General features: G+C 67.7%; 87 protein-coding genes, 2 tRNA genes and 2 pseudogenes. 31 read left to right on the top strand and 60 right to left on the bottom strand.

Annotation, left to right across the window (positions count from 1 at the left end; translation table 11 throughout):
* Positions 1-84: 84 nt before the first annotated feature.
* Positions 85-921: a helix-turn-helix domain-containing protein gene (locus NLI01S_RS00425; protein WP_067597277.1), complete on the bottom strand. Its 837-nt coding sequence runs from the start codon at positions 919-921 to the stop codon at positions 85-87.
* A gap of 262 nt (positions 922-1,183) precedes the next feature.
* Positions 1,184-1,681 (bottom strand): ATP-binding protein, encoded by a 498-nt coding sequence (locus NLI01S_RS00420; protein WP_067597275.1) that lies wholly within the window; start codon positions 1,679-1,681, stop codon positions 1,184-1,186.
* Positions 1,682-1,999: 318 nt separating this feature from the next.
* On the opposite strand from NLI01S_RS00420, the gene fabG reads away from it, so the two are divergent.
* Positions 2,000-2,758: a 3-oxoacyl-ACP reductase FabG gene (gene fabG, locus NLI01S_RS00415; protein ID WP_067597272.1), complete on the top strand. Its 759-nt coding sequence runs from the start codon at positions 2,000-2,002 to the stop codon at positions 2,756-2,758.
* A 64-nt stretch (positions 2,759-2,822) separates the two neighbouring features.
* On the opposite strand, the gene NLI01S_RS00410 is transcribed toward fabG, so the two are convergent.
* Positions 2,823-3,281, bottom strand: a complete 459-nt coding sequence (locus NLI01S_RS00410) for a nuclear transport factor 2 family protein (protein WP_067597269.1) — start codon at positions 3,279-3,281, stop codon at positions 2,823-2,825.
* A 94-nt stretch (positions 3,282-3,375) separates the two neighbouring features.
* On the opposite strand from NLI01S_RS00410, the gene NLI01S_RS00405 reads away from it, so the two are divergent.
* Positions 3,376-3,975 carry a TetR/AcrR family transcriptional regulator gene (locus NLI01S_RS00405; protein WP_067597258.1) on the top strand — a complete coding sequence of 200 codons (600 nt, stop codon included), beginning with the start codon at positions 3,376-3,378 and terminating at the stop codon, positions 3,973-3,975.
* A gap of 53 nt (positions 3,976-4,028) precedes the next feature.
* Here NLI01S_RS00405 and NLI01S_RS00400 read toward each other — a convergent pair whose 3' ends face one another.
* The 10 genes from NLI01S_RS00400 to NLI01S_RS00355 form a co-directional block, all read right to left on the bottom strand.
* A complete protein-coding gene (locus NLI01S_RS00400; protein WP_067597257.1) occupies positions 4,029-5,015 on the bottom strand; it encodes a serine hydrolase in 987 nt (328 codons plus the stop codon).
* 128 nt (positions 5,016-5,143) lie between these two features.
* Positions 5,144-5,770: an energy-coupling factor transporter transmembrane component T family protein gene (locus NLI01S_RS00395; protein ID WP_067597256.1), complete on the bottom strand. Its 627-nt coding sequence runs from the start codon at positions 5,768-5,770 to the stop codon at positions 5,144-5,146.
* On the bottom strand, positions 5,767-6,468 hold the full coding sequence (locus tag NLI01S_RS00390; protein WP_067597247.1) for an energy-coupling factor ABC transporter ATP-binding protein: 702 nt from the start codon (positions 6,466-6,468) through the stop codon (positions 5,767-5,769). Before NLI01S_RS00390 ends, NLI01S_RS00395 begins: the two co-directional genes overlap by 4 nt.
* Positions 6,468-7,100 (bottom strand): biotin transporter BioY, encoded by a 633-nt coding sequence (locus NLI01S_RS00385; protein WP_067597244.1) that lies wholly within the window; start codon positions 7,098-7,100, stop codon positions 6,468-6,470. The genes NLI01S_RS00390 and NLI01S_RS00385 overlap by 1 nt, the downstream gene beginning before the upstream one ends.
* A gap of 236 nt (positions 7,101-7,336) precedes the next feature.
* Positions 7,337-7,984, bottom strand: coding sequence for an RraA family protein (locus tag NLI01S_RS00380; RefSeq protein ID WP_067597241.1), 648 nt, complete (start codon positions 7,982-7,984; stop codon positions 7,337-7,339).
* A 51-nt stretch (positions 7,985-8,035) separates the two neighbouring features.
* Positions 8,036-9,451, bottom strand: coding sequence for a TRAP transporter large permease (locus NLI01S_RS00375; protein WP_067597238.1), 1,416 nt, complete (start codon positions 9,449-9,451; stop codon positions 8,036-8,038).
* Positions 9,448-10,029, bottom strand: coding sequence for a TRAP transporter small permease subunit (locus NLI01S_RS00370; RefSeq protein WP_067597228.1), 582 nt, complete (start codon positions 10,027-10,029; stop codon positions 9,448-9,450). Before NLI01S_RS00370 ends, NLI01S_RS00375 begins: the two co-directional genes overlap by 4 nt.
* Positions 10,026-11,144, bottom strand: a complete 1,119-nt coding sequence (locus NLI01S_RS00365) for a C4-dicarboxylate TRAP transporter substrate-binding protein (protein WP_067597226.1) — start codon at positions 11,142-11,144, stop codon at positions 10,026-10,028. The genes NLI01S_RS00370 and NLI01S_RS00365 overlap by 4 nt, the downstream gene beginning before the upstream one ends.
* Before the next feature lie 3 nt (positions 11,145-11,147).
* Complete coding sequence (locus tag NLI01S_RS00360; protein ID WP_067597225.1) at positions 11,148-11,948, bottom strand: carbon-nitrogen hydrolase family protein; 801 nt, start codon at positions 11,946-11,948, stop codon at positions 11,148-11,150.
* Positions 11,948-12,706 carry an HpcH/HpaI aldolase family protein gene (locus NLI01S_RS00355; RefSeq protein WP_223809046.1) on the bottom strand — a complete coding sequence of 253 codons (759 nt, stop codon included), beginning with the start codon at positions 12,704-12,706 and terminating at the stop codon, positions 11,948-11,950. Before NLI01S_RS00355 ends, NLI01S_RS00360 begins: the two co-directional genes overlap by 1 nt.
* A gap of 92 nt (positions 12,707-12,798) precedes the next feature.
* On the opposite strand from NLI01S_RS00355, the gene NLI01S_RS00350 reads away from it, so the two are divergent.
* Positions 12,799-13,482 carry a GntR family transcriptional regulator gene (locus tag NLI01S_RS00350; RefSeq protein WP_371850592.1) on the top strand — a complete coding sequence of 228 codons (684 nt, stop codon included), beginning with the start codon at positions 12,799-12,801 and terminating at the stop codon, positions 13,480-13,482.
* A gap of 120 nt (positions 13,483-13,602) precedes the next feature.
* Here the strand turns inward: NLI01S_RS00350 and NLI01S_RS00345 are convergent, their stop codons facing one another.
* Positions 13,603-14,034: a cupin domain-containing protein gene (locus NLI01S_RS00345; RefSeq protein WP_067597214.1), complete on the bottom strand. Its 432-nt coding sequence runs from the start codon at positions 14,032-14,034 to the stop codon at positions 13,603-13,605.
* A 105-nt stretch (positions 14,035-14,139) separates the two neighbouring features.
* Between NLI01S_RS00345 and NLI01S_RS24920 the strand changes: the two genes are divergently transcribed.
* The 4 genes and pseudogenes from NLI01S_RS24920 to NLI01S_RS00335 all read left to right on the top strand — a co-directional run bounded on the left by NLI01S_RS24920 (position 14,140) and on the right by NLI01S_RS00335 (position 17,344).
* Positions 14,140-14,523, top strand: coding sequence for a transposase (locus NLI01S_RS24920; protein ID WP_223809045.1), 384 nt, complete (start codon positions 14,140-14,142; stop codon positions 14,521-14,523).
* 154 nt (positions 14,524-14,677) lie between these two features.
* Positions 14,678-14,926, top strand: coding sequence for a DDE-type integrase/transposase/recombinase (locus NLI01S_RS26690; RefSeq protein WP_371850594.1), 249 nt, complete (start codon positions 14,678-14,680; stop codon positions 14,924-14,926).
* Between the two features lie 211 nt (positions 14,927-15,137).
* Positions 15,138-16,316: pseudogene (locus tag NLI01S_RS00340) on the top strand (IS30 family transposase); the annotation flags it as partial.
* 155 nt (positions 16,317-16,471) lie between these two features.
* Positions 16,472-17,344: an HARBI1 family protein gene (locus NLI01S_RS00335; RefSeq protein ID WP_223809044.1), complete on the top strand. Its 873-nt coding sequence runs from the start codon at positions 16,472-16,474 to the stop codon at positions 17,342-17,344.
* Positions 17,345-17,377: 33 nt separating this feature from the next.
* Here the strand turns inward: NLI01S_RS00335 and ltrA are convergent, their stop codons facing one another.
* Entirely contained in the window at positions 17,378-18,640 is a 1,263-nt protein-coding gene (gene ltrA / locus NLI01S_RS00330; protein ID WP_067597223.1) for a group II intron reverse transcriptase/maturase, read from the bottom strand.
* A gap of 588 nt (positions 18,641-19,228) precedes the next feature.
* On the opposite strand from ltrA, the pseudogene NLI01S_RS24910 reads away from it, so the two are divergent.
* The 6 genes and pseudogenes from NLI01S_RS24910 to NLI01S_RS00310 form a co-directional block, all read left to right on the top strand.
* A pseudogene (locus NLI01S_RS24910) lies at positions 19,229-19,402 on the top strand (IS30 family transposase); the annotation flags it as partial.
* Complete coding sequence (locus NLI01S_RS00325) at positions 19,383-19,691, top strand: IS3 family transposase (protein ID WP_157090888.1); 309 nt, start codon at positions 19,383-19,385, stop codon at positions 19,689-19,691. The pseudogene NLI01S_RS24910 and the gene NLI01S_RS00325, both read left to right, overlap by 20 nt.
* A 348-nt stretch (positions 19,692-20,039) precedes the next feature.
* Entirely contained in the window at positions 20,040-20,321 is a 282-nt protein-coding gene (locus NLI01S_RS00320; protein WP_067597217.1) for a transposase family protein, read from the top strand.
* Positions 20,322-20,914: 593 nt separating this feature from the next.
* A complete protein-coding gene (locus tag NLI01S_RS24905; protein ID WP_084392190.1) occupies positions 20,915-21,238 on the top strand; it encodes a hypothetical protein in 324 nt (107 codons plus the stop codon).
* 67 nt (positions 21,239-21,305) lie between these two features.
* On the top strand, positions 21,306-23,801 hold the full coding sequence (locus tag NLI01S_RS25480) for a TPR repeat region-containing protein (protein WP_157090887.1): 2,496 nt from the start codon (positions 21,306-21,308) through the stop codon (positions 23,799-23,801).
* A gap of 151 nt (positions 23,802-23,952) precedes the next feature.
* A complete protein-coding gene (locus NLI01S_RS00310; protein ID WP_067597215.1) occupies positions 23,953-25,188 on the top strand; it encodes a hypothetical protein in 1,236 nt (411 codons plus the stop codon).
* A 106-nt stretch (positions 25,189-25,294) separates the two neighbouring features.
* On the opposite strand, the gene NLI01S_RS00305 is transcribed toward NLI01S_RS00310, so the two are convergent.
* The 4 genes from NLI01S_RS00305 to NLI01S_RS00290 all read right to left on the bottom strand — a co-directional run bounded on the left by NLI01S_RS00305 (position 25,295) and on the right by NLI01S_RS00290 (position 29,844).
* Complete coding sequence (locus tag NLI01S_RS00305; protein ID WP_067597214.1) at positions 25,295-25,726, bottom strand: cupin domain-containing protein; 432 nt, start codon at positions 25,724-25,726, stop codon at positions 25,295-25,297.
* A gap of 106 nt (positions 25,727-25,832) precedes the next feature.
* On the bottom strand, positions 25,833-27,242 hold the full coding sequence (locus NLI01S_RS00300) for a sugar porter family MFS transporter (protein ID WP_067597213.1): 1,410 nt from the start codon (positions 27,240-27,242) through the stop codon (positions 25,833-25,835).
* A complete protein-coding gene (locus NLI01S_RS00295; RefSeq protein ID WP_067597211.1) occupies positions 27,239-28,630 on the bottom strand; it encodes a glucose-6-phosphate dehydrogenase in 1,392 nt (463 codons plus the stop codon). Before NLI01S_RS00295 ends, NLI01S_RS00300 begins: the two co-directional genes overlap by 4 nt.
* A gap of 275 nt (positions 28,631-28,905) precedes the next feature.
* Entirely contained in the window at positions 28,906-29,844 is a 939-nt protein-coding gene (locus NLI01S_RS00290; RefSeq protein WP_263363262.1) for an NAD(P)-dependent alcohol dehydrogenase, read from the bottom strand.
* 293 nt (positions 29,845-30,137) lie between these two features.
* Between NLI01S_RS00290 and NLI01S_RS00285 the strand changes: the two genes are divergently transcribed.
* Positions 30,138-30,863, top strand: coding sequence for a M48 family metallopeptidase (locus NLI01S_RS00285; protein ID WP_067597209.1), 726 nt, complete (start codon positions 30,138-30,140; stop codon positions 30,861-30,863).
* Between the two features lie 25 nt (positions 30,864-30,888).
* Here NLI01S_RS00285 and NLI01S_RS00280 read toward each other — a convergent pair whose 3' ends face one another.
* From NLI01S_RS00280 to NLI01S_RS00275, 3 genes are all read right to left on the bottom strand, one after another.
* Complete coding sequence (locus NLI01S_RS00280; RefSeq protein WP_084392188.1) at positions 30,889-34,311, bottom strand: type I restriction endonuclease subunit R; 3,423 nt, start codon at positions 34,309-34,311, stop codon at positions 30,889-30,891.
* A gap of 128 nt (positions 34,312-34,439) precedes the next feature.
* Entirely contained in the window at positions 34,440-34,694 is a 255-nt protein-coding gene (locus NLI01S_RS24900; protein WP_084392187.1) for a DUF397 domain-containing protein, read from the bottom strand.
* A complete protein-coding gene (locus NLI01S_RS00275) occupies positions 34,675-35,511 on the bottom strand; it encodes a helix-turn-helix domain-containing protein (protein ID WP_084392217.1) in 837 nt (278 codons plus the stop codon). Before NLI01S_RS00275 ends, NLI01S_RS24900 begins: the two co-directional genes overlap by 20 nt.
* Positions 35,512-35,713: 202 nt before the next feature.
* Here NLI01S_RS00275 and NLI01S_RS00270 point away from each other — a divergent pair, with 202 nt between their 5' ends.
* From NLI01S_RS00270 to NLI01S_RS00260, 3 genes are read left to right on the top strand one after another with little or no spacing between them, the layout of a single operon-like run.
* A complete protein-coding gene (locus NLI01S_RS00270) occupies positions 35,714-36,169 on the top strand; it encodes an ATP-binding protein (RefSeq protein WP_067597202.1) in 456 nt (151 codons plus the stop codon).
* Positions 36,166-36,420 carry a hypothetical protein gene (locus tag NLI01S_RS00265; protein ID WP_067597200.1) on the top strand — a complete coding sequence of 85 codons (255 nt, stop codon included), beginning with the start codon at positions 36,166-36,168 and terminating at the stop codon, positions 36,418-36,420. The genes NLI01S_RS00270 and NLI01S_RS00265 overlap by 4 nt, the downstream gene beginning before the upstream one ends.
* A complete protein-coding gene (locus NLI01S_RS00260; RefSeq protein ID WP_067597197.1) occupies positions 36,417-36,701 on the top strand; it encodes a hypothetical protein in 285 nt (94 codons plus the stop codon). The genes NLI01S_RS00265 and NLI01S_RS00260 overlap by 4 nt, the downstream gene beginning before the upstream one ends.
* Positions 36,702-36,765: 64 nt before the next feature.
* Here the strand turns inward: NLI01S_RS00260 and NLI01S_RS26165 are convergent, their stop codons facing one another.
* From NLI01S_RS26165 to NLI01S_RS00235, 5 genes are all read right to left on the bottom strand, one after another.
* Complete coding sequence (locus NLI01S_RS26165) at positions 36,766-37,968, bottom strand: restriction endonuclease subunit S (protein WP_084392185.1); 1,203 nt, start codon at positions 37,966-37,968, stop codon at positions 36,766-36,768.
* Positions 37,961-40,423, bottom strand: a complete 2,463-nt coding sequence (locus NLI01S_RS00250; RefSeq protein WP_067597193.1) for a type I restriction-modification system subunit M — start codon at positions 40,421-40,423, stop codon at positions 37,961-37,963. Before NLI01S_RS00250 ends, NLI01S_RS26165 begins: the two co-directional genes overlap by 8 nt.
* 160 nt (positions 40,424-40,583) lie before the next feature.
* Complete coding sequence (locus NLI01S_RS00245; protein ID WP_067597191.1) at positions 40,584-42,683, bottom strand: AIPR family protein; 2,100 nt, start codon at positions 42,681-42,683, stop codon at positions 40,584-40,586.
* A 195-nt stretch (positions 42,684-42,878) separates the two neighbouring features.
* Positions 42,879-43,268: a hypothetical protein gene (locus NLI01S_RS00240; RefSeq protein ID WP_067597190.1), complete on the bottom strand. Its 390-nt coding sequence runs from the start codon at positions 43,266-43,268 to the stop codon at positions 42,879-42,881.
* 12 nt (positions 43,269-43,280) lie between these two features.
* Positions 43,281-43,610: a hypothetical protein gene (locus NLI01S_RS00235; RefSeq protein ID WP_067597188.1), complete on the bottom strand. Its 330-nt coding sequence runs from the start codon at positions 43,608-43,610 to the stop codon at positions 43,281-43,283.
* Between the two features lie 151 nt (positions 43,611-43,761).
* Here NLI01S_RS00235 and NLI01S_RS00230 point away from each other — a divergent pair, with 151 nt between their 5' ends.
* On the top strand, positions 43,762-44,742 hold the full coding sequence (locus NLI01S_RS00230; protein WP_067597186.1) for a hypothetical protein: 981 nt from the start codon (positions 43,762-43,764) through the stop codon (positions 44,740-44,742).
* 120 nt (positions 44,743-44,862) lie between these two features.
* On the opposite strand, the gene NLI01S_RS00225 is transcribed toward NLI01S_RS00230, so the two are convergent.
* The gene (locus tag NLI01S_RS00225; protein WP_067597184.1) at positions 44,863-46,065 is read right to left on the bottom strand and encodes a lactonase family protein; all 1,203 of its coding nucleotides are present in this window, start codon (positions 46,063-46,065) and stop codon (positions 44,863-44,865) included.
* Between the two features lie 479 nt (positions 46,066-46,544).
* On the opposite strand from NLI01S_RS00225, the gene NLI01S_RS00220 reads away from it, so the two are divergent.
* Together NLI01S_RS00220 and NLI01S_RS00215 are read left to right on the top strand one after the other, a co-directional pair.
* Positions 46,545-47,015 carry a globin domain-containing protein gene (locus tag NLI01S_RS00220; protein WP_067597183.1) on the top strand — a complete coding sequence of 157 codons (471 nt, stop codon included), beginning with the start codon at positions 46,545-46,547 and terminating at the stop codon, positions 47,013-47,015.
* 64 nt (positions 47,016-47,079) lie between these two features.
* On the top strand, positions 47,080-47,730 hold the full coding sequence (locus NLI01S_RS00215; protein ID WP_067597181.1) for a pyridoxamine 5'-phosphate oxidase family protein: 651 nt from the start codon (positions 47,080-47,082) through the stop codon (positions 47,728-47,730).
* A 48-nt stretch (positions 47,731-47,778) separates the two neighbouring features.
* On the opposite strand, the gene hrpA is transcribed toward NLI01S_RS00215, so the two are convergent.
* The 18 genes from hrpA to NLI01S_RS00130 all read right to left on the bottom strand — a co-directional run bounded on the left by hrpA (position 47,779) and on the right by NLI01S_RS00130 (position 86,335).
* Positions 47,779-51,762: an ATP-dependent RNA helicase HrpA gene (hrpA, locus tag NLI01S_RS00210; RefSeq protein WP_067597179.1), complete on the bottom strand. Its 3,984-nt coding sequence runs from the start codon at positions 51,760-51,762 to the stop codon at positions 47,779-47,781.
* A gap of 213 nt (positions 51,763-51,975) precedes the next feature.
* The gene (locus tag NLI01S_RS00205) at positions 51,976-52,278 is read right to left on the bottom strand and encodes a prevent-host-death family protein (protein ID WP_067597489.1); all 303 of its coding nucleotides are present in this window, start codon (positions 52,276-52,278) and stop codon (positions 51,976-51,978) included.
* Positions 52,279-52,344: 66 nt separating this feature from the next.
* Positions 52,345-59,403, bottom strand: a complete 7,059-nt coding sequence (locus NLI01S_RS00200) for a type I polyketide synthase (protein WP_067597173.1) — start codon at positions 59,401-59,403, stop codon at positions 52,345-52,347.
* A gap of 90 nt (positions 59,404-59,493) precedes the next feature.
* Entirely contained in the window at positions 59,494-64,302 is a 4,809-nt protein-coding gene (locus NLI01S_RS00195; protein WP_449289440.1) for a type I polyketide synthase, read from the bottom strand.
* 13 nt (positions 64,303-64,315) lie between these two features.
* Positions 64,316-72,343, bottom strand: coding sequence for a type I polyketide synthase (locus NLI01S_RS00190; protein WP_067597167.1), 8,028 nt, complete (start codon positions 72,341-72,343; stop codon positions 64,316-64,318).
* A 430-nt stretch (positions 72,344-72,773) separates the two neighbouring features.
* A complete protein-coding gene (locus NLI01S_RS00185; protein ID WP_067597164.1) occupies positions 72,774-74,039 on the bottom strand; it encodes a styrene monooxygenase/indole monooxygenase family protein in 1,266 nt (421 codons plus the stop codon).
* 74 nt (positions 74,040-74,113) lie between these two features.
* Entirely contained in the window at positions 74,114-74,671 is a 558-nt protein-coding gene (locus tag NLI01S_RS00180) for a GTP-binding protein (RefSeq protein WP_067597162.1), read from the bottom strand.
* A 22-nt stretch (positions 74,672-74,693) separates the two neighbouring features.
* Complete coding sequence (locus NLI01S_RS00175) at positions 74,694-75,053, bottom strand: DUF742 domain-containing protein (protein WP_084392184.1); 360 nt, start codon at positions 75,051-75,053, stop codon at positions 74,694-74,696.
* A gap of 48 nt (positions 75,054-75,101) precedes the next feature.
* Entirely contained in the window at positions 75,102-75,527 is a 426-nt protein-coding gene (locus NLI01S_RS00170) for a roadblock/LC7 domain-containing protein (RefSeq protein WP_067597160.1), read from the bottom strand.
* A 97-nt stretch (positions 75,528-75,624) separates the two neighbouring features.
* On the bottom strand, positions 75,625-76,332 hold the full coding sequence (locus NLI01S_RS26160) for an ATP-binding protein (protein WP_263363261.1): 708 nt from the start codon (positions 76,330-76,332) through the stop codon (positions 75,625-75,627).
* 54 nt (positions 76,333-76,386) lie between these two features.
* Positions 76,387-78,252 carry a hypothetical protein gene (locus NLI01S_RS00165; RefSeq protein ID WP_223809043.1) on the bottom strand — a complete coding sequence of 622 codons (1,866 nt, stop codon included), beginning with the start codon at positions 78,250-78,252 and terminating at the stop codon, positions 76,387-76,389.
* Positions 78,253-78,737: 485 nt separating this feature from the next.
* A complete protein-coding gene (gene ccrA, locus NLI01S_RS00160; RefSeq protein ID WP_067597157.1) occupies positions 78,738-79,985 on the bottom strand; it encodes a crotonyl-CoA carboxylase/reductase in 1,248 nt (415 codons plus the stop codon).
* 264 nt (positions 79,986-80,249) lie between these two features.
* Positions 80,250-82,064, bottom strand: coding sequence for an ABC transporter substrate-binding protein (locus NLI01S_RS00155; protein ID WP_067597155.1), 1,815 nt, complete (start codon positions 82,062-82,064; stop codon positions 80,250-80,252).
* A complete protein-coding gene (locus NLI01S_RS00150) occupies positions 82,061-82,252 on the bottom strand; it encodes a hypothetical protein (RefSeq protein ID WP_067597153.1) in 192 nt (63 codons plus the stop codon). The genes NLI01S_RS00155 and NLI01S_RS00150 overlap by 4 nt, the downstream gene beginning before the upstream one ends.
* 7 nt (positions 82,253-82,259) lie before the next feature.
* The gene (locus NLI01S_RS00145; protein WP_067597150.1) at positions 82,260-83,282 is read right to left on the bottom strand and encodes an ABC transporter ATP-binding protein; all 1,023 of its coding nucleotides are present in this window, start codon (positions 83,280-83,282) and stop codon (positions 82,260-82,262) included.
* A complete protein-coding gene (locus NLI01S_RS00140; RefSeq protein ID WP_067597480.1) occupies positions 83,279-84,346 on the bottom strand; it encodes an ABC transporter ATP-binding protein in 1,068 nt (355 codons plus the stop codon). Before NLI01S_RS00140 ends, NLI01S_RS00145 begins: the two co-directional genes overlap by 4 nt.
* A gap of 5 nt (positions 84,347-84,351) precedes the next feature.
* The gene (locus NLI01S_RS00135; RefSeq protein ID WP_067597147.1) at positions 84,352-85,233 is read right to left on the bottom strand and encodes an ABC transporter permease; all 882 of its coding nucleotides are present in this window, start codon (positions 85,231-85,233) and stop codon (positions 84,352-84,354) included.
* Between the two features lie 16 nt (positions 85,234-85,249).
* Positions 85,250-86,335 (bottom strand): ABC transporter permease, encoded by a 1,086-nt coding sequence (locus tag NLI01S_RS00130; RefSeq protein WP_067597144.1) that lies wholly within the window; start codon positions 86,333-86,335, stop codon positions 85,250-85,252.
* Between the two features lie 353 nt (positions 86,336-86,688).
* Between NLI01S_RS00130 and NLI01S_RS00125 the strand changes: the two genes are divergently transcribed.
* Positions 86,689-88,386, top strand: coding sequence for an alpha/beta fold hydrolase (locus NLI01S_RS00125; protein WP_067597142.1), 1,698 nt, complete (start codon positions 86,689-86,691; stop codon positions 88,384-88,386).
* 99 nt (positions 88,387-88,485) lie between these two features.
* On the opposite strand, the gene NLI01S_RS00120 is transcribed toward NLI01S_RS00125, so the two are convergent.
* The 6 genes from NLI01S_RS00120 to NLI01S_RS00095 all read right to left on the bottom strand — a co-directional run bounded on the left by NLI01S_RS00120 (position 88,486) and on the right by NLI01S_RS00095 (position 92,716).
* The gene (locus NLI01S_RS00120) at positions 88,486-89,082 is read right to left on the bottom strand and encodes a septum formation family protein (protein WP_067597140.1); all 597 of its coding nucleotides are present in this window, start codon (positions 89,080-89,082) and stop codon (positions 88,486-88,488) included.
* Between the two features lie 181 nt (positions 89,083-89,263).
* Positions 89,264-89,824 carry a septum formation family protein gene (locus tag NLI01S_RS00115; protein ID WP_067597135.1) on the bottom strand — a complete coding sequence of 187 codons (561 nt, stop codon included), beginning with the start codon at positions 89,822-89,824 and terminating at the stop codon, positions 89,264-89,266.
* Positions 89,825-90,060: 236 nt separating this feature from the next.
* A tRNA-Lys gene (locus NLI01S_RS00110) sits at positions 90,061-90,134 on the bottom strand.
* A 206-nt stretch (positions 90,135-90,340) separates the two neighbouring features.
* Positions 90,341-90,417 (bottom strand) — tRNA-Lys (locus NLI01S_RS00105).
* A gap of 132 nt (positions 90,418-90,549) precedes the next feature.
* Positions 90,550-90,735 (bottom strand): hypothetical protein, encoded by a 186-nt coding sequence (locus tag NLI01S_RS00100; RefSeq protein ID WP_067597126.1) that lies wholly within the window; start codon positions 90,733-90,735, stop codon positions 90,550-90,552.
* Positions 90,736-90,910: 175 nt separating this feature from the next.
* Positions 90,911-92,716, bottom strand: coding sequence for an AfsR/SARP family transcriptional regulator (locus NLI01S_RS00095; RefSeq protein ID WP_067597123.1), 1,806 nt, complete (start codon positions 92,714-92,716; stop codon positions 90,911-90,913).
* A gap of 206 nt (positions 92,717-92,922) precedes the next feature.
* On the opposite strand from NLI01S_RS00095, the gene NLI01S_RS00090 reads away from it, so the two are divergent.
* Both NLI01S_RS00090 and NLI01S_RS00085 read left to right on the top strand, forming a co-directional pair.
* Complete coding sequence (locus NLI01S_RS00090) at positions 92,923-93,939, top strand: MurR/RpiR family transcriptional regulator (RefSeq protein WP_067597119.1); 1,017 nt, start codon at positions 92,923-92,925, stop codon at positions 93,937-93,939.
* 30 nt (positions 93,940-93,969) lie between these two features.
* Positions 93,970-94,926, top strand: coding sequence for an N-acetylmuramic acid 6-phosphate etherase (locus NLI01S_RS00085; RefSeq protein WP_067597116.1), 957 nt, complete (start codon positions 93,970-93,972; stop codon positions 94,924-94,926).
* A 44-nt stretch (positions 94,927-94,970) separates the two neighbouring features.
* Here NLI01S_RS00085 and NLI01S_RS00080 read toward each other — a convergent pair whose 3' ends face one another.
* Positions 94,971-96,533: a DUF885 family protein gene (locus tag NLI01S_RS00080; protein ID WP_067597113.1), complete on the bottom strand. Its 1,563-nt coding sequence runs from the start codon at positions 96,531-96,533 to the stop codon at positions 94,971-94,973.
* A gap of 144 nt (positions 96,534-96,677) precedes the next feature.
* On the opposite strand from NLI01S_RS00080, the gene NLI01S_RS00075 reads away from it, so the two are divergent.
* Positions 96,678-97,424, top strand: a complete 747-nt coding sequence (locus NLI01S_RS00075; RefSeq protein ID WP_067597477.1) for a SanA/YdcF family protein — start codon at positions 96,678-96,680, stop codon at positions 97,422-97,424.
* 42 nt (positions 97,425-97,466) lie between these two features.
* Here NLI01S_RS00075 and NLI01S_RS00070 read toward each other — a convergent pair whose 3' ends face one another.
* The 3 genes from NLI01S_RS00070 to NLI01S_RS00060 all read right to left on the bottom strand — a co-directional run bounded on the left by NLI01S_RS00070 (position 97,467) and on the right by NLI01S_RS00060 (position 100,333).
* On the bottom strand, positions 97,467-98,912 hold the full coding sequence (locus NLI01S_RS00070) for a hypothetical protein (protein WP_067597110.1): 1,446 nt from the start codon (positions 98,910-98,912) through the stop codon (positions 97,467-97,469).
* Positions 98,913-99,016: 104 nt separating this feature from the next.
* Entirely contained in the window at positions 99,017-99,634 is a 618-nt protein-coding gene (locus NLI01S_RS00065; RefSeq protein ID WP_067597107.1) for a SanA/YdcF family protein, read from the bottom strand.
* A gap of 72 nt (positions 99,635-99,706) precedes the next feature.
* Positions 99,707-100,333 (bottom strand): DUF1707 SHOCT-like domain-containing protein, encoded by a 627-nt coding sequence (locus NLI01S_RS00060; protein ID WP_067597105.1) that lies wholly within the window; start codon positions 100,331-100,333, stop codon positions 99,707-99,709.
* A 768-nt stretch (positions 100,334-101,101) separates the two neighbouring features.
* On the opposite strand from NLI01S_RS00060, the gene NLI01S_RS00055 reads away from it, so the two are divergent.
* Positions 101,102-102,931: a UvrD-helicase domain-containing protein gene (locus NLI01S_RS00055; RefSeq protein WP_067597474.1), complete on the top strand. Its 1,830-nt coding sequence runs from the start codon at positions 101,102-101,104 to the stop codon at positions 102,929-102,931.
* A 73-nt stretch (positions 102,932-103,004) separates the two neighbouring features.
* Here the strand turns inward: NLI01S_RS00055 and NLI01S_RS00050 are convergent, their stop codons facing one another.
* Both NLI01S_RS00050 and NLI01S_RS00045 read right to left on the bottom strand, forming a co-directional pair.
* A complete protein-coding gene (locus tag NLI01S_RS00050; RefSeq protein WP_067597103.1) occupies positions 103,005-104,384 on the bottom strand; it encodes a DUF6114 domain-containing protein in 1,380 nt (459 codons plus the stop codon).
* 4 nt (positions 104,385-104,388) lie between these two features.
* Positions 104,389-105,036 (bottom strand): DUF6230 family protein, encoded by a 648-nt coding sequence (locus NLI01S_RS00045; protein WP_067597101.1) that lies wholly within the window; start codon positions 105,034-105,036, stop codon positions 104,389-104,391.
* A 223-nt stretch (positions 105,037-105,259) separates the two neighbouring features.
* On the opposite strand from NLI01S_RS00045, the gene NLI01S_RS00040 reads away from it, so the two are divergent.
* Positions 105,260-107,116 (top strand): GMC oxidoreductase, encoded by a 1,857-nt coding sequence (locus NLI01S_RS00040; protein ID WP_067597098.1) that lies wholly within the window; start codon positions 105,260-105,262, stop codon positions 107,114-107,116.
* A 190-nt stretch (positions 107,117-107,306) separates the two neighbouring features.
* Here NLI01S_RS00040 and NLI01S_RS00035 read toward each other — a convergent pair whose 3' ends face one another.
* Entirely contained in the window at positions 107,307-108,086 is a 780-nt protein-coding gene (locus NLI01S_RS00035) for a MerR family transcriptional regulator (RefSeq protein ID WP_067597094.1), read from the bottom strand.
* A 239-nt stretch (positions 108,087-108,325) separates the two neighbouring features.
* Here NLI01S_RS00035 and NLI01S_RS00030 point away from each other — a divergent pair, with 239 nt between their 5' ends.
* From NLI01S_RS00030 to NLI01S_RS00010, 5 genes are all read left to right on the top strand, one after another.
* Positions 108,326-109,180: an SDR family NAD(P)-dependent oxidoreductase gene (locus NLI01S_RS00030; RefSeq protein WP_067597091.1), complete on the top strand. Its 855-nt coding sequence runs from the start codon at positions 108,326-108,328 to the stop codon at positions 109,178-109,180.
* Between the two features lie 11 nt (positions 109,181-109,191).
* Positions 109,192-110,106, top strand: coding sequence for an AurF N-oxygenase family protein (locus tag NLI01S_RS00025; protein WP_067597088.1), 915 nt, complete (start codon positions 109,192-109,194; stop codon positions 110,104-110,106).
* Between the two features lie 237 nt (positions 110,107-110,343).
* Positions 110,344-111,867, top strand: a complete 1,524-nt coding sequence (locus NLI01S_RS00020; protein ID WP_067597085.1) for a flavin-containing monooxygenase — start codon at positions 110,344-110,346, stop codon at positions 111,865-111,867.
* A gap of 15 nt (positions 111,868-111,882) precedes the next feature.
* Entirely contained in the window at positions 111,883-112,215 is a 333-nt protein-coding gene (locus NLI01S_RS00015) for a DUF4873 domain-containing protein (RefSeq protein ID WP_067597082.1), read from the top strand.
* 97 nt (positions 112,216-112,312) lie between these two features.
* Positions 112,313-113,200: an alpha/beta fold hydrolase gene (locus tag NLI01S_RS00010; protein WP_067597080.1), complete on the top strand. Its 888-nt coding sequence runs from the start codon at positions 112,313-112,315 to the stop codon at positions 113,198-113,200.
* Positions 113,201-113,610: 410 nt separating this feature from the next.
* Here the strand turns inward: NLI01S_RS00010 and NLI01S_RS00005 are convergent, their stop codons facing one another.
* On the bottom strand, positions 113,611-114,972 hold the full coding sequence (locus NLI01S_RS00005; RefSeq protein ID WP_067597471.1) for a four-carbon acid sugar kinase family protein: 1,362 nt from the start codon (positions 114,970-114,972) through the stop codon (positions 113,611-113,613).
* Between the last annotated feature and the right edge of the window lie 371 nt (positions 114,973-115,343).

Here is a 115,343-nt window from a genome sequence, read left to right as displayed (position 1 = left end):
GGCTCCGTCGCGGACGGAGCCTTCTCTTGCCCCACCCACCGGGGCGAAGAGGTTCTCCAGCAGGGGGCGTGGGCTGGAAGGGGCTCAGGCCTCGTCGAGGTCCTTGAGCATGTCCTTGAGCATCGAGACCGTCTCGTCAGGGGTGGCCGCCGAGACGCTGAGCTTGGTCATCGCCTTGGTGTAGGCCTCGACCGTGGACCGCTTGTCCACGATGTCGCCGTCGGTCAGGTGCTCCAGGTACAAGACGTCGGACAGTTCGAAGTCGGAGAAGCGCAGCAGCGTGAAGGACCCGGCCTCGGCGGCGTGCGCACCCACCTCGAACGGGATGATCTGCAGGGTGATGTTGTCCCGGTTCTCACAGATGTCGATCAGGTGGCGCAGCTGACCGCACATGATCTCCTTGCCGCGCTCGCGGCCCCCGATGGGCCGACGTACCGCCGCCTCGTCGAGGATGATCCACATCTTCTTGCCGCTGTTGAGGTGTTCCTGTCTCTTGAGTCTGGCCTGGATGCGCTGCTCGGAGAGGGTGTCGGTGTCCACACCACCGGAGATGACCTCGCGGGCGTAGTCCTCGGTCTGCAACAGACCCGGCACGAACTGGGACTCATAGACACGGATCTGGTCGGCCGCCTCCTCGAAGCCCACGTAGCGGGTGAACCACTTGTGGAGGGCGTCGCCGTACTCCTTCCACCAACCCGGTTTGTTGGATTCGAGGGCCAGTTCCTTGAATTCCCTCAGGAGCTTGCGGTCGGTGACCCCGTACATCTTGAGGAGGTCCTCGATATCCCGAGGCTTGAATCCGACCCGCCCCAGTTCCATACGGCTGATCTTGGAAGCGGAGGCTCGAATCCTCTCTCCCGCTTCCTCACGGGAGATGCCACGTAGTTGCCGGTACCGTCGGAGCTGCTCTCCCAGGAGCATGCGGCGCACGGTGGGGCCACTCCCCTGACGCAAATGAGCGATATCCACGTTCGCCGCCTCTCTTCTTTCTCCGAACAAGAGTATCGGTTCACCCGGTCCCCTTTGCCGTGCGACCGGGACACTACACCTCCACGGTATCGACGGCGTCCCGTTCCACCCTCGCCGACGCCCCCTCACCCGCCCCCTCCCGAAGCGGGCCCACCCGGCCGCCGGTCCCGTCTCGCGCGGCGGGACGCCCGACAACGAGCCCCGTGTCATCGACTCACACGAATTGCGCCCAAACGAACTTTCCACCGGGCGGCGTGGGAATCACTCCCCACTCTCGCGCGAAAGCACTCACCAGGGCAAGCCCTCTGCCACCCTCGACCCCGGAGATCGCTTCCCTTCTGTGCGGCAAGTGATCTCCACCGTCACGAACCGCACAGATGAATTCACTACCGCTGCGCATGAGGGAGAGTTGAATACCCGATCGGCCCCGCTCGGTCAAGGCGATCGGGCCGCCATGCCGTACCGCATTGGTGACCAATTCCGAAACAACGACCGAGACATCGCTCGACAAGTACTCCATGCCCCATTCCAGGAGCAGGGCGTCGGAAATCTCCCTGGCCGCGCCGACCGTCCGCGGGCGGGGCTCGAAAGTCCATGTGACGGCGTCGTGCCGATCACCGCACACCGGCGTGTTCCAGCGTGGGGACCCGTGGGTCAGGACCCTGAGCCACCATGCGTCGGCAGGCTCCGCCACCGCCTCCGCACACTCCATGCCCTTCAACTCCTCACTGACGCGCCGCGCCCCAGACCACCGAATGGGTGTGAAGCTCGTGCTGTTGCACGGGCCGAATGCACGTGCATCTCAGTCTTGGATGACATCGTAAGCCACGGCCCGATCACGCGCAGGCAAACGGCGGCACCAACCGAAAAGCTTTGCGGCGGCGCAGGTCAACACCATTACGGACGACTGAAGAAGTCGCGGAACACCGGTTTCCCGCAGAACGGAAAGGGGCACCCGGGCACGTACCGACCAGTAGGCATGCGGATATGATTCCTCCGCGCCCACCACGTGAACAATGGAGGTAACACCATGTCCCCAACGCCTCGTGTGGCGATCGTGACCGGCGCGGCCCGCGGCATCGGCGCCGGCACCGCCGAGCGCCTCGCCCGTGAAGGTCGCTCCGTCGCCGTTGTGGACCTGAAGGAGTCCGACGCCCAGGAGGTCGTGGACAGGATCACCGCCGACGGTGGCCAGGCCATCGCGGTGGGCTGCGACGTCTCCGACGCCGACCAGGTGACCGCCGCCGTCGACACCGTCGCCGAGCGGCTCGGCCCTCCCACGATCCTGGTCAACAACGCCGGGGTGCTCCGCGACAACCTGCTGTTCAAGATGTCCCCCGACGACTGGGACACCGTCCTGAACGTGCACCTGCGGGGTTCGTTCCTGATGAGCAAGGCCGCCCAGACCCACATGACCGCCCAGAAGTGGGGCCGGATCGTGAACCTGTCCAGCTCCTCGGCGCTGGGCAACCGCGGCCAGGCCAACTACTCGGCGGCCAAGGCCGGCCTACAGGGCTTCACCAAGACCCTCGCCATCGAGCTGGGCAAGTTCGGCGTCACCTGCAACGCGGTGGCCCCCGGTTTCATCGAGACCGCGATGACCCGTGCCACCGCCGAGCGGATCGGGATCAAGTACGACGACATGAAGGCCTTCAAGCAGGCCGAGATCCCCGTGCAGCGCGTGGGCCTGCCCGAGGACATCGCCAACGCGGTGGCCTTCTTCACCGGCGAGGACGCGGGCTTCGTGTCCGGCCAGGTCCTGTACGTCGCCGGCGGCCCCCTGGACTGACCGCCGGGAGAACACGTGCCCCACCGGCGACGTCCGGTGGGGCACTGTCGTCGTGGACGAGCACTCAGGCGGAGTGGCCGACGCGCTCGGGGAAGGGGTTCGCCTCGGCTGCGGATTCGCCCGTGTTCTCCTGGGCGGCCAGCGGGTCCCAGTAGTCGCGGTACTCGATGATCTCCCCGTCGCGTGCGATCACGACCGCGATGTAGCGCATCCGGTAGTCACGTCCGGTCCCCTTGGCCACACCCTCCACTTCGAGCTCGGCGATGGCCACGTTCGGGTCGGTGGTGACGTGTACGGCGTGCCGGTGGACCGCCCGCACGTCCAAGTGGTCGGTGTAGTGGCGCAGGTACTCCCGCACCGCCGCGCGTCCCTCGAACCACCGGGGTGCGCCGGGTGGCGCGAACGGCAGCTCCATGGTCCCCCCTTCGGCCCACAGGTCGGCGAAACCGAGCATGTCCTTGGCCAGAATCAGCCTCAGGCCCTCGTCGATGAGGGCGGAGGCGTCCTTGAGCGGTGTTCCCATGGCAGGCACCCTTCTTCCATGTGGACGGTACGGTACCGTCCCGCCGCGACCCTACACGGGACGGTCCCGTATCGTCCACACGTATGATGAGGGCATGAACGACCACACCCGACGCACACCCACCGGGGCCGCCGTCCTGCGTCCCCACGTCACCTCGGCCATCTCCGAGGCCGTACTGGACGAACTCGCCGAGCGCGGATACGGGCGCCTGTCGATGGAGGGAGTGGCCAAACGCGCCGGGACGGGAAAGAGCTCCCTGTACCGCAGGTGGTCGTCCAAACAAGGGATGGTCATCTCGGCTTTGACCGAATTCAGCGTGCCGCCGGCCGAGATCGCCGACACCGGGTCCTTCGAGGGCGACCTGCGCGCCACGTTGGAGGCGGTACACGTGTGGCTCACCCATCCGCGGTTCGCGGCGATCCTGCCCGACCTGGCCGCCGAGGCGGGGCGCGATCCGGAGCTGGTCCAGGCGATCGAGAGCGCCATCGGCGTGCGTCGCCGCGCGCTCGGGGAGGCCACTCTGCGTCGGGCCATCGAGCGTGGGGAACTCCCCGAGGACACCCACGTGCCCCTGGCCCTGGACCTGATGGCCGCGCCCCTGTACTGGCGCTTGAACATTCTCCGGGCCGAGGTCGATCCCGACTACCTGAACGCCCTGGTCACGTACCTCCTTCGGGCCCTGAACGCCCGCTGATCACGAGGGCACCGAGTTCTGTGTGCTCTCCTCTCGGCAGGAGTGACCGTTCCTCAGTGGGGCTTGGCCCCGACGACGATGTGGTCGTCGTGGGCGCCGGGACCCTCGATGGCCTCGACCACCTCGGTGACCAGGTCCTCCAGGAGGGTGATCCCGGTGGCGTAGTCGGTGTTGTGGTCCGACATCACCGCGATCAGGTACTCGTGGCCGGGCCCGGAAACGTAGCCGACGCTGTTCATGGTCCACAGCCCCCCGTTGGACTCGCGCGGGGCCCACCCGTTCTTGAGTCCGACGGTGTCGCCGCCGGTGGCGACGGCCGAAACACCCCATGCCTGTTCGGGGCCGACCGATTCCATGAGCTCCCGGACGTGCGCTCGATCCTCCTCGGTGAGCGGCCCTTCGTCGGTGTACAGGGCGCGCAGCAAGCGGATCTGGTCGGAAGGGGTGGTCATGGTGGAACCCCAGGAGCCGCCCGGGTGGGGTTCGGTTCCGGTGAACCCCAGGGATTCGGCGTGGCGCAGGAACCCGTCGGTGAACCCCAGGCGCAGGTAGAGACCGTCGGTGACCTCGTTGTCGCTGAAGCGGATCATCTGTTCGACCTGGGCGAGCTCGGTCGCGGTGAGGTCCCGCCCCTCCTCGTCCGCGCTCAGGTGCAGCATGGTCAGCACGGTCAGCTTCGCCACGCTCGCCGAGGGGAAGCGATCTCGTCCGTTGTGGCTGTAGGTCGTCCCGGTGCGCAGGTCCTGGACGGCGATGCCGAAGTCGACGCCCTCCCCCAGGGCCGCGACACGGTCGTCGAGGGCGGCGCGGGTCTTCGGGGGCAGGGCGGAGCCGCCGGTGGTCGGTGCGGCGAGGGGCGCGAAGGGCACGAGCGGCACCCGGGAGTCCACGACCAGTGGGGCCGGCACCGCGTTCGCGGGGAGCGCGGGGACGGCTCCGGCCGGAGTCGCTGCGGGCAGGAGCAGCTCGATGCAGAGGGCGAGCGGGACGGACGCGGCCAGGGGCCGGGTTCGTCTTTCGGCGAGGAGACGCCGGAGCACGCGATCACCGGTTCGTTGCGCCTAGGGGATGTGGGGGCATCGACCCGGCGAGACGGGCCGTTCGGATTATTATCCACAGCCCGCGAGGAGAAATCACCCACCCGATATTGAATCGGTACGGAGTCCCCTCAGAAGTGTCCGGTTCGGGCGTCCTCGTCGATCCCCCGCGCCACCAGCGCCTCTCCCGTAGCCTCGGCCATCCGCAGCAGGTGCACGATCACCGGCACCACCAGGAGGTAGGGCCGTCCTCGCAGGCCACGTGCGCGGTAACCGTCCCGAGCCGCGGCCCAGGCGGTCGCGACCATGGGGATGGACCGGATCGTCAACGCCAGCACCAACGCCACCCGGTCCGGGGCCACCCCGACGTGGCGCAGCGGCCGGGACAGGCGTTCGAACAGGTCGAGCATCTCCTTGACCCGGGTGGACAGGGTGATCGCGTTGGCGAGCAGGACGAGTCCGGCGAGCTGGGCGCACAATCGCACCCCTTCGGTCCACTCGTCCACGAACAACGCCTGGAACACACCGATGGCCAGCAGGAACGGCCACAGCGCGCGCAGCACGGCCAGTGCCCGGCGCGGACCCAGCCGGGCGGCCGGGTAGAGCAGCAGGGCCAGGAGCAGGGTGGTCAGGGCCGCCCACAGGTTCGCGGCGACGATGAGCACCACGCCCAGCACGAGCAGGGCGAGCAGCTTCGGGCCGGCCGGAACCCGGTGCAGCGGACCGCTGCCGGGGACGTACAGCCCGACCACGCTCACGAGGCCCGTCCCGTCGTCGGCCCGTCGTCCATGAGCTTGGTGTAGAAGGCGATGGCGTCCGCCGGCACACCGTCGAAGACGACCCGTCCCTCGTCCATGACCAGGACCCGGTCGAAGTCGGCGAGCAGGTCGAGGTCGTGCGTGAACAGGACGACCTGCTGCGCAAGACCGTCCAGGGTCCGGTGCACCATCCGGGTGTTGCGCAGGTCCAGCAGGGTGGTGGGCTCGTCGCACACCAGCACGTCCGGCTCGGTGACCAGTACCGACGCCAACGCCAACAGCTGCTTCTGGCCACCGGAGAGCAGGTGTCCGGGGTGGTCGCGGTGGCCGTCGAGGCCGTGTCGGAGGAGGATCTCCTCGACCCGGCGCGTGGTCTCCACACGGCCCAGGCGCAGGGGCCGCAGTCCGATCTCCACGTCCTCGACGACCGTCGGCATGATGATCTGGTTGGCGGCGTCGGAGAACACGAAGCCGACGCGGCGCCGGATGTGCTTGGCGTGCCGGCGGGTGTCCCACTCCCCCAGCGACACACGGCCCTCGTCGGGCAGGACGAGTCCGTTGAGGGTGCGGGCGAGCGTGGACTTGCCCGATCCGTTGGCCCCGATCACGCCGATGCGATGTTCGGCCAGGTCCAGGGTGATTCCGCGCAGGACCGCGCGGTCGTCGTAGGAGTGGGAGACCCCCTCGATGCGGAGCATCAGGTGTTCTTCCCCGTCTCCGTAGTGGAGGTGACCGGGCGACCGGCCGGTGGGATGGGGTAGGCGCGGAACACGGTGGCGGCGATGAGCGCGGTCACCACGGCCTTGACGACGTCACCGGGCAGGAACGCGATCATGGCCGCGCCGGTGGCCAGGACGCCGTCACCCAGGACGACCCCCATCCACGGGACGCCGATGGCGTAGATGACGACGATGCCGCCCAGGGCGTTGATCAGCAGACCCTGCCAGAAACGGTACCTGCCGCTGCGGACCATGAGGTCGGTGAGCAGGCCGATGACCAGGGCCGCGAACACCCAGCTCACGATGAACCCGGCGGAGGGTCCGACCAGGACCGCGAGTCCGCCACGACCACCCGCGAAGAGGGGGAGACCGGCCAGGCCCAGGGCGAGGAAGGCGACCACGGCGAGGGTTCCGCGCTTCCAGCCCAGGAGGCTCGGGGCGAGCATGATGCCCAGGGTCTGGAGGGTGATCGGTACCGGGGAGAACGGCAACGGAATGGCGACGGTGACGCTCATCGCGGCGATGAGCGCCGCGAAGATCGCGATGAGCGCCAGGTCGCGAGCGGTCAGACCGCGGTGACGGACGTGCTTCCTGGTCCCGATGTCGGGCATGGTGGATCCCCTCGGGGAGGTGGTGGGAGGTGGTCGTCCCCCATTGTCCGATACCGGCTCCTCCGAGACAGTGGCCGGGGTGCACAGAAGCCGGGCGGAGGTGTTGTGGACTTCCGTCAACGTCGCGGGCCACCCGGTGAGCCGGCCCGGAGGACATGACGAGGGCCCCGGCCACGCGACGGTGTGTGAACCGCCCGTGCCCGGGGCCCGGGTGAGGGCTCCGGTGGGAGCGTGCCTCAGGGAAGGTAGGCGGCCGCCCCGGAGAACTCCGCGAGGGAGCCACCGGCCGAGATCGACTCCCGCGCCGGAATCTCGGCGTCCTCCTTGGCCTTCAACAGGTCGCCCAGGCCCACCGCCTCCTCGGGTGAGAGGAAGGCGGCGCCGTCGGAGTCCGCGAAGACGACGTCGCCCGGGTGCACGACCGCGCCCGCGATGGTGACCGGCACGTTGATCGCGCCCTCGATCCCGCCGATGCGGGTGGTCAGCGGGCTGAACCCACGCGAGATCACCGGGAAGTCGTAGGCCAGGGTCTCGTCGTGGTCGTTGATCGACCCGTCGATCACCGCTCCCACCGCGCCTCGGGCCTTGGCCGTGTAGGAGACCAGTCCGCCGAAGCACGAGCGCTGTCGGTCACCGGACTGGTCCACGACCAGCACGTCACCGGGACGCAGCATGTCGACCGCCATGTGGACGGCGGTGGAGTCCAGGTGCGGGATCCGCACCGTGACCGCCGTACCGACGAACTTGAGCGGACGCCTGTTCGGCTGTAGACCGAGAGCGAAGCCGTGGTCACGCAGGTGGCCGAGGGTCGAGACGCACGTTTTTTCAAGTTCGGTGACGATCCGACCATCGATCTGTTCGGGCATGTCGTTGACGACGAACACGACTGTTCCTTTCTCAGAGTGCTTGGTTCAAGGGTTTCGAGGAGCGATGGCTCACTTCGCGCTCGAAAGCTCGGGGATGAAGGTGACGATGTCGGGCACCATGATGAGGATGGCCACGACCACCAGGTCGGCGATGATGAACGGCACGATGCCGCGGAAGATCCGTCCCAGACCCGCTTCGGGGACCGCGCCCGAGTAGACGAACGCGTTCATCCCGACCGGCGGCGTGATCAGCGCCATTTCGGCGACCTTCACGATGAGGACGCCCAGCCAGAGGCCCTCGAAGCCGTATCCGCTCAGGATCGGGTGCAGCAGGGGCGCCGCGACGAGGATCATCGAGATCCCGTCGAGGAACATGCCCAGCGGCAGCAACAGCAGCAGGCACAGCACCAGCACGACGTAGGGTTCCAGGTCGGCGGCCAGGACCGCGTCCACCACCGCCGTGCTCGCCCCGGACAGGGCGAGGAAGTAGGTGAACACCCCGGCACCGGCCATGAGCAGGAACGTCATGGCGGTCAGTCCGACGGCCTCGGTGACCGACTCCTTGATCGCGCTCATCCAGCGGGGCGGCCTGGTGCGGATGAGCAGGATGACGAACGCGGACACCGCACCGAAGGAGGCCGCCTCGGTGGCGGTGGCCAGACCGAGGTAGATCGTGCCGATCGAGACCATGAAGATGACCACGAGGAGCATGAACCCGAACAGGTCCAGTTCGGGCTCCGGGACGCCCTCACCGGTGGCCTTCTCCCCAGCGGACCCGGTGGGCTCCGAAGTGGTCGTCGCCGACGCCGACGACCCACCGGCCATCGCCGGTTCCCTCTCCTTCGAGGCGTTGACGCGGTCCCGCTTGCGGCGGGCGGCCAGGACCATCAGCACGATGGTGATCCCGTAGAGGAGGATCGTCAGCAGTCCGGGGCCGATGCCCGCCAGGAGCAACTCCCCGATGCTCTCCCCGGTGACGACGCCGTACAGGACGAGCACGATGGACGGCGGGATGAGCACGCCCAGGGTGCCGCCGGCACAGACGACTCCGGCCGCGAGACGGATCCCGTGTCCGGCCTTGACAATCGCGTCGGTGGACACCCGGGCCATGGTCGCCACGGTCGCGACACTGGATCCGGTGACCGCGGCGAACAGCCCCGATCCGGACAGCGACGCGAGCGCGGCGCCTCCCGGGAACCGGCGCAGCACCCGTGAGGCGAGGTCGAACCCCGCCTGGGCCAGGCGGGCGTGGACTGCGAACACGCCCATGAGGATGAACAGCGGGATGATCGTCAGGGAGTAGTCGGCCGAGGTCGAGAACGGCTGGTTGGCCGCCGTGCTGACCGCGGCGTCGGTCCCACGCATGAGGACGACACCGACCAGGCCAGCCACCATGAGGGAGAGTCCCACGTGGAACCGGATCGCGAGCAGCCCGAGGAAGAGCACCAGGACCGCGATGACGATGAAGAGTGTCGCAGCGGTCATGGGGTGCCCTCGCTGTCCTTGTGTTGTGCGGCGGAGTGGGCCTGTTCGATGGCGGCGTCCACCTCGTTGCTCTCCGGCACCTCACCGGAACGGAACGCGCGGAACTCGAGGACTTCCTTCCAGACCGCCATGACGAAGAACAGGAGGAAGGAAAGGAAGAGCACGAGCTTGGCCGGCCACGTGGCCAACCGCAGGATGTCGTTGGTCGTCTCCCCACGCTCATAGGCGCTGAGCAGGACCTCGCCCATCCCCCAGACGATGAGGACGCCCAGGACCAGCAGCAGGACCACCCTGATCCCGGAGAGGACCGTGCGCGTTTTGAAACCGAGGCGCGCCTCGACGAGGGTGACGGAGACGTGCTTTCCGTCGATCTCGGCGGAGGCCAACCCGAGGAAGGCGATGGTCACCAGGAGCAGTGTCGAGATGTCCACCGTCCCCAGGACCGACTGACCGAACACACCGCGTCCGACCACGTCGGCGACGGTCAGGAACATCAGGGCCAGGAGGAGGAGTCCGGCGGCGAGGTTGAACGCGGTGGCGGTCCCTCTCACCGGCCGTGGAAAGCTGATGCGGCTCACTCTTGCCGTCCTTCCATGCAAGCGGCGAGCGGGCTGACGTAGTCGGAGACCCGGGTCTCCTCCTCGATGATCCGCCGGTAGTCGTCGAGCACGGACTGCGCGTCATAGCCGCGGTCCTCGTAGCGCGACACCCAGCTCTCCGCGACGCCCGACTCCTCCTTCCACTGGGAGGTCTCCTCCTCCGGAAGGGAGAGGAACTCCGTCCCGCCCTCGGTCATCTCCTGGCAGGAGACCTCACCGAGCGCGTCCATCTCCTCCAAACCGATGGAGATGCCCTGGGCGGAGGCCTCCAACAGCGCCTCCCGGTATTCCTCGGGCATGCCTTGGAACAGCTCCTCGTTGATGACCGCGATCGAGGAGGCGTACGCACCGATGCCGGGGTCCATGAGGTAGGGCGTGGCCTGCGAGAGCCCGAAGGTGGGCAGGTTCGCCAGGGCCAGCGAGGTGTAGCCGTCCACGACGCCACGGCTCATCGACTCGTAGATGTCGTTGGCCGTCATGCCGATGGGGTTGACGCCGGCCGCGAGCATCACGTCCGAGGTCAGGCCACCGGCCCGGATGCTCCTTCCCCTCAGGTCGTCGAGGCTCTCGGCCTCCTCCTTCAACCCGATGGCCGCGATACCGAGCGGAATCGGGAAGAGCGGCCGGACACCCTGACGATCGAAGTCCTCCCGGTAGGTCTCGTTCTCCTCGTACAGCCGCTTGATCGCGGTCATCTGCACCTCGGGGTTGTCGGTCTCGAACGGCAGTTCGATGACCGTGTACATGGACAGGTCCGAAGCCGCGTAGATGGACCCGACCTGAGCCATGTCGGCACGGCCGTCCAGGGTCGCCTGGGCCGATTCGTCCGCGCCGACGAGGCTCTCCGAGTAGTGGAGCCGAACGGTGACACCACCGTCGGTGAGTTCCTCGACCTGTTCCGCCCACCGCTGCGCCGTACGCGACTGGTCCGACGTGGCGTTGGAATAGGTCGTGTAGTGCAACACGTAGGTGTCGTCGCCCAGAGCGGTACCGCTACACGCGGTCAGTACCGCCAGGGCCGCGCCCGAGGCCAGGAGTCCGGTGGTACGGGATACCGAACCACCGGCTCGGGCACGTCTTGCGCCTGCGTTCATGTCTCACGCTCCTGTTGGGGCCACGCGGTAGCGACGAAGGGTCAGGGCGGGGTTGACCTTGCGGACGTGGTCGAGCCGGTCACGTTCGACGACGGCCTTGCCGATGCCCGGGGCCTCACCGACGGTGGCGATGGCGATCCCCATCGGGTCCACGACGGCGCTGTTGCCGGCACCTGTGGGGGCGCTCTGGTCGGCGGCCAGGACGTAGACGGTGTTCTCGATCGCCCGGGCCCGCACCAGGGTGTTCCAGTGGTACTCCTTCAAAGGACCGGGAACCCATTCGGCGGGCAGGGCGATGATGTCCGCGCCGGCGTCCACGAGGATCCGCGAGACCTCCGGGAAGCGCAGGTCGTAGCAGGTCTGCATGCCCACCTTGAAACCGTCGACCTCCAGGATCTGCGGCTCCTGCGGGTCGGCGGCCAGGACACGGTCGGACTCCTTGTAGCCGAACGCGTCGTAGAGGTGGACCTTGCGGTAGACCGTCTTGACCTCGCCGTCCTGGATGCCGACGAGGGTGTTGTGGATACGGCCGCCGGTGGCCGTCTCGTTCACGCCGGCGATGATGGAGAGGTCGAGTTCGGTGCTGAGGGCGCGCAGGCGCGAGACCGCCGGACCGTCGAGCGGCTCGGCGCTGTCGACGAACCGATCGTCCATCGCGGGTGCGGTGAACACCGCGTACTCCGGCAGCACGGCCAGGCGCACGCCACCGGTGGCGGCCTCACGCAGCATCCGCTCGATCTCGGCCAGGTTCTCGGCCTTGTCCTCGGCGGGCGCGAACTGCACGACTGCAACGTTCAGGGACATCAACGGCTCCTCAGCTCGTTCTCGATGCTTCGCAGGGTGTCGAGCGCTCCGGTGAACCCGGACAGCAGCGCTCCGTACTGCATGGTGGTCACGATGGTCTCGGCGTTCTCCTCGACCGCGAGACGTTTTTCCGCGTCGCTCCAGGCGGGCAGGACCCACGTCTTGCCGGCGGCCTGGGCCGCGCGGGCCAGGTGGCGCAAGTCCACCAGGTCCTCCTCGCCGGCGGTGTAGGCGCCACGGTCACGACGCAGCGACAGGTCCGAGGGACCGATGAAGATGCCGTCGACCATGGGCAGGGCGAGGATCTCATCGATCTCCTCCAGCGCGGAGGCGTCCTCGATCATGGGGTAGCAGCGTGTCCCGGTGTCCTGCCGGGTGACCCAGTCGTCGGTGAAGCCCCGGAAGTCGGAGGTCCGACCGCCCGCGAAGGACCGGTCGCCCAACGGGGGGAACTTCGCGAATCCGCAGACCTCCTTGGCGTGGGCGGCCGACTCCACGTGCGGGATGGCCACGATGTTGGCTCCCAGGTCCAGGGCCTGCTGGATCGGGCCCCGCTCCGGTCCCAACACCTTCGCGATGACGTCCATGCCCTTGGAACGGATGAGCGGCATGATCCAGTCCAGGGCCGCCAGGTCGAACGTGCCGTGCTCGATGTCGAGTACGACGGTGCCGTAGCCGGCGAGATCGGCCATCTCCACCGCCGCCGCGGAGGGCTCGGAGAGCCAGACCGCATGCCGCTTGTCCACTTGCGCGCTCAAGGTGCTTCCCTTCGAAGGATGTGACGCACACCGCTAAATATCTGGTGTGGACACCTTGTATACACGGAGCATCCAGGCTGTGTAAAGGTAGGGTGGGCTTTGTGTCACACCAAAACAGCATCGCAACCGGGGGTAGCAAACCTCGACAGTCCGCACGGGAGCGCGCATACGAGATGATCGGGGCCGCCATCCTGGCCGGCACGTTCGCCGAGGGCGAATTCCTCGACGAGGCCGTCCTGGCCAGGGAGGTCGGCACCTCTCGGACACCGGTGCGTGAAGCGCTCCACCGGCTCCAGGCCGAGCGCTTCGTCGACCTCGTGCCTCGACGTGGCGCGCAGGTCCGGGTCGTCACCGCCACGGAGATGCGCCAGATCTACCAGGCCCGTTTCGTCATCGAGGCCAACGCCATCGGCAAGATCTGTGATCGCCGTCTGGGCGCTCCCCCCGAAGCCCCGGAGCTCATCGAAGCACTGGAGACCGCCGGCCGGAACCAGGACTGGAACGAGTTCGCCCAACTCGACCAGCGATTCCACTCCTGCATCGTTCAACATCAGGGCAACGCGGTCCTGGCCCAGATGTACGACTCCCTACGACCACGACAGGTGCGTCTGGCGGTACGCACCATCACGCAGGGCCCCGAACGCTTCCCCACCATCGAGCGCGAACACCGTGAACTGGAGGCCGCGCTCAACGCACACGATGCCTCCCTCAGCACGAGGATCCTCAACGTGCACCTCCAGGAGGTGCCCGAACTCGTCCGAGCCTTCTCGGAGTGACCCGGCTCGATCGACGCTCGATCGGCATGGGTCGTCCGAACCCTGGAACGCCGGGTCCCCCACCCCCATGGGCGAGCGGCCCGGCGCTCGGCGACCCGGTCGACCCCCGGCGTGCCCCGATCAGTCCTCGTTGGGGTCCTTCTCGGCGTCCTTGTGCGCCGGATGCACGGTGCCGGGCTCGTGGTCCGGCGGACCGTAGAGCGCGTAGAGCTTCAACGGCCGGTCACCGGTGTTGACGACGTTGTGCCAGGTCCCCGCCGGAACCATGATGACGTCGTCGTCCTCGACCTCCCGAACGAAGTTCAGATCGTCCTCGGCCGGCCCCATCTCGGTGCGTCCACTCCCCTGCTCCACCCGGAGGAACTGATCGTTGTCCGGATGGACCTCCAAGCCGACGTCGTCGCCCACGGCGATGCTCATCACGGTGAGCTGTAGGTGCTCTCCGGTCCACAGCGTGCGTCGATAGTGGCTGTTCTCGACGCTCGCCTCCTCGATGTCGACGACGAACGGTCTCCCGCCTCGGTCCTTCCCGGTGGTGTAGTCATCGCTCACGGCCGTACCGTCTCGTGCCGGGCGTAATGGAGGCTCTGGTGTGTCCCGCGTTTTTCGGAGCCGGTTTTGGATCCTGGGACCACGTGACCCTTGGAGGAGGGCATCGTGGGACGTCGTGGATACCCTGCCCAGTTCCGGCGCAAGGTCTTGGACCTGGTCCAATCCGGACGCAGCGTCGCGGACGTGGCACGCGATCTGGATATCAGCAGCGAGACGATCTACGCCTGGCGTCGCCAGGACCGCATCGACCGAGGTCTGGCCCTGGGCCTGACCAGCACCGAAAAGACCGAGCTGGCAGCGGCGAATAAGCGCATTGCCGAGCTGGAGGCTGAACTGGCGATCCACCGCCGGGCCAGTGAGCTGTTAGGGAAGGTGGTGCCCCAAAAGACGGTTCGAGGCGATCGCGGTGATGGCCTCCGAGGGGCAGCCGGTCCAGGTCGCCGTCCGGGTACTGGGCGTATCGGAGTCGGGGTTCTACGCCTGGCGTGACCGCGGTCCCTCGGCCCGCTCGATCCGGCACGTGCTTGCCCACCGATGCCATCCATCAGATCCACGCCGCCTCCAACAGCGTCTACGGGGTGCGGCGGGTGCACACTGAACTCACCCTCGGGCGAGGGATGAAGCTCTGTCAGGGACCGTGGCGATGCTGATGTCCCGGGCCGGCCTCAAAGGTGTTACGGGTCGTCCGAAGTGGCGGTGTGCGAGTGCGGACCTGGTCTCGGCTGACCTGGTGGATCGCCAGTGCGCCCGTCAGGGCCTGGATCAACTCTGGGTTACCGATATCACTGAGCACTCCACCCGCGAGGGCAAGGTCTATTGCACGGTGGTGTTGGATGTGTGTTCGCGGCGTGTGGTCGGGTGGCGATCGACTCCTCGCCCACGGCGGCTTTGACCACGAACGCGCTGGGCATGGCCATTGATAACCGCCAACCGGCTCCGGGGACGGTGGTCCACTCCGATCACGGCGTCCAGGGCGGATTCAACTGGTCGTCGCAACACCTTGATTGCAAAGGTGTGCGATGGGACTCAAGAAGAAGCAGATACCCCAGGTACCTGCGGGAGCACGGCGGCAGTGGGCAGCGGATCGGGCACTACGGCCGCCGATGCGCTCACCTGGCCGCCCAGAGCCCTCTCGTACGGTGCAGCGGGACTTCTGGCGGCGTATCGCGTCGGGCGTGACCACGGTAGAGGCCGCGCAGGCTGTTGGTGTGTCATGGCCGGTCGGGGTCCGTTGGTTCCGTCACGCTGGCGGCATGCCGCCGATCAGCCTGGACGAGCCCACGGGCCGCTATCTGTCGTTCGTCGAACGCGAGGAGATCGCGCTGTTGCGCGCCCAAGGATGTGGCGTGCGAGAGATCGCCCGCAGGATCGGACGCGATGCGGGAACGATCTCGCGTGAGCTGCGCCGTAACGCAGCGACCAGGGGCGGGAAGTCCGAGTACCGGGCCTTGGTGGCGCAGTGGAAGGCGCAGCAGGCAGGCAAGCGCCCCAAGACAGCCAAGCTCATGGACAACGATCGGCTACGCGAGTACGTGCAGGAACGGCTCGCCGGGAGCGTCCGCCGGCCCGACGGCACGATCGTCGTCGGCCCCCAGGCACCAACGTGGAGGGGGCTGAACAAGCCGTGTCGGCAGGATCGGCGGTGGTCTTTGGCGTGGAGCCCGCAGCAGATCTCCCAACGGCTCAAGCTCGATTTCCCTGATGATGAGTCCATGCGTATCAGCCATGAGGCGATCTACCAGTCCCTGTTCATCGAGGGGCGCGGCGCGCTCAAGCGTGAGTTGGTCGCGTGTTTGCGCACCGGGCGAGCGCTGCGGGTTCCCAGAGAGCGGGCACGCAACAAGCCGCAAGGACATGTCACCGCCGATGTCGTCCTCTCGCAGCGCCCCGCCGAAGCTGCGGATCGTGCGGTCCCGGGGCACTGGGAGGGGGATCTGATCATCGGGACGGGCCGGTCCGCGATCGGCACGCTGGTGGAGCGCAGCAGCCGATCCACGCTGCTGGTGCACCTGCCCCGGTTGGAGGGCTGGGGTGAGAAACCGACGGTGAAGAACGGTCCCTCGCTCGGTGGCTACGGTGCCGTCGCGATGAACGCAGCGCTGACGGTGTCGATGGCGAAACTGCCCGAGCAGCTCCGAAAGACCCTCACCTGGGATCGTGGGAAGGAGCTGTCCGCACACGCCCAGTTCATGCTCGAGAGCGGGACGAAAGTGTTCTTCGCCGATCCGTATTCGCCTTGGCAGAGGCCGACGAACGAGAACACGAACGGGCTTCTGCGCCAGTGAGGTGATCTCAGTGACTGGGAATCAGCAGGAAACCGACAATCAAGACGAGGGGTGCATCCATGGGTGAACTTTCGTTCCCCTGACACAGGCGTGGAGCCCCAGGTAGAAGGCGAGGTGTCGAATCTGCACCGGACCACCATGAAAGGCTCCACGTGGTTTCCTATACTGCCACCCTCGACGTGGACCAGGCCACCGTTTGGCATCTTTCGGCCCTGCTGAACACCGAACGTCGGCGCCGCGGCACCCGTACGGGCACCCGCTCTCTGACCTGCTACAAGCAGGCGGTCCTGATCTTGCGGTGGTTTCGCGATGCCACGGCCATCGACGCTCTGGCCAGGGACAACCACATCTCCCGGGCCACCGGCTACCGCTACGTCGACGAGGGTGTCGACGTGCTGGCCGACCAGGCTCCCGACCTGCACGAGGTCCTCGAACACGCCCGTCTGAGCCCCGAAGACCCCCTGATCCTGGACGGAAAACTGTTTCCTTGTGACCGTTGTTCGGAGCCTGGCCCCACCGGCGAGAGCGACCTTTGGTACAGCGGCCACAAACACCGCCACGGCGGCAACATCCAGTTCCTGTCCGACGCTCGCGGAGAACCTTTGTGGGTGTCGGAGGTCGAGCCCGGATCCACGGCCGATATCACCGCCGCACGCCTACACGTGTTCCCGCTTGTACACAAAGCCACCACCGAGGGGCTGGTGGTGTTGGCCGATTCTGGCTACGAGGGCGCCGGGGTGGGTGTGCGCACCCCGATCAAGCGTCCGCCCGAGGTCGACGAGCGCCGCTGGCATGCCGACAACCGAGCCCACAACCGACTCCTACGCGGCCTGCGGTGCATCGGCGAGCGCGCGATGGCGGTACTCACCGGCCGGTGGAGAGCGCTGCGCCACACCACGATGAGTCCGTCCAAGATCGGGATGATCGTGCAAGCCGCGTTGGCTCTGACCAATATCGAGAAGCAAACTCGCTGTCGAGTAGCCGGAGGGAACTTCCCCCTCCGGCCCTCACAGAACCGTGCGTAACAGTCTCCCGTTACACGGCTCTTATCGTTCTGATCACCAAACACGCGGAACCCAGGTGACCCATCGCCATTGAGCAAAGAATCCACGGCGTAGCGCCACGGCCCTTACCCATGCCTCATGAGCCTTTTTCCTGGCCCGCAACCGCTTGTGCTTCTTCCGCAGCCACCGCATCAAATAGGCGTTGATGCGCGCCAGGAGAGGATAGAGCGCCGAACGGTAGAACGCACCGTAATATCCCATCCAACCCCGCACAATCGGATTGATCCATCGCGCGAGATCCGCTTCAGAAAATTGAGTGCACTTGTGCAGACGCCAGGAACGCACCCGTTCACTCATCTTTTTCAAGGCGTCCTTACTAACCGCAGGATTGAAGCCGGTGAACATCTTCCCGTCCCTCCGGCGCACACCACGCGGCCGGAACGTGTACCCCAAGAACGTGAACTCGGTGCACTCATACTCACCGGCCCTGTTACTGTCCTTGCAATAAACGATCCGTGTTTTCTCCGGATGCAGTTCCAACCCAACCTGACCCATCCGTTCCTGGACGGCACCCAGCACGTGATACGCCTGGTTTTCGTCGATACAATGCACTACTACATCATCCACATAGCGCTCGAATCGAACGCCGGTAAACTCCCGCGCCATCCACACATCGAACGCGAAGTGCAAGAACAGATTCGCCAGGATCGGAGAGACCGAAGACCCCTGCGGGGTTCCCCGGTTCCGCTGCTGCACGCCACCGTCCGGTTGCACCACAGGCGCGGCCAACCACCGCTTCACATACAGCAACACCCACGGCAGATCACAGACCGCACCAACTGCTTTGACCATCAGTTCCCACGGCACAGTGTCAAAGAACTTCTGGATATCCAAGTCGATCACCCAGTCGCTCTTCCAACAACGCTGCCGACAGGTGGCCACCGCATCCAGCGCTCCGCGCTGCGGGCGATAACCATAGGAGTCGGGATGGAACAGCGGTTCCGCTCTTACCTCCAACACCTCGGCCACCACCGTCTGCGCAACCCGGTCCGCCACGGTGGGGATCCCCAAGATTCGAGATCCTCCACCATGGGATTTACCGATTTCGACTGCACGCACCGGCGGTGGGAAGTAGCTGCCTGAGGACATCCGATTCCAGATCTTGTACAGATTATTCTTCAGATCGGACTCGAACTCCTCCAGCGACACCCCGTCCGCCCCCGGCGCACCCCGGTTCGCCTTGACTTTCTTCCACGCCTCCCAGACAGCCTGCTTTGGAATATCAAACGGCTTGTCCGGTGATTTCAGCTCGCCCACGCGACTCCTCCCAGACCACTGTCTGGTTGATCGAACGAACACAGCCACGAACGACCCGGCCCCTTCGCTCCACCCCCGTTACAGGGGCTTCCGTGCTACTACAAGCCGGTCCGCCAGCGCACCGCGCAATCGGTACTCAGTCCCTTACGGTGTGACCCGCTTGGGATTCTCCCTTTCGCCTCTTCGAGGTTGTATCGCGGCACGCCTTCTCCTGTTCCACGCAGAGGCCGCAGACCGGGCTCACGTCGTCTATATGCCGGACACCATCTGGCCAGAAAGCGGACCACCCGCCAGACTCATCCCGGAGCCAATCTCACGCCCCGGTTCTGATGTCAACTGATGAGGTTTCGACACGTCGTCAACGATTCGCTTGCGCTCGCCTTCCCGGTCCCCACCTGACACATCTTGTGCGCCTTTTCCTCATCGCTCACCACGACAGTCTTCAGCTAACGCAGCATGAGGCGGTTTGGAGCCATCCACCGCCGGACGGTCCCGAAGGGCCAAGATCCTTCATCCTCCACGTAGCACCGCTTCAGCATGCTTTACCTACATCAGCAACCTCCACGTTCAGGACACACGAGATCACCTCAGTACTTCCCGAAGGGCACTGATCTGTCCAGGTGGTCGTTTGAGGACCTCGAAGCTGTTGCCCTGGTGGTGAACAATCGGCCCCGTAAGGTCCTGGGATGGCGGACTCCGGCCGAGGTCTTCGCCGAGCAGCTACGCTCACTACAACAGCCCGGTGTCGCAACGACTGGTTGAACTCGCCCAGTTCGGTTCCTGGGCCTTCACTCGCCGGGCAAAGGAGTCCGGGTTGGTGCCCTCGATGGGGTCGATCGGGAATTGTTACGACGACGCGGTCATCGAGTCGTTCTGGTCGCGGATGCAGGTCGAACTGCTGGACCGGCGCAGGTGGCGGACCCGATTAGAGTTGGCCAACGCGATTTTTGAGTACCTGGAGATCTTCCACAACCGACAGTGCCGACACTCAGCGATCGGCTGGCTGACACCCATAGAGTTCGAGAACAAGAAACCGAGCACCGTGGCCTGAGAATCCAGAAACACGGCTCCACCAAACTCAGTACATACCAAATTGACACCGCCACGTCCTGCGCCGGTTGCGATGCTGCACGCATCGGGCTGGGCAGATCACCCGAGGTGTAGTCATCCTTCAGCTCCGAGAGGCAGGATGACAAAGGCTCACGGTATGTGCTCTACAAGCCCGGTCCGGCGTGGGTGCTTGGACAGCGGGTAGAGCCGTGGTCCAGGGTCCCGGCAAAGTCAGATGATGGGGATGTAACCTACGTCTTCGTGGGTGGGACAAGCAGGTGCGGGCGTGCTCGACCCGGTTGGATGGAAGTTCTTCACGCTGCCATCTCTCCGAGGAACACGCACGCGTATGCCATCGTCCCACCCCGGCGAACTCATCATCGAACCCCTCTCACGCCAGGACCACCTTCTCCACGTCCTCACACGTGTGCCCGACCCACTCAAACCCCGCGGACGACGCCACCGGCTGAGCGCACTGATCGCGGTAGCGGTCTGCGCAGTCCTGGCCGGAGCCAAAGGGTTCACCGCGATCGGCCAATGGGACGCCCAGACCACCACCCACACACTCACCACCCTGGGCATGGGCCGAGGAGCCGCTGACGAGGCGACGTTTCGCCGTACCGGGCCCTGACCGTCCTGCTGGCGGGCGTAGACCTGGCCAGCGTCGTGATCACCGCCGATGCTCTGCACACCCAGACGGGCCTTGACCCTGGATCTTGGACACGCTGAACCCGACAGGTGTCGGGAGGAAGCGAGAATCAGGGCATGGCCCGTATTGCGCTTTCGCTTTGTTGTTCTTGCGCCGGTTGGGGCAGGACACAGTGCCCGACGCGATCCGGTGGGTGTCATATGAAGCGTTCACTCGTCCGCTGGATGTGATCGGGTTGCTGTGATCAGCGTCAACATCACCGCTTACTGAGAATGAAACAGTCCTGACCCAGCAGGGATTCTTGCTGTCACGGATGGTTGGGAGCGACCGCTTCACAGCTGTGACCAGCATCGTCAGGGCGGAAAAGACTCACTCTCGCCACTGGTATATCTTATGAGGATAACCTGAGGAGGAGTGACGAGCCAGTTACCCCTGCTCACGGGCTCAGGGTCGGTAGCATGATTCGCGCCACTCCACCCCAAGACCAGAGCGATTATCTGGTTTCATTTATACAATCGGCCTTTCCCATGGTCGCCAGCCTCATGGCGACCAGTTAGTTTCGAGAAGGATTAGCCATGAGCACGAACGAAGCCGGAGCGAACACCTGGGCGGCCGTGGAAAAAGGTGCCCATGCGGAAGCCATGGCGGAGGCAATGGTCGGCTTGGAGGAGACTTTTTCTCTGCTAATGGATGATCTTTCAACCTCCACCGGGTGGATCGCCAGCGGCTATGTACATTTCAAAAATGATCTTGAACCTGAAATCCAAAAGGTACAACAGAATGGAATAGCACTGGCAAACAATATCCAGGCAGGAGCTTCCAATATCGCCGAAAACGACCATGAGGCAAGCGATGAATTCAGCGAGTCCTGGAAATCGATGCCCGAGGTCAACTTCTGAGAACCATCACCCACGATAAACCATAGATTCAATCATCTCCCAATTCGACAGAGAAGGATTCTCTACCTTGTCCGCCAGCAATGTAACCTACAATGGCGAAACCATTGAAGCAGTAAAAGTTGGACCGGTCGCTCTTGAGATGAATTATGACCCCCATATGAAGGTCTCAGTGATTCGCACGGGAGCTGAAGATCTCTACATGCTCGAGAGAAGGATCCTCGGCCGCACTGATGGAATGAATGAGGAATTCGACAGTGCAGCGAAGGAGTTCACCGAAGTTATCAAGTGGGACATATCAATGGTGAACGCTGAGGACCTCGCCGTGTGGATGGAAGTATCGGCAAGCATTCGATTCTGCGCCGCGATCACCGAGGAGTGGGCCGACTGCGTCAGCGATTACAAGCAGGAAAGGCGTAGAATAATTAATCGTTGGAACGGAGAGGCACCAGCTTACGAAGATGACCTTCAAAAGATGGATGGATTTTTCGTCTGGCAAAAATCCCCCGCCGAGAAGGCGATAGAAGCTCTTAATGAACTCAGGGCAGAGCTTGTAATAGAGGAAGCAACCGCCTATGAAGAATTGCTTTCTCAGTCTGAAGATATAAGCAAGAACCTGAAGGATGGACCCACGCCCGAGGCCGTTCAGCGCCTGATTGACAAGGGACAAATAAACTGGTCCTACTTCAACCTTGGCGGGGACGTAGAGGCCATCCCAATTGACGCGGAACCCGACGATATGGCTGCTGAAGTGGTTGAACTCGTGAACGATCCCGAGGGATTCGATGGTGATGTTGGCGAGACCATCGCTCTACTCACCAACATTGGCTACTTAGCGGCGGACCGACAGCAAAACGGCGGCACCATGACGTCTGAGGAACTCGATTTCCTTACCAGCTTCTATGAAGCTCTTGAGGAGGCTGGTGGGGAAGGTTCGGACTTCCCCGGGGTGCTCGGCGTTTCCGACCTCCTATCCGAGAACGAAAATATCGATATCAAAACATCACAGGATCTTCTTGGAGCCTTGGGTGAAGGCCTCCTTGCTCTTTCTGACGAAAGCATTCTGGGTGGCTACGACAATATCCCTGAGAGTGTAAGAAAAGTAGTCGAAGGGCCGAATGAAGAAAATGGATACGATCGTCGTGACTGGTATCCGGAGGTAACTCCACTCGCCAACATGTTCGGGCATGCTAATCCATCCCTGCACGGTGGTGAACAGTTCTCCGTGAACCTTACTCAGACCGTCGCGAACGAGTTGGATATCTGGAACATTGACCCTGACGATGAAGACGACTACCGAGGTCATCCCCTCTTCTTCAATAACGAGCACGAAACCCTCATCGATGTTTCCGCTCGCAATAAGGACGCTAACCACTCGATCATCACCGGAGAGGGAACCTACAAGCATCCCACCCACGGGTTGGATGCCGAGATGACCTTCCGCGCCGTGTACACCCATGACTGGGATGACGATGGAAGTGCCGCCTCGGGCCTGACCGACTGGATATGGAAACAGGCTGACGGCGACGAATTTGAAAGCAAGAAAGCAGCAGAGGCGATGGCAAGTTTCGTTGATCTCTTCGCTGAACCCACGTTCAATAATTCAATTTCTTCCACCGGCCACTCAGTCGATGGCGAGGTAGTGGACGAGAATGGCGATACAGTCAACATGGTATGGGAGGATGCATCCGCGGGCCACCTTAATCCGGATATCGCTTGGGAATGGTCAGAACTCTTCTCCGCCTATATTGATGAATTTGGAAGCGAGCACTCGATCCCCGTTGCCAGCCAATCAGGCAAAGACAACCCTAGCTACTGGAGCCCTGAGGAAGGGCTCCAAATGGACATGAATTCCAGACAGAGTTTTGTCCAACAAATCATGGGTGACGGAGACGCGGCTTCCCGGGTTTACGCCGATACACTCCTGCACGGGCATGAGACCCTCGAGAAATTTTCGCACAATGCATCTGAAGACGGGCTAATCTCTACCGATGGCGCAGCGAGATCTGGAGTCCTGCGCGGCCTCGTGGACGTGGCACTCGAACAGGAGGCCACGCACCGAGAAAGGAACAGCGAAAACGCCGCAAATTATCAGAACAAGGTCACTGGATACGGTGTCGACATGTTCGGAGCTACGCTTTCGGAGATTCCGATCCCAGGAAGCTCCGTCGCCGCAGAAGCTATAAAAATCTACAGCAAGGAAGAATTCAACGTAGAGGCCTTCGCCGCGGAACAGCAGGTCAACAACAATACTGGTGAATGGGAAATCATCGAGTCCACACAACTGAGCCTGATAAGGGCATCGGCGGAAAGTAATCCTGATGTCATGGAGTCACTCAAGGAGGTCAATCCTGGAATGGTAAGAACCGACACGAACGGAAATGATTATATTCCACCGAGCATAAATGAGTGGGATGTTAAATCCAGCGATATTGCAAACACACTTCGCGACTCCTGGCAAATTGTCGAAGAAAACGGAACTCTTCCAGATGGGGCCTCGCCGGAAAGCGCAAAAGAGAATTACACGGAAGCTTATAATAACGCCAGGAGAAAGATTAATGAATGATTCGCGTCACCAAACAGACCAATCCACATAGATCCAAGTTTGTGAGCTTCCTAAAGTGACGAGATCAAGCAACTTTCGGGCGCCAGTCGCCCTGGTGTCCCTGGTTGTACTTATGACGTCAGGGTGCGCGATCACTTCTGGCTCCAATCCCGTGGAGAGCGAACCGTTCGGCGGCAACGAGATCGTTCAGGACACGACCGACCGACGCCTGTCCGAGCTCCCGGTCCCTAGCTCGGTCTCCGAGGTGTCCTGGACCTGGAATGCCCCCGAGGACAGCAGTGTGGAAGAGATCTTGTCCGCCCCTACCGGGGCCGTCCTGCATCTGAGTGATGGTGCGGCGAGGATCGATCCCGCCACTGGAGAGCATCTGTGGAGCTACCGGGTCGCCGGTTCGGTCGCCGATGTCGCCATCTCCCCTGACGGGTCCCACACGGTGGTGAGCGCTAACGACTGGGCCACAGTTCTGGACACTGACAGCGGTGAGGAACTGCAGGTGTTCGAGCATGGCAATGGCGGCGAAGAGAGCCTGACCTTGGAAGAGGCCGGTTTGGTCACCGACATCGGCATGGTCTCAGCTTCCGAGGACAGTGGGAATATCACGGTCGAACTCACGCCGTGGGAGGGGCATGGGGATGGCTGGAGCAGTACACCATCGGCCTGCCCTTCCGGGGAGGGACTCTTAAAGATCGAGCAGGGCTTGGTTACCCCGACCCGGGTCGTGCTTGTTCACTCCTGCGGTGAAGGCCATGAGGCGTTGACAGGGTTCGATCCGGACACCGGCGATGAGCTCTGGCGGTTGGACTCGGGCAAGGACTTCGAGTTCGAGGGATCGTACAGCTACGCCGCCGCCGGTGAGGTGGCGGTCCACGAGACCTTTGCTCCGCTGCGTGGTACCACCGTATTCGACCTCGCAGAAGGAGAAGTCATCTCCGAGGAAGTCCCCGACGAACTCGACAACGATTTTCTGCGTGTGCTTCCCGACGGCTATCTGGCGGCTCGCCGGTACGACTCACCCGAAGGCGGCACACTGGTGGATTACGAGTCACGTGAGTTCAGGGGCGAAATCAGGGAGGTCACCACTGCCGATGCGGAGGACGTGGGTGCGGTACTGCACCATTTCCTCCCTTTGGAAGGTGCGTTTCTGAAGCTGACTGCGGATTCCGAAACGGAAGAGGGTCCGGTGATCTCCGTGTTCAACTGGGGAGAGACCGGCGCTGAAGCCGAGCTGAACCTACCTGTGGAGATAGACATTTACTCGAACACGACCGGATTCGCGCAAAGCGATCTGGCCCTAGGCCCCGGCACCTTCGAAGCGGTTCCCGGCGCGGTGATGATCAGGGATCATCCCTCGCAGGGACCCACCAGGAAGATCGTGGGTCTGACCTGAGCCGTTCGGCGGACCGCCGGAGACTGCGGTCCGCCGAACAAGGGAATCTCACTATGGGCGAGCGGCCCGGCGCTCGGCGACCCGGTCGGCCCCCGGCGTGCCCCGATCAGTCCTCGTTGGGGTCCTTCTCCGCGTCCTTGTGCGCCGGATGCACGGTGCCGGGCTCGTGGTCCGGCGGACCGTAGAGCGCGTAGAGCTTCAACGGCCGGTCACCGGTGTTGACGACGTTGTGCCAGGTCCCCGCCGGAACCATGATGACGTCGTCGTCCTCGACCTCCCGAACGAAGTTCAGATCGTCCTCGGCCGGCCCCATCTCGGTGCGTCCACTCCCCTGCTCCACCCGGAGGAACTGATCGTTGTCCGGATGGACCTCCAAGCCGACGTCGTCGCCCACGGCGATGCTCATCACGGTGAGCTGTAGGTGCTCTCCGGTCCACAGCGTGCGTCGATAGTGGCTGTTCTCGACGCTCGCCTCCTCGATGTCGACGACGAACGGTCTCCCGCCTCGGTCCTTCCCGGTGGTGTAGTCATCGCTCACGGCCGCATCGCCTCCTGGGGTCACGCGTGGAACAGTTCCCGACCTGCCTCACCCTAGGCACCCGGGTGTGAAGCACCCATGAAGGCACGGCCGGGGTCCACCGGGTTCACCCGTCCGAGAATCCCCACCGCCTCCGCAGGTCCGCGCTCACCGTTTCGGTGTCCCGATTCCGGGTCTCCGGGACGAACCTGGCCACGAAGATCAGACCCACCAGACAGATGGCCGCGAAGATCCAGAACGTGGGGCCCTGCCCGATGAGTTCGATGACCGGCAGGAACAGCAGGCTCACCAGGAAGTTGGCCAGCCAGTTCACCGTCGCGCCCACGCTGGACCCGGTCGCCTGGTGGTCGGTAGGGAAGAGCTCCCCGAGCAGGATCCAGAAGATCGGGCCCATGCCGACGCCGAACGAGAGGATGTAGGCCATCATGAACACGAGCATGAAGAGCGGGGCCATGCCCACGCTGAATGCCAGTCCCAGCAGGCCGATGGAGACGAACATACCGGTCAGGGAGATGAGCAGCAGCGGGCGACGGCCGATCCGGTCGACGAGCCGCAGCGCCACCAGCGTGATGACGACGTTGACCACACCGATGAAGACCGAGTAGTAGATCGCGTTCGACGCCGACAGCCCGGCCTGACCCATGATCGTCGGCGCGTAGTAGAGGATCGTGTTGATCCCCACGAACTGCTGGAGCGCGGCCAGGGCCACGGCGACCAGGAGCGCCGCCAGAGCCGTGCCCTTGAACAGACTCGACGACCCCCTACGGGCCCTCTCCTCCTCTTGGCGATGTTCCTCGGTGACCCGGGCGACCACCTTGTCCGCCCCACCCGGTTCGGCGACGCTGTCCACGACCTCCCGCGCCCGCTGTGTCCTGCCGTTGCGGATCAGCCACGTGGGCGATTCGGGCAACCACACGGCCGCGATGAACAGGAGCGCGGCGGGGATGGCGCCGACCCCGAACATCAGGCGCCACATTCCGGCGTCGGCCAGGGCCCAGTTCACCAGGTAGGAGACGAGCAGGCCCACGGAGATGAACAGCTGGTTCAGGCCGAGGATGCGCCCTCGGATCTGCGCCGGCGCCATCTCACCGAGATAGGTCGGCACCGTGGCCGACACCCCGCCCACGGCCAGGCCCATGACGAACCGGCCGGCCAACAGCACCCAGTAGCCGGGGGCCAGAGCCGCGGCCATGATCCCGGCGAAGAAGACGACGCCGATGGCGCCCATGACAGGACGACGCCCGTAGCGGTCGGCGATACGTCCGCAGCCGAGGGCGCCGATGACGGCACCGAGCAACAGGATGCTCACGGCCGAGCTCTGTTGGAAGGACGTGAGTTCGAAGTCCTCCTGGATGAAGAGCAGCGCTCCGGAGATGATGCCGGTGTCGAAGCCGAACAGGAAGCTGCCCAGGGTGATCCCGATCGCCCATCTACGGACGGTCCTGAGTCCCTGGGGCGTGAGCTCGACGAAGTGGCTCTGCTGCCTGGGACGGGTGTTCAACGGTTGGCTACTCATGGCTCCCGGTTCTCCGTGATCTCCGCGCCGATACTTCCGGCCCGGTAGTGGTGGAGGGGGACCCGGCCGGCGTTCCACGCCCGCAGCACCGGCTCGACGATGCGCCACGACTCCACCGACATGTCGCCGCGCACCGACAGGGGCATCTCGTCGGAGAGCACTCCTCGGAGCACCTCGCCGTATTCGAGCAGTTCACCGGGATCGTAATCGGTGGCCAACGTGACCGGTGAGACGTCGTAGGGGTCTCCCGGGCCGTTCACGTTCAGGTCCATCCCGATGTGGCGAGAGCCCAGACCGATGCGCAGCCGGTTCTCGACGAGGTCACCGACGAGGCCGGTGGGGACGTGTTGTGGGGCCTTGAACCGGAAGACGATCTCCTGACGGGGCGAACCGATCGCCTTGCCGGTGCGGATCCGGAACGGCACACCGTGCCACCGCCAGGTGTGGACCGCGAACACGACCTCGCACAGGGTCTCGGTGCCGCGTTCGGGGTCGATACCGTCCTCGTCCACGTAGGCCGGCATCGAACGACCCTCGATGGCGCCGGCGGTGTAGCGGGCGCGGTGGCTGAACCGCTCCGGATCGTCCCGCCACACGCGAGTGGCCCGCAGGATCCGGGCCTTGGCGTCGCGTTCGTCGCGCGCGTCCAGGGTGCTGGGTGGTTCCATGGCCACCATGGCCAGGACCTGGAGCAGGTGGCTCTGGACCATGTCGCGCAGGGCTCCGGTGACGTCGTAGAAACCGGCCCGTCCCTCCAGTCCCAGGGACTCCTCGAAGAGGATGTCGACGGACTCCACGTGCTCGGAGGAGAGCAGTGGTTCGATCACCCGGTTGGCGAACCGGACACCGAGGATGTTGAGCACCGTCGTCATACCGAGGAAGTGGTCGACCCGGTGGACCTGTTCCTCCGGCACCAGTGCGTGGAGTAGCTCGTTGAGCGCGACGGCGTCGGCCATGTCGGTACCGAAGGGTTTCTCCAGGACCAGGCGCGTGTCCTCGGGGACGCCGATGCGTTCCAGGGTCCGGCAGCTCCCGACCACGACGGCGGGCGGCAACGCGAAGTAGAGGGTGACGCGGCCGCGGGCTCGGGCGAGGAGTCGACGCAGGTCGGATTCGTCGGTGGCGTCGGCCTGGACGTAGCGCGTGTTGCGTACGACGGTGTCGACGTCGGGCCCGCTCACACCCCCGTCCGCGAACGCGCGGGCCACCGTCTCTTGCCACTGTTCGTCGGTGCCCTCACCTTGGCCGCTGCCGATGAGGAGGAGGTCGCCCAGTGCGTCGGCGGCGACCAGGGTGCCCAACCCGGGCAGGAGCAGACGTTGGGTGAGGTCGCCTTGCGCACCCAGGATGATCAGGGTCTGGACCGATTCGTCCACCGAGTCTTGCATGGGTCTCCCGTTCACCCGGCGAACCCCGGACCGGCAGGCCCCGGACGCCCGGTGAGCGGGCGAACGGCGTGCCCGTCTCCGGTCCGGCCCCGAGGTCGAGGTGTTCGCGCGAGATAGTGATGAAGAGGCGATCCAGGCGGACCGCCGAAGGTGTACGCCGTGACCTTGGCGACCGGGGGACGCGCGACCTCGTCGAGCGCACCCTCCGGTGTGCGTCAGTGCGTCAGTGCGCCGAGTCGCCGGCTCCGCGCCGTGTGCTCACACGGGCGTCGGCGTCACAGGCGCAGGACCGGCTTCAGGACGCGGCCCTCGGCGGCGTCGGTGGCGGCCTCGTTGATCTGATCCGGGTCGTAGAGGCGGACCATCTTGTCGAAGGGCAACCGTCCGGCCCGGTACAACCCGACCAGTTCCGGGATGAAGTCGAAAACGTCGCTGTCACCCTCGGTCACCCCACGAATGGTGCGCCCGTTGAGCAGGAAGTTGACGTCGAAGGTGCCGTCGGTGCCCACGGGAGGCGCGCCGACCACGGCCGCCATACCGTCGCCCACCGCCAGGGAGTCGACCGCCTGGCGAAGCAGCGCGGGTACCCCACTGCTCTCCAGGGCGTGGGTGAGTCCCCGGCCGCCGGTGATCTCGGCGACGCGCGTGACGGTGTCCTCCTCCTTGCCGTTGATGGTGTGGGTGGCGCCCAGTTCACGGGCCAGTTCCAGACGGGAGGGCACGATGTCGATGGCGATGATCTTCGCGGCCGGGGTGAGCGCGGCACCCATGACCGCGGACAGGCCCACGGCTCCGGCTCCGAAGATCGCGACCGTGTCCCCACTGCCGGGGTCGAGTTCGTGGAGCACGGCCCCCACGCCGGTCTGGATCCCGCAACCCACCGGCGCCAGCATCGCGAGTTCGTCCTCGTCGGCCGCCTCGACCGGGACGACGCTGCGCGCGTGGGCCACGCAGTACGTGGCGAAGGAGGACTGTCCGAAGAAGCGGCCACCGATCGCCTCACCCGTGGTGGAACCGATCGGGGTGGTGCCGTCGGGGCGCCTGCCGTCGAAGTTGAGGGAAAGGAAGTCGACGCAGTAGGCGGGGTGTCCGTGCCGGCAGGATCGGCACTTCCCGCAGGAGCTGAAGGAGAGCAGGACCTTGTCGCCGGCCGAGACGTGGGTGACGCCCTCGCCCACCGCCTCCACCACGCCGGAACCCTCGTGGCCGAGCACGGCGGGCAGGGGGTGTGCAGGTGCTCGTCGCGGGTGGCCAGGTCGGTGTGGCAGATCCCGACACCCACCACGCGGACCAGGACCTCGTCGCGACGGGGTTCCTCCAGGCGGACGTCCTCCCAGGTGAAGGTGCCACTACCGGGATGGACCACCGCGGCCCTGGCTTCGGACATGACCGAGTCCTCTCTTGCGTCCGTCCCCCGAGAAGGGGAGATCGGGCACATTCTCCGTCAGGGTGAACGCGGTGGCCGCAGGACGCGCCGAGTGACCCGAGGTGGTCTAGCCTGGTCACCATGCCCGCGACCCTGAACACCCACCCTCCCGAACGGCTGCACCTGGAGGAGTTGGTCTTCTCGGTACGGGTCTCCTCACGGCGCAAGACGGCGGGTATCACCGTGGATCGGGACGGATCCCTGATCCTGCACGTCCCCGAGGGCATCGAGTGGGCACGGGTCCAGGAGTGGGTGCGACGCAAACGACACTGGGTCCGGGACAAGTTGGCGGACAAGGACGTGCTGATCTCACGCCAACCTCGGCGCGAGTTCGTCTCGGGTGAGGGCTTCGACTACCTGGGCCGCCGCTACCGGTTGAAGGTCACCGACCAGGTCGCCGGCGTGCACTTCAACGGTGGTCGGATCCGCATGAACCCGTCGGTGGCGAACGGTCCGGACCCGGCGGGCGCCCTGGTGGCCTGGTACCGGGATCGGGCGGAGAGGTGGGTGCTCCCCCGGCTGACGCCTTGGTGTGAGCGTATGGGTCTGCGCCCCGAGCAGGTGTGCGTGCGCGACCTGGGGCACCGCTGGGGGTCCGCGGGCAGGGGTGGCAGGCTCAACCTGCACTGGGCGCTGATGCAATTGCCGCCCACGATCGTGGACTACGTGCTGGTGCACGAACTCGCCCACATGGAGGTACCCGACCACTCCCCCGAGTTCTGGGACCGAGTACGCACCGTCATGCCCGACTACGAACGTCAGCGGGAGCGACTCGCCGTCCTGGGAGGTCAGGCCTGGTTGGGCTGACCTCCCAGGACGGTTCGTCTCGCGGTCATCCGTGGGCGAACTTCTTCTCCGCGAGATCGACCAGGCGGGGGCCGAGTTTCTTGGCGTCCTCCCTGGGGAAGAGCCAGACCTCGTTGAGCTTGAGCTTGATCAGCTCTCGGGTCATCTTCTTACGCAGCCGCTGACCCGGGATGTCGCCGTAGCCTCGGAGCGCGATGACCGCCCGCATGTCACGACTGGCCCGCCGGCTGAAGTCGACCAGCACCTCGCGCAGGTCCCCGGCGGGCTCTCCCGTCTCCTCGTCCCGCATGGTCGTGACGATCAGGTCGTAGAAGGGCGCTTCGGTGTTGGGGTCCAGGCCGGTGTCGTCGGCCTGCCGGCCCTCCTTCACATCGGTGTGCAGGTCCCGGAACGCCTCGTACATCGCGGCCCAGTTGCCGTCCAGCCGGGTGAGGATCTCGTCGAGGCGTTCGGAGAGCTTGCCGTAGTGCTCGGGGTCCTGGTCCAGGTTCTGGCTGATGTGGTGGCGTAGCGCGTGTTCCATCTCCGAGGCCTTGGCCCGGTCCGAGGACAACGCCTCGACCTTGCTCTCGAAGTCGCTCGCGGTGATGGCCGTGGGCGGGATCTTGGTCCGGATGTCGTGCACGCGGATGTACTGGTCGATGAGGTCGCGGACCTTGGCACCGTACAGGGAGGGGTCGAACCCGTCGTCCTCCCGGTAGCGGGCGCGGGCCAGGGTCGCGATGGCCCCGAAGGACTTGGCGTCGGGGACGAACTCGCGGGCCTCGGGCCGTGGCAGGACCGTCTCCAGGCTGCGGTTGAAGTCCTTGAGCGCACCCCGGAACTCACGGCGTCGAGACTCGTCCGCCAAGAGCTGGACGCACTTCTCCCGCTTCCCTTCGGTGTCGAACTCCTCCAGCCCGTGGATGGTGAAGATCTTGCGCACCCGCTCGTGCCGCTCGCGTAGGAGGGGCACTTCGCTGCGGACGCTGCTCAGGGCACCCTCGACGTCCTCGGCGGCGTAGGCGGCCAGCGCGGTCTTGAGGTGTTCGGCGACCCCGTAGTAGTCGATGACGTAGCCGACCCTCTTGCCCTTGGCGGTGCGGTTGACCCGGGCGATGGCTTGGAGGAGTTCGGCCTCCTTGATGTGCCGGTCCAGGTAGAGGATCTGTTCGTTGGGTGCGTCGAATCCGGTCAGCAGCATGGAGTTGACCACGAGGAAGGCGAGCGGGCTGGTCCGCTCGGGGTGGGGATCGGTCCCGAGCGGTAGGGATTTCTTGAACTCACGGATGCGGCTGCGGTGCTTGGTCTCGTTGGTCCAGTCCTTGCTCGCCTCCTTCCAGTCACCGCTGTCGTTGTGAGCGCCGGAGATGACGGCGGCGGCGTCCAGCCGGGCGATGAGGTCCCGATAGGGCAAGGCACGGATGAGTCGGGCCGTGGCCGCCCCGTGGGCTTCGGCGTCCTCGGCGGCCTCGGGGGTACGCAGTTCGTCGGGCAGGGCGTCGATCTCGGCGACCAGGGCGTCGCGGGCGGCGATGAGCGCGGCCTGATAGCGGACGGCCGCCTTGCGGGAGACCGCCACGACCTGGGCCTTGAAGCCGTTGGGCAGGATAACGTCCACGTAGTGCCGGAGCATGCTGGCGGCCTTGGCGGCGATCATCGCCTCGGCTTCCAGGACGTTGTTCTTGGTGGCGTAGCGGCGTTTGATCTCTTCGAGCTGTTCGGGGGTGGCGTCGATGATGCTGGGGAACAGTTCGTCGAGGTCGTTGCCGTCGCGCACGTGCGCCTTGGTGGTGCGGCCCTCATAGAGGATCGGCACGGTGGCGCCGTCGGCTTCGGACTGCTTGATCGTGTAGGAGTCGATGAAGGCGCCGAAGATCTTGCTGGTGAAGCGTTCCTTGTCGCCCAGGATGATGGGTGTGCCGGTGAACCCGACGCGTACGGCGTTGGGCAGGGCGCCCATCAGGTTGGCGTGCAGTTGGGAGCCCTGGGAACGGTGTGCCTCGTCGACCAGGACCAGGACCTCGCTGGAGTCGTCGGCCACGTCCAGCTGGGGGACGATCTCCTTCTTGGGCTTGGTCGAGTCGGTTTCCTCGGCCGACTCGTCCTCGGACACACCGCCGTCGGAGACACCGCCGCCCGGGTTCTCGGTGGCCTTGGCCTGGTACTTGTGGATCATCGCGAAGTACAGGCCCTTGCCGGGGATGGCCAGGGTGGATTCGAGCTCCTTGACCTTGGCGATGGTCTCGGTGCTCTCACCGGTGAGCGCCATGGTCGCCGACAGCTGGTCCTGGAGCTGGGTGCGGTCGGTGACCACGATGATCTTGAACGCGGTCAGCGCGGGGTGTGAGCGCATGGCCCGGACCAGGAACACCATGGTCAGACTCTTGCCGGAGCCCTGGGTGTGCCAGACGATGCCGCCACGCTGGTCCATCTCGCCGTGCTGGAGCCGGTTGGGTCGGGTGGCCATGCGCTCGATGGCGCGGTGGACGGCCCGGTACTGCTGGTAGCGGGCCACGACCTTGACCCGGCTGGTGTCCGTTTCCATGAACAGGGTGAAGTGCCGGACCAGGTCGAGCAGGATCGAGGGGCGCAGCATCCCGGCGACCAGGGTCTGTTGGCCGTTGATGTCCTTGGCGGCGTCGGGGCCGGTGAGGTCGAGTTCGGCGGCGACCTGCTCGGGGGTGGCGGGTTCGGTGGTCTTCCACTCCATGAAGTGTTCGGGGCCGGCGGTGAACCCGGCCGCGCGGGCGTTGGTGCCGTGCGCGGCGATGACGAACTGGTTGGTGTGGAAGAGCTTCTCGTTGCCTTCGCTCGCGCGAACGTCGTCGCGCTGGTTGGCGTAGCGGCGCAGCTGATCGATGGCGGTGGCCATGGGGTTGGCGACGTTGGGGGACTTGGCCTCGATGACGACCAGGGGGACGCCGTTGACGAAGAGGACCAGGTCAGGAATGATCCGGTCGGTTCCGGGGGCACCGGGGCCGTCCAGGACGAAGCCGCGCACGACGCGAAAGTCGTTGTTGTCGACGTCGTCGAAGTCGATGAACCGGACGGTCTGCCGGCGACCGCCGTTCCAGCCTTCCACCCCGTCGACCTGGGTGCCGACGAGGAGACGGCCGGTCAGTTCCTCGTTGATCTCGATGAGCGTGCGCGCCTGGGGGCGGCTGAGCGAACTGATGGCTTGATCGATGCGGCCCTCATCGAGCCATTCGTCGCCATTGTCGTCGAGGTTGATCCGCCGCAGGGCGGCGCGGAGCGGGAGTTCGAGGAGTGTCTGGGTGAAGGAAGAGCGCGCGTCGCTTTCCCCGAGGGTCCACCCCATGGTGGTGAGCTGGTCGATGAGGGGTTTCTCGGCCAGCTCCCACTCGGGTCCGGTGGGTTGCTTGCCGGTTGGTCGGTCTCCGGCGGAGCGACTTCCGGGCTGCTGCGGACCGGAGGAGTGTGGGGATGGGCCCTCGGGGGTGTGCATCGGGCACCTTTCGTCACAGGCGTCTCAGCGTGCGGGCGACATGTCCATGTTGCCCAGATTCTGCCGGACGGTGACGACAAACGCCCGCCGTTTCGGGCTTTCGAGGGCCCGAACTCGATAGCCAGAGACTACTGGGTGGCTGAGCCTTCACGCAGGGCACTCAGGAGAGTGGTCCAGGTGGAGGGGGTGAAGGTGAGGTGACCCAGGGAGCGGTTCTGCGTGTCACGAACATGGACATGGTGTGAGGTGTCCGCGATCTCGACGCAGTGGCCTCCCTGGTTACCGCTGTAGCTGGACTTACGCCAGTTCAGGGCGACCTCGACGCAGTCGCCCCGGTTACCGCTATAGCTGGACCTACTCCAGTCAGAAGGGGTTGATGCCATGGCTGTGCGCCTCCTTGTAGCGGGAAATGAAGTCAACAGATTCATCTGGCGAGAGTGCCAGCGAACGCAGAACCCCGAATCGCAGAACGTATTGTTCCACTTCCGCAGTGCCAGCGGTCACGCGACCAGCACCCGGCGTCTCAGAGTAAGCCCACCGTTCACCATCACCCAACTCCAGGACAGTGAACGCACCATCCAGGGCCGCGTGCGCCCCCTTCGCGAAGGGTAGAACTTGGAGACGAACGTACGACTTACTCGCCAGTTCCACCAACCGATCCAGTTGGCCACCCATGATCTCTCGGTCTCCCATTGGACGCCGAAGCACACTCTCATCAAGGACCGACCAGACCAAAGTCGGCTGTTCCCGCTCCAACATGGTCTGACGACTCACCCGAGTATCCAGTAGCCGCTCCAGTTCTTGCTCTGCGATCGGCGGCCAGCTCGCACCGATCACTGCGCGCGCATAGTCCGGAGTTTGAAAGAAACCGGGCACGACCTGAGTCTGAAAGTCTTGGATGCTTTCGGCGTCTTGTTCGAGCTCCACATACTCCTTGAAGCCCTGGGGGTACCCATCCTGGTCACCAGGCCATAGGCGTAGGAGTCCACCGCGCGCGCTGAGTACCTCGTCTGCCTTCGCAGCGAAACCTTTTCGTGGCACACGTTCAGCACGCTCAACCGCACCCAGCATCTGATGCGAGATCAGCGTGGCCTTGGCCAACTCACGCTGAGAGAGATCTGCCGTCTTGCGCAGCCTCTGCAATTCACTACCAAATCGGACTAATGCGGACCTAGAGACCGTCTTTTTGCCACTCGCCATGACCACAGTTGACCACAAGCGAACACTCGATACTGCACTTTTCCACAACTCGCTACTTCTGCTGGCCGAACGAGACTTTTAAGCATTGGGCGTGCAACCGTGACCAGGTGAGGCCGGCCGCCACACAAAGACGGCCCTGATCCGGTGCGCTAACACCGAACCAGGGCCTTAGCCCACAACCTGAGATAGCAGGCGAGGACTCATGGTCAACCGTATCGTTCCCATTGCTGCCAAGCGCCAGCGGATCCCGCTGCGCCGCTGCTCCTTCCGGTTCTCCGGAGAGCACTCAAGCGTCACCCAGGCCCGCGACTGGCTCAGCCGACGCCTGAAGATCGTCGGTGTTCCCGAGGAAATCAGCGACACCGCGCTGCTCCTGCTCTCGGAGCTGGCGACCAACCAGGTACTGCACGCCCTGGACCCGACCCACGACACCACCGGCGGAGACTACTTCGTCCGAGTGTTCTTCTCCCCCGAACGCCTCCGCGTGGAAGTCCGAGACGCACAGGGCCGCTCCCCCAAGTTCCATATAGCGGACCCCGACCCCGACGCCGAACACGGACGCGGGCTGTTCCTGGTGAACGCCCTCGCCTCCCGGTGGGGACGCTTCGAGTCGGGCCGTGGCCCCGGCATGTTCTTCGAGCTCCGTTGGGAGCGGTGATCACCTTGACCGGCTACCACCTGCGGCCCAGTGAAACCGTCCTGCGCCTGCGCGCGGAGTTCCCCGACTTCCTCATCTGCGAGTTGAGCGGGGAACCCGGAAAGCCTTGCTTCACCGCGACCAGCACCCGAACCAACGCCAACGGCCGGCCCGAGCTGGTCGTGACAGCGAGCCCGGAGGAGTTGAGGCGAGCTCTCACCATCCTCGCGACGGACGAGACCCACATGGGTGAGGACGGTGGTCGGAAATGACCCTGGACACTTTGGATGTCCCCGTGGCGAACCACCTGTGCCGGCTTCGGGCCACCTTCCGAAAGCGGGGCTGGACCATCTGGCACGGAGACTCCACCGGCCAGTACTGGGCGGCGCACACGGGCCTGATGGTGCTGGTCAGTGGCGACAGCGCACAGACGCTGACCAAGGAGATCGAACGAATCCAGCCGAGCAGGTACCCGGCCAAGGTGCCCACCCCTCGGCGCTTCTCCCCCTGGCGACGACCTGACCGCACCCACCGAATGAACCCGTTCCGCTGACCACACACCCACCGTGGCCCGGGATCCCATCCCGGGCCACGCCCCTGTGTCCCGACCCTGGGAGTCACACGGGAAGTTCGTCAAGCTGGTTCACACGCACCCGCCCGGTGAGCAGGTCATCCATCAGCCCAGCCTTCAGCTTGCGCAGCTTCTCCAGCCGAGCCTTCTCCGCCGCGATCCGCTCATCGTGTGCCTGAACGATCGAAACGATGCGCCGCTGTTCTTCTAGAGAGACCAACGGGACAGGGAAGGACTTAACTTGGGTCGAGTTGATCGAAGCCAAGTTTGTACTCTGCTTCGATGCTAGCCGGAAATAGTTTTTCCCATACCAGGAAGCAGAATATATCGACAAAAATTCGGGAAGCATTCGACTTTGATCACACCTGATCCTGAAAATGTGATTCTGATACAGGCAATCTTCAATTTCACCCCGCCAAACCGTACCACGACCCAACTTATCAAAATCACCACCTTCAGTCATCAGAAAGTCACCAGGACGAAGAGTGTACCTCGCCGCAGCACTGGCAGGAAGGAATATTTCCTTCACTTCATTCAGGTCCAAGTGGCCATCTTGAACGTTGGCTACTGTGATACATGGAAATTTTCCCCCCACCCCTACAATCGACCCTCCTAAGGTGACACCACTGGCCACATCGGCAACTCCAATCAAAGGCCCACGCCTGCCATCCAGAACATCAAAGAACAGATATGACACCAATCCATCTTTAGCCAGAGAGAGCTTTTTAAGACAATCAGAAGAAGCACCGATAGACTCATCCATAGCATCAAGCAAATCAGCAATTCGTCGCTGCTCTGCCAGGCTCAGGAATGGGACATTGAAGTGCGAGAAGAAAGCTGAAGGAACTCGCCGCTGCCCAGCAGATCCAACCATGAAGGCTTCGGCTTTTTGCCTCAACAGGCGAGACTGCGCCCACTGCGCAATAAATCGACTATCAGAGAGCCCACCAGCTCGAAGGACATGAAATTCTGTACTCCCAAACCCACACCCGGAAACCAGATTCTCTACTAGAGCACCCTTACCGTTCTCCATACAAGGGGTGATTTTCGCGAAAAGAATATCCTGGTCCCGAAAGGGAGTATATCCACCAGACCCTCGAACATCCCTCACCTGAGAGGACGATACTTTCCCATCATCTGTAACGTCAGACATACTCAGGAAAGTACATTCCCCCCGAGCTGGAAGCTGAGTACCAGGATTGACATGGGCCAGCTCAGAAAATGGAACATATTTCAAAGAGTCAGACATACCCAAGCTCCTTTAGGAAACCGTTCAGCTTGGCCTCAGCCTTCTCCTGGCGACCCTCGATCTGCTCCAGTGAAGTCTGGTATTTGTCCCACCAGTTCTCCAAATCACCCACCACCACGCGCCGCTGTTGGTCGGAGTACTCTTGGAGCTCTCCCGCCAATTCCCGCTCGGCGAAGTCCAGAACATAGGCACGCTCCCTCTCGTGTCCCATCCCCTGACGCTCCATCTTCAGCGCCGCGATCAAGTCCTCACGCAGGGTCTTGACCTTCTTTTTCGCTTCGGTGCGCCGCTTCTTGAAGTTCTTCAGCTCGGCCTCACTCACCGCCGTCGAGTTCTTCGCGCCTCCCCCTGCGCTTCCCTCGTCCCCAGCCTCGTCATCACTCTCGACCGGTTCTGGGGTCGCGGCCTTGATCTGGGCGTCCAGCTTCGACGCCTCTTGCTCGGCTTCGGACAGCTTCTCCAGGTACCCAGGAAGCAACACCTTCACCAGCGGATGCTCGGCCGGATCCTTGGGCGGAGCCGCCTCCAGGCCATCCTCGATATTGGTGATCCAGCCATCCAGCACCCCACCGAACCCGTTCGCCGCGAGGGTCCGCATGTCGTACTGGATCCCATCCCACCAGCGCACGACCACACCAGTGGTCTCGAACCGGTCCAGCGATCCCACCGGCTCCAGAGCTTCGACGAAGCTGTTGATCAGCTCCCGGCGCACCTTCATCAGGTGCTTGGTCTCCGGCAATGCCACTACCAACTCACCCTGGCGCTGCCACCACTCATCCAAGGCCTTGAACAGCTCGGCGCGCTTGGCGTGCACACCCATGTCCCCGGACACCTGGGCGGCCAGATTCCCCCGGGTCAATCCCGCCGCGAAGTCCCGGTAGGGCCCGTGTTCCCCATCGCTACCTTCCGAACGTGGAATGAGCGTGTGCTCCACGCTGAAGCCGATGCGCGCGAAGTCCTCGGCCTTCGCCTCGATCTCCGCTTCGGGCACCCCACCATGCAGGTGGGCGTAGACGTCCTGTGGCTCCGGCGGCGGGGCGTTGTCCACGTACCGGCGGATGTTGAAGTTGAAGTCGTTATCCTTCAACTCCTCCAGGTCCACCACCCGCGAGTATCCGGGGATCTCGGCGAAGTTCTCGTAGGCGTACAGGACCTTTTCGGTGTGCTCGGGCAGCAGGTGGTTCTGTGCCTTGCCCGCTTTGAACTCCCGGTCGGCGTTGATGAACAACACCTTGTCCTTACGCTGGGCCGGCTTGCTGCGCGGGGCCCGGAAGACGATCACGCACGCCGGGATACCCGTCCCATAGAACAGGTTGGGCGCCAGACCGATGACCGCCTCGATGCAGTCGTCTCGCACGAGTTCGGTGCGGATCTGGCGTTCCTCACCACCCCGGAAAAGCACACCGTGCGGCATGACGGTGGCGCCCCTGCCACTCCCCTCGGTCAGCACCGCCACCATATGCTGGAGGAACATCAGGTCGGCCTTCTTGGAGTCGTCCTTGACCCTCCCCCAGCGATACCGAGCGTCGGCGAACTGCGCTTCCTCCCCCTTGAACACCTGGGAGAACGGAGGGTTGGCCAGTACCACCTCGAACCGGTCCAGCTTGCCGTCACTGACGTGTCGGGGGTTGATGAGGGTGTCGTCGTTCTCCAGGTCGGCGTCGGGGATGCCGTGCAGCAGCAGGTTCATCTTGGAGATGGACCACGAACCACCGTTGAGCTCCTGGCCGGCAAGCTTCAAGTCGTCGGGGTTACGACCCTGTTCCTCCATGTGCTGCTTGGCCATGATGAGCATTCCGCCCGAACCGGCGGTCGGGTCGTAGACGCTCTCACCCTCGGTCGGGTCCACGAGCTGAGCCATCATCCGCACCACCGGGCGCGGGGTGTAGAACTCACCACCACGCTTGCCCGCCGAGTCGGCGAACCGGCCGATGAGGTACTCGTAGGCGGCGCCGAGCAGGTCGGGGAACTCGAAGTCGGCGTCACGCAGGCTGTGCTTGTTGAAGTGTTGGATCAGGTCTCGGAGGGAGCGGTCCGACAGCCGGGTCTTGCCGATGGTGGCGTTGAAGTCGATGTGCTGGACCACGCCCTCCAGCTCGGGGTTGGCGCCCTCCAACGCCTCCAACGCCTTGTTCAGCTCGCTACCGACGTTGGTGTGCACCTTGTTCCGAAGGCGCTCCCAGCGCGCCTCCTTCGGCACGAAGAACACCCCGTCGTAGAAGACGGGATCCTCCTTGAGTTCCTCGGCCTCCTCAGGGGTGTGGCCATCCTCCACGAGCTCTTGGACCACCTGGGCCTGCTGTTCGACGAACTCGTCCGAAGCACGCTTCAGGAACAACATCCCGAAGATGTACTCCTTGTACTCGGAGGCGTCCATCCTCCCGCGCAGGATGTCGGCCGCCGAGAACAGGTGCCGTTCCAGCTGGGGCAAGGTGAGTTTGACGTGCGTGACCACAGGGTCCCCTCTTGAAGTGTTCGCGTTGGTTTCCAGATCCCATCGACGCGAGAAACCCAGCTTAGGAGCGGGCTCGGACAAGACCGAATCAACGGCTTCGGGGGAGGCCGGGCCACGACCTCCCCGCCCCTCGGCTCCGGGCCGGCCGGTCGGAACCCGGCTACTCCGCCTCGCCGCGCAGAACCTGCTCCGCCAACTCCACCAGGGACCCCTCACCCTGGACGAACCAGAGCTTGGGGCCCTGCACGGCCTTGGGTGCCTTGCTACCCATGGCCTCCTGGATCATCCGCAAGGACAGGGTGCTCGGGGCGTACCGCTGACCATCCCAGGCCCACAAGAGCGGATGCGATCGGTCATTGACCCACGTGGCGTACCGCCGTTCGGGCACTTCCTCCAGCCAGGCGCGCATGCCCTTGCGCTGCGGCCCGCTCTGCGGCTCGAACACCAGGGTGGTGCCCTCCGCGATCGCGCCTGCGTCTACCAGAGTGCTCACCATGCGCGGTTTGCGCTGCTTCTTAGGCTTAGTGTAGGCCGCTCGTACCTCTGGGGACACGGCCTGGCCGGTCTCCAGGTGGGTGAGCACGTGTTCACTCAGCCGCTCGCAACGCTCCGGGTTCTTGAAGGTGGTGAGCGGATAGCTGGTGTTACCGAAGAGCGTGTCCACGTAGTGGATCGTCAGGTCCAGAAGAAGTTCAACGGACTCGGCCGCATTCTCCAGCTCGGTGTCCCAGTCCGAGTCCAGGTCACCGATCTCGCTGGTGTCGGTGTTCTGGAACACCATGTGGGTGATGAACAGCCGACCTTGTTCGGCGATGGCCGAGCCACGCCCCTCCCGCTGATCGGCGAGGAACTTCAACCGTTCTTGGGCCACCCGGAACAGGCGGACACTGTTCCAAACCCGCGCACTGGTGGGTTCGGGGCCGAAGAGACGCTTGTACAGGGGATCCGCCGCCGGTCCCCACAGAACGTCCTCGTTCTCCTTGGCCCTGGCCACCCATTCGGGGCGCGCCTCGGCGCACAGGAGCGCCAGCGTGGCCTCACGAACCGTGCAACCGACGTCCTGCGAGGGGATGATCTGCTCACCCCGCTTGAGCGCGTAGGTCTTGCCCAGGGTCAGCGCCAGGTCGTCCCGGAGTTCGGCTTGGACCTTGTCCAGCGCCACGAAGTCGCGTCGCTCCACCTGGTTCTGGGTGTTGGTCGCGGTGGTGACGCGCTCGCCGAAGTCGTCGTCCTGTTCACCCAGGGAGATGAAACGGACCGCTACCTGAGCGCGCTCCCCCACCTTTGGGTCCTCTCGGACGGCACGGTGGATGGCGGTGACGGTCTGGGCTCCGTTGACGATGCTGGCGCCCTCCACCGTCAATTGACCGCTGCCTCCGGGGACCCCCTTGTACTTCACACCCCTGTGTACCGAGTCCGCAAGCACGGTGATGCCGTTGTTGAAGTACCAGAAGTGTTCTGGTTCGGATTTAAGGGTCTCGATGAGTTCCTGGTTGACCCCGGTGACGCCGAGCGATCGACGGATGTTGCGGTCGAAGAGCCGATCACCGTGGTCCTCGTACCAGTCCTTGATCTGCCCGACCGGGACCATGCCGAAGTAGGCGGGATAGGGGCCCTCGTACTCGCTGCATCGGTCGACCATCACGTCCAGGTCCACCCGGGCACGATCGATCCCGGTCTTGACGATCTGGTGGAAGTCGCTCAAGTGCAGGTATTCGACGTCGATGGTGTCAACACCATGCTTGTGGACATGCTGGTCGTTCTTACGCTTGATGTTCTCGTGGACCGGATCATCACCGAGGAGTGCCATGACGACGGTGATCTTGACCGACGGGTTCTCGATCGCGTCGAGGACGTCGGGCCACTTCTTCTGGAAGCGCTCGTTGAAGTCGACCACCTCGGTGGACAGGATCTGACCGACGCCCTCCCAGAACTTCAACACGGCTTCGGAGTTGAGCGTGGCGTTCCCCTTGGCCCTCCACTTGGACTGGACCAACCACAACCGGCTCCGGCTGCTGTCGACATGGACGGCGTCGATCCCGCCATCGTCCGTGCCATCGATAACGGAGGCTCCGGCCTCGTCCAGTTCACAGCCGGAGAGCTTCGCCACGGCCAGCGCGGCCAGCCCTCTGGTGAGTGCAGTGGAGGAGGGTTCTTCATCCAGGAGGGAATTACCAGGGGCGTCACTGAAGTTGATCGAGTCCGCGAAGTACCGGCGGATGGCGTTCTTGACGTGCCGAACGGCAATGGGGGTGGCCATAGGCGAAATCCTATCCCTGTGCCCGTAAGGACCTGGGGAGTTTCACCACCTTAGAAGCGTGCGGTCTTCCAACGGGGGCACCGCAGCAGCGACCTTTCCCGCCACGCCACAGGCAGGCGGATTCGCCGGCAAGCACCATGAACCCCGGGAGTGCGCGATCGAAACCCGAGGTCGCGCAGCCGAGGGGCACCACCTTCATCCGAGCAACACCTGCACCTCGGCGGCCTGGTGGTCGTCCACCCTGACCTCGAATGTCCCGGAAGAGACGAACTCGATCCGAAAGGTGTTCAGCGGGTCGCAGATCACGAATCCACCGCCGGGGCTCTCCAATCTCCCCGCGAACACAAGCAGCGGCAGCAGTTCCTCCTGCGGAACAGCACGCAGGACCCTCACGTCGACCTCGCCCTCGATCGGGGCACGGACGGCGATGGCGACAGAACCCGCGATCGCATGCGCGGCACTGACTTCCGAGTCCCAGTCACCGTGATCCGCTTCCTCCCCGACCCCCTCGGCCTCGATCAGCACGTAGGCGTACTCGATCTTCTGGACGACATGACCTACCACGCGGCCCGGTACCACCTTCAAGGCCTCCTCGATTCATCCATCGGTCACGAGGCCAGACCACTGCGATTCCCATATGAGCATGCGCAGGGCCTTCGCCGAACCCCGGACCTCGCCCCACCCCGAGGAGGAAAGAGCAAAGGGCGGGGGAACATCCAAACGTCCCAGTCCGTGCACCTCCGTCAACTCGTCCACCCTCTCCAAGACGTCCAGGATTCCTTCCTCCACACCTTCGGGGAAGTCGAACTCATCAAAATGGGAACCAGAGACCCGCAGCCACTCCACCTGGGCCTCCATATCCGAAGAGGCCATGTGGATGGCGCCGACCAGTGCGTCGGTATGAGGGATCCTCGCGCAGTGATCCATCGTTCCCTTCGAGGCGTTCGAGCAAGTCGGGTCTGTCATATGCCTCCGGTACGCTCCGCGTGACCCTCCGACCATCACCGTTGGGCTTCCCGTCCCCATCTCCTCCCATCCCCCTTCCCGGGAAGCTCCGCGGCCTCCTCCAGGAGTCCCCATGGAACCGACCTACGCCGACCTCACCGCCAGTCCCGCCCGGGTGGCCAACGCTCAGGTGGACCGCGAGAACGCCCGGTTCGGCGGAAGCAAGATGACGCTGGACGCCGCAGGCTCGGTCGATCTCACCTTCTACCTGGACGAGCAGATCGTCGAAGGCGTCCTGCGGGTGACCGCGCTCGTCTCCAAGAACGGGGGCTCCCCGGGGCATGCCCCGCTGACCGTGCTGGTCAACGGCGAACCGGTGGCCTCGCGCCTGACCATCCCCGGCGGCGGCGACCTGCCCCAGGACCTCGACTTCGCGGTTCCCGGCGGGTGGCTGCGAACGGACGGCCCCAACGTGGTGACGGTGCGCAGCGGCACGGACGCTCGAACGATGCTGTGGCTGTACCGGATCAGCGTCGACTCCATCGACGAACGCGACCGCTCGGTTCGCGCGATGCTCGCCGCCGCCGACCGGCGCTCGGTGCTTCGCTACACCACCCGCAAGCGGGTCCATTCCACGCAGGGGCCACAGCAACAGTGGGAAACCGCCGAGCGGCTGCTGGTGTACGTCGACCGGGGTGAGAAGGCACCGATCGCTCAGCTCTCCTGGCGCGACGCCGACGGAGCCGAGGCGGCGATCAGCTTCCAGTCGGCACTGGGTGACTTCCACGGCTACCACCGCTCGGCCGATGGCCTGCTGAGCGAGTACCGGGGTGACCTGGAACAGCGCCTGGCCTACCCGGAGGGGACGGAGGAGGCCACCGTGCACCGCTTCCGCACCGAAGAGCACTGGGGCGAGCGTTGGCACAACTCGGGGGAGCTGCGGCTGATGGTCGAGGATGGTGACGCCCCGGTGGAGCGGATCACCTGGCGCGACCAGCGGGAGAACTCCGGTTCGGTCGCCTTCGAGGAGGATCGGACAGGCTTCCTCGGCTATTACCAGCGGGTCGGCGAGGGCCCCATCGGTTACCGAGGCAGAGCCGTCAACGAGGTGTGAGCGGTCGCGCTGCTCAAGGCGGCGCGACACGGCGCCCCCATGCCCTGGTCCACGGAGCGGACCCCGGCCACCGAGTGACACGGTGCCCGGCGAGGGTCATGGGGGCGCGGGGCCGTGTTCTCAGGCCTGGCCGGACTCGGCGCGGCGGATGCGCTTGAGGGGGATGGGCAGGACGCAGACGGGGGCCGAGACGGCCAGGCGGTGGCCGGTGTCCTGGGGAACGCCGGTGTCGGGGTCGATGAGCAACGACATCAGCTCGTCGCCGTTCTGGGCGGCGGCGACCAGGTGGTCGGGCTCGTCGCGATGGCCTCTGACCACGGTGAAGTGGCGGGGCCAGGCCCCCACGAGGGTGTCCGCGAGGTGCTCCAGACGGGCACCTCCGTCCCGGACCGCGAACGTGGAGATGGCGTCGGCGCCCCGGTTGGAGACGTACACGCGCCCCTCGTAGGTGCTGGTCGGGGGCAACGCGTCCCCCTCGGCGATCTCACGACCCTCGACCTTGAGCCGGTGCAGGGCGATCTCGGCGGGGAAGTTCTTCCCGGCCGCCTCGTGGGCGGTGGCGGTGACCGAGCCCAGGTGTTCGCCGCTGCCGGACACCCCGTCCCAGCGGACGACGTGCACGCGGGAGTCGAGTTCGCCCGCGACGTACACGTGGTCGCCGTTGACCACCATGTGGCGGGGCCCGGTGCCGGGTGGCAGGGGCACGCCCGGGAAGGCGTTCTCGCCAGGCTCGGGGGCCTCTTCGGTGAGCTGTTCGGGGACCGGGCTGTAGTGGTAGACGCGCAGTTCGTCCGTGCCGAGGTCGGCGGCGAGCAGGTAGCGGTTGCCGGGTTCGAAGGAGTCCAGGGCCACGGCGCTGCTGTGCGCGTGCGGACCTTCCTGGCGTTCGGTGACGGGGCCGGTGCCCTGATGGGTGAATTCGAGGGTGTCGCCGGTGGGGCCACCGTCCTCGGCGGTGGCGACGAGGGTGACCACGCCGTTGGCGTAGTTGGTGACGGCCACCTGGTGCGGGCCCAGGTAGCGCACGTGGCAGGGGGAGCCGCCGCCGGTGGGCACGGAGCCGATCTCGGTGAGGGAGGCGTCACCGTGCGGCCGGAAGGCGGTGAGGGTGCCCTCGGCGCGCTCGTTGACCGCGTACACCGTGGGCGGTTCGGGCCGGTAGGCGAGGAAGGAGGGGCCGGTGGTGCGGGCGGCGATTCCGCCGTCGGTCATCTCGCCGGTCCGGGGGTCGAACCAGATCCGGTGTACGCCTCGCCCCTCCCCCGGCGGTTCGGAGTCGGGGGTGTAGGTCCCCACGAGCAGGAGCCGTCGTGGTGCGTCCACAGGGTGCCTCGTTTCCGTCGCTTGGGGCAGGGATGTGGTCCATACCACCGGCGGCATGCTATCGCCCCTGGGCGCGGTCGGAAAAGACCGAACCGGTCGGTGCCCCCGACCTCGGGTGAGCACCCCGGGCCCGGCCTCTCGCGAGGCGCCCATGTCACATGCGCCTGAGTCCCGAAAGTATTCACTGTTCACAAAAAAGGAGCCTCTGCCCTGTGTAGCGCGTCTGTTACAGTTCCTCCTCGAAAGACCGATCCTGGGAGGACGGAACCGCTCTCGATAACCCATGTCCTCTGCGCTTTCGGCGGATTCAGTCTCTCGGATTCCGCGAGAACACGGAAGATTAGGGCACTTCGGGACCTTGGTCGCGAAAAGCATACGAAGATCCAGGTCAAAGACTCGATCATCCTCGGTTCGGAGGGTGCGCCCGGCCCGGCGTACTCACGACCCGTGGCCCCCGAACCCGAACAACAGGACCCCCATTGGCCCTCCGTTCCATATCCGAAGTACCGCTGCCCGATCCGGCGACCATCGAACAGGTCCGTCTGTCGTGCGCCGATATCCCCGAGGGTTCGACCCGCCTATCGAGGGCCTTCTACGACAACCTCTTCACCATGGTCCCCGAGATGCGCGAGATGTTCTCCGCCGATCTCAAGCCGCAGCAGCAACGCATGGCCGACGCCCTGCTGTCCGTGGTCCAACACCTGGACACCCCCGAGGAGCTCGCGGGATACCTGCGCCGGCTGGGATCGCAGCACCACCGAGAGCTGGGCGTCCGCCCCGAGCACTACCCCCACGTGGGACGCGCCCTGGTCCGTGCCGTCAGCGAGGTCTCCCCCACCTGGTCCTCCTCGATGAGCTCGGCGTGGGTGCTGGTCTACCAATGGGTCACCGCGCACATGCTCGCCGGCGCCGAACTCGCCGCGTCCTCCTCGTCCCACGGAGCACGTTGACGCGCAAGGGCGCGGTAGCGCCCGGTCTCCGCCCCACATCGCACCCAGTCGAAAGCCTTCCTTGATGACACAGAGCAGTAGCAACAGCGTGCCCGGATCCGGGGGAGAACGCCACGTACAAGCGGTCATGGGGACCACCGAACGCGCCGACCGCTTCTACCGCGACCAGATGCTGGACCACCTCAACCCGGCGATGAAGGAGTTCGTCGCCCGCCAGGAGATGCTCTTCGTCGCGACGGCGGACGCCCAGGGCGAGTGCGACTCCAGTTTCCGGAGTGGGCCGCCCGGTTTCGTGCACGTCATCGACGACCACACCCTGGCCTACCCGGAGTACCGGGGCAACGGGGTGTTCGCCAGTGCGGGCAACGTGGTCCAGAACCCGCACATCGGCCTGATGTTCCTGGACTTCGAACGGGACCGGATCGGCCTCCACGTCAACGGCCGGGTGAAGGTCACCGAGGACGAACGCCTGCGTTCCCACGTCCCGCGACTGCCCCTGCCCCAGGTACCGGGGCAAAGAGCGCTGATGTGGATGGTGGTCCGGGTCGAGGAGGCCTACATCCACTGCCGTAAGCACATCCCCCACCTGCGCAGGGTCGGTGCCGGCGAATCCTGGGGCACGGACGACACGCTGCGCAAGGGCGGTGACTTCTTCGGTGCCAAGGAGGAGGGCCAGGCCCGCAGAGGGACGGCGGCGGGGGTCGGACGCTCCTAAGCGGTGGGGGTCGCCCGCCCCGCCTGTGGGGCGGGGCGGGCGACGCGACTATCTCTGTTTGTCGGCGGCCTTGACCGCCTCGATCGCCTTCATGATGCGTTTGTCCGAGACCGGATAGGCGGTCCGCAGCTCCTGGGCGAACAGACTGACCCGATACTCCTCCAGCATCCAGCGCAGTTCGACCACGTCCGGGTCGTCGGCGCGGCCGGCCTTGAGCACGCCCCGGATCCGCCGCACGGCCTGGCGCATCTGTTCGACCTTGGACATGTTGACCTGGTCGCGGCGCGGGTTCTCGGGCAGCTTGTTCAGCCGGTACTCGATGCCGCGCAGGTACCGGTGCACGTCGTCCAGACGGGACAGGCCGGCGTTGGTGAGGAAGCCATCCCCCACCAGGTCGCCCAGCTGACCCTGAACGTCGTTGAGCGAGGGCAGCACCGCCAGGGACGTGGTGCCCTTGACCTTCTTGGACACCTTGCGCCACAGCACGAGGACACGGGCGGCCTTGTCCAGGACCTCGGCGAGGGTGTCGCCCAGGTCGGCGCGCACGCGATCGCGCAGCTTCGCGAAGTCGTCGCCGTTCCACACCGGGCCGCCCTCACGGGCCAGCAGGTGGTCGACGGCGGCGGACTCGGCGTCGGCGAGGATCTTCGTGATCGAACCGTGCGGGTTGTCGGCCAGGGCGAGCTTGTCCGGGTTGTTCAGGCCCTTGCTCACCGCCGTCGCCGGGGACGGGATCGTGAGCAGCAGGAGTCGGCGCACACCCGCGCGCATGGCGGAGCGCTGTTCGGCGTCGGTGTCGAAGATGCGGATGGCGACGCTGTCGCCCTCGTCCACCAGCGCCGGGTAGCCCTTCACCTTCGGGCCCAGCGCCTTGCGTTCCAGGGTCTGCTCCAACCGGCCGAAGTCCCAGGAGGTGATGCCCTTCTTCTCCACGCCCTTGGCCTCGGTGGCGATCGCCTCGCGCAGTCGCGGCTTGAGCTTGGCGCGCAGCTGTTCGAGGTCCTTGGACTCGGCCAGCGTGCGTCCCCGGTCGTCCACCGCACGGAAGGTGATGCGCAGGTGGTCGGGGACCCTGTCGAGCTGGAAGTCCTCGGGCCGGACGCGTTCGCCGTAGGCCATGACGGTGAGCTCGGCGGCCAGGGCCTCGGTGAGCGAACCCTCGTAGGGGTTCAGGGCGCCTCGGGCCCGGGCGGCGTTGTCGGGCACCGGTACGAAGTGGCGACGCAGCGGTTTGGGCAGCGAACGGATCAACGCCGTGACGAGCTCGTCGCGCAGTCCGGGGATCTGCCAGTCGAACCCGTTGTTCTCCACCTGGTTGAGGAACTTGACGGGGATGTGCGCGGTGACGCCGTCGGAGTCGCTGCCCGGTTCGAACTGGTAGGTGAGCGGGAAGACGAAGGGTCCCTGACGCCACACGTCGGGGTAGTCGTCCTCGTTGACCACGTCCACACCGTCGTTGATGAGCTCCTCGCGGGTGAAGTCCAAGAGCGTGGGTTCGGTGCGGCGTGCCTTCTTCCACCAGGAGTCGAAGTGGGCGGCCGACACGGCGGAGGAGTCCACGCGACGGTCGTAGAAGTCGAACAGGGTGTCGTCGTCCACGACGATGTCGCGGCGGCGGGCCCGGTGTTCGAGGTCCTCGACCTCGTCCAGGAGTTCGCGGTTGTCGTGGAAGAACTGGTGGCGGGTCTCCCAGTCGCCCTCGACCAGGGCGCGGCGGATGAACAGCTCCCGGGACATCTGCGGGTCGATCCGGCCGTAGGACACCTTGCGCTGCACGACGATGGGCACCCCGTACAGGGTGACCCGCTCATAGGCCATGACGGCGCCGCGCTTGCGTTCCCAGTGCGGTTCGCTGTAGCTGCGCTTGACGATGTCGCCGGCCAGTTCCTCGGCCCACTCGGGTTCGATCCTGGCGACCATGCGACCCCACAGTTTGGAGGTCTCGACCAGTTCGGCGGCCATGACGAAGCGCGGTTGCTTCTTGAACAGGGCCGAACCGGGGAAGATCGCGAAGCGCGCCCCACGACCGCCCAGGTACTCGTGTTTGTCGGGGTCCTTGAGGCCCACGTGGGAGAGCAGGCCGGACAACAGCGACATGTGCACGGCGCGGGTGTCGGCGGTCTCCTCGCGCAGCGGCGGCACCTCGATGTCCATCTGCCGCAGGACCTGCTTGAGCTGGCCGTGGATGTCCTGCCACTCGCGTACCCGCAGGTAGTTGAGGAACTCCTCGCGGCACATCTTGCGGAACCGGTTGCCGGACAGTTCCTTCTGCTGCTCGCGCAGGTGGTTCCACAGGTTGAGGAAGGCCAGGAAGTCCGATTCCTTGTCGGCGAACCGGGCGTGCGCCTGCTGGGCCTGTTGCTGCTTCTCCGTGGGACGTTCGCGCGGGTCCTGGATGGACAGCGCGGAGGTGATCACCATGACCTCGGGCAGGCAGTCGCGTTCCTGGGCCTCCAGGACCATGCGCCCCAAACGGGGGTCGATGGGCAGCTGGGCCAGGCGGCGACCGGTCGGGGTCAGGCGACGCCGACCCTCCTTGACGTCCTTGGGTTCGGGGTGCAGGGCGCCCAGCTCGGTGAGGAGGTTGACGCCGTCCTTGATCTGGCGGTGGTCGGGGCCGTCCACGAACGGAAACGCGGCGACGTCGCCCAGTCCCAGGGCGGCCATCTGCAGGATGACCGAGGCCAGGTTGGTGCGCAGGATCTCGGGGTCGGTGTACTCGGGGCGGGACAGGAAGTCCTCTTCGGAGTACAGCCGGATACAGATGCCCTCGGAGACACGGCCACAGCGACCCTTGCGCTGGTTGGCGGAGGCCTGCGAGACAGCCTCGATGGGCAGGCGCTGCACCTTGGTGCGGTGCGAGTAGCGGGAGATGCGGGCGGTGCCGGGGTCGATCACGTACTTGATGCCGGGCACCGTCAGCGAGGTCTCGGCGACGTTGGTGGCGAGCACGATGCGGCGACCGCCGTGCCGGGACCACACGCGTTTCTGTTCGGCCACCGACAGGCGGGCGTAGAGCGGGAGGACCTCGGTGCCGCGGAGCTTCTTCTTCTCCAGGGCCTCGGCGGTGTCACGGATCTCCCGTTCACCACTGAGGAAGACGAGGACGTCCCCGGGGGCCTCGCGGGAGAGCTCGTCGACGGCCTCCAGGATGGCCTGGGTCTGATCCTTGTCGGTGCCGCCCGACGGGTTCTTCTCCTCCGGGTCGAGGATCTCGTCGGTGATGGGCCGGTAGCGGACCTCCACCGGATAGGTGCGCCCGGACACCTCGATGATGGGGGCGTCGTCGAAGTGACGGGAGAAACGCTCGGGGTCGATGGTGGCCGAGGTGATGATGACCTTCAGGTCGGGCCGTTTGGGCAGCAGCTGCCTGAGGTATCCGAGCAGGAAGTCGACGTTGAGGCTGCGTTCGTGCGCCTCGTCGATGATGAGCGTGTCGTACTGGCGCAGCATCCGGTCGTGCTGGATCTCGGCCAGCAGGATGCCGTCGGTCATCAGCTTGACCAGGGTGTTGTCACCGGAGGAGTCGGTGAAACGGACCTTGTAGCCGACCGTCTCCCCCAGGGGGGTGCCGATCTCGTCGGCGACGCGCTCGGCGACCGTGCGGGCGGCGAGCCGGCGCGGCTGGGTGTGGCCGATGGTGCCCATGACGCCACGACCCAGCTCCATGCAGATCTTTGGCAGCTGGGTGGTCTTACCCGAACCCGTCTCACCGGCGACGATGACGACCTGGTTGTCGCGGATGGCCGCGGAGATGTCGTCGCGTTTTGCGCTGACCGGGAGTTCTTCGGGATAGGAGAGTTCGGGGACGGCCTCACGGCGCAGTTCCACGCGCGTCTCGGCGCGTTCGACGTCCTTGACGACCTGGTCGCGCACCGAGGCGCGGCGACGCTCGTCACCGATCTTGGCGAGGCCGTCGATGCGGCGACGGAGCCGATGGCGGTCGGCGGGCATGAGGCCGCGCAACCGGGCGCGGAGCGGATCCGCGTCGGAGGAGGGTTTGCGCGCGTGCGCGGGCGTGGTGGTGCTCATCAGTACTCAAGGTTAGAAGGGCCCGCAACCGGTTTTACCGGGCGTGGCCGGCCGGGTCGGTGCGGGGTGCGGGCGGCTGCCGGGTCGGGGTCCCGGGCGCACCACACTCGCCAACGCCCCGACGAGACGGATTGTTCCGCCGCCGCTCAGTGGGGACACGACCGAGACTCCGCAGTTCATCGATGGCGGCATCGGTGAAGAGGCTCTCGACCATCAGTCCTCCGGCAGTTCGAGAGTGGCTCGGCTGTACCCGAAGGCCGCCAGCACGTCGTCCAGGGAAGTGCGCCGCCCGCTGTCGGTCGCGGCGCGGGTGAGGACCAACGCCAGATCCCTGAGGTCGGCCTCGGCCTGTTCGAGCTCGGTCAACCGCTCATAGGCGACCACGGCGGCGACGGGCTCGCGACGCCTGGTCACGATGAGCTCCGTCCCCTGCTCCGCGTCATGGACGATTCCGGCGACTCCTCTTCGCGTCGCATCAGTGACGCTGATCTCGTGCCCGTGCCGAAGAAGGTCCATGAACACAGGTATACAGAACCGCGGCGCGGTCGCGGTGGGTCCACCGCGACCACGCCGACGGGAGGGTCACCCGAAAATGCTCCGGTCCACCGCCTCGGCGGTCCGGGGGGCGTGCTCCTCCATCATGGTGAAGTGGTCCCCCGGCACCTCGAACCGGTCGTGCGCGGTGGGCCAACTCCAGTCCAGACCGAGCTTGGCGCCACCGGCGGTGACCACCGCTTCGATCGGTCGCACCTGTACCGTCGGGCCCCGCCACGAGGAGGGCCGCCACGAGGCGAACAGGTCGAGGTAGGCGCCCATCGCGGTCAGTCGGGCGGTGTCCATCAGCTCGAACTCGTTGGCGCGCTCGGTGACGAACTCCGTGACCATGGGCAGGAGTTCGTCGTCGCCGGGCACCACCGTGTCGAGCAGGACGGCCTTCGCGGGCGGGGTCCCCCTGGCGGCGAGTTCCTCGGCGACGGCGTGTGCCGTCCAACCACCCGAGGAACGACCGATCAGGACGAACGGGCGGCCGTCGGCCACGGCCAGCGCCTGGTCGGCCTGGGAGCGCACGAAGGTGTCCAGGTCCGCGGGAAGTTCCTCGCCCTCCAGGTATCCCGGAGCGGAGAGCACGTGGACTCCACGGCGGCCCTGCCACCGGCCGGCGAACCGGGCGAACTCGTGCGGGCCGGAGGTCATGACCAGGGACGGGTGGCAGATCAGGACGGGTTCCTCGGGTCCCGTGGCCAGGGTGGTGGTGGAGGAGGGTGAGGCCCCGGTGAAGACCGCGCGTGTGCGCGAGGCGGCCAGGGCCAGGTCGACGGCCTCCTTGGGGCGGTTCGCGACGCAGGCGTCCAGGAAGAGACCGACCAGGCTGTCGGAGGTCCCCCCGGTCGTACCCGTACCCGTGCCCGGGGCGGGTCCGCCCATCTCCCGGTCGAGGTGCTCGGCCAGGGCCACCGGGGTGGAGTGCTGGAACACCAGGGTGGCGGGCAGGCGCAGATCGGTGAGCGCCTGGAGGTGGTTGCGCAGTTCCACGGCGGTCAGCGAGTCGAACCCGGACTCGGGGAACTCCTGGTGGGCGCCGTACTCCGCGTAGCCGAGGATCTCGGCCGCGCGTTCACGGACCAGCCGGGTGATCAGCTCCCTGCGCTCGGCCCCGGACGGCACGGAGATCACCCGGTCGGTGGCATCGGCCGCGCGTTCGGGGGCACGCACCAGCCCGCGCATCAGCGCCGGCACGGACCCTTGGGTGACCGCTCGGGTGCGCAGGCCCACCAGGTCGATCGGTGAGGGCACGAGTTCGGCGCGGCCGGCGGCCATGGCCGCGTCCAGCAGCGCGCACCCCTCGTCGTCGCCGATCCCCTCCACGCCCCAGGTGCGGGCCATCCGGTTCGCGGACACGTCGTCCATCTCGGCGAACTCGCGGGTCTCCACCAGCCAGCGCCCCCAGGCCAGCGACTGGGCCGGCAGTCCCCGTTCCCGCCGGTGCCGGGCGAGTGCGTCCAGGTAGGCGTTGGCGGCCGAGTAGGCGGCCTGACCTGCGCTACCGAAGACCCCCGCCGCCGAGGAGAACAGGACGAACGCGTCCAGGTCGAGGTGGGCGGTGAGACGGTGCAGGTTCCACGCGCCGACGGCCTTGGGAGCCATCACCTTGTCCAGGCGTGCGGTGGTCAGGCCGGTGAAGGTGGAGTCGTCGATCAGGCCGGCCGAGTGCACGACCGCCGAGACCGGAACCTCGGTGAGGAGGTCCCGCAGACGGTCGGCGTCGGTGACGTCGCACGCCTCGATTCGGACGCGGGCACCGAGCTCGGTGAGTTCGGCGACGAGTTCGGTCGCGCCGGGGGCGCGGGGTCCCTGGCGGCCGATGAGGAGGAGGTCCTCCACGCCGTGCCGGACGACCAGGTGGCGGGCGACCAGGCTGCCCAGGCGGCCGGTGGCCCCGGTGATCAGGACCGTTCCACCGGGGCGGAAGCGGGTGGACAGTTCCAGTACGGCCTTGCCGACGTTGTGGCCGCGCTGCATGATCTGGAACGCCTCGGGCGCCTCCTCGATCGGGTACCGGTTGAGGGGGCCGCGGGGCAGGGTGCCGTCCGCCAGGAGCGGCAGGAGCGCGGCGAAGGCTCGCCGGATCGGTTCCGGCCCCGATTCCAGGACATTGAAGGCCCGGTAGGTGACGCCTTCGGGGACCTCGCCCGTTCCGAGCAGCTCGTTACGGCCCAGTTCCATGAACCTGCCGCCCTCGCCGAGCAGCCGCAGGGACGCGTTGATCGCGTCCCCGGTGAGGGAGTTGAGGACCACGTCCACGGTGCCGGCGCTCGCGCGGAAGTGCTCCTCGAATCCGAGTTCGCGCGAGTGCGCGATCTCGTCCTCGCCCAGCCCGGCCCCTCGGAGCAGGTCCCATTTCTCGGGGCTTGCCGTGGCGAGCACGCGGGCACCGAGGTGCCGGGCCAGGCCGAGAGCCGCCTGACCCACCCCACCCGCGGCGGAGTGGATGAGCACGGTCTCACCGGCGCGCAGGTCGGCTTCCTCCACCAGGGCGAGGTAGGCGGTCAGGTACACGGCGGGCACGGCGGCCGCCTCCGCGTGGTCCCACCCCTGGGGGACCTTGGCCAGGTACCGGTGGTCGGCCACCGCGACCGGGCCGAAGGCGCCGGGGAAGAGCCCCATCACCCGGTCGCCGGGCTTCAGACCTTCGGTGGCCTCACCGACCTCCAGCACCACACCGGAGCCCTCGTTGCCGATGTCGCCCGGTTCGGGGTACATGCCCACGGTCATCAGGACGTCGCGGAAGTTCAGTCCCGCGGCGCGGACGGCGACGCGCACCTCATGGGGTGCGAGCGCGCGTTGGGCCACGGGCACGTAGGCGAGCCCGTCGAGGATGCCGTGACCGTCGGTGTCCAGGCGCCAGCCCGAGCCGCGTGCGGGCGGGAGGGTGCCGTCGTCGGTCGCGGAGCGGGTGCGCGCCAGGCGCGGGGCGTGCAACCGCCCGTCCCTGGCGGCCACCCGTGGTTCCTCCGTGCGCAGCGCGGCGGCGACCAGTTCGGGTTCGACGTGGTCGGCGTCCAACAGCAGGAAACGGCCGGGGTTCTCGGTCTCTGCGGAGGCGATGAGTCCCCACAGCGACGCGGCGGACGGGTCGACGGGCAGGTCGGTGTCCCCCGGCAGGCTCACGGCTCCCCGGGTGAGCACCACGAAACGGGTGTCGGCGTAACGCTCGGCCTCCACCCGGTCGCGGATCGGGCCCAGTACGGAGGACAACCGTTCCAGGGCCTGTTCGGGGTCGGCGCCCGCGGGGCCTTGGGGCGCGAGCACGATCACGGTGGGCGCTTCGTCGCCCTCCTGGGGACGACGATCGATCCCGGGCACGGTGCCCACCGCGGCCCAGGTCGTCGGGTCGGGCACGGCGCCCTGGCCCGGTTCGGTGAGTTCCTCCCACTCCTGGTGGAAGAGCGCGTCCCGGTCCGCTCCGGTCATCGGTGCGGCCTCCCGAACGGAGAGGGCGGCGATACTCAGGACCGGCGCGCCCTCGGGGTCGGTGACCAGGACCTCGTAGGTGTCGTCACCGGTCCGGGTGAGCTGCACCCGGACCCGTTCGGGGGTGTCGGACCGATGGAGTCGTACCCCGCTCCAGCCGAAGGGCATCAGTAGTCGGGGCGCCTCGTCGGTGTCCCTCTCACGCAGGAGCAGGGACTGGAGTCCGGCGTCGAGCAGGACCGGGTGCGGGCCGGTCATCGCATCGGCGTCGGCGGGCAGGGTGTCCGGTCCGGCCTCGGCCCAGGTGCGGGTTCCGTCGGCGCGGACCGCGCGCAGGCCCTGGAAGGCGGGGCCATACTCGATGCCGCGGGCCTCGAACAGGGCGTAGGTGTCGGCCATCGCGAGTTCGGTGGTGTCCGGTGCGAACGGCACGGGGGCCGGCGCGGGGGTTCGGGCGGCCGGGACCAGCCGTCCCTGGGCGTGCTCGGTCCAGTGTTCTCCGTCGGAGGAGGACGAGAGCAGCCGGAAGTCGCGTGCCCCGCGCAGGTCGGGGGCCTCCACGATGACCTGGAAGGGCGTCCCGGGACCGTCGGGGTCGATCTCCAGGGGTGCGCTGAGCGTCAGCTCGGCGATCTCGGGACGGTCGCAGACCCGGCCCACGTTCAGGAGCAGCTCCAACGCGGCGGTTCCGGGCAGGATCACCCGACCGGACACCGCGTGTTCGGTCAGCCAGGGCGCCCGCGCGGTGTCGAGTCGGCCGGTGAAGAGGGTCTGTCCGGTCGCACCGATCGGTGTCCAGGCACCGATCAGCGGGTGGTCGGCGGGGGCGAGGCCGACCGATGAGGGGTCGCCGGCGAGCGCGGGCTCCTCCAGCCAGTACCGGCGTCGTTGGAAGGGGTAGGTCGGCAGCTCGACGTCGTTCGCGCCGGCGCCCAGGACCCGTACCCAGTCGACGGTGATTCCTTGGCAGTGCGCCTCCGCCAGCGCGGTGAGGAAGCGGTCGCCGGTGTCCTCGTCCCGGCGCAGGGTGTGCACCACGGGGCGGTCGGCCACGCCGGCGGCCTCCAGGGTCCGCCGCAACGGCATCGACAACACCGGGTGCGCTCCGACCTCGACGAACGCGTGCCCGGCGGTGGCCAGGCGGCGGATCACCGGTTCGAGGAGCACTCCGTGGCGCAGGTTCCGGTACCAGTGGTCGGCGTTAAGCGTGGTCCCGTCCACGGGCTCCGTCGGCGGCTCGTCCCCCGGGCGCCAGATGGGCGAGGGGGCCACGGTGGAGTGGAACGGCACGGTGCCCGGACGAGGGCGCAGGCCGACCAGACCGGCCCGGAACTCCTCCTCGACCCGGTCCATGAGGAAGCAGTGCGAGGTGTAGTCGACCGGGATCCTTCGCACGAAGGTCCCGTCCCTCTCGCGGGCCGCCACGAACACGTCGACGACCTCGGCGGCGCCGGCGACCGTGCAGGTCTCCGGGCCGTTGGCGCCCGCGAGGACGATCCGGTCCCCTTGGCCTTCGATCAGAGCGGCGACCTCGGCCGCGCCGAGTCCGACCACGGCGATGCCGCCCTCCCCCGCGACCTTGGCCAGCACACGGCTGCGGGTGACCACCACGCGCGCCCCGTCCTCCAGGGAGAGGATCCCGGCCACGCAGGCGGCCGCCACCTCTCCTTGGGATTGACCGACCACGGCGGAGGGTTCGACCCCCGCGGCGCGCCACAGCCGGGCCAGGGATACCAGGACCGCCCACAGGGCCGGTTGCACGACGTCCGCCGGGGCGTCCTGTCCTATGAAGGGCGGGGCGTGGGGTTCCTCTCGCAGGACCGCCGACAGCGACCAGTCCACGAAGGGGGCCAGGGCCCGTTCGCACTCGGCCACGGACTCGGCGAAGACCGGGGAGTCGGCCATGAGGCCCTTGGCCATGCCCGCCCACTGACCGCCTTGGCCGGGGAAGACGAAGACCGGCTTCTCGGAGCGTCCGGACCGGTGGACCTCACCGGTGACCAGACCTTCGGCGTCCTCGGCCTTCGCCAAGGCCCGCAACCGGTCGGTGAGGACCTCGGGGTCGGCGCCGACAACGGCCGCCCGCCGGGCGAAACGGCCACGGGTGGTGGCCAGGGAACGGGCGACGTCACCGGCGGACGGGACACCGCCGGGGTCGTCGGTCAGCCGGTCGGCGAGACGGTCGGCCTGGTCCGTGAGCGCGGCCCGGTCGCGGGCGGACAGCAGCCAGGCGGTGCGCCCTTCGACCAGTGGTCCGGCGGTTTCCGGAACCTGTGCGGCCTCGGTGGCGGGTTCGGGGGCCTCCTCCAGCACCAAGTGGACGTTGGTCCCGCTGATGCCGAAGGAGGACACACCCGCGCGGCGCGGTCGTTCGCCGCGCGGCCAGTCCCGAGGCCGGGACAACGGCCGCACACCGCCCGATTCCCAGTCCACCAGGGTCGAGGGGCGATCGGCGTGCAGGGTCCTGGGAAGTCGTTCGTGTCCCAGGGCCAGCACCATCTTGATGATCCCGACGGCGCCGGCGGCCGCCTGGGTGTGGCCCAGGTTGGACTTGACCGACCCCAGCCAGAGGGGGTCCCCGCCCGACCTATCGCCGAACACGTCCAGGAGGGCGTCGGCCTCGATCGGGTCACCGAGTTCGGTGCCGGTCCCGTGCGCCTCCACGGCGTCGATGTCGTCGGGGGTCAGTCCGGCGTCGGTCAGCGCCGCCCGGAGCGCCCGGGTCTGCGCGGGACCGTTGGGAGCGGTCAGTCCGCTGGAGGCTCCGTCCTGGTTGACCGCGCCGCCCCGAACGACCGCCAGGACGCGGTGGCCGTTGCGTTCGGCGTCGGAGAGCCGTTCCAGGACCAGGGCCGCGGCGCCCTCACCGAACCCGGTGCCGTCCGCCCCGGCACCGAAGGCCTTGCAGCGACCGTCCTCGGAGAGCACCCCCTGTTTGGCGGACTCCGCGAAGAGCGAGGGACTCGACATCACGGTGGCGCCGCCCGCCAACGCCAGTGAACACTCGCCCTGGCGCAGGGACCGCACGGCGAGTTGGACGGCCGTCAGGGAGGAGGAGCACGCGGTGTCGACGGTCAGCGCGGGGCCCCTCAACCCCAGGGTGTAGGCGATCCTTCCCGAGGCCACGCTGGCGGCGACGCCGGTCATCAGGTAGCCCTCGGCCCCTTCGGGCATGGGTACCCTGCCGGAGGTGGTGGTGCGGGCGTAGTCGGTGGTGCTGATCCCGGTGAAGACCCCGGTGGGCGTCTCGGCCAGGGCGGCGGGGTCGATCCCGGCGCGTTCGAGGGACTCCCAGGTGACCTCCAGCATGAGCCGCTGTTGGGGATCCATCGCCTCGGCCTCGCGCGGGGAGATCCCGAAGAAACCGGCGTCGAACCCGGCCACGTCGTCGAGGAACCCGCCACCCGCGGACATGCCCGGGCGGCCCCGCATGTCCTCGACGTCCCATCCCCGGTCCTCGGGCAGGTCTCCGATCGCGTCGGCCCCCTGGGCCAGCAGGTCCCAGAGCTCTTCCGGGCCGTTCACCCCTCCGGGCAGACGACATCCCATGCCCACGATCGCGATGGGCTCGCTGTCGCGTTCACGCAGCCGCGTGAGCTCGGCGCGGGTGCGTCGCAGATCGGTGGTGACCCGTTTGAGGTAGTCGAGAACCTGTGCGTCGTCGGTCATGGGCGTGCCTCACCGCTTCACTTCGCGGCACCGCGGTGCCGAGGTCTTGGCTGTGGTCGTTCGGTCCTTGGTCATCGGTCGCCGCCGGGCTCAGTCGCCCAGGGTCTCGTCGATGAGCGCGAAAAGTTCTTCCTTCGAGGCCGTGGCCAGGTCGGAGCCCTCGTATCCAGGCTCCGGCCGGTTCGACGTCCCCGGGTCCAGTCGGCCCAACAGGGCTCGGAGTCGCTCGGCGACCAGGCTTCCCCGTTCGCCCTCGTACTCGTCGAGGGCGGCGGTGAGGCCGTCGAGACGTTCCAGGACGATCTGTTCCGCGCTGCCGAACACGCGTTCCTCGACGTGTCGGGCAAGCGCATCGCAGGTGGGGTGGTCGAAGGCGACCGCGGAGGGCAGGCGGACCCCGGTGAGCGCGGAGAGCCGGTTGCGCAGCTCCACGGCCGTGACCGAGTCCATTCCGAGGTCCTTCAGGCCCCGGTCGGACGGGACCTCGTCCCCGGACCGGTATCCGAGGATGGCCGCCACGTGTTCGCACACGTGCTCGGTGAGCGCGTGGACCCGTTCACCGCGCCCCGCTCCGGAGAGCCGGGCCCGCAGTGCCGCTCCCGGCGGCTCCGTCGCGGTAGTGGACGGCGTTCCCTCCGGGGGCGGGGTGGTGGACGCGGCGGTCCCCGTGTCCCCGGCCGGGTGGAGGTCGCCGATCAGGGGGCTGGGCCGGTTGGCGGTGAAGGCCACCCGGAAGCGCGGCCAGTCGACGTCGGCGACGGCCAACGCGGTCTGGTCGTGGTCCAGGGCTCGCCGCAACCCGTCCAGCGCCGGTTCCGGTTTCATGGTGGGCAGCCCGTGTCGGCGCAGCAGCCCGGCCACCGCCTCGCGACCGGCCATTCCGGCGCCCTCCCAGGCCCCCCACGCGATCGACGTGGCCGGTAGCCCCAGGGATCGACGGTAGTGGGCGAAGGATTCACAGAAGACGTTGCCGGGCGCGTAGTTGCCCTGGCCGGTCACACCGAAGACGGCGCCCACCGACGAGAACAACACGAACGCCGAAAGGTCCAGGTCACTGGTGAGCGCGTGCAGATGCACGGCTCCGTCCGCCTTGGCCCGCAGGACCCGGGCGACGCCGACCGGGTCGAGGTCGGCCACGGCGCCGTCGTCCAGCTCGGCGGCGGTGTGGAACACGGCCGTGAGCGGGAGTTCCTCGGGAACACCCGCGAGGGCTCGGCCGAGTTCGGCGCGATCCCCGACGTCGCAGGCCACGAGGGTGACCCGGGCCCCGGTGGCGCGGAGGTCGGCCATCAGTTCCTCGGCCCCGGGGGCATGGGGTCCGCGGCGGCTGAGCAGAAGGAGGTGTTCGGCCCCCAGTTCGGCGAGCCGGCGCGCGGTGTGCGCTCCGAGCCCTCCGGTGCCGCCGGTGACCAGGACCGTGCCCGAGGGCTTCCAGTCCCGGACCCCGTCCTCTCCGAGCGGCGCTCTGGCCAGTCGTCGCGCCAGTACCTCGGGGCCGCGAACCGCGAGTTGGTCCTCGCCCGTCGCCGTCCGGCCGGTCAGGATCGCGGCCAGGGTGGTTCCGCTCTCCGGGTCACCCGGGTCTGGAAGGTCGACCAGACCTCCCCAGTGGTCGGTGTGCTCCTGGGCCGCGACACGGCCCAGGCCCCACAGCAACGCGGCGGCGGGATCACTCACGCCGGTTCCGCTGTCGACCGCGCCACTGGTCAGGCACCACAGCGGGGCGTCGATCCCCGTGTCGAGCATGGCCTGGAGGGTGAGGAGGGCGTCCTTGTGGGCGGGGGCGGTGGAGGGGGGCCGGACCTCGTCGGGCGCGGTGTCCAGGGCGGTGGTCAGCAGGACGCCGGCGAGGTCGCCCGCCCCGTTCCGGGCGGTGTCGAGGAGCGCGGACACGGAGTCCCGCCCGGCGTCGTGGGGGAGGTCGACGACGCGGGTGCGGTGACCGTCGGCCTCCAGGGCCGCGACACAGCCTTGGATCGCCGGCCCGTTCCGGGAGCCGACCAACAGCCAGGTGCCCCGGTCGGTGGCCGTGGCCGGTGGGTTCGCCGACACTGTGGCGGGCGCCGGAACGGTCACCCACTCCTCTCGGTAGGTCCAGTCGCCGGCGGGACCGCCGTCGACGATGCCGACGACGTCCTCGGGGGAACACCCCGCGGTCTGCGTCTCCGGTCCCGGCCTCCAATATCGCTGTCTTTGGAAGGCGTAGGTGGGCAGGTCGACCGGGGTGGCGTCCACATCGAACAGTGGGGCCCAGTCGAGGTCGACACCGTGGCCGTGGGCCTGTCCCAGGGCCGTCAGGAAGCGGACCGGTCCGCCCTCGTCACGGCGTAGGGTCCCCAAGGCGACCGCGTCGTCGGCCCCGACGGCCTCCGCGGTCTCCTGAACGGCCGGGGTGAGCACCGGGTGCGGTCCGACCTCGACGAACACGTCGTGTCCTGCGCTGATCAGTGCCTCGGTGGCCTCGGCGAAACGCACGGGTTCGCGCAGGCCCTGGAACCAGTGGGCCGCGTCCAACGGTCGCCCGTCCAGGAGTTCACCGGTCAGGGTGGAGTACAGGGGGATCTCCGGTCGGGACGCGACGATCCCGGACAGTTCACCCTGGATCCGATCGCGTAGGACGTCCACGAACGGTGTGTGGGACGCGTAGTCGACGGCGATCATCCTGGCCCGGACGCCTTCGTCCTCACACCCCTGGACCACCTGGGCCACCGCGTCGGGTTCACCCGCGATGACGGTGCTCGAAGGACTGTTGACCGTGGCCACGTGGACACGTCCCGTCCAGGGACCGAGACGGTCGAGCACGGCCTTGGCGGGGCTCGCCACCGAGGCCATCGCCCCGGTGCCGGCGAGTTCGAGTACGGCGCGGCTGCGCAGGGACACCACCTTCGCGGCGTCGTCCAGGCCGAGGGCGCCCGCGATGTGCGCGGCGGCGACCTCCCCTTGCGAGTGGCCGACCACGGCGGCCGGGACCAGGCCGTGCGCCATCCACAGGCGGGCCAGGGAGACCATGACCGCCCACAGCGCGGGCTGCACCACGTCCACGCGGTCCAGGGCGGGCGCGCCCCGCACACCTCGAAGAACGTCGGTGAGCCGCCAACCGACGTGGGGTTCCAGCGCCCGTTCACAGGCGTCGACGTGCCGGGCGAACTCGGCGGAGGCGTCCAGAAGTTCGACGGCCATGCCCTCCCACTGGCCGCCCTGGCCGGGGAAGACCAGTACGGGTCGGCGGTCCGGGCGGGCCCGGCCGGTGGCCACGGTGGCCCCCGGCGTTCCCGTCTCCAGGGAGGTCAGCGCGGTCAGGAGTTCGTCACGGTCGCGTCCCACGACCACGGCCCGGTGTTCGAGGGCCGAGCGTGTGGTGGCCAGGGCGTGTCCGACATCGGACGGAAGGAGGTCGGGGCGCTCCTGGACGTGTTCGCGCAGGCGCGAGGCCTGGGCGGTGAGCGCTTCGGGGGTCCGCGCGGACAGGGGCCAGGCGGCGGCCCCTGCCACCGAGACCGGCCGCGCGGGGACGTCCCGTGGGCCGGCGTCCGGAGCCTGTTCCAGGATCAGGTGGGCGTTGGTTCCGCTCATCCCGAACGAGGAGACGGCGGCCCTGCGCGGTCGACCGGTGTCCACCCAGGGGCGGGGCTCCTGGAGCAGCCGGACTCCTTCGTCCCAGTCCACGTAGGTGCTGGGTTCGTCCGCGTGCAGGGTGGGCGGCATGATCCCGCGACGCAGGGCCTCGACGGTCTTGACGACCCCGGCCACCCCGGCGGCGGCCTGCGGGTGCCCGATGTTGGACTTGAGCGAACCCAACCAGAGGGGGTGGTCCTTGGAACGTCCCCGGCCGTAGGCGTCGATCAACGCCTGGGCCTCGATGGGGTCGCCCAGGGTGGTCCCGGTGCCGTGTGCCTCCACCAGGTCGACGTCGGCGGGGGTCAGTCCGGCGTCGACGAGGGCCCGGCCGATCACACGGGTCTGGGAGGGTCCGTTGGGTGCGGTGAGCCCGTTGGATGCCCCGTCCTGGTTGACCGCGCCGCCCCGGACGACCGCCAGGACGCGGTGGCCGTTGCTTCGGGCGTCGGACAGGCGTTCCAGCACCACCATCCCCGCCCCCTCCGAGAAGGCGGCTCCGTCGGCGTCCCGACCGAAGGCCTTACAGCGTCCGTCGGGGGCCACCCCGCGCAGGCGGGTGAACTCGGTGAGGGTCGCGGGGGTCGACATGACCGTGGCGCCACCGGCCAGTGCCAGTGAGCACTCGCCCTCACGAAGGGCGCGCACGGCCAGGAGCATGGAGACCAGCGAGGAGGAACAGGCGGTGTCCACCGTCAGCGCGGGGCCGGTCAGCCCCAGACAGTAGGAGATGCGGCCGGAGGCGACGCTCGACGACACCCCGGTCAGGGTGACGCCGTCCGCCGTGGGCCGGTGCACCGGCGGCCCGTACTCCTGTTGGACGAGTCCGACGTAGACACCGGTCTCGCTGCCGGCCAGGGAGGTCGGGGCGATCCCCGCCCGTTCGAGCGTCTCCCAGGCCAGTTCGAGCAGGAGGCGCTGTTGGGGCTCCATCGCCTCGGCCTCACGGGGCGAGATACCGAAGAAGGCCGGGTCGAAGTCGAAGACGTCCCGTAGGAAGGAGCCCCGGTCCATGTCGACGAGTGGGCCGTTCTCCCCATGGGCCAGGAGTCCCGTCAGATCCCATCCACGGTCGTCGGGGAGGGGACCGACCGCCTCCCGTCCCTCCGAGACCATCTCCCACAACCGTTCGGGGGTGTCCACGCCGCCCGGCAGTCGGCATCCCGTACCCACGATCGCGATCGGTTCGGGTTCGGAGTCGCTCTCCAACTCGGCGCGGAGCCGGGAGTTCTCCTTCATCGCGCTCCGGAGCGCCGCGACCAGGCGTTCGCTTTCGCTGCTCAACTCAAGCTCCTCGTCAAACGCTCGGGCCCCGCAGGGCGAGGTCCACCAGTTCGTCGACACCCATCTCGTCGATGTCGTCCTCGTTTCCGGCCTCCGTGCGAGGTGTGTCGGTCCGGTGCCTGCCGACGCGCTCGGTCGCGACCTCGGGTTCCCGGGCCAGGAGACCGTCGAGCAACCGTGCCAGCGCTCGGGGGGTGGGGTGGTCGAAGACGGCGGTGGCCGGGATCCGCACCCCGACGGCGCTACTGAGCCGGTTGCGCAGCTCCACGCTGGTCAGCGAGTCCGTGCCCTGTTCGGTGAAGGGGCGGTCGGGGTCCACCTTGGTCGCCGAATCGGCCCGGTGCCCCAGGACCACGGCGGTGTGCGCGCGGACCTCCTCCAGCAGGGCGCGGGACCGCTCGTCCTCGCCCATGGCGGCGAAACGCGCGGCCGGATCCCCCACCTCCCCCGCGCCACCGGTGGAACCGGAGGCGGTGGGTGCGGCGGGCACGGCGAGCTCCGCGCCGGGTTCGGGCAGGAGCCCTCGGAACACGCTCACACCGGTGGCCGGGGTGAGCCACGCGGGGACCGCGTGGACCGGGTTCCGGGAGAGCGCGGTGTCGAACAGGTCGAGCGCCGCGTCGGGTCGCATCGGCAACAGACCGCTCCGGCCGAGTACGGCCAGGTCGGACTCCTCCAGGTGGCCGGTCATACCGCCACCACCGGCCCACAGCCCCCACGACAGCGAAACCGCGGGAAGGCCGTCCCCGCGCCGCAGGTGTGCCAACGCGTCGCAGAAGGAGTTGGCCGCCGCGTAGTTCGCCTGCCCCGGGTTGCCCAGGACGCCCACCGCCGAGGAGAACAGGACGAAGGACGACAGGTCGTCGGTGAGTTCGTGCAGGTTCCACGCGGCGTCGACCTTGGGACGCAGGACGGTGCGCAGTCGCTCCGGAGTCAGGGAGGCGACGGTGGCGTCGTCGAGGGTCCCCGCGGCGTGGACCACCGCGCGCAGCGGACGGTCTCCCGGCACCGCGGCCAGGACACTCCGCAGTTCCTCGCGGTCGGCCGCGTCACAGGCGACGACCTCCACCTCGGCGCCCAACGCCTCCAACCGGGCGGTCCGCTCCGCCTGTCCGGGGGTGTCCGTGCCGCGACGGCCGAGCAGCAACAGGTTCCGAACGCCGTATGCGGTGACCAGGTGGTGCGCCAGACGGTGGCCGAGCCCGCCGGTACCACCGGTGATCAGGGTCGTGCCCTCCTGGGGGAAGGGCACGGGGATCTTGAGGACCACCTTGCCGACGGTCTCGCCACGCTGGAGCGCGCGGAAGGCCTCCTGGACCTCCCCGACCTCGTACACGGTGGTGGGCAGGGGACGCAGGGCCCCCTCCTCGAACAGCTCCATCACCCGCGCGAGCATCCGGCCGATCCGTTCGGGATCCACGTCCGGCAGGCTGAAGGCCTCATAGGTACGACCCGGGTGGTCGGCGGCCACCTCGTCGGCGTCACGGATGTCGGTCTTGCCCATCTCCACGAACCGGCCACCCGGTCCCGCGCCGTCGCCGGGCGAGCGCAGGAGGCGCAGCGAGGCGTCCACGAACTCGCCGGACAGTGAGTTGAGGACCACGTCGACGCCTCGGCCGTCGTTGGCCTCCCTCAACCGGCCCTCGAACTCCAGTGTGCGGGAGGAGGCCAGCCGTTCCATCGGGAGGCCGTAGGCGGCCAGCCCGGGCCACTTGTGCGGGCTGGCGGTGCCGAACACCTTGGCACCCATGTGCTGGGCGAGCTGGACGGCGGCGGTACCCACGCCCCCGGCCGCCGCGTGCACGAGCACGCTCTCACCGGGGCGCACCGCGGCCAGGTCCACCAGGCCGTGGTAGGCGCTCAGGAAGGCCACCGGCACCGAGGCCGCCTGCTCGAAGGTCCAACCCTTGGGCATGCGTGCCAGACGGGCCCGATCCGCCACGGCGAAGGGACCGAAGGCACCGTCGAACATCCCCGCCACACGGTCGCCGGGGGCCAGGTCCGTCACCTCGGAACCCGTCTCCAAGACGATTCCCGCGCCCTCGATCCCGATCCCGACACCGTCGTCCACAACACCCAGAGCCGTAACGACGTCATGGAAGTTCACCCCGGCGGCCCGTACGGAGAGACGAACCGCCGAGGGGGCCAAGACGGCCCCGCCTTCGGGTGAGGGCACCGCGTCCAACGCTTCCAGGGAACCCGGGCTCCGTGTGTCCGCGCGCCACAGTCGGCCGGAGGGGGTGAAGATTCCTTCCTCCGCTTCCTGGGACTTCCGCAGACGTGGAACCAGGACGGTGCCCGAACGCAGGGCGATCTGTGGTTCGTCGAGTTCGAGCGCCGCGGGCAGGACCGCGTGGGACTCCTCTGCACCGTCGGAGTCCAACAGCACCAAGCGGCCGGGGTGTTCGCGCTGTGCGGCACGGAAGAGCCCCCAGACCGGACCGGCGGCGAGGCCGGGAAGCGGTTCCCCGGTCTCGACGGCGACCGCGCGCCAGGTGATCAGGGCCAGACGAGAGTCGACCGTACGCTCATCCGCCAGCCACTCACGGACCGACTCCAGGGCCGAATCCAGCCCCTGCCGTACCGCGTCGGGCAGGGTGTCGCCCTCGGCGTAGACCACGGATGCGGGCAGCTCCGCGCAGACCAGCGCGGGCACCGGCGCCTCGGGGTCCAGGTCCGCCAGGGCGGGAAGGGTACCTGTCTCCTCGCCCCGGGGTTGCGGAGGTTCCGCCCTTTCCCAGTGGAGCTCGTACAGCTCGGGAAGTTCGCCCGGTTCCGGTTCGGGCAGAGCGTCCCGGCCCAGCGGCCTCAGGGTCAGTTCTTCGACGGACCAGAGCGTTTCGCCGCCGGTGTCGGTGGCCAGGAGCCGGTAGCGATCCCCGCCCAACGGGGAGAGCCGCGCCCTCAACGTGCGAGGCGTCTCCTCTCCCTCGACGGCGCTCAGCCGAACGTCGCTCCAGGCGAAGGGCACCACGGGTCCGTGGTCGCCCTCTTCGCCGCCTCCCGGCAGCATCGCGTGGAGGACGGCGTCCATCAGGGCCGGGTGGAGCGCGTGGAAGGTCTCGTCCGTGGCGACCCGCTCCGGCAGTTCGACCTCGACGAAGAGTTCGTCCGCGTATTCGCGCACCGACTTCAGTCCGCGGAACGCCGGGCCGTATCCGTAACCCCGAGCGCTCAGGTCCGTGTAGTCGACCGGGATCCGTTCGGCGTCGGAGGAAGGCGGGACGGTCGAGCCCCGTTCCGTGTTCCCTGGGGTGTCCACCGGGGTCCGCGCACCGGTGACGGCACCGGAGGCGTAACGGATCCAGGGCAGGTCCGTGGTGGTCCCGCCTCGCGCGTACACGTTGACCTCACGGTGTCCTCGCCCGTCCTTGGCGGCGACGAGGACCTGAAGCTCCGCCGTCCCCTCACGCCCCAACGTCAGGGGCGCCTCCAGCACCAGATCCGCGACGACGTCGGCGCCGACGCGCGCTCCCGCTCGGGCGACCAGGTCCACGATCGCGGTGCCGGGCACCATCACCCGGCCCAGGACCCGGTGGTCGGCGACCCAGGGCTGCCGGGCGACGGAGATCCGTCCGTGGAACACCGCGCCCCCGTCGGCCAAGGCGAGTCCGTCGTCCAACAGCGGGGTCACCACCTCCTCCGTACGGACCTCGGGCTCACTCGGCGAAAGCCAGTGGCGGGAACGCTGGAAGGGATCATCCGGCACGGTGACCGGGGCGACCTCGTCGGCCACTCCCTCCAACAGCACGTGCGCGTTGGTGCCGCTGATCCCGAAGGAGGACACCGCGGCCCGCCGGGGCCGTCCGGTGTCGGGCCAGGGGGTCTCCTCGGAGAGCAGACGTACACCGCTGCCCCGCCACTCGACCCGGTCCGTGGGTTCGTCGACGTGCAGTGTCCGTGGCAGGCGGCCGTGGCGCAGCGCCTCCACGGTCTTGATCACGCCCGCCACCCCCGCCGCGGCCTGGGCGTGGCCGATGTTGGACTTGAGGGAGCCGAGCAGCAGGTCGTGCTCCCGCTCCTGGCCGTAGACCGACATCAGGGCACGGGCCTCGATCGGGTCGCCCAGTCGGGTCCCGGTGCCGTGCGCCTCGACCGCGTCGACCTCACCGGGGGTGAGACCGGCGACGGACAGGGCCTGACGGATCACCCTCTCCTGGGCCTCCGGGTTGGGGGCCGTCAAACCGTTGGAGGCCCCGTCGGAGTTGACGGCGCTACCGCGCAGCAAGGCCAATACGGGGCGACCGTTGCGGCGCGCCTGCGAGGCTCGTTCGAGCAGGAGCATGCCCGCCCCCTCCGCCCACGCGGTACCCTCGGCGCCCGCGCCGAAGGCACGGCAGCGTCCGTCCGCGGACAGGCCGCGCTGCGCGGAGAACTCCAGGAACATCCCGGGGGTGGCCATGACCGTCGCACCACCGGCCAGCGCCATGGAGCACTCGCCCCGGCGCAGTGCGGCGGCGGCCTGGTGCAGGGCCACCAGTGAACCGGAGCAGGCGGTGTCGATGGTCAAAGCGGGGCCGTTGAGACCGAGCACGTAGGCGATACGCCCGGAGGCCACGCTCAGCGTGCTTCCGGTCAGCCGGTACCCGCCGTCGGCGTCACCGGCCGGATCGGCCAGCCGCGCACCGTACTCACTGGGCATCGCCCCGACGAACACGCCCACCTGCCGGCCGCGTAGTTCCTCGGTGTCCAGGCCGGCCCGGTGGATCGCCTCCCAGGAGGTCTCCAACAGCAACCGCTGTTGGGGGTCCATCGCGTCGGCCTCACGAGGACTGATACCGAAGAAGTCGGCGTCGAAGAGGTCGGCGTCGTAGAGGAACCCGCCGTTGCGCGTGTAGGTGCGCCCGGGGGTGCCGGGTTCCGGGTCGTAGAGCGAGTCCAGGTCCCAGCCGCGGTTCTCGGGGAAGGCTCCGATGGCGTCGGTCCCCTCCTCCAACAACCGCCACAACTGTTCCGGGGAGCTCACCCCGCCGGGCAGGCGACAGGCCATCGCGGTGATGGCGATCGGGTCGTCGTCGGCCACCGCCGCCGGCGTGGTCTCGGCGGGTGCCGCACGGCGTGGCGTGGTCCTCTCCCGCTCCCGGTCGGGCGGCTCCTCGCCCAGTTCCTCGGCGACGTGTCCGGCGAGCGCGGCCGGGGTGGGGAGTTCGAAGAGGACGGAGTCCTCCAGGCGGACACCGGTCTCGTCCTCGATGAGGTCGGCCAGTTCCAGCAGCATGATGGAGTCGAATCCGAGGTCGCGGAAGGCCCGCCGTTCGTCCGCGGGGTCCAGCTCGTCCAGTTCCAACACCTGGGCGCTCAGGGACGCCACCAGCCCGGAAGCTCCTCCGCCCACGAGGGTGACCGGCGCGTCGGTCGGTTCGGACACGCCCTCCCTCGCCACGGTCATCGGTGCGACCGGGGTGAGCTCGGGCCAGTAACGGGTGCGTTGGAAGGGGTAGGTCGGCAGGTCGACGCGGTGCGCGCCCGAACCCCTGAAGAGGTTGCCCCAGTTCACCTCCAGCCCGGCGGTGAAGGCCTGGGCCGCCGCGGTCAGCAGCTGGGCCTCGTCTCCGTGGTCGCGCCGCAGGGTCTCCAGCACCACTCCGCGCGTCTCACCGGAGGCCAACACACGTTCGATCCCGTGGGCCAGGACGGGGTGTGGGCCGACCTCGACGAAGGTGCGGTGTCCGCCGGCCACCGCCTCGGCCACCGCGTCGGCGAAGCGGACCGGATTGCGCAACCCCAGGTACCAGTACCGACCGTCCATGGCCGGCCCGTCCTGGCGTAGCTCGCTCCCGGTCAGCGTCGACAGGACCGGGATCCGGGTCGGGCGCGGCGTGATGCCGTCCAACTGTTCGAGCAGGGTCTCCCGAACCCGCTCGACGTGCGCGGAGTGCGAGGCGTAGTCGACGTCCACCAGGGCAGCGTGCACACCGTCGTCCACGCAGTGGTCCACTGCGGCGCGCACCGAGGCGGGATCACCCGAGACCACCACGGACTCGGGTCCGTTGACCGCCGCCAGGTGGAGGTCGTTCAGCGAGCCGATGAGCTCTCGGGCCTGTTCCGGGGAGAGCCCGAGGGAGGCCATCGCCCCACTGCCACCGAGGGCGGTCAGAGCCTGGCTGCGCAGCGCCACCACCTTGGCGGCGTCCTCCAAGGTCAACACACCCGCCACGTGGGCCGCGGCGATCTCGCCCTGGGAGTGACCGATCACGGCGGTGGGGCGTACGCCCAGGGTCTCCCAGACCCTGGCCAGCGCCACCATGACCGCCCACAGGACCGGCTGCACCACGTCCACACGGGCTTCGGGTCCGACGTAACGGGGCGCCCCCGGCTCCCCGCGCAGTACGCGGGTGAGGGACCAGTCGACGTAGGGGTCCAGGGCCCTCTCGCACTCACGCAGTCGCCGACCGAAGGTCCGGGCGAGTCGGCCGTCGCCGTCCAGGAGCGGACGGACCATGCCCGCCCACTGGCCGCCTTGTCCCGGGAAGACCAGGACGGGGCCGCGACCATCGCGATCGCCCACCGGAACGCCGGAGGGGCGGATCGACTCCAGGTCACGTGTTCCGTTTCCGCCCGGGGCGAGGATGACCGCGCGGTGCTCCATGACCGTGCGGGTGGTCGCCAGTGAGAAACCCACGTCCTCGGGGCGCAGACCGGGCCGTTTGGACACGAAGGAGTGCAGGACCGAGGCCTGCGCGCGAAGGGCCTCCTCGGAGCGGGCCGAGAGGATCCAGGGCACGGGGTCGAGGGCGCCCTCCCCCGGCGCCTGACCGGATGCCTCTGGTGTGCGTCGAGGCGGTGGGGCCAGGACGAGGTGACAGTTGGTCCCGCCCATACCGAAGGAGGACACCCCGGCCAGAGGGGTCTCCGTGGGCCAGGGTTCCCGAACGGTCTGCGGGGCCAGCCCCAGACCCTCCAGGTCGATCCCCGGGTTGGGCACGTCGAAGTTCCGGGTGGGCGGCAACAGGCCGTGGGAAAGACTGAGCACGACCTTGATCAGGCCGACGATTCCGGCGGCGCCCTCCAGGTGTCCCACGTTGGTCTTGACCGAACCCACTCGCAGGGCGCTGGAACGCTTGGTGAAGACCTCACCGAGCGCGGCGGCCTCCACCGGGTCGCCGGCAGGGGTGCCCGTGCCGTGCAACTCCACGTATCCCACGTGCGCGGGGTCGATCCCGGCCCGGCGGTGGGCGGCCCGCAGGACCTCCACCTGACCTTCGGGTTCGGGCCGGGCCAGGTAGGAGGTGGGGCCGGAGTTGTTGACCGCTCCACCGGACAGAACGGCGTGGACGTGGTCGCCATCCGCCAGCGCGCGATCGAGCGGTTTGAGGACGACCACGGCCCCGCCCTCGCCTCGGACGTAGCCGTTGGCGCGCGAGTCGAAGGTGTAGCAGTGGGCGTCCGGCGACAGACCGCCGAACAACTCCACGTCATCGGTGCTTCCGGGCAGCAGGATGAGGTTGACGCCGCCGGCCAGCGCGATGTCGCACTCGCCGCTGCGCAGGCTCTCCATCGCCGTGTGCACGCTGACCAGCGAGGAGGACTGCCCGCTGTCCACGGTCATGCTGGGCCCGCGCAGTCCGAGCGTGTAGGAGACGCGGTTGGCGATCATGCCGCGCTGACCACCGGTCAGGCTGTGATGCGAGGCGGGCTCGTCCCGGAGCAGGAGGGAGTAGTCCGAGGAGATCGCACCGGTGAAGACCCCGGTCCTGGTGCCGTGCAGGGCGTCGGGCGCGGTACGCGCATTCTCGATGGCCTCCCAGCTCAGTTCGAGCATCAGCCGCTGCTGGGGGTCCATGGCCACGGCCTCACGCGGGGAGACACCGAAGAAGGCCGCGTCGAAGTCCTCGGCGCGGTCCAGGTAACCGCCCCAGCGGTGGTCTCTTTCGGCGGAGGCCCGACCGAGACGTTCGGGCGGCGGTGAGATGGACTCCCGCCCCTCGCACAACAACCGCCAGAAGGCGTCCGGTGTCGAGGCACCTGGCAGGCGGCAGGCCAACCCCACCACCGCGATGGGTGAGCGGGGGGCCGCACCGCTTCGAGGGTCCCTGGTCATCGCGTTCCTCCGGTCGAACTCGACGTCCTCACCCGGGCGGGTCCTGGCCCGAGGAGAGTCACGGCTCGGCTTGAAAGTCTCGTGAAGGTGCACGCGCACTGCCCTTGAGGCGCAGTTCGGGGTGGGTCCGACAGGCACGAGACCCCGCGGCCGGAACCGATGAACTCTCCGGAAATCGACCACAGGGATAATCAAGCCGCACACGGCTCGATCAACACTGCAACCACACGTTCCCCACCCGTGGTTTCGAGCCGTCCGCAGAGTGGATGCTATCCGCGATTCAGGACAGAAGACAACGGAACACTAGTTTTCGGTCAATCCACTGCGAACATTCAGACCCTGTCACAACTGGCAATTCCACGACACTGTTACCGAAAGGAAATGCCCGATGTCCGTGGACATCGGGCACTACGGGGTGAGGCGGGAGCGATCAGCCTCCGTGCCGCTGTTGGACCTCGGAGAGATACCTCATGGCTTCTTCCGGGTCCAGGAGCCAATTGGCGTAGTCAGGCGGGTAGTCCCACCCCTGGATCCAACGATCTGCGATCTCGGGATGGTGTTGCGCCCCCTCGATGAGCCGGTGGAAGTAATCCGGCAGGTCGCCCTGATCCCAAATGGTGGAATTCATCTCAGACCACAGCTGGTTGTGCAGACCGAATTTCCAGAACCGATCGAACATGCCGACCAGGAAGTCCTCGTCGAACTTCCCGTCTCCGTGTTCCATGATGGCCTCGAGGTAGGCCTTCGCACAGTGCATGGAGTTGTTCCAGCTCTGACCGACGTAGGGGTCCATCGTGACGACGACATCGGCCATACCCAGCACCCTCCCTCCGGACGGCAGAACCCCGACAGGGTTGCGCACCTGAGGGGTGACCTCGTCGGTGAGGGTACTGTTGTCGCCGTCGATCAGCGCCGCGTCCTTGACCCGCTCGTAGTATTCCGGAGCGTAGCGACGCATCAGATCCTTCATCCGGCGCAGCTGTTCCTCAGGGCCCGGGCGGTCAGGCCAGGCGTCCATCGGTCCGCCTCGTTTGTCCACCATGACCAGGGCGTGGCAGGGGCCCTCCTGGCTGAGGATGGGCATGAGGATGGTGTTCCCGGCCTCTGCTGCGGAGGCCGCCCAGCCGACGTTGACGTCGTCCTCGGAGTCCGGCCACACGTCGTAGATCAACGCCTGGGCCATGGAGCGGGGTCGGGCTCCGCTGAAACGGCTCTCGTCGTAGTCGAAGAGTTGACCGAGTTCCCCATGGCCGACCGCGACGATGATCAGGTCGAACATCCGGGAGAAGTAGTCGAGGTCGGTGACGGTGACGCCGTGGATGACGACCTTGCCCCCACGGTCCTCGAAGAACTCCAACCAGTCGGCCATCTTCACTCGGCGGTCCACCGACACCATGTAGTCGTTGTTCCGGCCGGTCCTACCCACGAAGGACAGGGCAGGGTTGTCCGCCCCTGGGTAGAGATGGATCCGTTGGTTACGGACCTGCGGGGACAACACACTCCACAGGTCGAGGTCGTACTCCCGCTCGTGGCTGAGAGCCGTGGGGAGAGTGAATTGCGTGACGGAGGACCGTCCCGTCCGGATCTCCGTCGAGGACTGCCCCGTGATCACCGTGACGTCGTAGCCATGGGTCAAGAGCCCGTGGGCCAGGTGCAGGCCGGCGTGGCCGGCGCCGACGATAAGGATCTTGCGCATTGTGTCGCTAACTTTCCTGGGAATCTACGGGGCTGTGGGGAGGGTCGAACACGAGTCCGAGCGGCCCCCGCCCGTCAGGCGACGGGCTCGCTCGTTCGTTTGTGCTCCAGCGCGTACCGCAAAAGGGTCTTGAGTACGTCGCCGCCGGACATCCGGTGCCGTGCGTCGAAATCGATGATGGGCACCTCCGGGCTCACCTCCAGGGCCTCACGGACCTGATCCGAGGTGTAGTCGAGACGGCCCTCGAACTTGTTCAGCGCCACGATGTAGGGGATGCGCTTGTTCGTCTCGAAGTAGTCGACGGCGTCGAAGGAGTCCGCGAGCCTTCGGCAGTCGACCACGACCACGGCACCGACGGCGCCACGGACGAGATCGTCCCACATGAACCAGAACCGGGCCTGACCCGGTGTACCGAACATGTACATGACCAGCTCGTCGTCGATGGTGATGCGACCGAAGTCCATCGCGACGGTGGTGGTCGTCTTGTCCGGTGTGACCGAGGTGTCGTCGTGTCCGACGCTGGCCTCGGTCATGATCGCTTCGGTCGTGACCGGTGGAATCTCCGACACCGAGCGCACCAAGGTCGTCTTGCCGGCGCCGAAGCCACCGGCGATGACGATCTTGCTCGACATCTTCTTGCGATTCGACCTGTTGTCACTGGAAAAGTCGTTCGAGACCACGAAGAGCCCTCTCCAGAACCTGGTTTTCCGATGGACTGCTGCCGGTGATGGTCGGGTGGATGTACACCAGGTCCTGCTCAGCCAGGTCACTGACCAGCACCTGTGTGACGCCCAGAGGGATGTTCAGCTCGGCCGAGACCTCGGCGAGCGACCGCGTCTCCCGGCACAGCTTGTGGATGTTGATCGACTCCGGCATGAGGGTGCCAGGAGGGTCCTGCCCGGGCTCGGACGTCGAGACCAGGGTCTGCACCATCAGCGGATGCCGTGACCGGGTACGCCCACCCGTGAAGGTGAACGGGCGGACACGGTTACTCCTTCGCCTTCGGAAGCTCATAGCCGAGGCAACCTCATTCCTGCCGAACCGTTACGGAACACGCCGTCGTCAGTTCTGGATGACTTCGCGCAGCTGCGAGCGCAACTGCGGCGTGAGCACGTGGGCGACGTTGTCCACGAGCTTGGCCATCTGGAAACCGACGATCTTCAGCTCCGTACCGGGTGCGGTCAGCACCGCCATGCAGGAACCGTCACTGATGGCCATGATGAAGAGGTGGCCGTGGTTGAAGCGGACGAGCAGCTGCTCGCACTCACCTCGCTGGAACAGACCGGCTCCACCGACCGCCAGACTGTGCAGGCCGCTGGAGATCGCCGCGAGCTGTTCCGCGTGCTCTTCGGGGAAGTCGCTGGAGTGGGTCAGCACCAGGCCGTCGGAGGAGACCACCACGGCGTGCTCGACACCGCGCACGTCCCGGACGAACCGGTCGATGAGCCACGAGAAGTTCTCAACGCTGTCGTTCGTGGATTCAGTCATGCTTGTGCTCTACCTGCCTCGGCCGAGTTTCTTGATTCGCTGGGGGTCTGGGAGACGGCGGGACCGCGCGGTGCCGCGCGGGTCGCCGTGTCGATCGTCATTCCTGGTCGCCCTCGAGCTCCTCGCCTTCGAGAGCGGCGCGTTCCCCATCGAGGAAGTCGCCGATCTCGTCACGGATCTGCTCCGCTCGGGCCTCACCGGTGAGCTTGGGCGGTGTGTCCTCCCTGCCCTTCGGCGCGGGCGGCGGGTTGTCCGAGAGCGCTCCGGGGTGCGGCATCATCCGCAGCGGCGAACCGTGCGGGGTGGCGCTGCGTCGAGGCAGACCGGCCGCCGTGACGGCGGAGCTCCCGCCGGTGGACGGCTTGAGTGCTCCGTTGGCTCCGGGGGAACCGTTGGTGCCGTTGGTCTTGCCGTTGCCGGTCGATCCGATCGGTGTCACGGAGGCGCTCGCGCTCGGAGTCGTCGAGGTTCGGGCCTGTCCGGGTACCCGGGGGGTGGCGACCCGCAGAAGTCCCTGGGGGATGATCGTGTAGGCACTCACCCCACGGAACGAGCGAGGCTCCAGGCGGGCCTCCAGGCCGTGCTTGCGGGCGATGCGGCTGGCCACGTACAGGCCCATGTGCCGGGGCACCTCGTCATCGAGGACCGGTTCGCCCTCCAGCCGGTTGTTGAGCTCGGCCAACTGGGACTCGGGGATGCCCACGCCCTCGTCCTCGACGACGATCATCAGGCGCCCGTCGTCCAACTCCTGGGCGCTGATCACCACCTGTGAGTGCTCGGGCGAGTTCGCCGTGGCGTTGTCCAACAACTCCGCGAGGAGGTGGCTGATGTCGTCGGCCGCCAGACCGGTGATGGAGGCCTAGGGGATCTTGCCGAGGGTGACCCTGGGGTAGTCCTTGATCTCCGAGGTAGCGGCGCGGGCCACGTCCAGCAACGGAACGATCTCGTCGTGAGCGTCGGACTCGCCACCGTCATGCCCGGTCAACACCAGGAAGTTCTCTCCGTTACGCCGCATACGGGTCGCGAAGTTGTCGATCTGGAAGAGCTTGTCGAGCAGGTCGGGGTCCTGAGCGCTGGTCTCCAGTTCCTCGACCATCTCCAGCAGCGCGTCGACCAGGGAGAGGTCGCGCATGGCCAGGCCGGCGAGCGCCTCGTTGAGGAGGTCTCCGGTGGAGTCGCGCAGGACCTCGGAGACCGCCTCGGCCGCCTCCGTCTTGGCGGCGGTCTCCTCCTCTTGGACCACTCCGTCCTCGGGCTCGGGGGCGGGGGTGGGGGCCTCGGTCTCCTGCTCGATCGGGGTCTCGGCGTTCGGCCGATCCCGCTCCGGGGCCGTCTCCTCGCCCGCCTCCTCCGCCCGGGTGAGCGCCTTGTCCTGGCGCACCTCCGGAGAGAGGGTCGGTTCCGCGCGCTCGGCGAAGAGCGTGGCGGCCGACTCGGCGGTGATCACCTGCGGCTGCTGCCCGGCTGCGAGCACGATGACGTGCTGGACGGGCTGACCATAGGGGTTGATCTGGCCGTAGGGCGCGAACTGGCCCGGGTAGACCATCGGCTGCCCCGGCAGGACGTAGCCGGGCGGCTGGTAGGGCAGCGGGTAGGCGTTCTGGTACGGCATCGGCTGCGCGTAGGCCTGATAGTGCGGCGCGGGCTGCGGGACCGGAGGCTGCGGCGGCTGCGGCGGGTAGTCGGCCCGCGGGTACCCGGCGGGTGGAGCAGCGGGGTGGGCTTCGTGGTACGGCCGCTGGTAGTAGTACGAGTTCGGCTCGTACCCGCCTCGGTAGCCGTGGTCGGGGTACCCCTGGGGGCCGGGGTGGGCGGGCGGGCCCTGGTGGCCGTACGGCCCGGGGTGCCCCTGTCCCTCCCCGTGACCCTGCGGTGCGCGGTACTCGTACGGGGCCGCGGGTCCCTGCCGTCCTCGCGGACCGTAGGGGTCCTGACCGTCCGGGCCCCGATCCCAGCCCTGCTCCGTGCCCTGGTGCCTGGAGGGAGAGGGGCTCTGCGACTCGTAGGGCGTCGGCGGGCCCTGCTCGTGTCGCGACGGCCGCCGCTCCTCCCGCGGGGGCGCCCAGTGGCCTTGCGGCGCCGGGGGCTCGGCCGGCGGCCGCGGGGTCTCCGGCGGCGCTTCCGGACGCGGTGGTCGCGTGCCGCGTCCCTCGGCTCCGTACGGATCGGAGACCACGTGCTGCCCCGGCTCGGGCCGGTGCTCGACCCCGGGGGCGGGTGGGGACACGGGGGCCTGGGGCCGCTCCGTGTTCTCTGACGGGGTGGGGATGTCGGTCATGGTGTCCGTGGTGGCGGGAGTGTTCTGGCTGCGGGGTTCGGGCTCGTCGAGCCCGACGCCGCGCCACTGACCGACCGGGGTCGCGCCGGTGTCGACATCGTCGACCTCGACGTTCCTGGTCGTATAGGGGTTGGGGACGCTCACCCTGGAAGCGGGACGGTAACCGTTCTCGGCGGACGCGGAGAAGGGTCCGGTGGAGGGCTCCGTCACGGGTGTGGCCTCGCCGCCCGACGAGCGGTCGTCGGGCTCTTGCGAGTGCGGATGCACGGGCTGATGCACGGGATTTCCTAGCTCGGTCTCCGGTGACGGGGGTTCCTGGGACTTGACCATCCGGGAGATGGCCCGGCGGAATCGTCCTTCACGCCTGGCTCCACGCCCACCCTCCGTCGACATCATCTTGGCCAGGGAGTCGTCATCGCGTTCCTGCGGTGACTGCGCCTGTGCCACAATCTCGTCTCCTCGAATCAGGTGGGCGGCTCGGCGGTGGCCCCGCACCACCGCCCCGACCAGGGAGGATGAAACTTCGGGGCCTTCGATCGGTTCCCTGGCGGTCCAGGTTCCCCGATCGCCGGGGGAACGCCTCGACGGCCTTCGGGGCCGAGGGAACGTGTGGTCGGGCCCGTCACCGGGCCGGGCGGCGTGCGCCCGACCCGGAGGACAAGTGTCCGCGTTCCACACAATTCCCGTTCTTCCACCGAGAACCGTCGTTCGGTTCGTCAGACTAACAAAGGACGCCCCGCTTGACAGAAGAATCGGAGAAGGGGTGGAAAAGCCCCAGATGAAACCCACATGACGTGCGAGAACGCCCTGCGTCCAACACCCCGAACGCCCCCTGGAGCGCGGCATTTATACCTTTTGTCTGTTTTTAGCCAGGTGTCATCAGTATCACGAACAATCGGCCCTGATCTGGGTCACGCGCCCCCGAAAGAGTGCTAGGAAAGATCCAGACCGGTCTGACCTGGAGCGGCGTTGACGAGCGCGGCCATGTTGCCCGGAGGCTGTCGGTTCTCGTGCAGGATCTGGTGGGCCTCGCCGATCTCGTCGAACCCGACCACCTTGGTCACGCACGGGTCGATCCGACCGCTCTCGACAAGGTGGATGGCCATACGGCACTGGGCCGGCGAGGCGAAATGGGAACCTTGCAGACGCTTGAGGCGCATCCACAGGAAGCGCAGGTCCACATCGGCCTGGAAGCCGGAGGTGGCCCCACAGGTGACGACCATGCCCGAGTTGTCGCACAGGTACAGGGACGTGGGCAGGGTGTCGGCCCCGGTGTGCTCGAACACGATGCGGGGCGAGCGCCGCTCCCCCACCTCGGCCCAGAAGCGCTTGCCGAAGGCGCGTACACCGCGGAACCACTCGGCGTAGGCCTGGGTGTCGCTCTCGTCGGGAACCCTTCCCCAGTGGTCGAACTCGGTCCGCAGGATGGTGCCGACCGCGCCGAGTTCGCGGCACACCTTCGCCTTCTCCTCGGTGGAGACCACGGCGACGGGCAGCCCACCGGCCTGATGGACCAGCTGGATGGCGGCGGTGCCCAGACCGCCCGCGCCACCCCAGATGAGGACCGGATCGCCGGGACGAACGGTGTGGGGCGGCCAGCCGAACAACTGCCGGTAGGCGGTGGCGACGCTGGCGAGGAAGCCGCCCGCGACGTCCCAGGGCAGGGACTCGGGTTTGTGGTGCAGTTGGACGTCCTTGACCAGGGTGAACTGGGCGAAGGACCCGTGGTTGTTCTCATAGCCCCACACCCGCATGGTCCTGGAGGCGATGGGGTCGCCGCCCATGCGGATGTCGTCGGCCGCCTCGTCCCACTGACCGGAGGCCATGATGACGTGGTCGCCGACCCTCACGTTGGTGACACCGTCGCCGACGGCCCAGACCACACCGGAGCCGTCGGACCCGCCGACGTGGTAGTCCTCGGGCTCCCCCGCCTTCTCACGCGCGGCGATGACGTCGGCCGGGTGTCCCTTGGCCGCCCAGATGTTGTTGTAGTTGATCCCCGCGGCCATCGTGTAGATCAACACGTGCCCGGGCTTCAGTTCGGGGACCGGCACGATCTCCCGCGCGAACGCGTCTCGGGGCTCTCCGTAGCGTTCCCTGCGGATGGTGAAAGCGTGCATGCGCGTGGGCACGTGGCCCAGTGGCGGAACCTCTCCGATTTCGTACAGGTCCTTGGGCATGACGCAGCGGTTCCTTTCGACGACCGAGTTCCCTGAGTAGGGCCGGGGTGTGGTCGGGGGCGGATCGAGCGGTCGGGAGAACGCGCGTGCGATTGCACGCGCGAGGCGAGACTACATTCACTTCGTATACCCGCGCATAAACGGACATTGGATAATCAAATGCGCCTCGGTCCGTAATAAACGGCGACAGGACAGGGCGGAGGGGCGGACGTCCGTCGACGCCCGCCCCTCCCCGCCGTTATCGGTACCGTTCGTTCCGCCCGATCACTCCTGGACCGGCCGCAGTTCGCCCTGAATGAGGGCGAGGATGACGTGGTTGTCCTGGTATTGCTCGTTCTGCGAGGTGGGTGTGTCCGTCGGAAATTCCTCGACCCGAATGCCCTCGACCGCCGGGGACAGGTACTTGTAGGTCCAGATCGGGATGCGCGGCAGGAGTTCGTTGAAGATGATCGAGAGACTCTTCAACGCCTCCTTCTGCTCTTCCTCACTCTCGGCGCGCTGGGCGGTGTCCACCAGTTCGGCGATGTCCACCTCTCCCTGGGAGGGACTCTCGACCTGGAGGTCGAACCCCTGGCCCGGGGAGTCGTCGGTACCGGCGTTCTCGGTCAGGAAGTTCATCTGGAACGCGCCCCAGTAGTCGGGCTGTTCGGGGTTGCCCCAGTGCCGGACGGCGACCTCGAAGTCGCCCGCGCCCCAGATACCCCACGGGTTGTCCTCGGGTACGTTGCGGGCCTCGGTCTTGATCCCGAAGTCGTTCCAGGCCTCCTCCACCTGGGTGGCGGTCAGCTCGAAGTCACCCCAGCCGGCGACGCCGATGACCTCGAAGCTCGCCTCCTCACCGTCTGGCAGGAACCACTTGCCGCCCTCCAGGGTCCAGCCGGCCTCCTCCAACAGTTCGGTGGCCTTCTCGTGGTCCTGGTCGTAGTTCTCGAACCCGGTCAGTTCCTCGGCGGTGAAGATCTCCTCGGCCTGGATGTCGGCCAGCCCCGCGTAGTGTTCGACCCTGCCGTAGGCCTCGCCCCGGGCGACCTGCCCGATCTGGTCGCCGTCCAGGACGTAGGCCAGCGCCTTGCGCACACGCACGTCCTGGACCTCCGGCTTGGCCCGGTGGTTGAACATGATGCCGCAACCGTCGTAGCCGGCGTGCTCGATCCAGCGGAACCCCTCCACGCCCTGGAAGGCCTGCTGGTCGGCGGCGGAGGGCGCCAGGGTCGAGTAGTCGACGTCACCGCTCTGGATCAACAACGCGGACTGGCGGTTGTCGCCCTTGTGGACGACCACCTCGTCGAACGCGACCTCGGTTCCCTGGTAGCCCTTCTCGTTGCGCACCAGCGTGATACGCGCGTCCGACATCTGCGCCTCGTCGAACTTGTACGGACCACTGCACACGATCTCGTCGGGGTCGAACTCGATGAACTCGGCGTTCCAGGCGGCGTGCTCGTCATCGCCCTGGCGGACACCGTCGTTGACCATGTCCAAGGCGGGTTCCCCGTAGCCCTCGTAGGTGGTCTTGGAGACGATGCGGTGTTTGATGATGCTGCGCTCGATGTTGGGGAACGGGTTCTCGAAGCCCAGCCGCACGCTCAGGTCGTCCAGCTTCTCCAGGTCCTGGACCTGCGGGAACCCGAAGCCCCATGACGGAGCCTCCAGGACGCGCATGGCGTAGCTGCGGATCATGTCGTCGGCGTTCAGGTCCGAGCCGTCACTCCACTTCAGGCCGGACCTCAACGTCATGACGAGGTCGTCGCCGTCCCACTCGTGGCCTTCGAGCAAGAGGTAGTCCCATTCCTGGGTGCTCCAGTTGTAGACACCGCCCGGGCACAGGAACAGGTCCTTGTACACCGAACCGAGCAGCAGCGCGCCGTCCTCACGGTGGACGTTGCGGGTCATGGAGTCCAGGTCGAAGTCGAAGACCCCGGTGAACCGTGTGGTGCCACCGCTCGCGGCATCACCGCCGGCACAGGCCGACAGGAGCCCGGCACCCGTGGCGCCGGCCGCGCCGATCCCCATGGCCCGCAGGAGGCGTCGTCTGCTCAGGTCCTGCCGGATCGCGTTGTGGAGGGGGTGGGGGAAGGTCATGGTTGACGTTTCCTTTCCAGGAGGACGGCGAGCAGACCGAGGCTGAGGACGACCAGGCCGATACCGACGGTGACGACGCTGATGACGAACTCGGCTGTGCCGGGGGATGTGAACACGGCCATGAGGACGCAGGCCAGGGTGAGGAAGGATCCGACGAGGACACCGAAGCGCCCGACGAGGAGGAGCAAGGTCCCCTCACCCCCGGGTGACGACGTGACAGGCGAGCAGCCGGTCGTGGCCGCGCACCAGCGGGGGCCGCACGGTGTCGCAGTCGCCCTCGGCGTAGAGGGGACAGCGCGGATGGAAGTCGCAGCCCGGTGGCAGGTCGGTCAGATCGGGGATGTCGGCGTCGCGCAACCGCACCCGTTCCTTGTCGTGCACCAGGTCCGGGTCGGGTTCGCACACCGCGGAGACGAGCGCCTTGGTGTAGGGGTGCCGCGGATCGTTGACCACCCGGGGGGTGGTGCCCTGTTCGACGACCTTGCCGAGGTACATGACAGCGATCTCGCCGTGCCAGGCGAAGTACTTGGCGACGGCGAGGTCGTGGGTGATGAACAGGAAACCGACGCCGATCTCGTCACGGAGTTTTCCGAGGGTGTTGAGGAGACTCACCCGGATGGACACGTCGAGCATCGACGTGGACTCGTCGGCGATGATCACCTCGGGGTTCATCGCCAGGGCACGAGCCACGGCCACGCGTTGCCGTTGGCCGCCCGACATCTGGTGGGGGTACTTGTCGAGGTGGTCCTCGGCGGGGGTCAGGTCCACGCGTTCGAGGAGTTCGGCGGTGGCGCGCCTGGCCTCGGCGTGGTTCTTCACCATCTTGTGCCGACGCAACCCGGCGGAGACCGTGGAGTAGACGGTACGGACCGGGTTGAGGGAGGCGTAGGGGTCCTGGTGGATGTACTGGACCGAGCGGCGGAAGGCGGCGCGTTCCTTCCGATCCATCGTGGCGACGTCCTTGCCGTGGAACAGCACGGAACCGGCGGTGGGGTCCGCCAGGGCCGCGGCCATGCGGGCCGTCGTGGTCTTGCCGCAGCCGGACTCCCCCACCAGGCACAGGACCTGTCCGGGGCGGACCTGCAGATCGACACCGGCGACGGCGGGCACTTCGCCTCGGGGTGTCTTGAAGGTCTGGCGAGCGCCCTTGAGGGTGAGCACCGGTTCGGTCGTCGTCTCGGTACTCACCGGGGTGGTGGCCAAGGTGTGGTCGATCAACGGGAGGCCCCCTCTGCGTGGAGTTCGGCGTCGGTGGAGCGCAGGCAGGCCGCCGCGTGAGCGAGACCCTCGTCTCGGGGGACGAGCACGTCCAGCTCCGGGCGGGTGAGGTCGCATGCGGGCAGGGCGTGGGCGCAGCGCGGGGCGAAGGAACAGCCGGGCGGCAGCGCGTGGAGGCTGGGCGGGCCGCCGGGCAGCGATTCGGGGACGCGCAGATCGCCGACGACCGGGGGCACGGAGTCGATCAGCGCCGAGGTGTAGGGGTGCCGGGAGCGGTGGAAGATGTCGCGGGTGGTGCCGGTCTCGATGAGGCGCCCCGCGTACATGGTGCCGACCCGGTCGGCCAGGGCGGCGGCCAGACCCAGGTCGTGGGTGATGAAGACCATCGAGAAGCGCAGTCGTTCGCGCAGTTCGGCGAGGCGTTCCACGATGGAGCGCTGGGTGAGCAGGTCCAGGGCGGTGGTGGGCTCGTCCAGGATCAGCAGTCGGGGGCGCAGTGCCAGGGCCAGGGCGATGAGGCTGCGCTGTCGCATGCCGCCGGAGAGTTCGTGGGGGAAGGCGTTCAGGACCCGGGCGGGGTCGAGCCGGACCATCTCCAGGAGTTCGGCGGACTCTTCGAGGATCTCCCGCCGGGGGCGTCGACCGCCGCCCTCGTGGGCGCGGAAGGTGTCGACGAAGTGATCCTCGACGCGCAGCACCGGATTGAAGGCGTTCATGGCGCCCTGGAAGACCATGGCGGCCTCGCTCCAACGGAAGCGGCGCAGTCTCTCCTTGTGGAGGGTGCGCACGTCGACGCGGGTGCCGTCCTTGCGGCGGAAGAGGATCTCCCCCTTGGGGATGACTCCGGTACGCGGCAGCAGGCGGAGCAGGCCCAGTCCGAGGGTGGTCTTGCCGCAGCCGGACTCCCCGACCAGGGCCATGGACTGGCCGGGGTGGAGGTCGAAGGAGACGTCGTGGACGGCGGTGACGTGGGCCCGGCGCCCGGTGCGGTAGCCGACGTCGACGCCGCGGACCGACAGCAGGGCGCCGTCGTCGGTGTCCGGGTCGGTGGGGAGGTCGTTCACGGGGATCACCTGTCCCGGAGTCGGGGGTTGAGGGCCTGTTCCAGGGAGCGGGTCATGGTGACCAACCCGATCTGGAAGAGCATGATCATGACCATCGGAGCGATGAGGAAAGGCGCCGCCTGGGGCAGGAGGAAGGCGTTGTTGTCCCAGGCCTGCTGGATCATCAGTCCCCAGTTGTCGGCGGTACTGGGCAACAGGCCGAGCAGGTACATGCCGACGACGGCGTAGATCGCGTTGGTGATGGCGATGATGAAGTTGATGAAGATGTAGCCGGCCATGTTGGGCAGGACCTCGACGAAGAGGATTCGGGCGGTGCCCAGGTCCTGGAGGCGGGCGGCCTCGATGAACTCGCGTTCCTTGAGGCTGAGCACCTGCGCTCGGATCGATCTCATCAGGAACGGCCAGGTGACCAGGCCGATGATGAAGGAGACCACCAGTGGGGACGAGGTCCGGTAGAAGGAGGCGATGACCAGCATCAGCACGATGAACGGGACGGTCATCGTGATGTCGGTGACTTGGAGTAGGAAGTGGTCGATCCGGCCTCGGACGTAGCCGGCGACCGCGCCGAGGACGACGGCGATGGCGACGGTGATGAGGGCGGCGACGAAGCCGACCCAGATGGGTTCGCGACCGCCGAGGACGAGTTGGGTGAAGGTGTCCTTGCCCTCATGGTTGGTACCGAGCCAGTGTTCGGCGTTGGGGGCACCCCAGATCTTGGCGACGTCGGTGGGGTTGGCGGGGTCCACGAACAGCGGCCCGACGAAGGAGAAGAGCAGCACTCCGAGGACGAGGCAGAGTCCGATGAATCCGCTGGTACTGCGGGTGATGCCCTGCCAGATGGTGCCCCAGACGCCGGTGGCGTGGGCGGGGGCTGTGGTGACGGCCATGGCGTACGTCCCCCTGCTAGTTCTGGATGCGCGGGTCGAGCCTGCTGTAGAGCAGGTCGGAGATGAGGTTGGCGACCACCACGCACGAGGTGATGATGACGAGCAGGCCCTGGAGGAGCGGGTAGTCGCGGTAGTGGACGGCGTCCAGCAACAGACCTCCCACGCCCTTGTAGACCAGGACCTGTTCGACGAAGATCGCGCCGCCGACGAGGGTGCCGAAGGAGATGGCGATCTGGGCGACCAGCGGCAGGACCGCGTTGCGGCCGACGTAGGCGGTCGCGATGCGGGTGTCGGGCAGGCCGCGGGCTCGGGCGACGGTCACGTAGTCCTCGCCGAGGACCTCGGTGGTGGAGGCCTTCATGACGAGCATCCAGGTGCCGATGATGGCGAGGACGTAGGTGAGGATCGGCAGGGCCGCGTGGTAGAACGCGTCGCCGACGAAGGTGGGTGTGAAGCCGGGTTCGACCCCGGGGCTGAGGGTGCCGCGTAGGTCGATGGGGTCGAACCAGCCCAGGTACATGCCGCCGCAGACGACGAGGACCATGGCGATGAGGTAGTTGGGGATGGCCCCGAGGACCGAGGCGAGCACGCTGAGCACGTGGTCGATGACCTTGTTGCGTCGGTAGGCCATGACCATGCCCAGGGTCAGGCCGAGCCCGATGGCGATGAGGGTGCCCACGCCGATGCTGAAGAGGGTCCAGGGCAGGTAGGCGCCGATGGCCTCGGTGACGCCGACCCCGGGGCGGTTGATGGTGCCGCCGAAGTCGAAGGTGAGCAGTCCGACGAAGAACTCCCACCACTGCCGCAGCAGGGGCGCGTCGGGGTCGTAGGCGAGGGAGTGCATCGCGATGGCGCGCGCCTCCTCCATCGACATGCCGCCCTGGGTGAGGCGACCGGCCATGACGTCGATGGGGTCGCCCGGCATCGCGCGGCCGAGGAAGAACGTCGCGTTGGCGACCACGAACACCACGACGACGGCCTTGCGGACCTTGACGAAGAGGTGGTTGCGCCAGATCCGTCGTAGGAGGGTCGTCTTCCGTGATGTGGAGGGCCCGGCGTCACCGGTGTCCGGTGGCGGGGCGGCCGCGAGTTCGGTGGCCACGGGGCTCCTTCGGGCGAGGGGGCTGGGAGGGGTGAGGGCGCCACGTTTCTATTAGGAAACTTTCCTAATAGATGGTCACCGTAACCCCATTCATGTGGCGCACACCACCCCCGTGACCAAACGGCGTCCTTCGCGCGACCTGATCGCCACCACAAACCGAATAGACGGCCACAAACCACCCGACAGTGTCCGAACGGAGGGGGGCACCCCCCGAAGGTCGAGGGCACCACATGACGTTCGGGGGTACTGGCGGCATGTGCGTGCTCCGTACCGTTGCCCCGCAGACGCCCACGAGTGCGTCATCGGTGGGCCCGGTCCACCGACGACGCGCAGAACAGCAAAGGGAAACCCCCGTGCCCCCAGCACGTACCGTCATCCGCGGGACCTCGGCCGGCCTGGCCACCGGTCTCGCCCTGTCCCTCCTCGCGACCGCGCCGGCCGCGGCCGAACCCGACGACCCGAGCCTCGTCGACGACACCGCCGCCATCGACGCGCTGGCCCCCTTCCACGACCAGGAGATCGACTGGGCACCGTGCGAAGAAGCCCACCTCTCCGGGTCCGAAGCGGAATGCGCCTGGATCGAGGTGCCCCTCGACTACTCGGCTCCGGAGGGGGAACGCATCGAGATCGCCATCCTGCGCATGTCCGCGTCCGACCCCGAGGCGCGACGGGGCATCCTCCTGAGCAACCCCGGCGGCCCCGGCCTCTCCGGCCGTGACCTCGGTATCGAACTGGCCCTGGACTCACGTGCGGGAGAGGTCTACGACAGCATCGGCATGGATCCTCGGGGAACCGGAGCCTCGACCTGGATCGACTGCGAAGGCGAACCCCCGCCCAGTTACCCACGTCCCACCGACGAGCAGATCTCCGAGGTCACCCGGGAGACGATCCGGTACGCCCGGGACTGTGACACCAACGCCGGCGACCTGATGCCGCACATGACCACGGCCGACACCGCCCGCGACATGGACGTGATCCGCGCCGCCCTGGGCGAGGAGCGCGTCAGCTACGTCGGCTACTCCTACGGCACCTACCTGGGCGCGGTCTACGGAAGCCTGTTCCCCGAACGGCTCGACCGCAGCGTGCTCGACTCACCGGTGAACCCGGACGGCATCTGGCGCGAGGACTCCCTGGCCCAGGCCCCCGCCTACACCGCGAACGTGGAGCGGTACGCCATCTGGCTGGCCGAGCACGACGAGGTGTTCGGAATGGGCGGGAGCCCCGACACGATCATCCGGACCTTCGAGGAGACCGCCGACCGTCTCCAGGAGGAACCCCGACCCGACCTCTTCTTCCCGGGTGGCTTCGACGGAAACGACTTCATGGCAGTCGTGGGAGAGTTCGCTCGTGACCAGAGCGAGTGGGACGGCAGTGCCTGGTTCCTCAAGGCCCTTGTCGAAGACGAGCCCTTCCCCGAGGAGGAGCCCGAGGGCGGGTTCGAGGAGGACACGGATCCCGAACCCGAGATCCCCGAGGACGAACTCGACCTGTCCGGTTACAACTTGGACCTGCACACGGCGGTCATGTGCGAGGCCGAGTGGCCGGAGGACGTCTCGATCTACCACTCGGACATGCGCGACTACCGCGACAACCACCCCTACGGCTCGGGCGCGTCCTGGACCGGCCCCCAGGCCTGCACCTTCAGCGAGAAGCAGCCGACCGAACCATTGGTGGACCTCGTACCGGCGGGCAGCACCGGCCCGCTGATCATCGCCGCGGAATACGACGCCAATACCGCCTACGCGGGCGGACCCGCCATGGCCAAGACCCTGGACGGCTCCCTCCTGACCATCACCGACGAAGGCGGCCACGGGTTCTACGCCTCCCTCGACCCGGTGGACCTGGCCCCCCTGCACCCGTGCGTGGACGACGCGGTGGACGCCTACCTCGTGGACGGCACCGACCCACAGGACCTGGAGTGCGCGGGACTGCCCCGACCGGAGACGACCTCCGATGGACCCGACACGGAGGAGCTGACCGACCTGTTCCAGCGGTTCGAGGACTACGACGGGGCCGAGCCCACGCCTGCCCGGGCCCTCGGACGCCACTGATCCTCGACCACGACCGAGAACGGCCCGCATCGGTGGATGTTTTCACCGATGCGGGCCGCCTCCGTGGACGGGGAAGCCGTCGCGTCCCCTCATGTGTCCCTAGATCTGTGCGTCCTCTAGGGTTCCGGTGGTCTGCTCTCCGTACTGGCCGATCAGGCACAGGTACTCACGGTCGCCCTGCGCCCAGCCGTCCTCCGTCGGCATGAGGCTGGAGAAGTCCAGCGCCGACTCCATGTAGTCGGTCCCGACGAAGTCCTCGAAGGCGTCGACGCAACCCTCGTTGACCATGTCGTTGAGGGCGTCGCCCTCCGGGTAGGAACCGCTCTCGTCGAGGGTGCCCTCGTAGTAGACCTCGAGGTCGTGCGGCTCCGAGCAGTCGATCTTGGGGACCGAACTGACGTTCTCTTCGGTGTCGGCGCTCCACTCGTTGATGCAGTCGCCGGTGCTGAGGACGAAGACGTCCTCGTCCTGCGCACCGAGCGGCTCGGGCTCCCCGGACTCGGGATCGGCGAGGTCGGTCTCCTCATCCACCGGCTCCTCGCTCTCGATCGGCGTGGGGCTCGGCTCGGGCTCCGCGCCCTGGAAGGCCGGAGGGAGGAACGGGAGCCCACAGGCGCTGAGGGACAGGACCGCACCCACGGTCAGGGCGGCCAGGGCGGCACGGCCGGGCAGGTACCGGTGGGCTTGGGACACCATTGCTCACTCCAACGAGATCGTCTCTGCTGCGCCGATCTTGGTCGACCGGCACCACCTATATCGATGCGCCGGATCCGGAGAAGGTTCCATCGACCTGCGGATTTCGTGAAAATAAGCTAAAAACCAACCGACCGACGCCTCTTGGACACACCGGTCGGCATCGGTCGAAAGCGGTCGAAGATCAGCGGCCGGAGGCTTCGAGCGTGCCGGTGGTGGACGGGTCACCGATGACGTAGCAGAGGATCTCGCGGTCGCCCGCGGCCCATCCCTCCGCGACCGGGGTGAGGTAGCCGGCGTAGAACTCCGACTCGTACCACTCGACACCGATGAACTCCGTGAAGGCCGCGCCCTCACAGAGCTCGGCCGCGGTGTCCCTGATCTCGTCGTCACCGGGGAAGTCGCCCTCGGGGAGGATCTCGCTGTGGAAGAACTCGGAGTCGTGCGACTCGGAGCAGTCGACCACCGGGATGCCGGTCACCTCTTCGCCCATCAGGGCCGTCTGCATCTCCTCCTCGTTGAAGCAGTCACCGACGCCGACCTCCATGACGTCCTGCGTCCCACCACTGGTGGAGTCCTCACCCTCCGAGGCGCTGTCGATCCCCACGGTTCCACCGTCACCGGCGGCGCCCTGCTGGCTCTCCAGCGCGGTCTGGACGATTCCGCAGGCGGACAGGGAGAAGACCGCTCCGGCGGCGAGCAGGGTGAGGGACGCGGCGCGAACGGCGGGGAGGAAAGCGGACATGGCGGTCTCCGGCCTAGTCAAGGGACAGGGGTACCGAACCAGGAACAAGGGGGTCTTCGGCAGAAAGACAATCCACCACATATTGACCGGTTGTCAATTCGGTTTCCCTTCGCCACGGAGGCGTCACGGGCCTCGACTCTTCGTGGTCGACGACAGCGCCCCGAGCCGGGGGAACACCCTGGAAACGACGAAGGCCCCGGCCGACTCTCTCCGTCGACCGGGGCCTTCACCCACTGTGCGCCATCAGGGACTCGAACCCCGGACCCGCTGATTAAGAGTCAGCTGCTCTGACCGACTGAGCTAATGGCGCTTGTTCTCCGCCGGACCCTTGGGCCCTCCGCGGCAACGAGGACAACTCTACCGGATCCTCGGAGCGACTCGTGCCGTTCAGGGCCCGTTCGCCGCGGGTTGTGCCGCAGACCACTGGGCACAGTACCTTCCGATCGGCGCCCCCGCCGGCCCGACGACAACGAGCGAAGGCCCCGGTGATCGTTTCCGATCACCGGGACCTTCGTCTGGTGCGTCATCAGGGACTCGAACCCCGGACCCGCTGATTAAGAGTCAGCTGCTCTAACCAACTGAGCTAATGACGCCCGACCCCCGCGGGGAACCTCGCGGCTCCCTGCGGCTACGGATGAAACTCTAGCAGGACCGCGGGGTGGCCGCGAACCGGATTCGGGGCCGGCCGAGGGTCGGCCCCGTCACATCGTGGATACGCCGGCTCCCTAGGAGAAGGCCATCACCAGGAAGACGATGATCCCGATGGCGAGGAGGACGCCGACGCCCGCCAGCACCAACGGAAGGATCGGGCGGCGTGGGGCCTCTTCGGGTTCGGGGTTGTCGTCGACGAAGCGGCGGAAGTGCTGCGTGGTTCCCGCCGGGTCCATGTCGGGATCGTTGTTCTGCGTCATGGGGTTGACACTAGCGACTCATGGCACCGGTGAGCACCCCCCGACGCAGAATCGGTCGATCTCACAACCGACCGTCGTCGGTGCGAGGACCCGAGGTCGGGGCGATGGCGGTCCCGTGGCCGCTCTCCTCCTCGTGACCCGATCGAAAACCGAACGTAAGAGGATTGCCGCAGACTCAGTGCGGGTGCTCGGATCCCGGTCGGTACTTCCCCGCGGCCGAGCCCGCGCCCAAGGGCCCGGCGCGAAGAACCGCGGCCATCCGGGCCGTGGGAGAGATCCCTCGTGCCGGGTCCACCCGTTCCACCACTCGCACCAAGGCGTCCGCCGTGTGTTCGGGGTGCGCGTCCAGCCACGCCACGGCCATGCGCAGCGACAGGGGAAGGCCACCGGCCAGTTCGGCCACCCGACGCAACGCCTCTTCGGGGTGGCGCCGCTCCCCCAAGAGGGAGCGCAACAGCGCCACCGCGTCCGCGGTTCCCAAAGCGTCGATGGGCAGTGCGCGCACACCGTCGCGGACCAACAGGTCCGTGAGCCAACCGCGACCGGTCACCACCGCGGCGCTTCCGGGGTCGCCCGGCAGGAGGGGGCGCACCTGGTGAGCGGTGGAGGCGTTGTCCAAGAGCAGGAGCACCCGCCGTCCGGCCATCAGGGAACGCAACCGGGCGGCGGTCTCGTCCGCCTCGTCCTCGGCGGCCGACAGGTCCACGGATCCGACGCGACCCGCCGACAGGGAGCGCACCAGACGACGCAGCACCTCGGTCGCCTCGCGAGGCGTGCCGTCCGGACGGCGCAGGTTCACGTAGAGGCGCCCGTCGGGGAAGTGCGCGGCGACGGAGTGCGCCCAGCGGACGGCCAGGGCGCTGGCGCCGGCCCCGGCCGGCCCGCGGACCAGGACGCTCACGGGGGTGGCGGCGCAGGGGTCGACGAGACGGTCGAGTTCGGCCAGCGTCTCGGCCCGGCCCACGAGCGTGTTCGGGGCGGCGGGGAGTTCGGCGGGCACCAGGGGCCAGGGGCCGTGTTCGTCCTCGCGCGCGGGGTCGGAGGCTGGGTGGGGACACGTCTCGCGGTGGGCCCTGGGGCGCGGCACCGAAAGACTCGGGGCGCCCGAGCGGGTCGCCGGGAGCGGATCGGGGCCGGGGGCGGCGGCCACCCGGGTGGAGCGCCCACCGACGCCCGAATCGCCGCGCAGGACCCCGTGGAAGGCCGCCAGGAGCTCACGGCCGGGGGCGAGGCCGGGTTCCTCGGCGAGGGCGGAACGGGCCCGGGAGTAGGCGTTCAGGGCCTCGCTCCGTCGGCCGCACCGGTACAGGGCGACCATCTGCACCCGGACGAGGGGTTCGCGTCGGGGATGGGAGAAGACGATGGGCGCGACCCGGTCGGCGACGCGTTCATGTTCGCCCCGGGCCAGGTCCGCGGTGAAGGCCCGTTCGGCCACGCGCAGGAGTTCTTCCTCTATCGGCGGCACGTCGTGGCGGTGCAGGACCGGGGAGGCGACGTCGGTGAGCACGGGCCCGCGCCACAGGCTCAGGGCTCGACCGAGCAGGTCGGCGTGGGCGTCGGTCTCACCGCGTTCGGCCGCACGGTCGGCCTTGTGGACCAGGGAACGCAGACGCAACAGGTCACAGCGGTGTGTTCGAAGGTCGACGCGATATCCGTCGTCGGTGCTACGGATGAGGGGGTCGCCCAGATGCTCTTCGAGGAGGGCTCGGAGGCGGGCCACGTGGACCTGGAGGGCGCCCCGGGCCGCCGGCCCGGGTTCGGTCCACACACGGTCGATGAGGTGGTCGGTGGGCACCGATACGCCCGTGTTGAGGAGGAGGGCGGCGAGCAGGGAGCGGCGGCGCTCACCGCGCAGGCGGAGCGGGGAGCCGTCGACGTGAAGGGTGAAGCGGCCGAGCAGACCGACCCGGATACCGTGGGGTTCGGGCGGCCCGTCCTCGGTCGACTCGTCCTGTGGACCGACCGGGCCGAACCGCGCCACAGTGCCCTCCCTCGTGTCCCGGGTACGGCGGTTCTCCGAAAATCCCGGAAGTTGCACCGCTTCGTCCCAGCGTGCCCGCTGAGCTGGGATCCCGCAATCGGAACAGGGATACTTGCCGCGCGGACCGTCCCTTGAAATCCTTGAATCTCCCGGTTTTTCCCGTCCGTGCGTTGACTCTGCACCGCGACCGAAAGAAACTTTCCTTCATGGCGCAAATTCCGAAGTCTTCAGGCGAATCCGTGAACCCGGATGAGGGCCCGGCGCCGAGCGCACCGACCACGGTGTTGCGAATCCGCTCCCTGCTTCCCTCCCTCGCCCCCGCCGAACAGCGGGTGGCCCAACGGGTCATCGACGACCCCGAGCGGGCCGCCGCCTCCTCCATCACCCAGCTCGCCAAGGACTGCGCCACATCCGAGGCCACCGTCATCCGCTTCTGTCGCACCATCGACTTCAGCGGGTACCGGGAGCTGCGTCTGGCCCTGGCCACCGAGGCCGGTCAGGCACGCGGCGCCCGCAGCAACATCCCCGAGCTGTCCAGCGACATCAACCCCGACGACACCCTCGTCACCGTCGTGCAGAAGATCGCCTACACCGACGCGCGCGCGGTGGAGGAGACCGGCGCCGCCATGGACGTGGAGGTGCTGCGCGCCGTCATCGACGCCCTCGCCAACGCCCGGCGCATCGACATCTACGGGGTGGGCGCCAGCGCGTTCGTGGGGGCGGACCTCCAGCAGAAGCTGCACCGGATCGGTCTGACGTCGTTCGCCTGGTCGGACGCGCACGTGATGCTGACCAGCGCCTCCCTGCTGGAGGACACCGACGTGGCGATCGGCATCTCGCACAGCGGCACCACCATCGACACCGTGCAGGCGCTGAGCGAAGCCGGCAGGCACGGCGCGAAGACGGTGGCGATCACCAACTTCCCGCGCTCGGCCATCGGGTTCGCCGACCACGTCCTGACCACCGCCGCCCGCGAGACCACGTTCCGTTCCGGTGCGACCGCCTCCCGCCTGGCGCAGCTGACCGTCGTGGACTGCCTGTTCGTGGGGTTGGCCCAGATCCGGTACGCCGACAGCCGGAGCGCGCTCGAGACCACCTACGAGGCGGTGCGAGGGCTTCGGCTGCACGAGGACCGTAAGCGCCGCCGCTCCGAGTCCCCGCCCGGGAACACCGACGGCGGTAATGAGAGCAGTACCGACAGCAGCACCGGAAGCGACGACTGAGCCGCGACCCGGACCGAAGAGGAGAGCCCATTGCACGGCAGAGACGGACGAGCACAGGACCGAGCCGACGATCATGAGGCCGTGATCGTACGGTCTCCCACCGAGACCCGGAACTCCGGCACCTACGACATCGACCTGTTGCCGGCGCTGGAGATCCTCCGACAGATCAACGTCGAGGACGCCACGGTCACCGCGGCGGTATCGGCCGTCCTGCCGCGGCTCGCAGAAGCCGTGGAGCTGGGGGTGGCCGCCCTGGAGCGGGGTGCCACCATCCACTACTTCGGCGCGGGCACCTCCGGGCGGATCGCCGCGCAGGACGCCGCGGAGCTTCCACCCACCTACGGGGTACCGGCGGACTGGGTGGTGGCGCACCACGCGGGCGGCGGGGACGCCCTGTCCAAGGCCCTGGAGGGGGTGGAGGACGACTGGGAGGCCGGCCGGGTGGACGCGGCGGGGGTGACCGAGGGTTCCCTGATGGTCGGCCTGGCGGCCAGTGGCCGCACCCCGTACGTGGGAGGCGCCTTGGAGGCGGCCCGGGAACGGGGCGCGGCCACGGTGCTCATCACCGCGAACCCGGACGCGCCGCTGGCCTCGGCGGCGGACGTGCACGTGGGCGTGGCCACGGGCGCGGAGGTGATCGCCGGTTCGACCCGGATGAAGGCGGGCACGGCACAGAAGCTGCTGTTGAACGCGTTCTCCACCGCGGTGATGGTGCGGATCGGCCGGACCTACTCGAACCTGATGGTCGGAGTGGACGCCACCAACGGAAAACTGCGCGGGCGTGTGCTGACGATCCTGGGCGAGGCCACCGGCCTGGACGAGGCGGCCTGCGCGCAGGCGCTGAACGCGGCCGAGGGCGACACCCGCGTCGCCCTGGTGACGTTGCTGGCCGGGGTGGACGCGGAGCGGGCCGCGGACGCGCTCAAGCGTGCCCGCGGCCGGGTCCGGGTGGCCCTGGCCGAACTCGGCGTCGGCGAAACGAAGTAGGACGAAGTCGGGTCACGGCCCGGCCGGGTCTCCCCCGGTCGGGCTCACCCGTCCAGGACCGCGCCGATGAGGCCCAGCGGGGGCGCGCCCAGTTCCAGCAGCTCCCGGTGGAAGCGCGACAGCGAGAAGTCCTCACCCCACTCCCGCCGGGCACGTTCGCGCAGGGCCAGGATCTCCAGCTTGCCCCAGGTGTACCGGCCGTAGGTGGGATCGAAGGTGGCGCGCCGGGCCTCGGCACGGGCGGCCGGTCCGCGCAAGGCGGTGTCCTCGGTGAATCGCGCGGTGGCCTCCTCCACCGTCATGGAGCCCGAGTGCAGGCCGATGGCCACGGCCAGGCGCGTGACCCGGACCAGCGCCTCCAGCCACACCCCGATCTCGAAGTGGTCGGCGGTCCACTCGGGGTCGTCGATGCGTTCGGCGGCGTAGGCACCGAACCCCTCGTCCACACACACCTCCTCGACGTAGTGCGCCCACCCCTCGACGAAGGACATGGACGGCAGCGCGCGCCGCACCGGGCTCTGGAGGCGACGCAGGGCGCGGCCGTGCGAGTAGTGGCCGGGGGCGACCTCGTGCGCGCTCACCGCGGGCAGGGTGGTGTGGCTGAACATCTCCAGCCATTCGTCGGCCTCCTGCGCGGACCACTCGGGGTCGGGCGGGTTGACGTAGTAGAAGGACGCGGTGTCCTCCTCCCAGGGCCCGGACCAGGCCATCATCGCGGTGCCCCACCGCAGGGCGGGCGGTGGCACGTCCACCCTGCACTCACCGTCGCCGTAGGGGGCGAGGGAGCGCTCTGCGGTGAACTCCAGGCACAAGCGCGTCCACTCACGGGCCGCGTCGAGGACCCCGTCCGCGCCGGGGTGGTTCCGGGTGAGTTCGCGGGCGAACTCCATGGGGTCGCGGTCGGGTGCCAGGCGCCCGACCGCCTCGGCCAGTCGAGCGCGCAGCCGGTCGCGTTCGACGTCGGCGCGTGCGGCCAGGTCGTGGAGGTCGACCTCCATGGCCTCGCCGATGCCCATGAGACGAGAGAGCGTCTCCGCGCCCAGACCGGCCTGCTCCGGGCCGTGTTCGGCGGCGTGTTCCAGGTGTGCCATCAGTCGGGAGTGCGCGACCAGGGCGGCGTCGCGAACGTCCTCGGGCAATTCGTCGGGCAGGCCACCGATGAGTCCCCGCGCCGCGGTGAGCAGCGACTCGGCGATGGGCGCGGAGACACGGTCCAGGGACGCCAGGGCGTTGTCGGCCAGCCACGGCCACAGCCGCAGGTGTGCGAGGCGGGCGGCGTCGCGTTCGGCGGCGGGGGCGTAGTCGCGTTCGTAGTCGGACAGGTCCATCTCGCCGATGTGGAACAGGGGATTGGCCCGGTGCCACTGGAGTTCGCCCAGTTCGTGCCGGAGCGCGTTCTCGAAGGCGGCCAGGTGCGCCTCGTCGTGGGCGTCGTCGAGCGGGTCGCCGCCCAGGTCTTCGAGGTGGTCGCGAACGCCCGCCGGTGACAGGTCGGCGGCCCTGCCGTCGTAGGAGTGGAGTCCGGCGTGCCCGCGCATGGCGCCGGGCAGCAGGTCGGCGATGGCCCTCAGCCGCGGGGGGAGCTCCTCGTGGGAAGGTACAGACATGCGGCCGACCCTAACGTTCCCGCGCCTGGTCGGTCATGCCCTTGACGCGCTCCCCCGGCACGTTCGGTGAAGGCGCCGGCCACTCCGGCGTACGCACACTCGACCACCGGGAACCGGGTGGCACGCTCGGTCGTCTCCCATGGTGTGACGAGCTCCGAGAACTCCCGAACACCTTCGCCTCCCGAGTCCACCGAGTCGGGCGCGGGTACCGTGCGCCCGGCCAGGCGACGTCTTCCACTCGTCCTGGCCGCCGTGGCCGTGATGGTGCTGGGCTGCGTGCCGTTCGTGTGGCAGCTGTTCACCACCTCCGAGCATCGGTACGACGTCGAGGACGTGCCCGAACGTCCCGTCGCCCTGGTGCTCGGCGCGGGGGTCCGCCCCGACGGGATACCCAGTCACCTGCTGGCCCAGCGTCTGGAACTGGCGGTGGAACTGTACGAGGTCGGCCGGATCGAGGCGGTACTGGTCAGCGGTGACAACGGCGTCGAGCACCACGGCGAGACCGACACCATGCGCGACTACCTGATCGAGGCGGGCGTCCCGGCGGATCGGATCGTCGGCGACCACGCCGGGTTCGCCACCTGGGACTCGTGTGTGCGAGCCACGGAGGTGTTCGGGGTGGAGGAGGCCGTGGTGTTGACCCAGGACTTCCACGTGCCGAGGGCGGTCGGGATGTGCCGGGCCGCGGGCATCGACGCCGTAGGGGTGGGCGACAACAGCTTCGGCGAACGCGCGATGGCCACCGTCTACGGGTGGATGCGCGAGGTCCCGGCAGCGGTGGCCGCACTGGGCACGGTCCTGCTGCGCCCGGACCCCACGTTCCTGGGCGAGCCCGAGAGCGGCGTGGAGGAGGCCCTGGCCCGGGCCGCCGAAGAATCGGCGGCCCCCTGACCGTGTTGTTCGGGCCTCGCTTCGCTTCGGCGTGTTCCGCGGTCAGCGGCCACCGAACAGGCGACCGAACAGACCCGAGGGCGCTTGTTGGGGCCGCGAGATCTGCTCGGCCGGGGCGGCCTGGGGCGCGGGTTCCGGCTCGGGTTCGACGCCGACCAGGGCGCAGAACTCCTCGGCCTCCTCGGGCAGGGCCCAAGCGGCGAGCGTGGCGGTGAACTCCTCGTCCTCCCAAGCCGACGCGGGCAGCTCGGCGATGGCCCACAGGACCTTGAGGGTCTCCTCGTCGTAGTCGGCCTGGGCGTGCTCCTCGGGGGTGCGGTCCTTGGAGCGCGGGCCCAGCACCAGTTCGAGGCCGACGCCGGTGACCAGGGCGCGGGACTCGTCCTCACCCTTGATCAGACCGGTCAGGATGTCCAGACGCAGTCGGCGGGCGCGATCCCCGGCGCGGCCCAGCGCGAGGAATCCCAGGACCTGCGGGGAGCGGGAGCCACAGTGCGGCCACGACTCGTTGAACAGACCCTCGTAGCCCATCGTGGTGCCGCCACCGCGCCCGATCCGGCGCAGGCCCTCGCGGGGGGTGTTCTCGCCGTGGATGAGGACCATCGCCACCGAGGCGGCGAAGGAGTTGTAGAGGTTGCCACCGGCCATCTGATGGGTGAGACCGACGGTGGTGTCGATGTCGTTCGGGTCGCTGAGCAGGCCGAGGGCGAACAGTTCGGCGGGAAGCGGCTCGGACTGTCCACCACCGCCACCGGAGGCCTGCTCCATCGCGTCGCGCAGGGAGGTGGGTGCCTTGGGGGTGGGGCGCAGGTCCTTGGCGAGGAGGAACTGGGAGGCACCGGTGATCTCGGAGACCACGCGCTCGGACTCGTCGGGCAGGAACGCCAGCAGGTAGCTCACCCACTCGCCGGCCCGGTCCAGGCCGCCCCGGTTCACTCCACCGTGCAGGAGGGCGACCAGGTCGGGAACGCGGGCGAGCACGGCCTCGTAGGTGTCGAGTTCGGCCTGTAGGATCTCGGCGCCGTCGTCGGACCCCATCACGGCCAGACGGTTGCGCATCCGGTGGTGGTGCTGCTCGTCGGGGGCCTCGTCCATCCAGTCGCGGTACTGGGCGCGCACCTTCTCGGCGTCGTTGGAAGCGGCCCAGGCCACCTCGTCACGCCACTGAGCGAGATCGCGGGGCTCGGGGAAGAGGTCCTCCGCGTGGGCCGCGACCAACTCCAGTAGGAGGCTCAGTGGCCGCCACCGGTCCATGTCCGGGGTCTCGTCGGCGGTCGCGGCGTCGACGAGGTGGTCGACGACCTTCGGTGCGGCACGGTGGCCGGGCTCGGGGAACCGGATGATGTCGTGGAGGTCGGACAGCGCACTGTCACTGCCGGCGACCCTGCCGAGGAGTTCGGGGATGCGCTCCCCGCCCTCGGGGGCCAGGGAGGCCCAGTCGACGTCGACGGCGTTGTCGTGTGGATCGTTTCCCGTGGTCGCGTTCATATGCCCGATTATCCCGGCTCGGGCGACAGCTCTGGGCCCCACTGCCTCTTGTCACCGCGCCGATGACCTCACCCTTGGTTCCGGGATAGGCACCACGAGCGGGATCACCGTGGGTCGGGGCGGCCGACCGTGGCGGGCGCGGGGCGCAGCACGGCGTCCTTGAGGGCCTTGAATGCGGCGGGGACCTCACGCAGGTAACCGATCACGGTGGAGCGCCATCGGGCGCCCAGGCTGGAGTCGCCCACCCCCACGGCGTCGATGCCGGCGGCGCGGGCGAGCGCGATGGTGCGGGGCAGGTGGAAGGACTGGGTGACCATGGTGGCGGCGTCCACCCCGTAGTACTCCTTGACCCGGACGCAGGTGTCCCAGGTGCGGTAACCGTGAGGGTCCGCCTCGATCCGGTCGGCGGGGACCCCCTGTCCGACCAGGTAGCGGGTCATGGTGTCGGTCTCTCGACGGGACACGTCGCGGTTGTCCCCGGAGACCAGGACGCGATCGACCTTGCCCTCCCGGACCAGTTCGACGGCCAGGTCCAGACGTCGGGCGAGCAGCGGCGAGGGCCCGTCGGGCCAGGCGGCGGCGCCCAGGACCACGGCGACGGGGCGGTGCGGGACACCGGCGAGGCCGGGTCGGCGTCCGAATCCGGCCAGGCGCGTCCATGCGAACGGCGCCAGGGCGAGGATGATGACTCCGGCCACGATCGTCCCGATCCAGATGAGCACGACCGCCCGCCTTCCGATATCCGGCACGGCCCGTGCCGTGCGCCCCACCATCATGGCGCACGGCCGTAGCGGTCAGGTCAGGAAGGAGGCCCAGCCCCCGGACCGCTTGTGTCGCACACGCAGACTGCCACCCTGTGCCGCGCCGGTGACGACGAAGTGGGTGGCGTCGTTCCGACGGATCGAGTCGACGTCCGAGCGCACGCTACCGAACCAGGAGGAGTCGATGTCGACCTCGGCGGTGGCCCCCTCTGGCAGGATGATGTCGGCCCCGCCCCAGGACGCGTCCACCCAAACCTCCACCACGGGGGTGGTGATGCGGGCTTCGCGGAAGTCGAGCCTGGTGGAACCGAAGCGGGCATCGATCTCGATGCGGTGCGGCACGGTCCAATCACCCTTGCGGACCAGGGAGTCGCCCTTGGCCTTGAGCTTCAGGGGTTGACCGACGGGGCCGGCCGGGCTGTGCTGTGGGGAGACCACACCCGTCGGGGCCGGGGAGGATGGCCCGCCCGCTCCCGTGGGAAGGTCCGCGACGATGGGTTCGAGATCGGCGTAGGTCTTGGCGCTGTACACCGCGTTGAGGCGCTCGTCCACCTCCGTCAGGTCCAGACGTCCTTCCCCCGCGGCTTCCCGCAGGATCTCCGCGACCTGGTCGCGTTCGGCGTCGGAGATACGCATTCGGCTCATGTCTTTGGGGGCCACGTGCTCGTCCCGCTCCTTCTGCCTGTTTTGTCAGACCCACGTTAGAGCATGTGGAGCGTCGGTGGCGGTTCGGCGACCGGCGTGATCGAGGAAGGCGCCCCCGTCCCGCTTTGGGCCGAACGGGAGTCGGGTACTGCTTCTCTAGGGTGGTTGAGGACTCTGCCGGGGTAGGACGGACCCCGGCAGAGTCCCGAACCACGCGTGGTTCCCTCCCGGGTGCCTCCACGATCCCGCAACACACCCCGCCCTGCACAGAGCGTGTCCGCAACCGGCCAGACAGTGAGCAGGGCGTGGGGACGCCTCATGTTCTTCGGGTGTTGCCCGATCAGCCACCTTGTCGGGTTTCGGTCACTTCGCCCACGCACGACCGCACTCACCCCCCCACTCCCCACGTGTTTCCAAGCGAGAGGGTTCGTCACACCTGCACGCCCCCAGTTTCGGCCAGCCCATTAACCGGATTTTGGACACCGAGACTTCCAAAGAAACCGCAGGTCACGGAAAGTCGGCCACAAGGGCTCGAAAACCTTGGCGATCTGCTTCGAACACCTCTTCGTAAGCCACGCCTTGAACTGCGAAGACACGAGACTCCGCGGGTTCCCGAAATATCCCGTTCTTCGCCTTCCCGACAGCGTTTGCCCAAATTCCGTAGCGAGCATGTTTCAGATGAACGCGAACGGACGCCCGACCGGCTTCCTCTCGCGCGACGCCCATCCGATCCGACCAACCAGCAGAGCCACCATCAGGTCGAAGACCGGAGGAGACCACGACGTGTCCGCCCTTGCGATCGCCCCGACGTTTCTCAGCGACTTCAACCGCCTCGCGCCCGACGTCCAACTCGGCACCTTGGCCGTGATGCGCGCCTACCAGGCCGGAGAGACCACCGAACTGGAATCCGTCGCGGGCGCCGCCGACCCTCGTGTCCGGGTCGTGCCCATCGCTTCCGACTGGACCGGCGTCATCGCCCCCGACCCGTGCGCGGAGTCCCACGAGGACGAGGCCGCGGAACAGGACATCGATGACCCGCGATACCGGCTGCTCACCGTGCGCCCGCGCGCCGAGGCGCTGCGCTACGCCCAGAACCTGCGTCCTCGGGCCTTGACCGACGCACCCGTCGAACTCGGGCTCGGCGTCGTCGACCTCACCCCCGTCGGCCCACCCGAACTGTCCGGCGCCCTCAACGCGCCCTTCGAGCAGTGGCAGATCACCCTGCACCCGGACCAGCAGCGGGTCACCTCGGGGCACTTCAACGGATCCGTGCAGGTCACCGGAGGCCCGGGCACCGGTAAGAGCGTTATGGCGCTCTACCGCGCCGCGCACCTGGCCGAAGCGGACGCCGCCGCACGCCCCGAGTCCAACGGTGAGTCGGTACTGCTCACCACCTACAACCGGGCACTCGCCCAGTCCCTGGCGGACCGTCTGGACCGGCTGCTGCCCGACCCCGACACCAGGTCACGTGTGCGGGTGTCCACCATCGACGGCCTGGCCCGTTCCGTGGCGCAGAGCCACAGCAGCATCGCGCCGCGGATGATCGGCAATGACGAACTCGCCCAGCGGTGGCGCGCGGTCGCGCTCGCCGACGGGCTGCCCTTCTCCGGGCGGTTCCTGGTGGACGAGTGGGAACAGGTCATCCTGGCCAAGGGCCTGGAGTCGCTGCCCGACTACATCCGCTGTGAGCGCAGCGGCCGCGTCCAGCACCTGGCACCCGAGCACCGGCGTCAGGTCTGGGAGACCGTCCGGCGCTACGTCGGCGCCATGCGCGTGGAGGGGTTGTGGTCCTACCCGCAATTGGCCGCCGAGGCGGCCCGGCTGCTCACGCGTTCGGGCCCGTTGTTCCGACACGCGGTGGTCGACGAGTCCCAGGACCTGCATCCGACGCAGTGGCGGATGCTGCGCGCCGCGGTCCCCGAGGGACCCGACGACCTGTTCATCGTCGGTGACCCGCACCAGCGGGTGTCCGACAACCGGGTGTCGCTGGCCTCGCTGGGGATCAACGTGCGCGGCCGTGGTCACCGGCTGCGGGTCAGCTACCGGGTGACTCAGGAGATCCTCGACTGGAGCATGCCGATCCTGGATCGCCGTGCCGCGTTGGGCATGGACGACGACGCCGACACACTCGCCGGTTACCGTTCGCTGCTACGCGGCCCCGCCCCGGTGGTCCGCGGCTGCGACAACCGCACCGAGGAACTCCACGCCCTGGGCGACTGGGTCCGGGTGTGGCTGGAGGCCGGAGTGAACCCGTCCGAGATAGCGGTGGCCGGGCGCAACCAGTGGGTGGCGCGCGGAGTCGCCAAGGAATTGGAGGCGCGCGGGATCTCCACCACGCCGCTGGAAGGCGCGGGCACGCCGGACGCGGTTCGCGTGGGGACGATGCACCGGATGAAGGGCCAGGAGTTCCGGTGCGTGGCCCTGGTCGGGGTGAGCGATCACCTGCTGCCGCCCAAGGCCGTGATCGAGGCGGCCGAAGGTGACCAGGTCGCCCTGGAACACGCGATCCAGCAGGAGCGGACCTTGCTGTTCGTGGCCTGTACCCGGGCACGGGACGCGCTGTACGTGTCGCACGTGGGCCGGCCCAGCAGGCTGATCGCCGACAGCCGCTGACCGAGTCGCGCACGGAAAGGGGCCGGGACGTCGATCGACGTCCCGGCCCGCCCGTTCGCTCCCCTGGGGCGAATCACTCCCCGGCGGCGAAGTCCCCGTCCATGTCGGAGATGACCATCCTGTCGGTGTAGGCCATGGGATCACCGACGTCGACGTCGGTGACGTACATGATCGGGAGCAGCAACGGCGGTGGGAAGTCCGGGGTGAAGGTGATCGGGATCCCCAGGAGTCGCACGTGCATGCTGGTGACGTGGAGTTCGACGTCGCCCTCCAGATCCATCGAGGGCAGGCCCAGGGATCGGCGGGTTCCGGAGTCGTTGAACCAGAGTTCGCCGCCGCTCATGTTGGAGCTGCTCATCGTGATCTTGAGGTAGCGCCGTGGACCGTCGGCGGTCGGGCACTCCACCACGCCTTCGTAGCCGGCGCCGAACATGGTGAGGCTGTCGGCGGTCAGACCGGACTCACGGGTGGAGCCCTGGAAGCAGCCGTCACCGGAGGCGACCGCGACCTCCGGGTACTCACCCTCCTCCTGCGCCGCCCGACAGGCCTGGACCATGTCGAGGAGTTCTCGCTCGTCCTCGACGACGGCGTCCTGGCCAAGGGCGGGTTCGCACGCGGACGGGTCGGTGTCCTGGCCCTCGGGGTCCTCCTCGCCCTCCTCGTCCTCCTCCTCTTCCTCGGGGGGCTCCTCGACGTCCTCGTCCTCACCGGGGTCGGGTTCCTCGGGCGGTGTCTCGGGTTCATCGGAAGGGCTCGCGGAGGGGTTCTCCTCGGGCGGCGTCTCGGACTCTTCGTCGTCGGGCAGCAGCCAGTCCCAGGGCCACTCCAGGGTGGGGGCGGGTGCCGCCGCGATGGTCATGGCGACGGCGACGGGAAGGGCGATCGCGGCCAGGGGCCGGGTGCCGCCACGCGGTTCGTCGACGGTGACGTCCTCGGTGACGGGACCTTCGGTAGAGGTGTCGGGGTCTCGGTTCGCGGCGTTGTCTCGGTTCGCGGCGTTCTCGCCCTCTCCTCCCTCGTCGGTCGCCCGGGCGTCCTCGACCCTGCGTCGCCCACGCGGTCGGTTCCGGGCCTCGGGTCCCCAGGCGAACACGAGCGACCCACCGACGATGCCGAGCAGCATGCCGATGACGAAGCCGCCGAAGTTGGAGGTCACGAAGGACACCAACGCGAGCATCAGTCCGACCACACCGAAGAAGGTGCGCTGGGCCGGCTGCAACCAGCTCAGCACACCGATCACGATCAGCAGTCCGCCGATGAGGTTGCCTGAGACGCCGGCCATCCCGGAGAAGACGAGTAGGTCGATGGGCAGGATCAGGCTCTGCGCGGCCGGGGCGACCAGAAGCTCGATACCGGCCGCGGCGAGAAGGAGGCCGCCCCAGAACGGCCGAGTGCGCCGCCAGTTCCGGAACCGTCCCCATCCGGTGCGGAGCAGGGTCATCGCTTGGGCCATGGGATCAGAAACACTCGTGGTTTCCGGGCTTGATGGCCAGCCCCAGGCCGCTCAGACGCAGCGAGCCGGAGGTGACCGCCCAGGAGGTCAGTTCCATGTCGTCGACCGAGATGGTGTCCGCCTGGAGACCGAAACCGCCTTCCGGCCCCTGACCGCCATCGGTCTTGTCGAGGGTGCCGGCGTCACGGCCGATCTCGATCGCGCCGAACTCCGCGTCGCCCTGGAGTTGCTCGATGTCGATGACCATCGAGGTGCCCTCGACCGGGCTCTCCTCGCCCGCGGTGATGACCAGTGTGGCCTCACCGATGGGCAGGTCCCACAGGGAGGACATGCACAGGTTCCGCAGCTCGGCGGTGTTCACGGTGGACAGACCGATCGCTCGGGCCGAGCCGTCGACCGACTCGGCGACGTCGCCGTACTGGCTGAAGCCGCTGCCGCTGAGGTTGTCGGCGGACATCTTGAAGCTGTCACCGGAGACCGCGAAGGAGGACGCGAGCACGCCCTGGGTGGTCATGCCACCGAGGACCACGGCGGCGACGAATCCGGGGACCGCGAGCAGCGCGAACCTGCGCCAGCGGGTCCCACCGTTGCCTTCGTGCTGCTCAGGCGGGCCCTGAGACGCCTCCGGCGCTTCCTCGGGTGCCTTGGGCATGTGTACCTCCAGAGGATTCCGTCGTCGGGGGGACGACGAGGGGGAAGGAACTTGCGCCGACGCACGCCACGTGTGTTACTTGGAACACACCCTACTCGGCGGTAGTGACGAACATTACAATATGTATTGTCACATTTCTAGATGGCGCCATCATCGTTGCGGACTCGTATCCGGCTCATTACGGACAACCACCGCCCAACCTGGGAAGTAGAGGCCTGAACCCATGTCCCCTCAGAGCGCACCAGACGCCACCGCACCCGAGGAAGCGGATGACCGTTTCGACTACGACGTGGTCGTGATCGGATCCGGCTTCGGTGGATCGGTGAGCGCCCTCCGTCTCACCGAGAAGGGTTACCGAGTCGGCGTCCTGGAGGCCGGACGACGCTTCACCCCCCAGACCCTGCCCTCCTCCTCCTGGGACGTGAAGAACTTCCTCTGGGCCCCACAGGTCGGCATGTACGGCATCCAGCGCATCCACCTGCTCAAGGACGTCATGATCCTCGCCGGGGCCGGAGTGGGCGGGGGTTCGCTCAACTACGCGAACACCCTCTACCACCCGATGGACCCCTTCTTCGAGGACCCGCAGTGGCGGCACATCACCGACTGGAAGTCGGAGCTGTCGCCCTTCTACGACCAGGCCCGCCGCATGCTCGGTGTGCGCACCAACCCCTCCATGACCCCTTCCGACGTGCACCTGAAGGCGGTCGCCGAGGACATGGGGGTGGGCGACACCTTCCGGCTCACCCCCGTGGGCGTGTGTTTCGGCGATGGCCAGGACGGCACCGGCACCAAGGCCACGCCGGGTGAGTCCGTGGGCGACCCCTACTTCGGTGGTGCCGGCCCCGATCGGAAGGCCTGCACCGAGTGCGGTGAGTGCATGACCGGTTGTCGTCACGGCGCCAAGAACACGCTCACCGAGAACTACCTGTACTTCGCCGAGCGGGGCGGTGCCGAGGTGCGTCCGCTGACCACCGTCGAACGGGTGCGCGAACGCCCCGGGTCGGAGGGCGGTGGGTTCGCCGTCGACACCCTGCGCACCGACGCGCCCCGGCGCAAGGAGAACGCCCGCACGTTCACCGCGCGCCAGGTCGTGGTCGCCGCGGGAACCTACAACACCCAGACCCTGCTGCACCGAATGCGCGACGAGGGACTCCTGCCGCGCCTGTCCGACAGACTGGGCACCCTGACCCGCACCAACTCCGAGGCGCTCGTCGGCGCGATGAGCAAGCGGGTGCCCCCACCGGAGGACCTCACGCGCGGGGTGGCGATCACGTCCTCGATCCACCCCAACGACAACACCCACATCGAACCGGTCCGCTACGGCAAGGGCTCCAACGCGATGGGGCTGCTCACCACCATCCAGGTGCCGGGCGGCGGAAGGGTCCCGCGCTGGCTGCGCTACATCGGTCTGGCCCTGCGCCACCCCTACGTGTTCGCCCGCAGCTTCTCCAACCGGCGCTGGTCGGAACGGACCGTGATCGGACTCGTCATGCAGTCCCTGGACAACTCGCTGACCACCTCGGTCGCGCGTGGCCTGTTCGGCGGTCGCAAGAAGCTGACCTCCAGGCAGGGGCACGGAGAGCCCAATCCCACGTGGATCCCCGAGGGGCAGGAGGCGGCGACCCGCCTGGCCGAGCGCATCGACGGATACCCGGGCGGAACCGTCGGAGATCCGTTCAACATCCCGATGACCGCGCACTTCCTGGGCGGCTGCCCGATCGGGGACAGCGCCGAGAACGGGGTGATCGACCCCTACCACCGGCTGTACGGACACCCTGGTCTGCACGTGGTGGACGGTTCGGCGGTCACCGCCAACCTGGGCGTGAACCCGTCGCTGACGATCACCGCGCAGGCCGAACGGGCACTGTCGATGTGGCCCAACAAGGGCGACGAGGACCCGCGCCCGGAACAGGGCGTGAAGTACCGGCGGGTGAAACCGGTGTTCCCGCGCGACCCCGCGGTTCCGGCGGGCGCGTTCGCCGAGCTGCGGTACACCACGTCATTGCCACTGACCGTGGTCGAGCCGGCTTCGGAGACCGCACGGGTCCCAGGGGCCGGGGAGACTCCGGAGAAGGCCTGAGCGGTATCACCTCGAAATCCCCACGACCCACCCTCCTCAGGTACCTCGCGGCGCGTGTTCGGGCCCGGCTCCGTGGTCGACGGCCGGGCCCGGCGGGGGCTTCGTCTCGGGGCGGGGGAACGATCGGTCCGGATCGACGGGGTCGAAGGGGCGACCCGCCGCCTGAGCGATCTCGGTCCGTGTCGGGGGTTCAAGGGTGGCTCGTGGAACCCTCGTACCCTTCGACGTCCTCTTCCTTGAGCTTTTCCAGGGCGTCGGCGAAATGGTCGCCCATGACGTCGCTGAGGTGGTGGGCCATCTCCTGGGCGAGCACCGCGTCCACGGCCTGCTGGGCCAGGGGCCGTACCCTGCGGACCAGTTCGGAGATCTGGTCCACCTCGTCGGCCTGGATGACGCTCCCGGGGGTGTACTCGCTGATGATGTGGTCCGACACCATGCGGACCATGTGTTCGGAGACGTCGCCGATCCGGTTCCTGAGGTTCTCGGCGATGTCGAGGACCGAGCCGACCGTCATGCCGAGTTTGACCAGTTCGACCCCGGCGTGGAACAGGCGCGGGCTGGGGACCCGGAACCGCAGGCCGTCGCGTTCGATGACGCGCAGCGCCAGGGCGCGCCTTATGGTCCTGGGGGTGACCTCCTTACCGAAGAGCTCCCGGAGCTCTCCGAGGCCGACGTAGTCGGGGATCTCGTCACTCCAGGCGTCACCGATGGCCGACTCGAAACCGAGGATCTCCGACAGGTCGCCCCCGCGCTCCCACACGCGGAGCATCTCGCCGATGTTGGCGAAGGTGTAGCCGCGGCGGAGCAGTTGGCCGATCAGCCGCAGGCGCGCCAGGTGCGCCTCCGAGTAGATGCCCACTCGACCCTCACGGCGTGGGGGCGCCAGCAGCCCTCTGTCCTGATACACCCGGACGTTGCGCACCGTCGTTTCGGCGAGCCGGGCGAGTTCGTCAATGCGGTATTCGGCCATGGCACCACCCTAGAGACACGGCCGGGCCGTACTCATGGGTAACCGCGTCCCCTCAGCCCGGTGGACGTCGTCGACGACGATCGACACCTTCCCGGCGAAACCGTACGTGCCGTGTCACGGCTCCCGCCTCGAACGCCCCGGACACCCGGACCTACTCACGAGTAAATAGCCGGCCTCATCCCATTGCATTGTGACAATGACCGTTGTAACGTTCCGGCAATGACTGTGGAGGAGATCACATGACGGCCCCCCTGCCTCGTCACCTGCGCCGGCTCCCCGGCCAGAACGCCATCGTCACCGGCGCTTCAGGAGCCTTCGGCAGCGCGACCGTCGCGGTACTGCGCCACCTCGGTGTCAACGTCGTCGGCATCGACCGCAAGCCCGCCCCCGGTGTCATCGCCTGCGACATCACCGATGACCGACAGGTACGCGAAGGCGTCGCTGAAGCGGTGGAACTGCTCGGTGGCGAACCGGACCTGCTCATCCACTACGCCGGCGTCGGCCCGTCCGTGGACATCGGCCACCCGCCCGACACCCACGCCCACCAGGCGCTGGAAGTGAACCTCCTCGGCACCTGGCGGGTCACCGCCGCCGCCATGCCCCACCTCGTCCGGTCCCGGGGGCGCGTGATCGTCACCTCGTCCCTGCTGGCCAACCTCCAACTGCCGCTCGCCGGCGCCTACACCGTCTCCAAGCGCGCGGTCTCGGCCTACGCGGACTGCGTACGCGCCGAATACGGCACCCACGTCGACGTCACCACCGTCTACCCGGGCTTCGTCGACACCCCGATCCACGAGAGTTCCCGAGCCACCGGCGCCTCCCTCGACGGTGTGGTTCCGGCCGAGACCGAGCGCGACACCGTCATGGCGGTGGTCCGGGCCGCCGGGGCCAAGCACCCCCCACGCGACATCGCCTCCACCGCCCTGGGCACCGCGGCCCTGCACCTGACCCGGCACTTCCCGGGCGCCACCGAACAGATCGTGTCGCTCCAGCTCGGCCTGCTCCTCACCGACGGCACCTTCGCCGACGCGGAGATCGCACGGGGGCTCCACTCGCGCCACGGCACCCAGTACACACCTACCGCCCTCTCCTGAAGGAGGAGTAGATGACCGCCGAAGTCGCGGGCAAGCCCAAGACCACCGACCGCGAGGACATCGCCAAGCGTCTCCTGCGCGGTTCGGCCAAGGCCTCCTACGACCCGCTCATCGAGATCGACTGGGACGCCCCCGTCGACCCCGACATGTGGGGGATCCGCCCCGAGCGCATCTCCCTCTACGGCACCCATCTGTGGGAACGGATGACCGACGCCCAGCGCAAGGAGCTGTCGCGGCTGGAAGTGGCAAGCATCGCCACCATCGGCATCTGGTTCGAGACCATCCTCATGCAGATGTTGGTCCGGCACACCTACGACAACGACCCCACCACCCTGCACGTCCAATACGCCTACACCGAGATCGCCGACGAGTGCCGGCACACGGTCATGTTCGCGAAGATGATCGAGAAGCTGGGGTGGGAGGCGCACAGGCTCGACCCGGTCGCCCACCAGCTCGGACGGCTCTTCAAGACGATCGCGCACGGCCCTCTGATCTTCGCCGGTGCGCTGTTCGTGGAGGAGGTCCTGGACCAGTTCCAGCGCGAGGCCATCCCGGACGAGGAGATCCTCCCCCTGGTGCGCGCGGTCGCGCGGATCCACGTGACCGAGGAGGCCAGGCACATGCGCTACGCCCGCGAGGAGTTCAAACGCGACTGGCCACAGCGCGGTGCCCTCAACAAGGCCTACAGCCGCATCGTGCTGGGTCTGGTCACGTACTACTCCGCGACCCGGCTGATCAACCCGAAGGTCTACGAGCAGGTCGGGCTCGACCCCAAGGAGGCCTACCGGGTCGCCAAGCGGAACCCGCGCTGGATCGACACCAAGACCTGGGCCTCCCGCAAGGTGGTCGACACCCTGGAGACGGCGGGCGCCATCTCCGGCCTGGGCCGGTACTTCTGGAAGAAGGCCGGACTGCTCGGCCGCTGACCCGCACCGGCACGACCCCCGTCCGGGACCGTCGTGCCCCCGAGAACGCCGTCGTCGGAAGGCGAAACGCGCCACGCCTTCCGACGGCGGTCCCGACGCCGGGGCCCGAGGGCGAAACGCGCCACGTCCTCGAGCCCCGGTCCCTCTCCCCGGTGGACGGTACGCGCCACCCCCGGGGCATACCTACCGGCCGGTAAAGTAATGCGTCCCGATCGGGGCCAAGAAGGGAAGAGCGACGTGACCGAAGCAGTACCGCACTACCGGGTGGCCGTCATCGGCTCCGGTTTCGCCGGCATCGGCATGGCGGTCCGTCTCAGGCGGGCCGGGCTCAAGGACTTCGTCGTCCTCGAACGATCCGACGGCATCGGCGGGACCTGGCGGGACAACTCCTACCCGGGCGCCGCCTGCGACGTCCCCTCCCACCTGTACTCCTTCTCCTTCGCACTCAACCCGAACTGGAGCCGCACCTTCTCCCCCCAGCCCGAGATCTGGGACTACATCAAGCGTGTGGCCGGGGAACACGGCGTCGACGAGCACGTGCGCTACGACAGCGACGTCAAGGCCGCCCACTGGGAGCCCGACCGGAACCGGTGGCGGATCGAGACCGACGGCGGAATCCTCACCGCCCAGTTCGTGGTCAGCGGTGCCGGCCCGCTCGCCGATCCCTCCCTCCCCGACATCAAGGGCATCGACACCTTCGAGGGCAGGCTGTTCCACTCCGCCGAGTGGGACCACGACCACGACCTGACCGACCGCAAGGTCGCGGTGATCGGCACCGGCGCCTCCGCCATCCAGTTCGTGCCGCGGATCCAGCCGAAGGTCGGCCGACTCACGCTCTTCCAGCGCACCGCGCCGTGGGTGATGTTCCGCCACGACCGCGACATCACCGGGCCGGAACGGTGGCTGTACCGGAACGTTCCGGGTGCCCAACAGGTCGCCCGCAAAAGCATCTACTGGGGGCGCGAGACCTACATCTTCGGGTTCGCGAAGAAGCCCTCGTTGCTGAAGGTCGTGGAACGGCTGGGCCGGGCCAACATCAACCGCAGCGTCAAGGACCCCGAGCTGCGCCGCAAACTCACACCGAACTTCCGCGCCGGCTGCAAGCGCATCCTGATGTCCAACGACTACTACCCGGCGCTGGCCAGCCCCAACGTCGACGTGGTCACCGACGGCATCGTCGAGATCCGCCCGAACTCCGTGGTCACCCGCGATCCCTCGGGGCGAGAGACCGAGCACGAGGTCGACACCATCATCCTCGGCACCGGCTTCCACGTCTCCGACCCTCCCATCGCACGCCGGGTGTTCGATTCCAAGGGGCGCTCCCTCGCCGAACACTGGGGCACCGACGCGCAGGCCTTCCGAGGCACCACGGTCAACGGGTTCCCGAACCTGTTCGTACTGGCCGGACCCAACACCGGCCTGGGTCACACCTCACAGGTGTTCATGATCGAGGCCCAGATCCGGTACACGATGCAGGCCCTCAAGTTCGTCTGCGGCAACCGGATCGACCGGCTCGAGCCGCGGGCGCGGGCCCAACACGCCTACAACGAGATGGTGCACGAGTCGATGCGGGGCACCGTGTGGGTGACCGGCGGCTGTGACAGCTGGTACCTCAACGAGGAGGGCCGCAACACCACCCTGTGGCCCACCTTCACCTGGAACTTCGCGCTGCGCACTCGCTGGTTCGACCCGCACAACTACGACCTGCGGCGGATTCGTTCGACCCGTCGATCCACTCGCGCGAAGACCACCGCGGCCTGACGGAGGAGGAAGACCATGAGCGGTTTCGACGACGACGAAGAGGAATACCAAGGCACGGTGACGGTCCTGTTCTCCGAGGAGGCCACCGAGGGACCCGAGGTCGAGGCGCACATCGCCGGCCACTTCTCTCCACTGACCGGTGACTACCGCTGGACCGGACGGCTGTCCGCGCACCCGGACGTCAGCAAGGCCTACCAGGACGGGGTGCGGGCCGTCGTGGTCCGCACCCCCGACGGTCACCGTGGCGTCGGCCGGCTGGAAGCCCCCAATTTGTGGGGAGGCCACCCCGTCAACGGAGTGGGCACCCCGCCCTACGCCGTCCCCCGTATCGTCCTGGAGGACGACTGAGGGGATACAAGCGTCCCCCGGGTCACGCGCCGGCCCGGGGGGCACCTCTTCCTCCCCCACCCTTTCCGCACCGAAACGACACCCGAGAGGTGATCCGATGGCGACACGACACGTGTGCCACGCACGGGAACTCCAGGTACGTTCCGCCGACGGAACCCTGCTGCACGTGGAGGTCCGCGGCCCGGACCACGGTCCGACCGTGGTCTTCTCGCACTGCTGGGCGACCTCACTCGCTTCCTGGGGTCGTGTGGTGCGACGGCTGGACCCCGACCTGCGCGTGGTCCTGTACGACCAGCGCGGGCACGGCCGTAGTCAGACACCCATCACCAAGGCCGGCTACGGCACCGAGAAGCTCGCCGACGACCTGTGCGCCGTTCTGACGGCGACCGTCCCCGAAGGAGAGAAGGTCGTGGTCGCCGGGCACAGCATGGGCGGCATGACGATCATGGCGTCCGCCCCGCGTGAGACCTTCCAGGAGAAGGTGGGCGCGGTGTTGCTCACCAACACCGGCAGCACCGACCTGACGGCGAAGTCGACGGCGATCCCCTTGCCGGGCCCACTGGGAACCCTTGGCGCGAAGGTCTTCCTGACCGCACCGCTCCCCCTGGGCCCGGCCACCCCGGTCAGCGAGCACATCTTCCGCTACCTGGTCATGGCCAAGGGCACCGACAAGGCGACCAGGCGCCTGTGCGCTCGTCTGGTCCACGGCTGTGGCAGTGTCCCCCGAGGCGAATGGGGGCGGGTCATGACCACTTTGGACCTGGACGACTCCGTCCGCCGGATCACCGTCCCGACCGTGGTCGTGGGGGGTTCCGAGGACAAGCTCACCCCGCCCTGGCACGCCCACCACCTCGGTGGTCTCCTGGAGAACTGCGAGGAGGTACGGGAGATCCCCGCCCTGGGCCACATGGGTCCGCTGGAGGCCCCGGACACCCTCGCCGAGATCGTCGACAAGCTCGCCGTCGACCTCCCCGCGACCCGTTGAGGCTTGGACCTGCCCGCCACACCAGGCGGGCAGGTCGGCCTCCGCCAGAAGGGTCTTCGGCCCCTCGATCCCGTAGTCGTCGACGATGAGGATCTCCGCCTGCGGGATCAGCCAGGAATGCTGTGCGTAGACCATCATCCGGTCGACCGGAGGGAACGAGTCGGCACAGGACCCGGGACCGTACCCGCACGAGGCCCCTGCGCGCCGAACGAAGGCTGAAGCGTCTGCGCCACCGGGAGGCGGGGCGGGGTGGAAGGCGGGACGCCGATCGACCGCCCCAGTGCCCTCCACCTGAGGGAGGGTGCCGGACACCGGAGGTGAGACCCACCCTCCAGGTGGACGCCTCTCCGTAAGCCCACGACTTCGGCCTCGGGTGGTCGGACCCGAGTGCCTGAGGCTCACCCACTCACTCAGACGGGGTCGCGCGTCAGGGTGGGGATCACGTGTTCGGACACCTCCGAGTGAACCTGGTGCAGGCGAGCCTGGACGGCACGGCGGAGTTTGGCCAGGCACTCGACCAGGGTGATGTCGTCGCCGACCATGCCGCCCTTGGCCACCACCGGGGTTCCGTCGAGCGGGCCCCCGCTGAGGTGGCCGTGGATCGCCAGGGGCACCACCTCGCCACCGACGTCGAAGGCGTGCACGCCGAGCTCGTCCAGCACACTGGCGACCAGGTCGCCTCCGGTCAGGTAGAGGCCGCTGGGCAGAGCGTGGGGACCCACCCTGTCGGCGAGTTCGTTGACCACGTCGGAGACCAGACCCGCGAGCCGACCGGGCAGTTCGGCACGGGCCTGGGGTGGCAGCTCCCGGACGTCCTCGGAGCCGGTGACCAACCGCAACACGCAGAGTTCGGGGAAACCCGAGGACGACAGGTGTTCGGTGAGTTCCTCCGCGACCGTGTCGGTGTGGTCGTCTTCGGGGTCGCTGAGCCGCACGGCGTCGACGTCGACGAAACGCACCGCGCCGGTACGGGCCACGGTGGCCAGCTGGCGTCGGGTGAGCTCGGTGGTGCTGCCGGCCACCGCCAGCATGGGGCCGCGTGAGCCGGCCTGGCCGCGCAGGCGTAGGGCGTAGGCGAGCAGTGCTCCGGTGGGGCCGGGGTCGACGGCCACCCAGACCGTGCCGTCGGAGTGGTGCGCCGAGGCTGCGGCCTCGGCGATGTCGGTGAGGTGCTGCTCGGTGGAGGCGTCGCAGACCACGACCGGTTCGTCTCCGGCGAGGAGTTCGGCGGTGAGCATTTCCTGGGTGATCCGTCGGATCGGCACGTGCCGGACGGGCAGGTCGGTCTGGGCGGCCAGGATGTCGGCGACCACGCTGGTGCTCATGGGAAAGAGCGGGTCCCTGGCCAGGTCGGTGTGCTCCAACGGAACACCGTTGAGGAGCTGCACTCCGTCCTCGGTGATGCGACCGGAACCGGGAAAGGCGGGGGTGAACAGTACCCGCACTCGGGTCCCCGAGGGCACCCGTTCACGAACGGCGTCGTAGGCGGCCTCGACCTCGGCACCGATGTTGCCGCGCAGGGTGGTGTCGGTGCGCTTGACCACGAGCCCGACCGGCCACACCGCCTCGATGACGTCGGTGACCAGGTCGGCCGCCTGTTCGGCCGGGACGTGGCGACTGTCCAGGTTGGCCACGATCACGTCGTAGTCACCGGCGACCCTGCTGACGTGTTCGGGGGTCACCGTGGCCACTCGCATACCGGTGCGGGCGAACCGCGCACCGGTGGCGTTGGCACCGGTGAGGTCGTCTGCGACCACGAGTACCTGAGCCACGGGTGTCTCCATTCGGGTGCGTGAAGCCTGGACCTTCCTCCTTCCAACATAGAGCCAAGCGGAGGTGCGGAGAGCGTTGCCCACAGGGTGGCCGGACGGCGAATCCACCGGTTACGGTCGCCACTCCTTTGCCCCGCACTCTCCCGCCTCGGCCTGGTTATCCACAGGCTCAGAACTTCGAGCTGGTGGTAGGTCGGCCGGGCGTGATCCCATTGATCTTGGGGAGCCGCTGGTTTCGCCGGTTTCGTGCTGCCCAGGGTGTGGGTGGTGGGGCTGGAGCGCCTGAAGTAGAGAATCCCCCGGTTGTTGGGCGGGTGGCGGGTGTCTGGATGGGGCGCCTCGACTAGAGAACCTTCTGGTGGTTGGGCGGG

It is taken from the genome of Nocardiopsis listeri NBRC 13360 (genome assembly GCF_001570765.1).
Taxonomy (GTDB): Bacteria; Actinomycetota; Actinomycetes; order Streptosporangiales; family Streptosporangiaceae; genus Nocardiopsis; species Nocardiopsis listeri.
Note: the sequence above shows the minus strand (reverse complement) of the source record. Positions and strands in the feature narration are given on the sequence as shown.

Coding starts and splice junctions, on each gene's coding strand:
- NLI01S_RS00050 (WP_067597103.1), bottom strand. CDS start 104,384: ATGGCCCAAGCGATGACCCTGCTCCGCACCGGATGGGGACGGTTCCGG.
- ccrA (WP_067597157.1), bottom strand. CDS start 79,985: ATGCCCAAGGACCTGTACGAAATCGGAGAGGTTCCGCCACTGGGCCAC.
- NLI01S_RS00200 (WP_067597173.1), bottom strand. CDS start 59,403: ATGACCGACGACGCACAGGTTCTCGACTACCTCAAACGGGTCACCACC.
- NLI01S_RS00115 (WP_067597135.1), bottom strand. CDS start 89,824: ATGTCCGCTTTCCTCCCCGCCGTTCGCGCCGCGTCCCTCACCCTGCTC.
- NLI01S_RS00235 (WP_067597188.1), bottom strand. CDS start 43,610: ATGGATCACTGCGCGAGGATCCCTCATACCGACGCACTGGTCGGCGCC.
- NLI01S_RS00280 (WP_084392188.1), bottom strand. CDS start 34,311: ATGCACACCCCCGAGGGCCCATCCCCACACTCCTCCGGTCCGCAGCAG.
- NLI01S_RS00090 (WP_067597119.1), top strand. CDS start 92,923: ATGGCGCAAATTCCGAAGTCTTCAGGCGAATCCGTGAACCCGGATGAG.
- NLI01S_RS00245 (WP_067597191.1), bottom strand. CDS start 42,683: ATGGCCACCCCCATTGCCGTTCGGCACGTCAAGAACGCCATCCGCCGG.
- NLI01S_RS00230 (WP_067597186.1), top strand. CDS start 43,762: ATGGAACCGACCTACGCCGACCTCACCGCCAGTCCCGCCCGGGTGGCC.
- NLI01S_RS00100 (WP_067597126.1), bottom strand. CDS start 90,735: ATGACGCAGAACAACGATCCCGACATGGACCCGGCGGGAACCACGCAG.
- NLI01S_RS00360 (WP_067597225.1), bottom strand. CDS start 11,948: ATGTCCCTGAACGTTGCAGTCGTGCAGTTCGCGCCCGCCGAGGACAAG.
- NLI01S_RS00385 (WP_067597244.1), bottom strand. CDS start 7,100: ATGCCCGACATCGGGACCAGGAAGCACGTCCGTCACCGCGGTCTGACC.
- NLI01S_RS24905 (WP_084392190.1), top strand. CDS start 20,915: ATGAGCACGAACGAAGCCGGAGCGAACACCTGGGCGGCCGTGGAAAAA.
- NLI01S_RS00410 (WP_067597269.1), bottom strand. CDS start 3,281: ATGGGAACACCGCTCAAGGACGCCTCCGCCCTCATCGACGAGGGCCTG.
- NLI01S_RS00170 (WP_067597160.1), bottom strand. CDS start 75,527: ATGACTGAATCCACGAACGACAGCGTTGAGAACTTCTCGTGGCTCATC.
- NLI01S_RS00275 (WP_084392217.1), bottom strand. CDS start 35,511: ATGGCGAGTGGCAAAAAGACGGTCTCTAGGTCCGCATTAGTCCGATTT.
- NLI01S_RS00180 (WP_067597162.1), bottom strand. CDS start 74,671: ATGTCGAGCAAGATCGTCATCGCCGGTGGCTTCGGCGCCGGCAAGACG.
- NLI01S_RS24900 (WP_084392187.1), bottom strand. CDS start 34,694: ATGGCATCAACCCCTTCTGACTGGAGTAGGTCCAGCTATAGCGGTAAC.
- NLI01S_RS00375 (WP_067597238.1), bottom strand. CDS start 9,451: ATGACCGCTGCGACACTCTTCATCGTCATCGCGGTCCTGGTGCTCTTC.
- NLI01S_RS00040 (WP_067597098.1), top strand. CDS start 105,260: ATGTCCCCTCAGAGCGCACCAGACGCCACCGCACCCGAGGAAGCGGAT.
- hrpA (WP_067597179.1), bottom strand. CDS start 51,762: ATGAGCACCACCACGCCCGCGCACGCGCGCAAACCCTCCTCCGACGCG.
- NLI01S_RS00215 (WP_067597181.1), top strand. CDS start 47,080: ATGACACAGAGCAGTAGCAACAGCGTGCCCGGATCCGGGGGAGAACGC.
- NLI01S_RS00205 (WP_067597489.1), bottom strand. CDS start 52,278: ATGGACCTTCTTCGGCACGGGCACGAGATCAGCGTCACTGATGCGACG.
- NLI01S_RS00270 (WP_067597202.1), top strand. CDS start 35,714: ATGGTCAACCGTATCGTTCCCATTGCTGCCAAGCGCCAGCGGATCCCG.
- NLI01S_RS00175 (WP_084392184.1), bottom strand. CDS start 75,053: ATGAGCTTCCGAAGGCGAAGGAGTAACCGTGTCCGCCCGTTCACCTTC.
- NLI01S_RS00185 (WP_067597164.1), bottom strand. CDS start 74,039: ATGCGCAAGATCCTTATCGTCGGCGCCGGCCACGCCGGCCTGCACCTG.
- NLI01S_RS00420 (WP_067597275.1), bottom strand. CDS start 1,681: ATGGAGTGTGCGGAGGCGGTGGCGGAGCCTGCCGACGCATGGTGGCTC.
- NLI01S_RS00390 (WP_067597247.1), bottom strand. CDS start 6,468: ATGCTCCGCATCGAGGGGGTCTCCCACTCCTACGACGACCGCGCGGTC.
- fabG (WP_067597272.1), top strand. CDS start 2,000: ATGTCCCCAACGCCTCGTGTGGCGATCGTGACCGGCGCGGCCCGCGGC.
- NLI01S_RS26165 (WP_084392185.1), bottom strand. CDS start 37,968: ATGTCTGACTCTTTGAAATATGTTCCATTTTCTGAGCTGGCCCATGTC.
- NLI01S_RS00155 (WP_067597155.1), bottom strand. CDS start 82,064: ATGACCTTCCCCCACCCCCTCCACAACGCGATCCGGCAGGACCTGAGC.
- NLI01S_RS00260 (WP_067597197.1), top strand. CDS start 36,417: ATGACCCTGGACACTTTGGATGTCCCCGTGGCGAACCACCTGTGCCGG.
- NLI01S_RS00295 (WP_067597211.1), bottom strand. CDS start 28,630: ATGCAAGACTCGGTGGACGAATCGGTCCAGACCCTGATCATCCTGGGT.
- NLI01S_RS00425 (WP_067597277.1), bottom strand. CDS start 921: ATGCTCCTGGGAGAGCAGCTCCGACGGTACCGGCAACTACGTGGCATC.
- NLI01S_RS00010 (WP_067597080.1), top strand. CDS start 112,313: ATGGCGACACGACACGTGTGCCACGCACGGGAACTCCAGGTACGTTCC.
- NLI01S_RS00405 (WP_067597258.1), top strand. CDS start 3,376: ATGAACGACCACACCCGACGCACACCCACCGGGGCCGCCGTCCTGCGT.
- NLI01S_RS00120 (WP_067597140.1), bottom strand. CDS start 89,082: ATGGTGTCCCAAGCCCACCGGTACCTGCCCGGCCGTGCCGCCCTGGCC.
- NLI01S_RS26690 (WP_371850594.1), top strand. CDS start 14,678: ATGCTGATGTCCCGGGCCGGCCTCAAAGGTGTTACGGGTCGTCCGAAG.
- NLI01S_RS00080 (WP_067597113.1), bottom strand. CDS start 96,533: ATGTCTGTACCTTCCCACGAGGAGCTCCCCCCGCGGCTGAGGGCCATC.
- NLI01S_RS00015 (WP_067597082.1), top strand. CDS start 111,883: ATGAGCGGTTTCGACGACGACGAAGAGGAATACCAAGGCACGGTGACG.
- NLI01S_RS00030 (WP_067597091.1), top strand. CDS start 108,326: ATGACGGCCCCCCTGCCTCGTCACCTGCGCCGGCTCCCCGGCCAGAAC.
- NLI01S_RS00320 (WP_067597217.1), top strand. CDS start 20,040: ATGCCATCGTCCCACCCCGGCGAACTCATCATCGAACCCCTCTCACGC.
- NLI01S_RS00190 (WP_067597167.1), bottom strand. CDS start 72,343: ATGACCAGGGACCCTCGAAGCGGTGCGGCCCCCCGCTCACCCATCGCG.
- NLI01S_RS00045 (WP_067597101.1), bottom strand. CDS start 105,036: ATGCCCAAGGCACCCGAGGAAGCGCCGGAGGCGTCTCAGGGCCCGCCT.
- NLI01S_RS00135 (WP_067597147.1), bottom strand. CDS start 85,233: ATGGCCGTCACCACAGCCCCCGCCCACGCCACCGGCGTCTGGGGCACC.
- NLI01S_RS00365 (WP_067597226.1), bottom strand. CDS start 11,144: ATGAACGCAGGCGCAAGACGTGCCCGAGCCGGTGGTTCGGTATCCCGT.
- NLI01S_RS00025 (WP_067597088.1), top strand. CDS start 109,192: ATGACCGCCGAAGTCGCGGGCAAGCCCAAGACCACCGACCGCGAGGAC.
- NLI01S_RS00285 (WP_067597209.1), top strand. CDS start 30,138: ATGCCCGCGACCCTGAACACCCACCCTCCCGAACGGCTGCACCTGGAG.
- NLI01S_RS00035 (WP_067597094.1), bottom strand. CDS start 108,086: ATGGCCGAATACCGCATTGACGAACTCGCCCGGCTCGCCGAAACGACG.
- NLI01S_RS00070 (WP_067597110.1), bottom strand. CDS start 98,912: ATGAACGCGACCACGGGAAACGATCCACACGACAACGCCGTCGACGTC.
- NLI01S_RS00300 (WP_067597213.1), bottom strand. CDS start 27,242: ATGAGTAGCCAACCGTTGAACACCCGTCCCAGGCAGCAGAGCCACTTC.